The sequence below is a fragment of the Pseudomonas sp. MIL9 genome (genome assembly GCF_016887925.1).
In the GTDB taxonomy this organism is placed as follows: domain Bacteria; phylum Pseudomonadota; class Gammaproteobacteria; order Pseudomonadales; family Pseudomonadaceae; genus Aquipseudomonas; species Aquipseudomonas mohnii.
In genome coordinates this window covers 114,616-228,643 of the sequence record NZ_JAFEHE010000010.1, presented here as the reverse complement: position 1 = coordinate 228,643, position 114,028 = coordinate 114,616, and the positions used below count along the sequence as shown (strand labels likewise).

The window sequence follows — 114,028 nt, the reverse complement described above, 5'->3', positions numbered from 1 at the left end:
TTATACATAGATGCAACCGGGTAGCAGTGTTCAAAAGCGGGTTGAAAGTGGGGGCGAGTCCATACATAGGAGCGAGCTTGCTCGCGATGGATTTGTAGACTCCGCGTTGAGTCAGTAAACACGCGTTATCGTTAACGACCATCGCGAGCAGGCTCGCTCCTACGGGGGCGTGAGTGCCAAGGGCTGTGGGATCAGGACAGGAAACCACCGTCCACGTTCAGCGAAACGCCGGTGGTGTAGCTCGATGCATCGCTTGCCAGATAAAGCACGGCGCCGGCCATCTCGCTCGGGTCGGCCACGCGCTTGAGCGGAATCTGTGCCAGGGCGGTATTGAGGATGGCCTCGTTCTTCACCAGCGCCGAAGCGAACTTGGTGTCGGTCAGGCCCGGCAGCAGGGCGTTGCAGCGGATACCGAACTGCGCACATTCCTTGGCGAACACCTTGGTCATGTTGATCACGGCAGCCTTGGTCACCGAGTAGATGCCCTGGAACACGCCCGGCGAGACGCCGTTGATCGAAGCGACGTTGATGATGCTGCCGCCGCCGTTTTCACGCATCAGCTTGCCGGCTTCCACCGACATGAAGAAGTAGCCGCGGATGTTCACGTCGACGGTTTTCTGGAAGGCGCTGAGGTCGGTGTCCAGCACGTTGCAGAACTGCGGGTTGGTCGCCGCGTTGTTGACCAGGATGTCCAGACGCCCGAATTGTTCCTTGATGGCGGCGAAGACCTGGCTGATCTGCTCCATTTCGCCGATGTGGCAGGCGATGGCGGTGGCCTTGCCGCCCTCGGCGATGATCGCGTCGGCCACGTGCTGGCAGCCCTCGAGTTTGCGGCTCGAAACGATCACGTGGGCGCCTTGCTGCGCCAGCAGCTTGGCGATGGCTTCACCGATGCCACGGCTGGCGCCGGAGACGAATGCGATCTTGCCGTCGAGGTCGAACAACTGGGTCTTGGACATGGGATTCCCTTATGAAAAGTCTTGTTATCGAGTCAAATGCCGGGTTGCGGCCAATGCTGTTCAGTTGAGGCCCGTCAGTGCGCGTTATCGTTCACGACTTTCGCGAGCAGGCTCGCTCCTGCGGGGATCGCGTACGGTCACAGGCTGGATTTCTGGATGACCTGCAGGCTCATCTGTTCCAGCAGTTTGTTCATGTGAATGAACTGCGCGAAGCGTTTGTCCTGGGTCTGGCCATGGTAGAAGCGGTAGTAGATCTGCTGCACGATGCCGGCCAGGCGGAACAGGCCATAGGTGTAGTAGAAGTCAAAGTTGTCGATCCGGATGCCGGAGCGCTCGGCGTAGTAATCGACGAACTCGCGGCGGGTCAGCATGCCCGGGGCGTGGCTTGGCTGGCGACGCATCAGTTGCACCGGCGCCGGGTCACCGGCTTCGATCCAGTAGGCGAGGGTGTTGCCCAGGTCCATCAGCGGGTCGCCGAGGGTGGTCAGTTCCCAGTCGAGCACGCCGATGATCTGCATCGGGTTGTTCGGGTCGAGGATGACGTTGTCGAAACGGTAGTCGTTGTGGACGATGCTGGAGGTCGGGTGATCGGCCGGCATCTTGTCGTTGAGCCAGGCTTTGACCGCTTCCCACTGTGGCGCGTCGGGCGTCAGGGCTTTCTCGTAGCGGTCGCTCCAGCCTTTGATCTGGCGTGCCACGTAACCTTCGGGCTTGCCGAGATCACCCAGGCCATAAGCGTTGTAGTCGACCCGGTGCAGTTCGACGAACTTGTCGATGAAGCTCTTGCACAAGGCTTCGGTTTTCGCGGCATCCAGGCCGAGCTCCGGCGGCAGTTCGGAGCGCAGGATGATCCCCTTGACCCGTTCCATCACGTAGAACTCGGCGCCGATCACCGATTCATCGGTGCAGTGCACGTAAGCCTTGGGGCAGTAGGGAAAACCCTCGCGCAGCTGATTGAGGATGCGAAACTCGCGGCCCATGTCGTGGGCGGACTTGGCTTTGTGGCCAAAGGGCGGCCGACGCAGGACGAACTCCTGTCCGGGGTATTCCAGCAGGTAGGTGAGGTTGGACGCGCCACCGGGGAACTGGCTGATCTGTGGCAAGCCGCTGAGGCCTGGAATGTGCGCCTTGAGGTATGGGTCGATCAGGCTGGCATCGAGTTCTTCGCCGGTACGGATACGAGTGGACTGGTCAGTAAGCGCCATGCTTATCCCTTCTGCTTATTCTGGAGGCCTGAAACTATTGACTAATCTAATGCGCCCACCCGGCACCCACAACCATGAACGGCCCTTATAGGTGAGCGTGTTGCCGGGCAATCATTATTTTTGATACGCCTGTTTGAATTGTCCTACAGGACCGCGTTACTGATGCGGGTCGGCAATTCAACCGGGGTGAGCACCGGTTGCCCGGAAAAGAATGCCACGAGGTTGCGGCCCACCAGTTCAACCGTGCCTTCGATCGCTTCCGGGGACAATCCGGCGACGTGCGGGGTGAGCACCACATTGGTCAGCGACTTGAGCGCATCCGGCACATGAGGTTCGGCATCGAAGACATCCAGCGCGGCCCCGGCGATGCGGCGTTGTTCCAGGGCGCTGATCAGGTCGGCGGTGACCACCACGCTGGCCCGGGCAATGTTGACCAGAAAGCCCTTGGGCCCGAGGGCGTCGAGCACCTGGCGGTTGATCAGGTGTTTGGTGGTCAGGCCTCCCGGAGTGGCGATAACCAGAAAGTCCGAGGCGCGCGCCAGTTCAGTGGGCGTGGAACAGAAGCTGTAGGAGACGTCGCTGCGATGTTGCCGGTTGTGGTAGCTCACGCTCATGTCGAAGCCGTTGGCGGCGCGTTTGGCGATGGCCATGCCAACGGCGCCGAGGCCGAGGATGCCCAGGCGTTTGCCGGCCAGGGAAGGGCGCATGATCTTCGGCCACTCGCCCCGGCGCACGGCAGCGTCGCAGCGCGGAATATCGCGTACCAGTGACAGCAGCAAGGCCATGGCGTGGTCCGCCACTGAAGAGGCGTTGACCCCGGCGCCATTGGTGACGGTGATGCCGCGGTCGGCCGCCGCTTGCAGGTCGACATGCTCATAACCGGCGCCGATCACGCAAATGATCTTCAGATTGGGCAGGGCAGCGATTTCATCGGCATACAGGCCCAATGGGCCGCGGGTCAGGACCGCGTTGATCTGGCCGCTGTGCCGGGTGATGGCCTCGGCGCGTTCGGCAGGCGTAGGCGCCAGTATCAGGTGAAAGCCCTGATGTTCGAGGATGGGCAGATAATCATTGATGGTTTCGACCAGTACCAGAACGGTTGCAGGCATGCTTGGCTCCCTGTGGGCATCGGAATATCGGACTCGAACATCGGTGGAGATGGCTGGCTGCCGGACGTCCTGGCAATCAGCAACATCGTTGCCGCGTCACTCAGTGTAGGAGCTGATGCGGCAGGCGAGGGTTTTCTGTGGTGGCCAGGCATTCAGCGTGGGGCAGGGGATGCAGGCACCGCGCCGAGAAAGCCCTTGGCCGCCTCCAGTATTTCATCCGACAGGGCGTCGCCACGCGTGGCGCGTGCCAGCATCAACGCACCGACCATCAGCGAATACTGCACCAGCGCTTGCTGGCGGTTACTGGCGGCGTCGTCCGAGTCCATCAGCTGACTCAGGGTGTCGAGCAGCCTGTTCAGGCCGGTCATGAACGTCTCGCGCAAGGCGCTGTCGGCGGACTCGTGGCACATGTCACCGGCAAACGCCACCACCGGGCAGCTGTCACCCGGGTTGTCGCGGCTGGCGGTCGACAGGTAGGGCTCGATCAAGGCGCGGCGTGCGGCGGCGTGGTCCTCGGCCGCCACAGTCCACTCCCGCCAGCGCCCTGCCGCCTGTTCGAACGCCCGGCCACTGGCCTCAACGGCCAGCGCCTCCTTCGATTCAAAATGACCATAGAACCCGCCGTGGGTCAGGCCCGCCGCGCCCATCACATCAACGACACTGATCCCGTGCAGGCCGCGCTCGCGAAACAGCCGCGTGGCCGCCTCGACGATGATTTCGCGGTTGAGGTCGGCTTGCTTGCGGGAGACTCGGGGCATGGGGCACTCACAGAAATTGAATTGCAAAAATCAGAGGGCGTACTGGGCAATGCCATTGCCGAACGACCAGTTCTCTTTCTTCACTTCCACCAGATTAATGAAAACGTCTTCCAGACGCACCGCCAGTTCCAAGTCAAGGCTCTCGGCGATGGTTTTATAAAGCAGTTTTTTCTGCTCGACGGTGCGGCCTTCACTCAGGGTGATCTGAATGATGACCAGGTTGTCGCTGCGCTGGATGCCCAGGTATCCGGGATCAAAGATGAAGTGCTGTCCGTCGTGTTCAGAGAGGATCTGGAAGTTATCGTCCTCCGGAACGCCAATGCTGCTGCGCATGGCGGCGTAGACCCGTTGGCCGATACGTTTGGCGTAGGTCGGGTCCTGTTGCTTTTTGATCTCGATGCGAACCAGTGGCATGGGAAGACTCCGAAAGAGAGACAGGTTCAATCATAAATACATGATGCAGGACCTTTATCAAGCGGGGATTGCGCTTGGGCGATGAACGACAATGCACAAACCCTGTGGGAGCGAGTCTGCTCGCGATAGCGATGGATCATTCAAAAGCGGTGGCGTCTGATTCGCCGCCATCGCGAGCAAGCTCGCTCTACAGGGCCAGCAGGTTGTTCGATTTCAGCCACCTGGCACCACCGTTCCTCACCTAAGTCTTTGCTTCTGTTCACTAATCCCGGACAATCGCGCCCCTGTTTCGGCCAGGGCGCTACCTGTCGGGTACTCCGACGCGTTCTGACCGGGTGGCAAGTGACCGGAATGTGGAGATCCCACCGGATGAATGATCAGGCCAATAGCGTTAACGAACGCTATTTAGACGCGACACCAGCGACCCTTTCGAGCTGGAATCGCCAAGACACCACCTGGATGCTTGGCCTGTTTGGCACGGCGATTGGCGCCGGCACCCTGTTTTTACCGATCAACGCGGGCGTGGGCGGCTTCTGGCCCTTGCTGGTGCTGGCGCTGCTGGCTTTCCCGATGACCTACTATGCGCACCGCGGCCTGACCCGCTTCGTATTGTCGGGCCGTGAAGGCGCGGACATCACCGAAGTGGTCGAAGAGCATTTCGGCATCCGGGCCGGCGCGCTGATCACCCTGCTGTATTTTTTCGCGATCTTCCCGATCCTGTTGATCTACAGCGTGGCCCTGACCAACACCGTGGGCAGCTTCCTGGAGCATCAACTGCACATCATGCCGCCGCCTCGCGCGCTGCTGTCGCTGGTGCTGATCCTCGGCCTGCTGGCCGTGGTGCGCTGTGGCGAGCAGGTGATCGTCAAGGCCATGAGCCTGATGGTGTATCCGTTCATTGTCGCCTTGCTGTTCCTGGCGGTGTTCCTGATTCCTCACTGGAACGGCGGCATCCTGACCACGGCCAGCACCTTGCCTGAGCCATCGGCGCTGCTGCACACCCTGTGGCTGGCGATTCCGGTGATGGTGTTTTCGTTCAACCACTCGCCGATCATCTCGGCGTTCGCGGTCGATCAGAAGCGTCGTTACGGCGACCACGCCGAAGAGCGCAGCTCGCAAATCCTGTCCCGTGCCCACGCCTTGATGGTGGTGATGGTGCTGTTCTTCGTCTTCAGCTGCGTGCTGACCCTGTCCCCGGCACAACTGGCCGAGGCGAAGGCGCAGAACCTGTCGATCCTGTCGTACCTGGCCAACCACTTCAGCAACCCGACCATCGCCTTCGCGGCGCCGTTGATTGCCTTCGTGGCCATTTCCAAGTCGTTCCTGGGCCACTACATCGGCGCCAGCGAAGGCTTGAAAGGCCTGATCGTCAAGAGCGGCAAACGCCCGGGCGCCAAAGCACTGGACCGCATCGTCGCGGCGTTCATGCTGGTGGTGTGCTGGATCGTCGCCACCCTCAACCCAAGCATCCTCGGCATGATCGAAACCCTCGGTGGCCCGGTCATCGCGGCAATCCTGTTCCTGATGCCGATGTACGCAATCCGCAAGGTACCGGCCATGGCGCGCTATCGCGGCCAGGCGTCCAACGTATTCGTGGTGGCGGTGGGGCTGGTGGCGATTACGGCTCTCGTCTACTCGCTGACGGCTTGATTTAAAGATCAAGAGATCGCAGCCTTCGGCAGCTTCCGTAGAAAACGGTGTTTTCTCCCAGGTGCTGCCAGAGGCTGCGATTTTTTTGCTTCTGATTAAAGGACGGCAGCGAAAACCTGCTGCCACCTGACCCACCGAAACCCCTCGCCATAACGGCTTCCTCCCTCTATTCAAAGTCCGCGCTGTACCTCGGCAAAAATCTCGGTGATGGGGCGTCGCGGCTGGCGCTTTTGCAGCTGCCGCACCTGTTCGCTCAGCCGCAGTAACTCTTCACTTGGCTTGGCCCATTGATTTTCCGGCAGCGGCTCCGACCATTGGCGCATGGCGTCGGGCAGGGCTTGTTTGCCGATTTCTTCGAGGCGGCGCACTTCCCATTCGACGAGGCGGTTGGGGATCGTCCACAAGGTCATGACGTGGTACAGGTACCAGAAAAACCCTGATGTTCGACTGCGCGAACCGTCGCGGATCTGCTGGTGCATGCGTGCGCGGGCGTTGCGGAAGGTGTGCAGGCCTTCGTGGGGCGGGTCGTCGGGGCCTTGCAGGTCTTGCAGGTCCTGAATCGATTTGAGGTCGTTGACTTCGTATTCCATGTAACCGCGAATGGCTTCCCAGTGGCTGATGGCCAGAGGCAGGCCCGCGCACTGGAATTCGAGGCTGGTGAGGGTTTCGCCGTGGTGGTAACCGATGCCCATGCCGTACTGGCGATGGATGCCGTACTGGGTAGCGCCCTGGGCTTCAATGACCCAGGCGGAGAGTGATTCCCAGGGGACGAAGATGGGGGCGGTGGCGCCTTCGGGCATGAAGCAGACTTCGCGGCGCTGGCGGTTGAAGCGGGTGGGGATGAGGGTGGCGCGTTTTTTGTGGTTGTGGTGCCAGACTCCCAGGCCGATGGATAAGCTAACTAGAGCTCCGAAAATGGCGTATTGATAGATGACATAGAAAAAATCAACGACGAACTCCCATGAGTATGCAAAGTCGTAACCGAACATTAGCCCCATGCAACCTATAAAAGGTGGAAATACGAACGCGATCATAAAAGCGATACTGAAGGGCCCACCCAAAGTCATTTGCCACATAAAGGCCTGCGGCGATCCCACCCCAAAATCCATGTAAACGTCATTCAACTCGCCAATATGCGGGCCGTAGGGAGGCATTGGTGTTGGTAGTGGAAGCGGCGCGAGATAGGTCATTTTCCCGCTTGGAAACGGTTCAATGTCTCCAGCTTTTCTTGGCTGCTGAAGCTGCGGCGCGCTGACTGGCTTGTCGTGATTATTCGGCATGATCGGCTTGCTCCAGAAACTCGGTTTCGACGTGCAAAACCGGACTTCCTTTTTCTTTCTGGTGGACAGCGACGCCACTGAGTACCTCTGGGAAACCACTCATGCGCGACGTTTTCCGTTGGAGGGCGAGCGCTGTACCTCGGCAAAAATCTCGGTGACAGGCCGTCGCGGCTGGCGTTTTTGCAGCTGTCGCACCTGTTCGCTCAGCCGCAGTAACTCTTCACTTGGTTTGGCCCATTGCTCTTGCGGCAGCGGTTCCGACCATTCGCGCATGGCGTCGGGGAGGGCTTGTTTGCCGATTTCTTCGAGGCGGCGCACTTCCCATTCGACGAGGCGGTTGGGGATCGTCCACAAGGTCATGACGTGGTACAGGTACCAGAAAAACCCTGATGTTCGACTGCGCGAACCGTCGCGGATCTGCTGGTGCATGCGTGCGCGGGCGTTGCGGAAGGTGTGCAGGCCTTCGTGGGGCGGGTCGTCGGGGCCTTGCAGGTCTTGCAGGTCCTGAATCGATTTGAGGTCGTTGACTTCGTATTCCATGTAACCGCGAATGGCTTCCCAGTGGCTGATGGCCAGAGGCAGGCCCGCGCACTGGAATTCGAGGCTGGTGAGGGTTTCGCCGTGTCGGTAACCAATGCCCATGCCGTACTGGCGATGGATGCCGTACTGGGTAGCGCCCTGGGCTTCGATGACCCAGGCGGAGAGTGATTCCCAGGGGACGAAGATGGGGGCGGTGGCGCCTTCGGGCATGAAGCAGACTTCGCGGCGTTGGCGGTTGAAGCGGGTGGGGATGAGGGTTGAGCGTTTTTTGTGGTTGTGGTGCCAGACTCCCAGGCCGATAAAGAGACCGACAAAGAACGTGATGAGGGCTTCTCCATATGAAGCTAAGAAGATCCCTACCATGGCGCTACTGATATCGTTCCATCCATCTCCATATAAGAGTCCCAAGAAGCCTCCTAGGAACGGGAAAAGAACAACAATGATGAGGAGAACATTTAAAGGCCCACCAAAAATAATTTGCCATGAAAACACTTGCGGCGAACCCAACCCCAAATCCATGTAAACGTCATTCAACTCACCAATATGCAGGCCGTAGGGAGGCATTGGCGTGGGTAACGGTAGCGGTGCCAGATAGGTCATTTTTCCGCTGGGAAACGGTTCGATGTCTCCAGCTTTTTTGGGCTGTTGAAGCTCAGTCGCGCCGATTGGCTTGTCGTGATTATTCGGCATGATCGGTTTGCTCCAGAAACTCGGTTTCGACGTGCAAAACCGGACTTCCTTTTTCTTTCTGGTGGACAGCGACGCCACTGAGTACCTCTGGAAAACCACTCATGCGCGACGTTTTCCGGTGGAGGGCGAGCGCTGTACCTCGGCAAAAATCTCGGTGATGGGTCGTCGCGGCTGGCGCTTTTGCAGCTGCCGCACCTGTTCGCTCAGCCGCAGTAACTCTTCACTTGGCTTCGCCCATTGATTTTCCGGCAGCGGCTCCGACCATTCGCGCATGGCGTCGGGCAGGGCTTGTTTGCCGATTTCTTCGAGGCGGCGCACTTCCCATTCGACGAGGCGGTTGGGGATCGTCCACAAGGTCATGACGTGGTACAGGTACCAGAAGAACCCTGATGTTCGGCTGCGCGAACCGTCGCGGATCTGTTGGTGCATGCGTGCGCGGGCATTGCGGAAGGTGTGCAGGCCTTCGTGGGGCGGGTCGTCGGGGCCTTGCAGGTCTTGCAGGTCCTGGATGGATTTGAGGTCGTTGACTTCGAACTCCATGTAGCCGCGAATGGCTTCCCAGTGGCTGATGGCGAGCGGCAGGCCCGCGCACTGGAATTCGAGGCTGGTGAGGGTTTCGCCGTGCTGATAACCAATGCCCATGCCGTACTGGCGATGGATACCGTATTGGGTAGCGCCCTGGGCTTCAATGACCCAGGCGGAGAGTGATTCCCAGGGGACGAAGACGGGCTCGGTCGCGCCTGAGGGCATGAAGCAGACTTCACGGCGCTGGCGGTTGAAGCGAGTGGGGATGAGGGTGGCGCGTTTTTTGTGGTTGTGGTGCCAGACTCCCAGGCCGATGGATAAGCTAACTAGAGCTCCGAAAATGGCGTATTGATAGATGACATAGAAAAAATCAACGACGAACTCCCATGAGTATGCAAAGTCGTAACCGAACATTAGCCCCATGCAACCTATAAAAGGTGGAAATACGAACGCGATCATAAAAGCGATACTGAAGGGCCCACCCAAAGTCATTTGCCACATAAAGGCCTGCGGCGATCCCACCCCAAAATCCATGTAAACGTCATTCAACTCGCCAATATGCGGGCCATAGGGAGACATTGGTGTTGGTAGTGGAAGCGGCGCGAGATACGTAATTTTCCCGCTTGGAAACGGCTCAATGTCTCCGGCTTTTTTGGGCTGTTGAAGCCGCGCCGCGTCGATTGGATTCTCGTGATTATTCGGCATGGTCGGCCTTCTCCAAAAACTCGGTTTCGACGTGCAAAACCGGAGGCTTCTCTTTGACTAGCTGGGAAGCAACCACCGAGAAATGCCCTTCACCACGGGGATCTATGTGTATGACGGGAGTTCGCGAAATCCACTCGCCTTTGGCATTCAACGTCTGAATACAGACCGCCAGCTCCAGTGTTTCTTTCGCTGGTGTGTACTCGGCGCCGGGATTGACCGGATATCGAAGACAGAGCACCAAGCCTTCGGGGGTTGATCTGACGATGCGCAGGCTGCTCACGACCTCGTCGCTGATCACGTCCTTGCGTTCCCGTGGTGCTCCCTGGCTATGCAAGGGCAGGGAAATACGGTGGGCGCCGATACCCAGTCGATGGGTTGGCTTGCCGCCAAAGGGAGGCAGAAGGTTTTCCAGCGTCACTCTTGGCAGCACCAGATGGATATCGCTGGGTCTGGATTTGAACAGCAGGTTTTTCAGGAAGGAGTCGTACGGCGTTGGGCCCAGTTGCGCATAAGGCGCGTGTATCACATAGGCTAGATAACGTTGAAACTCATCCAGCGAGTGATCGCCGCGCATCTCGGCATCCCGGCTCCAGGGTGTGGTTTTCAGCCACTTGTCATGGGCGCTGAGGTTGTAACGGCTGAACAGCCAGGTGCCGCTCAGTTCCAGCACAGTGAACAGTGCGCCTGCCAGACTGACGCGGAAGAACACGGTGGAAAGACGAGTGGCGGCGGCTGTCCAAGCCGTAACGCGTGCTGCACTGTTTTCAGCAGCGAAGACGATATAACCAGCGTGTAAGGTCGATCCAAGACCATATGCATCGAAGGTAGTCATTCCGCCGGCGCCCAATGTTGCCAGTGCAGCAGCAGCCTGTGCCGGATGATTTCCGCTACGAATCGCCTGCTGCCAATTTTTGATGTGTTTTTTAAGACTGATCGCTGACGACAAAAATCCGAAACCATAGCTTAAGATGCCAAGCCCAATATGCAATTTGCCCATCTGCACGTATACGTTCTGCAAGGCATAGTGCTGAAGACCCGTAGCGAGAGTTGCACTGCGAGTCCTCAACGCTGTGTCGGAGAGACTTTGGGCAGCAGTGAATCCCGCTGCACTTGTGGCAAGCACCGGATTAATCAACGACGTTAACTTACGTTTATCCCGTGTTTGGCTAAAAGCTTCTCGCACGGCCCCCACCAAATTCACCACCTGCACCAACACCACCACCAACCCCATCCCTTCAGTCTTCACCAGGCTACCCGTCGACACTCCGCCCAGCCCTGACCGAATATTCCCCAACAAACTCCGCAACTCCTGCTGCTGCGCCGGCGGGAACATCACCGTCACGCCGGCCCGCGCCGGGGTTGCGCCGTACAGCCGTGCCGACTCGTCCGGCAGTTCCGCAATTGGGCTCAATGCCTTGGCCAGACGTCCTTCGATCAGCGCCAGCTGCGCCCGCACCCGCACGATTTCGTGCTGCAACTCCACGGCCCGTGGGGCTTTGTGGCCCTGGCGGTTTTTGTTGTGGGTCAGTTGGTTGCGTTCGCGGTTCAGGGTTTTCAGGTAGTCGCGTTCACTGAGCAGGTCCTTGATTTCCCGTTGCAAGGCGGCCTGTTCGGCGGGGCTGGCGACGGTGAAGGTCACGCCGCTGGTTCTGGCGGCATCGAAGAGCCGCAGCTTCAGGCCCTTGGGCAGGCGCTGGAACAGTTCGTCCAGGTCGGGGATTTTCTCCGCCGCGAGGTCGAAGCCTTCCAGTACGCGGGCCAGGCCCAGGTTCAGCGCCGGGCTGTAGGTGTGCTGCACGGCCTCGGCGACGGCGCGGGTAGGGTCGGGCAGGTCGTCGAGGGCCGGCAGCTGCGGTTGCTCGATTTTCCGCAGTTTGGCCAGCCACTCCGCCAGGTTGTTGAACATCGCCATGCCGGCGTTGAACAGCGTTGAATACTGCCCGACCTGCTCGGATTGCAAACGCAGCGGCAAGGTGTAGAACAGCGGTCGGGTCAGCTCCGGGTGTTCTTCCAGATAGCCGAGCCATTGCTCGGCGGCCGCGTCGCTGCGGCAGAGGTCCTTGAGGCAGGCGTATTCGGCGGTGAACGCCTGGCCGAGTTGCGCCGGCACTTGTGCGTCGTAGTACCAGGCCGAGCGATGGTAATGGCCGGCGCACAGCAGTTGCGTGCGGTCGGCGGTGATGCGGTCGAGCAGGCGGTTCCAGCGGCCGAGGTCGTCGCGATGACGGTTCAATGCCTCGTCCATCGCCGGGCGGTCGATCAGGTCGTTGACCCCGCGCTTGCCGCTGAGCACCGGGCCGTCGAGCACGTTGCGCATGCGCAGGTCCTGATCCTTGCCCAGATCGACCAGCGTCGAAAGGTGCCGCTCGACGAAGTCTTCGGGAGCGACCGCTTCGAAGTACTGGCGGGTGTAGTAGCGTCGATCCGCGTCGGCCATGGCCCGACCGTGGGCGGTGAAGTCCGGCGCGACACCGTCAAAGCGGTTCAGCTCCAGCGCGTTGTCGAGGGTCTTGTCCCGTAATTGCTCCAGCTCAGGGGAAGCGGCGGTGTCGCTCGGCTCGATCTTGCCGCCCTTGTTCAGGTAGTCGAGCAAGGCCTTGCGGGTGTTCTCGCGATCCGGTTCGGGCAACTGCTCCAGTTCGGCAAACAGGGCTTTGGCCTGTGGCTGGCCGCTGGCCTTGGCCAGACTGTCGATGTCCTTGTCGCTGAGCTGACTCAGGGACTCGATGTAACAGGCCAGCAGGTAATCGCGCTGGTTGTTGTCAGCGTTGCTCCAGTCATCGACCCAGCCGACCACGGTGTCCTGATAGTCGGCCAGATCGCGCATCACGCCGAGGTCATCGTTGACCAGCAGAAACAGTGTGTCGTCCTGATAAGGCGCGCGCACCCGTCCCAGGAATTCGCCGATGTGTGCCGCGCGGAAACGCTGGGGCTGTTCCCACAGATAAGGCTCGCGTTCGTGCTCGGGGGCGTCGCTGACCTGCACGGCGGGCAGCTCGACCTCGCCCGTTTGCGGGTCGGTGGCCGGTTCGGCGCCGGTCGCCACTTCCGCCAGCCACTGCCGGGCCTGGGCAACGGTGAGCAAGTGTTCGCCGCCCAGCTGGCAATGCACCGGCCCGAGGTCGACCGCCTGCATGAAATGCTTGCGCTCCTCGGCGCTGTCCAGCACCTGACGGCATTTGGCGGCACTCCACTGCACCTCGGCGAAGGTCACGTACAGGGTGCTCTTGCGGGAAAAGATCAGCGCCGGGCGTTCTTCAATGGCCGCTCGCTGATCCTCGTGAACCGTTTTGCCTCTGTGCAGCAGCGCGCTGACGACACCGTCGAGCACCCGGTACTCGTACAGCTCACCGCTGAGGCTGTCGATGAGGTACAGCCAGCCATCGCGCAGCAGGCGGACGCCCAGGGGGCGGGCGGTGAGGGCGTAGGGCATCTCCAGTTCGGCGCCGGGGTCGAGGGTTTTTTCCACCAGGCCGTAACGCAACGGCAGCAGTTGCACATGGGTTTGCCGTAACGGGCAGGCAGCGGGTGCGCCGATGGGCGATTTAGAAGCGGCGGCGGCCGCGAGGTTGGCGGGGTGCTGGTTCATGATAGGCCTCGTTCAGACGCCCACTGATGGGCCAGTGCCGCAGCCAGCGCGACGCGCTCGCCGGGTGATTGCAGGGAAGGCGTGTGGAGCAAGTGGCGGATGTGCGGGTGCCGGTCGAGGTCGTCGTCCTCCAGCCAGGCCACGACATTGGCGTAATAAAACAATTCGGATTGACCCTGCAGCCCAAGGGCAGAGGCCTGGGCCTCCAGCTGTTCAAGCCTGGCCCAGCGCTGGGCCAGACTGTCTCCGGGGTGGCGTTGGGGAAAATGGCTGAGCAGATGTGCGTCGAGTTCAAGCAGCGTGCGCCGGTGATCAACCTGATCCAGCGCCGCAATCTGTTCCGGGCTGAGTCGATAAGGGGCGGGCAGTGCGGGGCATTCGGGTTGTCGAGGGCGATGACTGTGCCAGACCGTGTTGACGCAGTCGGCCGTCACCACCCAGGACATCGGGCCGAACAGACTTTGATCGGCGCTGGCCAACAAGGCCCGCATCACGGCGGCATCGGCCAGTCGCAACAGTACCGACAGGCCTTCGGACAGCTCCACGGTCAGCAGCTTTCTTAAATGTTCGGCGACGACATGGGGTTGAGCCGGGCTGAACAGCAGCACACCGCACTCCATGGGGGCGTGTTGCATGAAAAACTGCATCACGGCGTCGTCCGGCTGCTCAACGGCCACCAGCAATGGCGAGACATCGCGCAAGGCGCTAAAAGGTGGCTGGTCGTACAGGGGCAGGGTGAGTGCAGCGCGGTTGAGCCGTTTTATCCGCGATGGCAAGTCGCTCAGCGTCGCGCCATCGAGCAGCACAAAGACCTGCTGCTCACCCCATGGCAGATTTTCAGGCAAGGAAGTTGAAAGGCTCATGCCTGGGCGGCCTCGCAGATCAGGCAGCGCGAGGCGCGGGTCGACACCAACGCGTGGCGCTGCTGAACCGCATCGAACGCCACCTTCAGCAATGGCAACGCGCCCGGTACCAAGGGTTCCGCCAACAGGCCCACCGCCGGAGCGCCACCTTCGACAATGGCCACGCTGCTGAAAATGCCTTCAGGCCCCAGCGTCAACCAATGCCCGCCGGCCTTGATCGTCACATGGGCGCCACCATCGATGACCACTTGCTGACCGGCACCGAGGTGCACATGCTGGCTGGCGCTCAGTCGCTGACTGGCGACACGAATGTGACGGTCGCCTTGCACCCACAGATGATCATCCTGTTTGAGTTCGGTCAGGCGATTGCCGTGGGTCAGGTGATGTTCATCGTTGCGCAGGTCATGGCTGGCAATGCCGCCGACCACCACCGTCAGCTGGTTGTCGACCTGGATGCGTTGGTCGTTGAGCACATGCTGGACATAGTCGCGCTGGGCGCGAATGGCGATTTCTTCGGCGCCTTTCCTGTCCTCGATCCGCAGCTCGTTGTAACCGCCACCGCCGGGGCTGCTTTGGCTGCGCAGGATGCTGCGCGTCTGTTCCGCCGGAAGGTCCAGCGGCACCGGGGTGACGGCATTGGGCAGGCAGCCGAGGACAAACGGTTTGTCGGGATCACCTTCGGCGAATCCCACCAGCACTTCCATGCCGACCCGTGGAATCTGCACGCTGCCGTAGCGATCATGGGCCCAGCCCGTGGCCACCCGCAGCCAGCAACTGGTCCGCTCATTGAGCTGACCGTCCCGGTCCCACATCATCTGAACCTTCACCCGGCCGTAGACATCGCAGTAAATTTCTTCGCCGTGCGGGCCGGTCACCACTGCGTGCTGGTTGCCGGGGATCCGCGGTTTGGCGTGTTTCAGTGCGGGGCGGAATATCACATCCCAGGGGGTCGCGACAAAGTGGTTGCGGTAGCCCTGAATGAAGCCATCACCGTTGTCGGAGGCCGCCGCTGCCTCCTCCAGCACTTGTGGCTGTCGACCAACGTGCACGACGCGGGTCAGTAGCCATAAACCGTTGCAGTCGGGTCGCGGGTGCTTGCTCATCTCGACGAAGCTGCCACTGCGCATCAGGCTCTGGTCGCTGCGGCCGTTGCCCTGACGGTAATCGGCGCGATGCCGCTCCAGGGTGCGCTGGCTCAGGTGCTCACCGCGATCGCGAAGGGTGAATTGCCCGGGAAAGCCATAATCCTCCAGCACGGGAACACGCGCCTCGGCGGCCTCGGCCTCCAGTTGCACATTGGGTTTTTCGAAGTGGTAATCGCGGCGGCTGACCTGGGTGGTGCGGGTTTCCAGGCGTACATTGAAGCGGTCGATCACCGATGCGTCGGCGACCATGCCGCTATCTTGTGCGTAGGCTGTCGGTGCGTCAGGCAGGGGGAAGACGGTCTGGTCGTCACCGAAGACCAGGACGTGTCCATCGGGGTTGTGCTGGAAATGAAAGTGCAGACCTTCTTCCTCGCATAACCGATGGATGAAATCCAGGTCTGACTCGTTGTATTGCACGCAGTACAGGCGGGGTGGGTAGTCGGCACTCACCTGGAAGCGCCAGACGTCGGGCTGCATTCCGTGATCGCTCAGCACGCTTTGGATGATTTGCGGCACGTTCTGCTGCTGAAAAATTCGCTGGTTGTGACGATGCGCCAGATAGGCGAGATGCGGCACCAGCGTCATCTGATAGCGGGTCAGCCGGGCGCCGGAATCGCCTTGGGCGACGCGATAAACCTGCCCATGAACACCGCTGCCGTCGGGACCGAAAGAGAGATGGGCCGGCAAGTGCAAAAGCGATTCGAGATCGAGGTCTCGGCGTTCGCTGACCAGTTCCAGTTTGACCTCATACGTCTCGTTGAGCGCCTCGGTGAACTTGAACTCAAATACTTGAAAGTCATAGGGGAAGCCCTGGATATCGAGCTTGTAAACGACGGGTTTGCCGGCAATGAGCATTCACATTTCCCTGTGTTTTTTTAGGCACGGGACTTTGCGCGGGTCCACGGCTTGGCGCAGTCAGGCGAATCGCTTTTATGTGTAGGACGATTCCGAGATTGAGTGGCGCCGCAGGGGCAGTCCATCGGGAGTCTGCGACGGGGCCTGCGGGAACAAATCCTTTCGCCACAGGCGGCGATCGTTTGCTTTTGCGCTACAGTGGCGGCTGCGCGTATCACACGCGCAGCGGTTTTCTTGTCTGGAGACAGTGGCTTGTCGAGTGCCCCCAACCCTGTTGAATCCACCCATCGCTGGCAGGATGTTCTGGCCGGGCTGTCGATTGCCGGTCTGTTGCTGCCCGAGGCGGTCGCCTATTCGAGCATTGCTGCGTTGGCGCCGCAGGCCGGGGTGATCGCGCTGTTTGCCGGGTTGCTCTGTTATGGGCTGTTCGGCACCAGCCGGTTTGCCATTGTCTCGGCCACTTCGTCGGCGGCGGCGGTGCTGGCGGCGGCGACGGCGACCCTGGCCAACGGCGATCTGCAGTTGCGTTCGACCCTGGCGGCCGGGCTGGTGCTGGTCACCGGAGGGCTGTTTTTGCTGGCCGGGATCTTTCGCTTTGGCAGCGTCACGTCCTTTATTGCCAAACCGGTGTTGCGCGGGTTTGCCTTTGGCCTGGCGCTGACCATCATTCTCAAGCAGGTCGCCAGTGTGGTCGGTGTGCATTTGATCGACGCCAACCTGGTGCGTTTCGCCCCGCAATTACTCGCACAATTGCCGCAATGGAACTGGCCGGCAGCCGGTGTAGCGGCGGTGGCGCTGGCGTTATTGCTGCTGTTTTCGCGGTTTCCACGGGTGCCCGGTGGCTTGCTGGTGGTGGTGATCGGCATTGCGGCCGGCCAGTGGCTGAACCTGCCGGCGTATGGGGTGAAGATGATCGGGCTCATCGACCTGAGCCTGGAAGTGCCGAACCTGCCGGTATTGCCATTTGCCGATTGGCTGCGTTTGGGCGAAGTGGCGTTTGCCATGGTGATGATCCTGTACGCGGAATCCTACGGCTCGATCAGTGCCTACGCGCTCAAGCACGGTGACCGGGTCAAATCGAACCGCGACCTGCTGGCGCTCGGCGCCACCAACCTGCTGTCCGGCCTGTTCCATGGCCTGCCGGCGGGGGCAGGGTATTCAGCGACATCGGCCAACGAGGCGGCGGGTGCCACGTCACGGCTGGCCGGTGGCGTGGCGGCGCTGGTGGTGTTGCTCATCGTCATGACGGTATTGCCGTATATCGCCTTGACCCCGGAGCCGATCCTCGCTGCCATCGTCATCCATGCGTTGGCGCGCGGGTTGAGCCTGCAGCCGTTGGGGCGATATTTCATCTGGCGACGTGACCGTGTGCTGGTGATGTGCGCCGTGGGCGCGGTGTTGGTGCTGGGGGTGCTGGACGGCTTGCTGGTGTCCGTGGCGATCAGCGTGCTGCTGATGCTCAAGCAAATGTCGGCGGCCAATATCCAGATTCTCGGCCGGATCGACGGCGGGCACGACTTTGTCGACGTGCAACGTCATCCAGCGGCGAAAACAGTGCCGGGCGTCCTGGTCGTGCGACCGGATGAAGCGTTGTTTTTTGCCAATGTCGAGCGGATTCTAGGTGCTGCGTTGCACTTGATCCGGCATCCATCGGCGCCGATCCACACCGTGATCCTCAGTCTGGAAGAGTCCCCCGATCTGGATGGCACCAGCATCGAGGCGATGCAGGAGTTTTTCGTCCGGGTGCATAACGAAGGCAAACGACTGATTCTGGCGCGTCTCAAGGACAGTGCGGAAACGGTATTGTCGGCGTTGCCCGAAGTTCGGGCCAACGGGGTGATGCTCAGCGGGCTGAGCGTGGATGGCGCGGTGCAACGAGCCTACAAGGATTAAGGCATGACCTGTGGGAGCAAGCTCGCTCCCACAAGGGGCATGCCACTAAAGCCTGGGCATAAAAAAACGCCGCTCATCTCACGATGGGCGGCGTTTTTCATTGCCTTGCAGCGTTAGGCTTGAACGACCGGGATGTTGGCGTTCGCAGCCGCTTCGCGGAACTCGGCGATCTGGTCGAAGGACAGGTAGCGGTAGACATCAGCCGCCATGCTGTCGATCTTGCCAGCGTATTCCATGTACTCCTCGACGGTCGGCAGGCGACCCAGGATGGAAGCCACCGACGCCAGCTCGGCCGAAGCCAGGTAGACGTTCGCGCCGTCACCCAGACGGTTCGGGAAGTTACGGGTCGAAGTCGACACGACAGTCGAGTTCGGCTCTACACGTGCCTGGTTACCCATGCACAGCGAGCAGCCCGGCATTTCCATGCGCGCGCCAGCCTTGCCGTAGATGCCGTAGTAGCCTTCTTCGGTCAGTTGGTGAGCGTCCATCTTGGTCGGCGGCGACAGCCACAGACGGGTAGGCAGCTGACCCTTGACCTGTTCCAGCAACTTGCCGGCAGCGCGGAAGTGACCGATGTTGGTCATGCACGAACCGATGAACACTTCGTCGATCTTCTGACCAGCAACGCTGGAGAGCAGGCGAGCGTCGTCCGGGTCGTTCGGCGCGCAGAGCACAGGCTCCTTGACGTCGGCCAGGTCGATCTCGATGACTTCGGCGTATTCAGCGTCTTTGTCCGCTTCCAGCAGCTCAGGGTTGGCCAGCCAGGCTTCCATCGCTTGAGCACGACGCTCCAGGGTACGGGCATCGCCGTAGCCTTCGCCGATCATCCAGCGCAGCAGGGTGATGTTCGACTGCAGGTACTCGGCGATCGACTCTTTGGACAGCTTGATGGTGCAACCGGCAGCCGAACGTTCGGCCGAGGCGTCGGACAGTTCGAACGCTTGCTCGACGGTCAGTTTTTCCAGACCTTCGATCTCCAGGATGCGACCGGAGAAGGCGTTTTTCTTGCCTTTCTTCTCTACGGTCAGCAGGCCAGCCTGGATCGCGTAGTAAGGAATGGCGTGAACCAGGTCACGCAGGGTGACGCCTGGTTGCAGTTCGCCCTTGAAGCGAACCAGGATCGACTCAGGCATGTCCAGCGGCATGACGCCGGTGGCTGCGGCGAACGCAACCAGACCGGAACCGGCCGGGAACGAGATACCGATCGGGAAACGGGTGTGCGAGTCACCACCGGTACCGACGGTGTCTGGCAGCAGCATGCGGTTCAGCCACGAGTGGATGATGCCGTCGCCCGGACGCAGGGAAACGCCGCCACGGGTCATGATGAAGTCAGGCAGGGTGTGGTGGGTGGTCACGTCGATCGGCTTGGGGTAAGCCGCGGTGTGGCAGAAGGACTGCATCACCAGATCGGTCGAGAAGCCCAGGCACGCCAGGTCTTTCAGTTCGTCACGGGTCATTGGACCGGTGGTGTCCTGGGAACCCACGGTGGTCATTTTCGGTTCGCAGTAGGTGCCTGGACGAATGCCAGTCACGCCGCAAGCCTTGCCGACCATTTTCTGCGCCAGGGTGAAACCCTTGGTGCTTTCAGCCGGTGCTTCAGGCTTCTTGAACAGCGTCGAAGGTGGCAGACCCAGCTCGGCGCGAGCCTTCTCGGTCAGGCCACGGCCGATGATCAGCGGAATACGGCCGCCGGCGCGAACTTCGTCCAACAGGACCGGAGTCTTCATTTCGAAGGTGGTCAGGACTTCGTCGGTACCGTGCTTGCAGACTTTGCCAGCATGCGGGTACAGGTCGATCACGTCGCCCATGTTCATGTTGGAAACGTCGAACTCGATTGGCAGTGCGCCGGCATCTTCCATGGTGTTGTAGAAGATCGGAGCGATCTTGCTGCCGAAGCAGAAACCGCCTGCACGCTTGTTCGGCACGTAAGGAACGTCGTCGCCGAAGAACCACAGTACCGAGTTGGTAGCGGATTTACGCGAAGAACCGGTACCGACCACGTCGCCGACGTAGGCGATCGGGAAGCCGGCGTTGCGCATTTCTTCGATCTGCTTCATCGGACCGGTGACGCCTTGTGCGTCAGGCACGATGCCGTCGCGAGCCATTTTCAGCATGGCCAGGGCGTGCAGCGGGATGTCTGGGCGAGACCAGGCGTCCGGAGCAGGGGACAGGTCGTCGGTGTTGGTCTCGCCGGTAACCTTGAACACGCGCAGGCTGATCTTGTCGGCCAGCACCGGGCGCTTCACGAACCACTCGCCGTCAGCCCAGGATTGCAGTACGCCCTTGGCGTGAACATTACCTTTCTTGGCTTTTTCAGCGACGTCGTGGAAGGCGTCGAACATCAGCAGGGTGTGCTTGAGTTCTTCGGCCGCTACTGGTGCCAGTTCGGCGTCGTCCAGCAGGTTCACCAGGGTCACGATGTTGTAGCCGCCCTGCATGGTGCCGAGCAGTTCAACAGCGCGTTTTTTGTCGATCAGAGGGGATTTGGCTTCGCCTTTGGCGATGGCGGACAGGAAGCCGGCCTTGACATAGGCTGCTTCGTCCACTCCCGGTGGAACGCGATTGGTGATCAGGTCAACGAGGAAAGCTTCTTCGCCAGCCGGGGGATTTTTCAGCAGCTCGACCAGGCCTGCAGTTTGTTCGGCGTTTAGCGGCTGGGGAACGATTCCCAGTGCTGCACGCTCTTCGATATGTTTGCGGTAGGCTTCAAGCACAGTATTACCCTCATCAGTGGTCCCAAATGGGTGTCCGGGACGCTCATCCAGAAATTGCCGTACTCATGCGCTTCATGGCGTTGTGAGCCGCTTAGCCAGAATTACCGGCAATTTCTTACAGAAGCTGCTTTCAAAGTTTTACGCCTGCAGAACGGGAACTGATGAGGGTTGGCGTCGGGTTTTTCCCCGCTGGAAAAAACCTTCGCCAACACCGTTCTGAAGGAGCGACTGTGCTCGTGACGCTTTGAAAACAGCTTCCAACGGACATTGGCGCCTAAAAAGGCTGGCTGATTCTACGGTAAAAAATTTTTAAAGGTAAGTCGGGCTCTATTGGACTTTGGTGGTGAGCCGACCCCGGAATGTTGACGCGCCGGATGCGCTGAGCGTTGAGGGGTGATCAATGGCGGACAAAGGGCTAACATGCCGGCCTGTTTTGCTTTTTCGCGTTCTCCCCTATGCCCAATCAGACCATCAAGACCCCTTGCGTCGGCCTCTGCTCCACCGTTTACGGTGATCTGGTGTGTCGTGGCTGCAAGCGTTTCCATCATGAAGTGATTCACTGGAACGGCTACAACGAAGAAGAAAAGCGCGCGGTGTGGCTGCGTCTTGAGCAGTTGTTGTCCCAGGTGATGGCGGCCAAGGTGGAGATTTTTGATCCGGCACTGCTCCGCATGCAGCTGGAGCAGCGCAAGATCCGCTTCGTGCCCCATCAGTCGGAATACTGCTGGGCTTATCAGTTGATCGCGCGGGGCGCGCGGGTCATCAACAACCTGGAAGCCTACGGCATGGTGCTGCTGCCGGAGTTTCGCGATTGGAACCTGCCGGAGCTGCGGGACGCCATTGATCGGGAATTCTTTTTGCTGTCAGAAGCGCATTACCAGCGCTACATCGCGCCGGGGTTTCTGAATGATGCGTTTGGCGGCTAAGAGCATCGCGGGCAAGCCCGCTCCCACAGGTTTTTCATCGACCTTGTGGGAGCGGGCTTGCCCGCGATGGCAATCTATCAGGCACGGCAGGGCTTAATGCTTGCTCGCGATTTCATCCAGATGATCCTCGATTTCCTGCGGCTTGAGCACCAGCACATCGCTCTCCACCACATCGAGCACCACCTCTGCCGTATTGCCGATCAGCGTCCCTGAAATCCCCCTGCGCGCCACGGTGCCGATCACCGTCACGGCCGCCTGCAGCTTGCGCACCATGAACGGAATCAGCACGTCCGCCGGGCCTTCGGCGATGTGCAGGTGTTCATCGTCGACGTCGAATTCCGCCTGGAACGCCTTGCACTGTTCGCGATAGCGCGCTTCGATGGTTTCGCTGAGCTGGAAGGTCGGGTCGGCCGACGACAGCATGGGCGACGGATGGGCGCTGATGACATGCAAGTGCGCTTTGGCCATGCTGGCAATGTCATAGCCGTAATCGATGATGGTGTTGTGCAGATGGCGGTGCTCACTGTCGATGTTGCCGACATCGACGGCCGCCAGAATCACTTTGTCCTTCCAGGAACCGGCGGTTTTCACCAGCAGGACCGGAGTCGGGCAGGTGCGCAACACTTTCCAGTCTTCCGGGGTCAGCAGGGCCTTTTTCAGCGGGCTGTCGGGGTAATGCTGCTTGATGACCAGACCGCAGCCTTCGGCTTGCTGCACCGTGATGATGGTTTCATGCAGGCTGCTTTCCCAGGCCTGTTCGGTGGTGACGCTATAGCCATCCGCCACCAGCGCCGCCTTGAGCACGCCGAGCATGGCGCTGTGGTCGTGCTTGCGGTCGCAGACCAGCAGGTGCAAATGAGCCTGGGTCACACCGGCAATCAATTTGGCGCGCTTGAGCGCGAGGCTTTCCGAGTGCTCGGGTTCAAGAACCACCAGAATGCTGCGAATGGCTTGCATGATCGGGATCTCCGGAAAGTAAGGATTGCGTGAAACTACTATAGATGCTGGTCGCCTGCACGGGACTTGATGCATATCAACGGTAGCGTCTGGTGGTCTTCGGGCAGGCCGGTATAATCGACGCCCTTCGTTTTGAACCTTTTGTCCGTGGGCCCCATGATCCTTCCCGAAATACACGAATTCCTTGGCTGCCGCACCCCCGATGGTTGGGTTCAAGCCGCACTGGCCGATCAGGAAACCCTGTTGATCGACCATAAGAACTGCGAATTCAAGGCTGCCAGCACGGCACTCAGCCTGATTGCCAAGTATCACTCCCATGTCGATCTGATCAACATGATGTCGCGCCTGGCCCGGGAAGAGCTGGTGCACCACGAACAGGTCATGCGTCTGATGAAAAAACGCAAGATCGGACTGCGTCAGCTGTCCGCCGGGCGTTACGCCTCGGGGTTACGCAAAGTGGTGCGCAGTCACGAACCGGTAAAACTGGTGGATACGCTGGTGGTCGGTGCGTTCATCGAGGCCCGCAGCTGCGAGCGTTTTGAAGCCTTGGTGCCACATCTGGACGAAGAGCTGGGCAAGTTCTACTTTGGCCTGCTAAAAAGCGAGGCCCGGCATTTCCAGGGCTACCTGAAGCTGGCTTATCAGTACGGAGACGCCAAGGATATCGCCCAGGTCATCGACAAGGTCCGCGCCGCCGAGCAGGAACTGATCGAGTCGCCGGATGTGGAGTTCCGCTTCCACAGTGGTGTGCCGGCCGCACAGGGGGATTGCGGAGGCGCATGATGGTCAGCCTAGCGGCTCAGGCCCAGGCGCTCATGCCACTCGGCAATGGACTCTTCGGGATAGACATCGAACTGCCGGTCCTTCCCATGCGCCTCGACCTCCACCCACGATGCTTTCGAGCCGAGCATCAGGTGCGTGTGCTCCGGCGGGACCGGTAGCGGGGTGTCGATGGCCGAGGCGAACGGGTGAATCAGCTCGGGCCATTCAGGACTGAACAACCACAAGCCCGAACCGCACAGCGAACAGAAATGCCGCTCGGCGGTGCTGCTGTGGGCGCGTTTGTCACCTTCGTTCTTGAGCCGCGCATGGTAGATCGCGATGTGTTTGCGCCCGCGTACTTTCAGGCTGGCGGCATCGCCGCCCAGATTGATCGCATAGCCGCCACCGCCCTGGGTCTTGCGGCAGATCGAGCAATAGCAGCGTTGATAAGGGTAGGGGTGGGCGCTGGTCAGGCTGAATGACACCGCGCCGCAATGGCAGGAACCTTCGAGTTGCATGGTGCTCTCCAGGATTTGAATCGTCCGTTCAGCCTAGAAGATGTGTGGCGCGCGTGCCGACGCCTTCGCTGGCAAGCCAGCGCCTACAGGATTGTGGGCGCGTGGCTCCTGTGGGAGCTGGCTTGCCAGCGATGAACGATAACGCGGTGCCACTGGACGGCTACCGACAGCCCAGTCAGCATGGGCACCACCCATTCCGGACCAGGCCCGATGCGACGACTACCCTCCCTGGCAGCACTGCGAACCTTCGAATGCGCCGCGCGCCATGCCCATTTCGGCCGGGCGGCGGCAGAGTTGTGCGTGACCGACAGCGCCGTCAGCCATCAGATTCGTCAGTTGGAAGTACAGCTGGGCGTGTCGTTGTTCGTCCGTGAAGGTCGGCAGATTCGCCCGACCATGGCCGCGGGGCGGCTGATGCAAAGCTTGCAGCAGGCCTTCGAACTGATCGGTGACGCCTGCGATGAATTACGCGATCCCTCGTCCCTCGCGGTGTTGCGCCTGGCAGTGACCGCCGAACTGGCGCAAAAGTGGCTGATGAGCCGCCTCACCGATTTTTATGCGCGCTATCCGCACATCACCTTGCACCTCTACGAACAACCGATTGACGCCACGGCGCCGGGGGAAGACATCGACCTGGCGATCACCTACGGCACCGGCCCGGTGGACAGCAGCGCGTATTTCGTCCGGCCGTTGCCGGCATTGCAGTTTTTTCCGGTGTGCAGCCCCGGTCTGTTCAACCAGGGCACGCTGAAAGCCCCCAGGGATCTGGAACGTCACTGCCTGCTCCACGACGATCAGGACGGCAAGACCTGGACGGCCTGGCTCACCAGCCATGCCGGCGATCAGCGCCCCGAACGGCAGCTGTATTTCGCCCACGCCGGGCTGGCGCTGGAGGCCGCGGCTCAAGGCCAGGGCGTGGCCATGGGCGACAACCTGACCGCCCAGGAAGACTTGCTCAGCGGTCGTCTGGTCCGGCCTTTTACTTCCAGCATGACGGCGTTGGGCCAATACGCCCTGGTGTGCGAACGGGTGCGCCTGGATCGGCCGGCTGTGGCGCAGATGCTGGAATGGTTCAACGATCAGTTGGTCGATTGATGAGTTGAATTCAAGTGTTCCGAAATAATCATCGTTGGCGAGGAGGCCGCCACCGACCTTAGCCTGTGGTCATTCCAATCCCCGCTGATGAGGTTTGCCCATGGCACGTTTGCTCGATTCCACTCCCAAGCTCGACGGTTTCCGTTTGCCCGGCGAATTCGAAACCAAGTCCGGCTGCTGGCTCGGCTGGCCGGAGCGCACCGACGTCTGGCGCAATGGCGCCAAGCCTGCGCAGAAAGTCTGGGTGCAGATCGTCACCGCGATCGCCCAGAGCGAACCGGTCACCGTGTGTGCCTCCGCTGCGCAATTCGCCACCGCACGCCGCCAGCTGCCGCCGCAAGTGCGGGTGGTCGAAATGACCTGCAACGACACCTGGTTTCGCGACAGCGGCCCGTGCTTCGTGGTCAACGACCAGAGCGGCGAAGTGCGCGGCGTCGACTTCGAATTCAACGCCTACGGCGGCCTCGACGGCGGTTTGTACTATCCATGGGACAAGGATGACCAGATCGCGAGCAAAATCCTCGAAATCGAGCGCTTCGACCGCTATCGCGCGCCATTGATCGCCGAACTGGGCGGTATCCAGAGTGACGGCCAGGGCAGCATCCTCACCACCGAGCAATGCCTGCTCAACCGCAATCGCAATCAGCACCTGGGCAAGGACGAAGTCACCCGGCGCCTGACCGATTACCTCGGCGCCGAGCAGGTCATCTGGCTGCCGCGCGGCTGCAAGTTCGACGAAACCGATGGCCATGTCGATGACCTTGCATGCTTCGTGCGCCCCGGAGAAGTGGTGCTGCAATGGACCGACAACCGCGATGACCCGCAGTGGGAAATCTACCAGGAGGCCTACGACATCCTGCGCAGCACCCGCGACAGCCGTGGCCGCGAGCTGATCGTGCACAAACTGCCGCAACCGGATGTGCTGGAGTGGACCGCTGAAGAGGCCGAAGGCCTGGATCAGCAGGACAGCACCCACACCCGTCAGGCCGGCACCAAAATTTGCGCGTCGTACATCAACTACTACGCGGGTAACACGTCGATCGTGGTGCCGCTGTTTGGCGATCGCAATGACCAGGTGGCGCAGGCGACCCTGGCGGAGCTGTTCCCACGGCACACAATCGTCGGCATCGAAAACTCCCGGGAAATCCTCCTGGGTGGCGGCAACGTCGCGTGCATCACCATGCCTCAGTACGCCGGCGCTGCCAGCCAGAAGAAGGGAGCGTGACCATGGGCCTGCACAAACTGACTCAAGCAATACTGCTGGTGCTTGCACCCCTGTGTGTGCAGGCCGCCGACACCGCCAAACCGGTGGTGAATCTCTATATCTGGGGCGAGTACCTGGCCCCGGACACCCTGACCAATTTCGAGAAGCAGACCGGTATCCATGTGGTTGCCGATCACTTTGACTCCCTGGAAACCGTCGAGACCAAACTGCTCACCGGCCGCAGCGGCTACGACCTGGTGCTGACCGCCGGGCAGCATCTGTCCCGGGCCATCCAGAGCGGCGCGATCCAGCCCGTGGACAAGCAGCGACTGCCGCACTTTGCCGGCGTCGGCGAGGAGTTTCGCCAGCACATGGCAGTGTTCGATCCGGGCAATCGCTATGCCGGGATCTACGCCTGGGGCACCACGGGCGTGGGCTTTCAGGATGAGGCGGTCAAACAGCGCCTGCCCGACGCGCCGACGGACAGTTGGGCCATGCTGTTCGACCCGGCGGTGGTGGCGAAATTCGCCGATTGCGGGGTCAGCCTGCTCAATGATCCCAACGAGGTGTTCGCGGCGGTCATGAAGTACATGGGCCTGGACATCAACCGCCAGAACCTCGATGACCTGAAACGCGCCGAGGCGCAACTGGCGAAGATCCGCCCCTACATTCGCTATTTCGACAACGACCTGAACATCAGCGACCTGGCCAACGGCAACACCTGTGTGGCGATGTCGTGGAACGGTAACGTGGCCATCGCTGCCGGCCAGGCCGAAGCGGCGGGCAAACCTTACAAGCTCGGTTACCGGATACCGAAGGAGGGCACGTTGATCTGGTTCGATGCCATGGTCATTCCCAAGGATGCGCCGCATCCGCAGGCCGGCCTGGCCTTGATGGACTATTTGATGACGCCTGAAGTGATGGCGCCGATCACCGACACCATTCACTACGCCAACGCGATCACTGCGGCGGACAGCCTGATCGACCCGGCGATTCGCAATGATCCGGGGACCTACCCGCCGGCCGAGGTTCGCGCTTCGTTGTACAGCAAGAATGACAACGGCAAGGCCTTCAACCGGGCGTTGATCCGGGCGTTCAGCCGGTTGAAATCGGGGTTGTGACTGGCGTTGGAGAGCAAGCTCGCTTCCGAAGGATCGGCGCCGACCCTGTGGGAGCGAGCCTGCTCGCGAAGAACGATAACGCGGTCTACCGGCCAGACACCCGCCACAAATACCAGGAAGCCACCGTCCGATAAGGACTCCACCCCAAGCCGATTTCAACCATCTGTTTGCGCGTCGGCTGTGCTTCCAGGCCCTTGAGCCGCCGATAACCCTCGCGCACTCCGAAATCGTCGGCCGGCAGGATGTCCGGCCGTTCCAGGCTGTAGATCAGCAGCATTTCCACGGTCCAGCGGCCCACCCCGCGCAAGGCGATCAAGCGCTCGATCAGCGCTTCATCGTCCATGGCCAGGGCCGTGGCGTAATCCGGCACGAGGCCCTCGAGGGTCGCCTGGGCGATGCCTTGAATGGTCGCGATCTTGCTGGCGGAGAACCCGCAACTGCGCAGTTGATCGAAGTCGCTGGCCACGATCTGCTCGGGCCTGGGGAACGCGCCCGACGGGAACAGGGCCAGCAAGCGGCCGATGATCGCATCGCCGGCCCGGGCATGCAGTTGCTGATAGGCAATCGCCCGCACCAGCGACTCATAGGGATCGCGGGCGGCATGGGGTTGGTGCAGGCAAGGGCCGACCGCCGCGATGTGCCGGCGCCAGTCATCATCGATTGACGACAAAAACGCCGTGGCGGGTTGATAGCGCTCGGGCATGGGCTCAGGCATTTGCGCAGGGCTTCAATGGCGCGTTGATTTCGTCATGGGGCTGTACGTGCATCTGCGTTTCGAGCCTGTCCATTGAGTGTCCTTATGAACAACAGTGGGCGATCAGAAGGCAAGTTGTTGGGTGATTTGCACGGCGGCTTTTTCCAGCCTGAGCAGAAACGCCTTGCGCGGCTGTCCGCCACCATAGCCCGTCAGCGAGCCATCGGCACCGATCACCCGGTGGCACGGCAGGACGATCGAAAGGCGATTGTGCCCATTGGCCAGGCCGACCGCGCGGCTGGCGCCGGGTTTGCCCAGCCTGGCGGCAATGGCCCCGTAGGTGGTGGTCTGGCCGTAAGGGATGGTCGCCAGGATGGCCCAGACCTGGCGGGAAAATTCGCTGCCGGGCAGGTGCAGCGCCACGTTGAACTCGGTCAGGTCGCCGGCGAAATACCGCGCCAGTTCCTGCTCGATTTGCTGCAGGTGGTGGTTGTGCCCTGGCGCCACGGCATAGCCAAAACGGTTCTGCAGGGCTTCAATCTCCCGGGTCAACGCCGGCCGGTCGAGGAACTCCAGCAACACCAGTCCCCGTCGTTCGGCCATGGCGATCATCGGTCCCAGCGGGGTGGTCAGGCGCGTGAACAGCAGCGGCTCGCTGTCGGCCGCGCGACCGGGGGTGATGCGGAAGGATTTCTGGAAGGCATCGCGAAAACCGCTCAGGGACTCGTAGCCGGAGTCGAACGCTGCACTGTCGATGGAATCGCCCTGTTTAATACCGCCCAACGCCATGCCCAGGCGGCGCGTGCGCAGCCAGGCATGAAAGGTCATGCCGAAATGCTGCTTGAACCAGCGCTGCAGTTTCAGCGGCTCGATGCCGGCGGCCAGCAACTGGGCATCGGTCCAGCGCTGCTCGGGATCGGTTTCCACCGACTTGAGCAGCGTCTGTACCCAGTCCGGGGCGATGGCTGCGGCGTCCAGGGGCTTACAGCGCAGGCAGGCGCGATAGCCCGCCGACAGGCACTCGTCGGCATGGGCGAAGAACTCGACGTTCTCCGGCTTTGGCTTGCGTGCGGTGCAACTGGGACGGCAGAAAATCCCGGTGGTTTTGACCGCGGTAAAAAACACCCCCTCGTAGGCGGTGTCGCGTTCGAGCATGGCGCGAACCATCTCGGCGTGGGGCGGAAGTAGTGTGCTGTGCAAGTTCATGGGGCCAGCATAGAGCGCGACTCCGGCAGTCTCCACCGGAAAATCGACAGGGAATTCCGGAGCGTTCCAGACTCCGCTCCATCAGGAATTGCCGGTGGACGACTAGTGCTTGTGACGATGATGGATGTCTGGAAAGTGCGCATGGCTGTGCCGCATGGGCGTGTGTGGGTGTTCATGGCTGTGGGGTTCGGTGCCGTCCCACTCAAACTCATGTTCGTGTTGGTGGTGTTCATCGTGGACGTGTCGATGACGGTGAAGCAGTGCCTGGTGTTCATGTTCATGGGCATGGCTTTCCTTGAGGTGAATCCAGACCCCCAGGCCCATCAACAATGAGGCCGCCCAAAAACTCGCCGTCACCGATTCGCCCAGCAGCAGGATGGCAATGGCGGCGCCGAGGAACGGCGCGGTGGAAAAATAGGCGCCCGTGCGTGCGGAGCCCAGCCCGCGCAAGGCCAGTACAAACAACACCAGGCTGATACCGTAACCGAGGAAACCGACGATCAGGGTCGGTCCCAGCACCGTCATCGGTGGCAACGATGCACCGAGCGACAGCGCCAGGGAACAGTTCACCAACCCGGCGCACAAACCCTTTACACCCGCAATGAAGAGCGCGTCCGAGGCTGACACTTTGCGCGTCAGATTGTTATCGATAGCCCAACAGGCGCAGGCCAGGGCGACCAACAACGGGCCGGTCCAGCCCAGGGAGTGAACCGCTCCCTGTGGCCAGGCCAGCAGCACGCCCCCTGCGACGATCGCCAGCATGCCGATGACGATGCGTCGGTCGGCGTTCTCCTTAAACACCACCCACGCCAGCACGGCGGTCAGTACTGATTCGAGGTTCAGCATCAAGGAGGCTGTGGCGCCAGAGGTTAAGGTCAGGCCGAACATCAATGCCACGGGGCCGAGAATCCCGCCAAATGCAATCGCGCCGATCAGCCAGGGCCATTCCGGTGAGGTCAGTCCGCTGGGGCGCCAGCCCCGGTCGCGGATCAATCGGGCAAGGGTCAATCCCAGGCCGCTGCCCATGTACAGCAGTCCGGCCAGCAGGATGGGCGAAAGGTTCAGCCCCAGCAGCTTGGCCAATGGCGTACTTGCACCAAACAGCGCAGCGGCGGCAAGGGCGTAAAGAATGCTTGTGTTCATTGGGGCCTGGCTTTCACATCAATGGCGGGATGACCTATTTAGTCACAGGCGCGGTTTCCGATCCATGCTGGCGGAGAAGGCCATGAAGAAAAAACGGCTCAGGCCCGACGCGCCATCAACAACACCGAAGCCGCCGCCGACAGCAGCCCGGCGCAGCAGCGGTTGAAGAGGCGCTTGCCCGACGGTTTGGCGAACCAGCGGCGCATGTGCAGGCCCATGTAGGCGTAGGCGGCGATGGCGATCCATTCCAGTACCAGGAACAGCGCGCCCAGCACCGCGAATTGCGGGGTGATGGCGCGGGTTGCGTCGACGAATTGCGGCAGGAACGCGGTGAAGACCAGGATCGCTTTCGGGTTGCCCGCCGCCACCAGGAACTCTTGCCGGGCCAGCGCCAGCATCCCCGCCGGAGCGCTGGCCACCACGTTCTCCACGCCGGGGTCGGCGCGCCACAACTGCCAGGCCAGGTAAAACAGGTAGGCCGCACCGAGAATCTTGATCCCGTAGAACAACAATTCCGAGGTTTGCAGCACCACCGCCAGGCCGGCCGAGGCCAGGGCGATCATCCCGGCGAACGCCAGCAGGCGCCCGAGGCCAGCCAGGCACGCGGTGCGATAGCCGTAGCGGGTCGAGTTGCTCACCGACAGCAGGTTGTTCGGGCCGGGCGCCATGTTCAGCGCGAAGCAGGCTGGGAGAAAGAGGGAGAGGGTGGCGAGGTCCATGATGGGCTCCAGTAACGAGAGCGTATTTTTATCACAGCGCTCTGAGGGGCCGCCCCGTACAGTCATGGACCTAAAGTGCCGTATCAGTGGCTAGCGGGAGAACTTTTTCGCTCCGGCCACGCAGAGGATCACCGCCACGGTCACTCCAAGCATCCCGAGGCTGACCTGTTCGTGCAGCAAGGTCGCCGCCAGCGCCAGGCCAAAAAACGGCTGCAGCAATTGCAGTTGGCCGACGGCGGCGATTCCGCCCTGGGCGAGGCCGCGATACCAGAACACAAAGCCGATCAGCATGCTGAACAGTGACACGTACCCCAGGCTGAGCCAGGCGGGCGCGCTGATGTTGGCGAAAGTCGCGGGCACTCGCCACCAGGTCACGGCGGCCATGATCGGCAGCGCCAACACCAGCGCCCAGCAAATCACCTGCCAGCCACCGAGCGTCCTGGACAGCTTCGCGCCTTCGGCATAGCCCAGGCCGCAGGCCAGGATCGCCAGCAGCATCAGGAGATCGCCTTGCGGTGCCGCGGTCAGCCCTTGGGACGCGGCGAAGCCGACGACCAGCAGGCTGCCCAGCACCGAGAACACCCAGAACACCGGCCGGGGCCGCTCGCCACCGCGCAAGACCCCGAACACCGCAGTCGCCAGCGGCAACAGGCCGACGAACACGATGGAGTGTGCGGACGTCACGTATTGCAGCGCCAGTGCCGTCAACAGCGGAAAGCCGACCACCACACCCAAGGCCACGATGGCCAAGGGCAGCAATTGCTGGCGCGCGGGGCGCTTTTCCTTGAACAGCAGCAACAGGCACAGTGCCAGGATCGCCGCGAGGGTGGCGCGGGCGACCGTGAGGAATACCGGATCGAACTCCAGCACCGCCACCCGCGTCGCAGGCAGCGAGCCGCTGAAGATCACCACGCCGATCAGGCCATTGATCCAGCCGCTGGCATTGCTTTGCAGTGACGGGTGTTGCAGGTTCGAAGTCCGTTCCATTTCGCTCTCGCTCAGAGTCTGGTTGCATGAAAGCCATCCTATGATCGACTATCGGTACAATCAAAAAATTGTCATGGATACATCTCGACATGCCTCGCTCCCGCTACAAATCCCTGGTAGACGCCTTTGCCGCCGACATCCGCGCCGGTCGCCTGTCGCCCGGTACACGCTTGCCGACTCACCGACAACTCGCCTCCGAGCAAGGCTTGGCGCTGGTCACGGCAAGCCGGGTGTACGCCGAGCTTGAAAGCATGGGCCTGGTCAGTGGCGAAACCGGGCGCGGCACCTTTGTCCGCGAGACGTCGCTGCCGCCCGGGCAAGGCATCGCCCAATCGGTGGTGGCGGCAGGGATGATCGACCTCAACTTCAACTATCCGTCGTTGCCCGGTCAGGCCGATCTGTTGCGCAACGCCCTACGGCAGTTGGCGTTGTCCAGGGACCTGGAAGCGCTGCTGCGTTATCAGCCCCACGCGGGGCGTCTGCATGAGCGGGCCTCGGTGGCGCGGCACCTGATTGAGCGCGGGCTCAACGTGCCCGCCGAACAGGTCTTGATCGTCAGTGGCGCCCAGCATGGCCTGGCGGTGACTCTCATGACCTTGCTCAAGCCCGGCGATGTGATCGCTGCGGATGCGTTGACGTACCCCGGTTTCAAGACGCTGGCCGAAACCCTGCATCTGGAGGTGCTGCCCATTCCCGTCACCGACAATGGGCCTGATCTGGCAACCCTCGAAACCTTGTGCCGGACCCGTTCGGTACGGGCCGTGTACGCGATGCCGACGCTGCACAACCCCTTGGGCTGGGTGATGGCGGCCGAACAGCGGGAGCAGTTGGTGTCGATAGCACGCCGGCATGACCTGAAACTCATCGAAGACGCGGCCTACGCCTTTCTTGCCGAAGACGTTCCGCCGCCCCTGGCGACCTTGGCACCGGAAAGGACGGTGTACGTTTCAGGCCTGTCGAAGAATATCGCCACCGGTTTGCGCGTCGGATTCATGGTTGCGCCCGTACCCTGGGTCGCGGCCTTCGAGCGCACGATCATGGCGACCACCTGGAACACACCCGGCGTGATGACCGCCATCGCCTGCGGCTGGCTCGATGACGGCACCGTCCTCAAGCTGGAAGCACAGAAACGTGCGGACGCCCAGGCCAGGCAGGCCCTGGCGCGCAAGGAGCTGGCGGGGCTCCGGATCATCAGCCATCCGTCTTCGTATTTCATCTGGCTGCCACTGACCGACGATGCCCGCGCCGACCAGATCGCCATGGCGCTGATGCGCGAGCAGGTCTCGGTCTCGCCCGCCGACCCCTTTGCGATCTCGACCCATGTGCCCCATGCGATCCGCCTGGCGCTGGGCTCGGTGGACATGGACTCGCTGCGCCAGGCACTGGTGAAGGTGAAGCGGGTGGTCGACTTTTACGCCTAGGGCAGTTTTCTTCAATACGCACGCCAGCAGGCTCTTTACCTTGGGGCCTGGTTCAACTGACAGGAACAGGTGTGCGATGAGTTTGATGATGTCCATGGCGGCGTTTGCGTTGGCCGCTTCGATTTCGCCGGGGCCGGTGAATATCGTGGCGTTGAGTTCCGGGGCGCGCTTCGGCTTTCGTGCCAGTCAACGGCATGTGGCCGGGGCGACTCTGGGCTTCGTGTTGCTGCTGGTGTTGATGGGGCTGGGGTTGCATGAGGTGTTGCGGCTGTGGCCGGCGATGACCCGGGTGGTGCAGTGGGCGGGCGTGGCGTTCCTGTTGTACATGGCGTACAAGCTCGCGGCCGACAATGGACAGCTTGAGGCGAAGGACGCAAACCGTGCCCCGTCGATGCTGTATGGCGCCGTGATGCAATGGCTCAACCCGAAAGCCTGGCTGGCCTGCGTGGCTGGCATGGGCGCGTTTGTCGCCGATGGCGAGGCGCGACTGGTCTGGCAGTTTGCGGCGGTGTACCTGGTGATTTGCTACCTGTCCGTCGGTTGCTGGGCCTACGCCGGGACGTTTTTGCGCGGCTACCTCAACAACCCGGCGGGCATGCGCTGGTTTAACCGGGTGATGGCGTTGATGCTGGCGGTGAGTGCGGTTTATCTGATTGTGGAATGAGTGACAGGTCTGTGGCGAGCTCCCTCGCCACAGGAAATCACTGCCACAGGAACTCTGCTGTCACGAGGGTTTCAGCCCCGGTACTGCCCCGGCGTCGCCGCCAGATGCTGTTTAAACGCCCGTTGAAAGTGCGCTTGGTCGGCAAATCCCGCTTCCAGTGCAACGTCGGCGATCAGCTTGCCATGGCGCAGTTGGTCCCGGGCGAACTGGATGCGCCGGTTGACCAGGAAGGCGTGGGGCGTCATGCCGTAATGCTGTTTGAACGCGCGGATCAGGTAGGACGGTGACAGCTGCGCCGCTTCGCAAATGTCTTCGAGCTTGAGCATCTGCGTGCAGTGATCGCGGATGAAGTCGGCGGCGCGTTCCAGTTTGAAGTTCGGTTCGCGCAGCGGTTGATCGGTCGGGTTGAGGCGCAGTTGCACTTCGCTGAAAAACTCCACGGCCGTGCTCTGCTTGCGCAGCACGTCCTGCTGCGGATCGACCAACACTTCATACAAGGCCTTCAGCCCATCGAACAGGCTGGCGTCGGACGTGTGGGTGACTGCAAACCGTCTGAACGCCAGGTCGTCGCTGAACCCGAGCTGGTGCTGCAGGTCGGTGAGCCACGCGGTATCGACGTACAGCATCAGGTACGACCAGGGCTGGTCGTCGATCGGATTGCAGGCGTGGACATCGCCGGGGTTCATCAATACCACGGTGCCGGTGCTGACCTCGAACTGCGATTGCTCGTGGACGTAAGTACTGCGCCCGGCGGTGATTGCGCCGATGGAGAAGTGTTCGTGGGCATGCCGGGTGTAACAGACCTCGCGCCCGTCGGCGATGGAGCGCGCTTCGATGAAGGGCAGGGCATCATCGCGCCAGAAGCGCGGGGCCTTGTCGGTGGCCTTGGGCGTGGAGAGCTTCATGGTCAGTCCTTGGCAGTTCAGCGTCGGAGTGTATTAGCTCTCGCCGTCAAAGGCTCGTTGCAGCTCGGCAATATCGAGTTTTTTCATGTGCATCATCGCCAGCATGGCACGCTGGGATTTTGCTGTGTCGGGGTCTTTGATCATCTCCATCATCGCCACTGGCACGATTTGCCAGGACACGCCGAACCTGTCCTTGAGCCAGCCGCATTGCTGCGCCTCGACCGGCCCGCCCGCAGACAGGCGGCCCCAGAAGTGGTCGACTTCTTCCTGGGTCTGGCAATTGACCTGGAACGAGATCGCTTCGTTGAACGTGAAGTTCGGGCCACCGTTAAGACCGGTAAACGTCTGCCCGTCGAGTTCGAAGCTGACGGTCATCACCGACCCGACTTCCCGGCCGTGGAATTCCTGGCCGGCCTTGCCGTAATGGGTGATGGCGGTGATTTTGGCGTGATCGAAGATCGCACAGTAGAACCTGGCGGCCTCTTCGGCCTGGCCGTCGAACCACAGGCACGGGGTGATTTTTGGCACGTGTAGCATGGCGGGTCTCCCTGGCAGGTTTTTGCAGGCTGGACTATCAGCGTAGCCAGCCTGCGGTCGGCCGGGCGTGCCGTAGATCGACAAGTGCTCGCTGCTGTTTTGCTGGGTGTAGTCTGTATGACTCCATATCGAGTCATACAGACTATTCCTTGTGGTAGTCGAAAAGACTCAAGGCCTCGCAGGTGGCTGATTTATAGGGGTTAAATATCTGGCACGGGACTTGATACGACACACGTACCACTGAACGCCTTCAGGAGTACGGAAAATGTTCGACTTCTTCAGCCATCCTCAGAATGTTCTGCATCTTTCCAGCCGCGTGCTCGGCACCGGCTTGGCCATGCTGCTTGCCGGGATCTATGGCGCTTATCTTTATGCCGGTCATTTGCCGATCGTCGCGCTGGTAGCGATGCATGCCATGACCATCGTCGGCCCCACCCTGTTGAAAGTCGGCTACGTCATGCGCTTGCTGGCTCAGCATCGGTTGAGTAAACCCATGGCCGGGGTGCTGGCCTGATGCGCACATTCGGCGCTGCACCCGTTTTCAGCCTCGGTTTTCGCCCGTTCTTTCTCGCAGGCGCTGCATTTGCCGCGCTGGCGGTGGCCATCTGGGCTTTGTGGCTGTACGGCCGATGGCCCGGCGTTGAACCGGTGGGCGGCATGCTCGCCTGGCATCGGCACGAGATGCCGTTCGGGTTTGCCGTGGCGATCATTGCCGGTTTTCTGCTGACTGCGGTGCCGAACTGGACAGGTCGGCGGGGACTCAATGGCTGGCCGCTGATCGGGCTGGTGCTGGTTTGGCTGCTGGCGCGACTGGCGTGGCTGATGCCGATTCCTCCTGCGTTGTTGCTGGTGCTTCAACTGCCTTTTCTACCGCTGCTGGCGTGGGTGCTGGGGCGGGATCTGCTGGCGGCAGGCAAACGCGACAATTACCCGATTTTGCTGATGGTCACCTTGCTGGCCGGGTGTCAGGTGATGACGCTGTGGGGGCTCCAGACCCATGACGATGGCTTGCAACGGCGCGGTGTGTTGGCGGCCTTGTGGCTGGTGGCGGCGTTGATGAGTGTGATCGGTGGGCGAGTGATCCCGTTTTTCATTCAGCGCGGGTTGAATCGTCCGCCAGCGCCTGCGGCCAGTCCGTTGCCGACCAGGGTGCTGCTGGTCAGTGGGTTGCTGGTCGCCGTGAGCTTTGCCTTCGGCTTGAACGACGCGCCGAGGCCCTGGTTGTCGTTGTTGTTTGTGCTGATCGGGGCGTTGCATCTGCTGCGGCTGTGGCGCTGGCATGACCGTCGAATGTGGCGGGTGCCTCTGCTGTGGTCGCTGTACCTGTCCTATGGGTGGCTGCTTGTGGCGGTCGTGGCGATGGCGTTGTGGCACGCCGGCCTGATGCCGCAACAGAGCCTGGCCACCCATGCGCTGGCGGTTGGCGCAATCGGCGGGCTGATTCTGGCGATGATTGCCCGGGTCAGCCTCGGCCATACCGGGCGGCCGTTGTTGCCTTCCAAAGCGATAGTGGCGGGTTTTTCCCTGATGCTGCTGGCCGGTTTGTCGCGGGTGCTGCTGGTGCCGTTTTCCGGGGTGGGGCTGGGGTTGGCGGCGCTGCTGTGGTGTTCGGCATTCGGACTGTTCCTGCTGCGTTATACCGGGGTGTTGCTCAAGCCTCGGGTCTAGCGCCGATGTCGCCAGAACTGTGGGGGCGAGCCGGCTCGCTCCCGCAACAGTCCTTGAACTCGCTGGGATCAGTCGATTGAGACGGTTTAATTGACCGACTGTCGATAGGGTTCGGCCTGCCGGCCAATTTGCGCTTAGCTGTAAGGGATAACCCAAGGCGCGCGAAAATTCGCTGTACTCCTGCAACACATCACCTTTCCCAAGACGCGCGCTCTTCAGAACACCTTGAGTCTGAGGACCTTCGCAATGCTGACCCTGAACATCAATGGCAAGGACCAGGAACTGGATGTCCCCGCGGACATGCCGCTGCTCTGGGTCCTGCGCGACGTTGCGCACCTGACCGGGACCAAATTCGGTTGTGGCATGGCCCAGTGCGGCGCCTGCACCGTGCACATCGACGGCGCGCCGCTGCGCTCGTGCATCACGCCCGCCACGGCCGTGGCCCACGGGCAGAAAATCCTCACCATTGAGGGCCTGTCCACCGACGGCTCGCACCCGGTGCAACAAGCCTGGGCCGAACTCGATGTGGTGCAGTGCGGTTACTGTCAGTCCGGGCAGATCATGTCGGCGGCGGCGCTGCTGGCGAAGATTCCGAAACCGACCGATAGCGACATCGATCAGGCGCTGTCCGGCAACATCTGTCGCTGCGGCACCTATCCACGAATTCGCGCTGCGGTGAAACGCGCCGCCGAGCTGGGTTGAGGTGGCCATGGACAGCCTGATTGCGTTATCGCGTCGTGGTTTTCTCAAGGGTGCTGCAGCGGTAGGTGGTGGACTGGTGGTGGCGTTTGTCATCCCCGGCGCCCATCGGTTTGCCCAGGGCGCGGACAACCAGGGCAATGTGTTCGCGCCGAATGCGTTCCTGCGCATCGGCAATGACAACAGCGTCACTGTGTTGCTCGGTCATTCGGAGATGGGCCAGGGCATCTGGACCGGCCTGACCATGCTGATCGCCGAAGAGCTGGATGCCGACTGGTCGAAAATCCGCGTCGAACATTCCCCGGCCTCAGCCAAGGATTATGGGCTGGCCGGGTTTGGCGGGATGCAAATCACCGGCGGCTCGACTTCGACCTGGATGGAGTTCGACCGCTACCGCCAGGCCGGTGCGGCAGCGCGATTGATGTTGATCGAGGCTGCGGCCAAGCGTTTCAACGTGGCGCCGTCGCAGATCAGCACGGAATCGGGCGTGGTCATTGCCGGTGACCAGCGTGTCAGCTACGGCGAACTGGCCGACGATGCGGGCAAGCTGCCGATGCCGGATCCGGCGTCGATCAAGCTCAAGGACGCCAAGGACTGGAAGTTCATCGGCAAACCCACCAAACGCCTGGACACCCCGGAGAAAATCACCGGGCGCGCGAAGTTCGGCATGGACGTGCAATTCGACGGCTTGATGACCGCGATGGTCGCCCGGTCGCCGGTGTTCGGCGGCAGCGTCAAATCCTTCGAAGGCGCCGGCGCGCTGGCGATCCCGGGGGTGCACAAAGTGGTGCAGGTGCCGAGTGGCGTGGCGGTGATTGCCGAGCATTATTGGGCGGCCAAGCTGGGGCGTGACGCGCTGACGGTCGAGTGGGACCTGGGGCCGAATACAGGCCTCGACAGTCAAAAACTGCTGGAGAGTTTCCGCAAACTCGCCGCCACGCCGGGCCTTCCGGCCAGTCAGGCCGGCGATACCCAGGCGGCGCTGGCCAAGGCGAGCAAGACCCTCGATGTCGAGTACAGCGTGCCGTATCTGGCCCATGCACCCATGGAGCCGCTGAACTGCACGGTGAAGATCACCCAGGACAAGTGCGAAATCTGGACCGGTACCCAGTTCCAGACCCTCGATCAGATGATCGCCGGGAAAATCACCGGGCTCAAACCGGAGCAAGTGGAAATCCATACCGAGTTCCTGGGCGGCGGTTTTGGCCGACGCGCCAACCCGACGTCGGACTTTGTCGCTGAAGCGGTGCAGGTGGCCAAGGCAGCGGGCGGGCCGGTGAAAACCGTGTGGGCGCGGGAAGATGACATCCGTGGCGGCTATTACCGCTCGGCGTTCCTGCATCAGGCGCGGATTGGCCTGGGTGCCGACGGGCTACCGCTGGCGTGGAAGCATGTGATGGTCGGGCAGTCGATCATGGCGGGCACCTCCCTCGAAGCGGCGATGGTCAAGAACGGCATCGACAAGACCTCGGTCGAAGGCGTGGCGGACAGTCCCTACCTCGAAGGGCTGGCCAACCATCAAGTCGAGCTGCATTCACCGCAAACCGGCATCAAGGTGCTGTGGTTGCGTTCGGTGGGGCACAGTCACACGGCGTTTGTCATGGAGTCGTTGATCGACGAGCTGGCGACGGCGGCGGGCAAGGACCCGGTGGAGTATCGCCGAACCTTGCTCAAGGACCATCCGCGGCACCTCGGCGTGTTGAACCTGGCGGTGGAGAAAGCCAACTGGAAGGCGCCGTTGCCCCAGGGGCATGCCTTGGGCGTGGCGGTGCACGAGTCTTTCGGCAGTTACGTGGCGCAGGTTGCCGAGGTGTCCCAGGACAACCTGGCGATCCGCGTGCATCGGGTGGTGTGCGCGGTGGACTGCGGGATTGCGGTCAACCCGCAGAGCATCGCGGCGCAGATGGAATCGTGCATCACCTTTGGTCTGGGCTTTACCTTGCACAGCAAGCTGACCTTCAAGGACGGGCAAGTGGTGCAGTCCAATTACCACGACTATCAGGTGCTGCGGCTCAACGAGATGCCGGTGGTGGAGGTGCATATCGTGCCCAGCAGCGATAAACCCGGCGGTATCGGCGAGGCGGGCGTGCCGCCCACGGCGCCGGCCGTGGCCAACGCGGTGTTCGCCTTGACCGGCCAGCGCCTGCGCGAATTGCCGCTGCAATTGTCGGGGGTGTGAGATGAAACGCCATCACTGGTTGCTGGGTTCGCTATTGCTGATTTGCCTGTTTATCTATGCAACCGAGCTGTTCGCCGATGACCGCGAAGCCTTGAAAGCCTTCGAAACCGTGCAGAAGGTTTTCCAGAGCCCGCGTTGCCAGAACTGCCACATTCCCGGCGATTCGCCGCTGCAGTTCGACGCCGGAAAACCCCATGCGATGAACGTGGTGCGTGGCCTGGATGGCAAGGGGGCCGCCGGGTTGCCCTGCGCAACCTGCCACGCCGAGGCCAATCCACCGCCCGGTTACGGCCCCAAGGCACCGCCGGGGGCGCCCCACTGGAGCCTGCCACCTGCGGCGCACAAAATGGCCTGGATTGGCCTGCCGCCCGACAAGTTGTGCGCCATGATCAAGGACCGTTCAAGCAACGGCGATCGTGATTTCGCGGCGCTGATCAAGCATGTCAGCGAGGACAAACTGGTGCTGTGGGGGTGGAATCCCGGGGGCAATCGTGAGCCGGTGCCGGTGCCCCACGCTATTTTCGTCGATCAATTCAAGGTTTGGGCGGACGCGGGAGGGCCCTGTCCGCTGGGGAGCTGACCAACGGTGCGTCAACCGGGAGTCAAACCGGTTCTGGGCGACTCTAACGTACAGAGTCGCCACAGGAGCAACTTATGCTGATCCCAGGCAAGACTTACCCATCAAGCGTCTGCGCAGACCCTATGCGCACGCCATTGCAGGAACGCGAATTGCTGCGCGACCTGGCCCGCCAGGCTGAGCAGGAACTGATCGGCGTGCAGATGGCGAGCATGGATGAGTTGACGCTGCTGTCCAATCGGCACGGTTTCATCGCATTGGCCCAACTGGGGCTGAACGTCTGCCAGCAACTGGGCCGGCCGGCGACGTTGCTGTTTTTCAACCTCGACGACTTCAAGCGCATCAACTACCTGTTCGGTCGCGCCGAGGGCGACGATGCGCTGAAAACCTTTGCCGACGTGCTACGCATAGGCTTCAGGGAAAGCGACGTGATCGGTCGACTGGACGGTGCCACCTTCGTCGCCTTGCTGGCGGGGTCCAGCGCGGTGGACATCAAGGCGATCAAGGCGCGACTCGAAGAAATGCTCGACGAGCGCAATGCCACGGTGCATCGCGGTTATGACATTCGCTTCAGCATCGGGCAGATCGAGTACGACACGGTGCTGCATGGCTCGATTGAAGAGCTTTTGGTTGAGGCGCAAACGATGTTGGGCCGCTAAAAGTGCATTGGCTGGACTGGCCCTTCGCGGGCAAGCCCGCTCCCACAGTGATTTCTGTCGTTCACAGGAATTGTGTACACCAAGACCCTGTGGGAGCGGGCTTGCCCGCGAAGGCGTCCTCGCTGTCACCGCTTATTTGGCAAACAACTGCCCGATATCCTTGAACGCCTTGAACTCCAGCGCATTGCCGCAGGGATCAAACAGAAACATGGTCGCCTGCTCACCCACCAACCCCTGGAAACGAATCCCCGGTTCGATCACGAAGCGCGTTCCCAGCGATTTCAGCCGTTCGGCCAGCGCCTCCCACTCCGTCATTCCCAGCACCACGCCAAAATGCGGCACCGGCACGTCATGGCCGTCCACGGCGTTGGTGTGGGCGGCTTCCTGGGTTGCGTTTTTCGGTGCCAGGTGAATCACCAACTGGTGGCCGAAAAAGTTGAAATCGACCCAATGTTCGCTGGAGCGACCTTCTTCAAGACCGAACACGCTGCCATAGAAGTGTCGCGCGGCCGGCAGGTCATAGACGGGAATGGCGAGGTGAAAAGGGGAGAGCTGCATCGGGTGGGCCTCAATCTGCTGAATTCAGGCTGAGTGTAGCCCTGTGCTTTTCGATTGAAAGACGATAGTTTTTGCGCCGAGCTCAAATTATTTCGATCAATCGGGGGCCCTATGCTGCGGGAACTGAAAACCTTTATCGCGGTGACCCGCTACGGCACGTTTGCGGCAGCGGGCATGCACATCGGCCTGACACAGTCGGCGGTCAGTGCGCAGATGCGTAACCTGGAACAGGCCCTCGGCATTCGCCTGTTCGATCGCACCGGACGTCAGGCGTTGCTCAATGCGGCGGGGCAGCGCGCGTTGCCCATGGCCCGCGAGATTCTGGACACCTTCAGCCGCATGGCAGTCAGCGACGATGTGAGCGAATACCGTGGCGAGCTGAAAATCGGCGCGGTGGCCACGGCCCAGACCGGATTGCTGCCCCAGGCGTTGCTGCGTTTGCGTCAGCAGGCACCGCTGCTGGAGCCAAAACTGGTGCCGGGGGTGTCGCTCAATCTGTTGAGCCAGGTGGACACCGGCGAAGTCGATCTGGCGATCCTGATCAAGCCGCCGTTCGACCTGCCCAAGGAACTGTCGGCGCAAGTGATTCGCCGCGAGCCGTTTGTATTGATCGTCCCGGCGGAGCTCGAAGGCGACGAGCCGTTGCAACTGCTCGCCGAGCATCCCCATGTACGCTACGACCGCAACTCGTTCGGCGGACGCCTGGTGACCCGGTTTCTGCGTGAACAGCAAATTGATGTGCAAGTGGCGCTGGAGCTGGATGAACTGGAAGCCATCGTCAAGATGGTCGAATGCGGTTTGGGGGTTTCGTTGCTGCCCGAAGCCGGGTTGTGGCTCGAGCATGGGGCGAGGGTGAGGGTGATCCGCCTGGGCGAGTTGACGTTTTATCGCGAGATTGTGCTGTTGCAGCGCTATAGCCAGCGGACTCAGCCGATTCAGCAGTTGTTTGCAGACTGCCTCATGCACACACCCCTGTAGGAGCGAGCCTGCTCGCGATGGACTTCAGACCACCCCGTTTCATCCTGACAAAACGCATCATCGTTAACGACCATCGCGAGCAGGCTCGCTCCTACAAAGGGCGTGCCGTCCTGACATCGCAGGCACAAAAAAACCCGCCTGAAGCGGCGGGTTTTTTATCGGCTAACCGAAGATCACTCTTCGATGTTGCCCATGGCCGTGGTGTTGAAGCCACCGTCCACGTACATGATTTCACCGCTGATGCCGGACGCCAGGTCCGAGCACAGGAAGGCGCCGGCGTTGCCGACTTCTTCGATGGTGACGTTGCGACGCAGCGGGGTTTGCGCTTCGTTGGCGGCCAGCATCTTGCGGAAGTTCTTGATGCCGGAAGCGGCGAGGGTACGGATCGGGCCAGCCGATACGCAGTTGACGCGGGTGCCGTCCGGGCCCAGGGAGCCGGCTAGGTAACGTACGCCGGCTTCCAGGGAAGCCTTGGCCATGCCCATCACGTTGTAGTTAGGCATGGTGCGCTCGGCACCCAGGTACGACAGGGTCAGCAGGCTGCCGTTGCGGCCTTTCATCATTTCGCGACCGGCCTTGGCCAGGGCCACGAAGCTGTAGGCGCTGATGTCGTGAGCGATGCGGAAACCTTCACGGGTGGTGGCTTCGGTGAAGTCGCCGTCCAGTTGGTCGCCCGGGGCGAAGCCGACGGAGTGCACGATGCAGTCCAGGCCGTCCCACTTCTTGCTCAGTTCTTCGAAGACCTTGGCGATCTCCGCATCGCTGGCCACGTCGCACGGGAAGCACAGCTCAGGGCTCGAACCCCAGCCTTGTGCGAACTCTTCGACACGACCTTTCAGTTTGTCGTTCTGATAAGTGAAGGCAAGCTCAGCGCCCTCGCGATGCATGGCGGCAGCGATGCCGGATGCGATGGACAGCTTGCTGGCGACACCGACGATCAGTACGCGCTTACCGGCGAGAAAACCCATGTGTTGCTCCTCTCTTTCAGGTTATTGCGCAGTGGCTGGAGCCAGGAAAGCGGCTTCGAGCAACTGCTGTGTATACGGATGTTGGGGGGCGGCAAAAATGCTTTGCGCGTCTCCCTGTTCGACCACTTGGCCATGCTTGACCACCATCAGCTGGTGGCTCAGCGCTTTGACGACAGCCAGGTCATGGCTGATAAACAGATACGTCAGGTTGTACTTGCTTTGCAGTGAACGCAAAAGCTCCACCACTTGGCGTTGCACGGTGCGGTCGAGGGCCGAAGTCGGCTCGTCCAGCAGAATCAACGCCGGTTTTAGCACTAATGCCCGGGCTATGGCGATTCTCTGCCGTTGCCCACCGGAAAATTCGTGGGGGTAGCGGTGCCGGGTTTCCGGGTCCAGTCCTACCTCCTTGAGTGCCGCAATGATCGCTTGTTCCTGTTCCGCCTCGGTGCCCATCTTGTGGATCCGCAGGCCTTCGCCGACGATCTGGCTTACGCACATCCGCGGGCTCAGGCTGCCGAAGGGGTCCTGGAACACCACCTGCATTTCCCGGCGCAACGGTCGAACCTGTTGTTGCGTCAGGCAGTCTAGCTGCTTGCCTTCAAAACGGATGGTGCCTTTGCTGCCGATCAACCGCAGGATCGCCAGACCCAACGTCGACTTGCCGGAACCGCTTTCTCCCACGATCCCCAGGGTCTGACCCTGAGGCAGGCTGAAATTGATGCCGTCCACTGCCTTGACGTAATCCACCGTCTTTTTCAGCAAGCCTTTCTTGATCGGAAACCAGACTTTCAGGTCCTCGACCGTCAGCAACGGCGGGCCAACCACATTGGTTGCCGGCGTGCCGCTGGGCTCTGCGGCCAGCAGGATGCGAGTGTACGGATGCTGCGGTGCGCGGAACAACTCTTCGCACGATGCCTGTTCGACGATGCAACCGCGCTGCATGACACATACGCGATGTGCAATTCTTTTCACCAGGTTCAAATCGTGGCTGATCAGCAGTAACGCCATGCCCAGCCGGGCCTGCAGTTCCTTGAGCAATTCGAGGATTTTCAGCTGAACGGTCACGTCCAGCGCGGTGGTCGGCTCGTCGGCAATCAGCAGTTCCGGCTCGTTGGCCAGGGCCATGGCGATCATCACTCGCTGGCGCTGACCGCCGGACAACTCATGGGGCAGGGCCTTGAGGCGCTTGTGCGGCTCGGGGATGCCGACCATCTCCAGCAACTCCAGGGTGCGCCTGGTCGCGACTTTTCCGACCAGCCCCTTGTGGATGCCCAATACCTCGTTGATCTGCTTCTCGATCGAGTGCAGCGGGTTGAGCGAGGTCATCGGCTCCTGAAAGATCATTGCGATCCGGTTGCCGCGGATGTGGCGGATGGTTTTCTCTTTCAGGCTCAGCAGGTCTTGCCCGGAATAGGCGATGGTGCCCGACGGATGCCGGGCGAGCGGGTAGGGCAGAAGGCGCAGGATCGAGTGGGCGGTCACCGATTTGCCGGAGCCGCTTTCGCCCACCAGCGCCAGGGTTTCACCGCGCTTGATGTCGAAACTGACCCCTTCGACCACACGCTGGCAGTGGTCGCCGACGACAAACTCGACGGCGAGGTCGCGCACTTCGATCAGATTGTCCTGATTCATTTCACTTCCTCGGGTCGAAGGCGTCGCGAGCGGACTCGCCGATAAACACCAGCAAACTCAACATCAACGCCAACACCGCAAACGCGCTCATGCCGAGCCACGGTGCTTGCAGGTTGGATTTGCCCTGGGCCACCAGTTCCCCCAGGGAAGGACTGCCCGCCGGCAGGCCGAAGCCGAGGAAATCCAGGGCGGTGAGGGTGCCGATGGCGCCGGTCAGAATGAACGGCATGAAGGTCATGGTCGAGACCATGGCGTTGGGCAGGATGTGGCGGAACATGATCGCCCCATTCTGCATGCCCAGCGCCCGGGCCGCGCGTACGTATTCCAGGTTGCGCCCACGCAGGAATTCGGCGCGCACCACATCGACCAGGCTCATCCAGGAAAACAACAGCATGATGCCCAGCAACCACCAGAAGTTCGGCTGGACGAAACTGGCCAGGATGATCAGCAGATAGAGCACCGGCAACCCGGACCAGATTTCGAGGAACCGCTGGCCGGCCAGATCGACCCAGCCACCGTAGAACCCCTGCAAGGCACCGGCGATGACGCCGATCAGCGAACTGAACAAGGTCAGCGTCAGGGCAAACAACACCGAAATGCGGAAGCCGTAGATCACCCGGGCCAACACATCGCGGCCCTGGTCGTCGGTGCCCAGGAGGTTATCGGTCGACGGGGGCGCCGGTGCCGGGACTTTCAGGTCGTAATTGATGCTCTGGTAGCTGTAGGGAATCGGCGCCCACAGCACCCAGGCGTCCTTGGCCTTGAGCAGTTCGCGGATGTACGGGCTCTTGTAGTTGGCTTCCAGCGGGAATTCGCCGCCGAAGGTGGTTTCCGGGTAGCGCTTGAGCGCCGGGAAGTACCAGTTGTTGTCGTAATGCACCACCAGCGGTTTGTCGTTGGCAATCAGTTCGGCACCGAGGCTGGCGCCGAACAGGATCAGAAACAGCCACAGCGACCACCAGCCACGCTTGTTGGCCTTGAACAGTTCGAAGCGTCGGCGATTGAGAGGGGACAGGTTCATCTCAATGCTCCCGGCTTTCGAAGTCGATGCGCGGATCGACAAAGGTGTAGGTGAGGTCGCCGATCAGTTTCACCACCAGCCCCAGCAGGGTGAAGATGAACAGGGTGCCGAAAACCACCGGGTAATCGCGGTTGATCGCCGCTTCAAAACTCATCAGGCCGAGGCCGTCGAGGGAGAAGATCACTTCGACCAGCAGCGATCCGGTGAAGAAGATGCCGATGAACGCCGACGGGAACCCGGCGATCACCAGCAGCATGGCGTTGCGGAACACATGGCCGTACAGCACGCGATGGTTGGTCAGGCCCTTGGCCTTGGCGGTGACCACGTATTGCTTGTTGATTTCGTCGAGGAAGCTGTTTTTGGTCAGCAGGGTCATGGTCGCGAAGTTGCCGATCACCAGCGCGGTCACCGGCAGCGCCAGGTGCCAGAAATAATCGAGCACCTTGCCGCCCATGCTCAGTTCATCGAAGTTGTTCGACGTCAGCCCGCGTAACGGGAACCAGTCGAGATAGCTGCCACCGGCAAACACCACGATCAGCAGGATGGCGAACAGGAACGCCGGGATCGCGTAGCCGACGATGATCGCCGAACTGGTCCAGACGTCGAAGTGACTGCCGTGCCGCGTGGCTTTGGCGATCCCCAGCGGGATCGACACCAGGTACATGATCAGGGTGCTCCACAGCCCGAGGGAGATCGACACGGGCATCTTTTCCTTGATCAGGTCGATGACCTTGGCGTCGCGGAAGAAACTGTCGCCGAAATCCAGGGACGCATAGTTCTTCACCATGATCCACAGGCGTTCCGGCGCCGACTTGTCGAAGCCGTACATGTGTTCGATTTCCTTGATCAGCGCCGGGTCCAGGCCTTGGGCGCCGCGATAGGCCGAACCGGCCACCGAGACTTCGGCACCGCCACCGGCGATGCGGCTGGTGGCGCCTTCGAAGCCTTCGAGCTTGGCGATCATCTGCTCCACCGGCCCGCCGGGGGCGGCCTGGATGATCACGAAGTTGATCAGCAAAATGCCGAACAAGGTCGGAATGATCAGCAGCAGTCGCCGAAAAATATACGCCAGCATCTGATTACTCCGTGCCCGCAGGGTCGGCTTGCAATTTGGTTTCGATCTCTATGGCCGGTTTGGCATCGGGCTTGACCCACCAGGTGGCGGTGCCGATGTCATATTTAGGCGAGACCTTGGGATGGCCGATGTGGTTCCAGTAGGCCACGCGCCAGGTTTTGATGTGCCAGTTGGGAACCACGTAATAGCCCCATTGCAGCACCCGGTCCAGTGCGCGGGCATGGGCCACCAGGCTTTTGCGCGAGTCGGCGTTGATCAATTGTTCCACCAGTTGGTCCACCACCGGGTCCTTGAGACCCATGGAATTGCGGCTGCCCGGTTTGTCGGCGGCAGCGGTCATCCAGAACTCGCGCTGTTCGTTGCCCGGCGAGTTGGACTGCGGGAAGCTGCCGACGATCATGTCGAAGTCTCGCGAGCGCACGCGGTTGATGTACTGCGAGACGTCGACCCGGCGGATCACCAGGTCGATGCCCAGGTCGCTCAGGTTGCGCTTGAACGGCAACAGCACCCGCTCGAATTCGGTCTGGGCCAGCAGGAACTCGATCGTCACCGGTTTACCGCTGGCGTCGACCATTTTGTCGTCGACGATGCGCCAGCCGGCCTCTTGCAGCAGTTGATAGGCCTTGCGCTGCTGGGCGCGGATCATGCCGCTGCCATCGGTGACCGGGTTCTGGAAGGCTTCGCTGAACACCTGTTCGGGAATCTTGCCGCGGAACGGCTCGAGGATCGCCAGTTGATCGGCGTCCGGCAGGCCGGTGGCGGCCATTTCCGAATTTTCGAAGTAGCTGCGGGTTCGCGCGTAGGCGCCGTTGAACAATTGCTTGTTGGTCCATTCGAAATCCAGCAGCAGTGTCAGGGCCTGACGCACGCGTACATCCTGGAACATCGGGCGACGCAGGTTGAACACGAAGCCTTGCATGCCGGTGGGGTTGCCGTTGGGGATCTGCTCCTTGATCAAGCGGCCCTCGGTGACCGCCGGGATGTTGTAGGCGTTGGCCCAGTTCTTGGCGGTCATCTCCAGCCAGTAATCGAACTGCCCGGCCTTGAGCGCCTCCAGCGCGACGGTGTTGTCGCGATAGTAATCGGTGGTCATCACGTCGAAATTGTAGAAACCACGGTTGGCCGGAAGATCCTTGCCCCAGTAGTCCTTGACCCGCTCATAGCGCACCGAACGCCCGGCCTTCACTTCGCTGACCCGATAGGGGCCGCTGCCCAGGGGGATTTCCAGGTTGCCCTTGTTGAAATCGCGGGTGGCCCACCAATGCTTGGGCAGTACCGGCAACTGGCCGAGGATCAGCGGCAGTTCGCGGTTGTTGCCGTGCTTGAACTTGAACAGCACCGTGAGCGGATCCTCGGCGACGACGTCGTCAACATCGCTGTAGTAGCCCCGGTACATCGGGGCGCCATCCTTGATCAGGGTATGAAAGCTGAACACTACGTCTTCGGCGCGTATCGGATGACCATCGTGGAATCGCGCTTGCGGGCGCAGGTAGAAACGCACCCAGGTATTGTCCGGGGCTTTCTCGATCTTGCCGGCGACCAGGCCGTATTCGGTGAAAGGTTCATCCAGGCCCTGTTTGGCCAGGGTGTCGTAGATCAGATTGATGTCGTCGGCGGCCACGCCCTTGCTGATGAACGGGTTGAGGCTGTCGAAGCCGCCAAATCCGGCCTGGCGGAATTTTCCGCCCTTGGGGGCATCCGGGTTGACGTAATCGAAGTGTTTGAAATCGGCCGGGTATTTCGGCGGCTCGTTGTACAGGGTCAGGGCATGCTGCGGGGCGGCACAGGCCAGCCCGGCGAACAACAGGGCGCTGGCCTGCAGGAGCAGGGCGCTTACAGGTTTCATTGATCTTTCTCCGAAGATTTCAGCCACCACGCGCTCAGGCCCAGGGTGTAGGGCGGCGTGGTGACGAAAGCCAACCGGTTGCGGTAGGCCAGACGGTGATAATTGAGGTACCAGTTGGGAATGATGTAGTGCTGCCAGAGCAGTACCCGATCCAGGGCCCTGCCGGCGGCCACCTGCTCATCGCGACTCTTCGCTGCGAGCAGTTGTTCGAGCAGGTGGTCGACCACCGGGTTGGCGATGCCGGCGTAATTCTTGCTGCCCTTGACCCCGACCTGGCTGGAATGAAAGTACTGCCATTGCTCCAGGCCCGGGCTTAGGGTCTGGTTGAGCGTCATCAGGATCATGTCGAAATCGAACTGGTCGAGGCGCTGCTTGTACTGCGCACGATCGACCGTGCGCAGCCGGGCGTCGACGCCGATGCTGGCGAGGTTCTCGACGTAAGGCTGGAGGATGCGCTCCAGGTTCGGATTGACCAGCAGGATCTCCAGGCGCAAGGGTTGCCCGGCGGCGTTTTGCAGGCGCTGGCCGTTGAGCTTCCAGCCGGCTTCGGCGAGCAGCCCCAAGGCTTTGCGCAGGGTTTCCCGGGGGATGCCGGCGCCCTGGGTCTGCGGCAGGCTGAAGGGCTCGGTGAAGAGCTTCGCCGGCAACTGCTCGCGCCAGGGTTTGAGCATCAGCCATTCATGCCCAACCGGCAGGCCGGTGGCGGAGAACTCGCTGTTGGGGTAGTAACTCATGGCGCGCATGTAGGCGCCGCTGAACAGCGTGCGGTTGGTCCACTCGAAGTCGAACATCAGCCCCAGCGCTTCACGGACCTTCACGTCGGAGAACGTCGGCCGGCGGCTGTTCATGAACAGGCCCTGGCTCTGGGTCGGGATCTGGTGCGGGATCTGCGCCTTGATCACGTCACCGCGGCGTATCGCCGGGAAGTTGTAGCCGGTGTCCCAGTTTTTCGCCTGGTGCTCGATGTAAATGTCGAACTCGCCGGCCTTGAACGCTTCGAACGCGACATCGCTGTCCCGGTAGAACTCGACCTCCATGCGGTCGAAATTGTATTTGCCGCGATTGACCGCCAGATCCTTGCCCCAGTAGTCCTTGACCCGCTCGAAAACGATCTGTCGTCCCGGTGTCACCGAGGTGATGCGGTACGGTCCGCTGCCCAGTGGTGGTTCGAAGGTGGTGGCCTTGAAGTCGCGACCCTTCCAGTAGTGTTGCGGCAGTACCGGCAACTCGCCCAGGCGCAGGATCAGCAGCGGATTGCCGGCGCGTTTGAAGACGAACCGTATGCGCCGTGGATTGAGAATGTCGACCCTCAACACTTCCTGGAGGCTGGTGCGGTACAGCGGATGGCCTTCCTTGAGCAGCAAGCGGTAGGAAAACGCGACATCATGGGCGGTGATGGGTGTGCCATCGTGGAAACGCGCTTCGGGGCGCAGGTTGAACACCACCCAGCTGCGGCCCTCGTTGTACTCCACCGACTGGGCAATCAGGCCATAACTGGAGGCGGGTTCGTCGCCGGACGGTGCGTACTGACCTGTGCCGACCATCAGCGGCTCATTGAGTTCGTTGATGCCGTATTGCAGGAAATTCGGCGTGGTCACCGGGCTGGTGCCCTTGAAGGTGTAAGGGTTGAGCGTATCGAAGGTGCCAAACGCCATCACCCGCAACGTACCGCCCTTGGGCGCTTGCGGGTTGACCCAGTCGAAGTGGGTAAATCTGGCCGGGTACTTGAGCGTGCCGAACTGCGCATAACCATGGCTTTCGCTGATCGTCGCGCTTGCGGTGGAGCTCAAGGCCAGGCAAATCAGGAGCGAGAGGAGGGGATGCTTCAAATAGGGAATCCGATCCGGGCGGCTTGGGCTTTGTGGCCCGTACAGTAACAGCTTGTATGAACAGGAAAAAGACAGGGGTTTAAAGCCGACCTGATCCGTTGCAGGGGCCGGGCTTGCTGGCGATGGTTTGGGAGATTACGCGTAAAACTGGAAGCGCGACGGCGCCCTCTGGTTTTTCGCGAGCAGGGTCGCTCCTGCAGGGTGAAAAAATCGCGGGCCAAAAAAAGCCCCTGAATTCAGGGGCTCGTTTTTTAATGCGGGTTGGCGACGGTCAGCATCTGACCCGGTTTCAACGCCTGGCCGACGCGCGGGTTCCAGCGCTTGAGGTGTTGCATTTCAACGTTGAAGCGCTTGGCCACGATGTACAGCGAGTCGCCTTGCTGAACCTTGTATTGGGATTGTGGCTTTTTGGTCTCGCCCTTGGTCCTGGCATTGGCCGCGACCACGGTGTTGATGCGTCCGGAACCGCGTTTGCTGGTGTCCTGAAGAACCAGGGTCTGGCCCGGTTTGAGGTTCTTGCCACTCAGCTTGTTCCAGCGCTGCAGGTCCTTGATGTCGACGTTGTTGGCCTTGGCGATGGTGCCCAGGTTATCGCCACGCTTGACCCGGTAGTTGCGTTTGGCACTCGCCACCTGGATGTCGTCGGCGCCTTCGAAGACCGGTTTGCGTGATTTCTTGCTGATCAACTCTTCAGGACGCATGGTCTGCAGGCTGGTGGTCAGCAGCTGCGCCTTGGAGGTCGGCACCAACAGATGCTGGGGGCCGTCGAGGGTGGTGCGCTGCTTGAACGCCGGATTGAGCTGGAACAGTTCGTCTTCGTCGATGTTGGCGACTTCGGCGACCTTGGACAGGTCCATGCGCTGGTTGATTGCGACGACTTTGAAATAGGGTTCGTTGGCGATCGGGTTGAGGTTCACGCCATAGGCCTCTGGCGCCAGAACCACTTGCGAGAGGGCCAGCAGTTTCGGTACATACGCCTGGGTCTCGGCAGGCAGCGGCAGGTTCCAGTAGTCGGTAGGCAGGCCGAGCCTTTCATTGCGCTCGATGGCCCGGCTGACCGTGCCTTCACCCGCGTTGTACGCGGCAAGGGCCAGCAGCCAGTCACCGTTGAACATGTCGTGCAGGCGAGTCAGGTAATCCATCGCCGCGGTGGTCGAGGCAGTGATGTCGCGACGGCCATCATAGAAGCGGGTTTGACGCAGGTTGTAGTAACGCCCGGTGGACGGGATGAATTGCCAAAGGCCCACCGCGTCGGCCCGGGAGTAGGCCATCGGGTTGTAGGCGCTTTCGATCACCGGCAACAGCGCCAGCTCCAGCGGCATGTTGCGCTCTTCAAGACGTTCGATGATGTAGTGAATGTAGAGGCTGCCGCGTTCGCCGGCATTTTCGAGAAAAGACGGGTTGCTGGCGAACCACAGGCGTTGCTGCTCGATGCGGGGGTTGACGCCCAGGCCATCCTGCAACTGGAAGCCCAGGCGCATGCGCTCCCAGACGTCCTGCGGAACCTGCGGGCTCGGCTTTTCGCTGAGCCAGACGGGCTTCTGCTTGGCGCGCGCGGCAATATTCGGAGTGTGTGCCGCATCGGTTTGCGGCGCATGGCTGGAACAGCCCGCCAAGGTCGCGGACACAGCCACCGCTATGGCTTGAGCCAGGCGGGTCAATGCGTCCGAATTGATGGCTTTGCGAATAGATGACGACATTGGCTGGAAGTAAGTTCCGGGCAAAAATGTCGGGGGATTCTAGAAAGCGCACCTCCAACGGTCAACCACTCATGGTTTTTGCACCATCGTACAGGCGGTTCAGAACGTGTCTTTCCAGCTTCTTAGCGCAGCAAAAACCATATCGGGCGCAGAGTTATCGGTGCCGGTCCGTTCGTCCACTTTTTCTTTAACGGATGTTACGGCGGTACGCAAAAACGGGTTTGTACGTTTTTCCAGGGCCACCGTGGAAGGCAGTGTGATGACGCCGGTTTCCCGTTGGCGGGTGACGGTGGCGAGGCGTTCCAGCGTATCGGGATTGCCGGGCTCGACCGCCGCGGCAAAACGCAGGTTGCTCAGCGTATATTCGTGAGTGCAGTACACCAGCGTATTTTCGGGAAGGGCCGCCAGGCGCGACAGCGAGGTGTACATTTGCAGGGGCGTCCCCTCGAACAGGCGTCCGCAACCGGCCGCGAACAGGGTATCTCCGCAAAACAGCAGGCCGCGATGATAATAGGCAATGTGCCCCAGGGTATGGCCGGGCACGGCGATGACGTCGAAGTCATGGCCCAGTACATGGATGCGGTCGTTATCCTTGAGGGCCACGTCCCGCGCCGGAATGTTTTCACTGGCCGGGCCGTAGACGGTGGCATCCGTCGCTTTTTTCAGCTGTTCGACGCCGCCGACATGGTCATGATGGTGATGAGTGATCAGAATATCGCTCAACACCCATTGCGGATTGGCTGCAAGCCAGGCCTGCACGGGGGCGGCATCGCCGGGGTCGACCACCGCGCAACGCCGGGTGTCGGGATCTTGTAACAACCAGATGTAGTTGTCGGTAAAGGCGGGCAGGGCAGTGATCTGTATCATCGTCGGATTCGCCAATTGGAAAGCATTGGCGCATCTTAGAGCTTCCTGGCGCGTTGGAGAATGCAATGACGGATAAAGCGTTCGCTCAGGCTGATCCTGACTGGCTGGCGTTGATCAGCGCGGCCCGTGACTGGCTGTCCGGCCCCCTCGGGCAGTTTTTGCTGGATGAAGAACGGCGCATGCTCGAAGAAGAGCTGGGTCGCTTTTTCGGCGGTTATCTGGTGCATTACGGCCCATCCGCCCAGACACCACCGTCGGCACCGCAGGTGCAGCGCAATGTCCGCCTGGGCGCACCGTTGCCAGGGGTCGAGATTGTCTGCGAAGAGCAGGCGTGGCCGTTGAGCGAGCATGCCGCCGACGTGGTGGTCATGCAGCATGGCCTGGACTTCTGCCTGTCGCCCCACGGACTGCTGCGCGAAGCGGCGAGCAGCGTGCGGCCCGGCGGACACCTGTTGATCATCGGGATCAATCCCTGGAGCAGTTGGGGCCTGCGTCATGTGTTCGCTCATGATGCGTTGCGCAAGGCCCGCTGCATTTCCCCGTCGCGGGTCGCCGACTGGCTGAATCTGCTGGGCTTCGCGCTGGAGAAACGCCGCTTCGGGTGCTATCGTCCGCCGCTCGCGTCACCCGCCTGGCAGACCCGTCTGGCCGGCTGGGAGCGCATGGCCGGTCGCTGGCAGTTGTCTGGCGGCGGCTTCTATTTATTGGTGGCGCGCAAGATAGTGGTCGGCCTGCGACCCTTGCGTCAGGAGCGCCGCGAACCGATGGGCAAGTTGATTCCATTGCCCATGGCCAAGGTCAACCGTCGTCATATCGAACCGTAATTCACCTTGTATTTCCTGGCCGGGGTTGCCCCCGGTCTCGGGCGTTGTCGATCAGCGATCGGCGAGCCACCGCATTTTCTGGATAGATTGGCATGAGCGATAGCGTAGAACTCTTCACTGACGGCGCCTGTAAAGGCAACCCTGGCCCTGGCGGCTGGGGCGCATTACTGGTGTGCAAGGGTGTTGAAAAGGAACTCTGGGGCGGCGAAACCAACACCACCAACAACCGCATGGAGCTGATGGGCGCGATCCGTGGCCTCGAAGAACTCAAGCGTCCCTGCGACGTGCTGCTGGTGACCGACTCGCAGTACGTGATGAAGGGCATCAACGAGTGGATGGCCAACTGGAAAAAGCGCGGCTGGAAAACCGCTGCGAAAGAACCGGTCAAGAACGCTGACCTATGGAAGATGCTCGACGAGCAGGTCAACCGTCACAACGTCACCTGGAAATGGGTGCGCGGGCACATCGGCCACCATGGCAACGAGCGGGCCGACCAACTGGCCAACCGTGGCGTGGATGAAGTGCGCGGGTTCAAGCAGGCCTGATTTCCGGGGCGTCGCCATCGCGAGCCGGCTCGCGATGGGGGGCGACACGGTGTACCTGAAAGACCTTGGCGAGCGTGTTAACATCGCCGCTTTTGCACGATTGACCGATTGAGAGCTGAGCATCAGATGGCCACCAGATCCGTTGTACTCGATACCGAAACCACCGGCATGCCGGTGACCGACGGCCACCGGATTATCGAAATCGGTTGTGTCGAGTTGATCGGTCGTCGCCTGACCGGTCGGCATTTCCACGTCTACCTGCAACCGGATCGTGAAAGTGATGAAGGCGCCATCGGCGTCCACGGCATCACCAACGAGTTTCTGGTGGGCAAGCCGCGTTTCGCCGAAGTGGCCGAAGAATTCTTCGAGTTCATCAAGGGCGCGCAGCTGATCATCCATAACGCGGCGTTCGACGTTGGCTTCATCAACAACGAATTCGCCCTGATGGGCCAGCACGACCGTGCGGACATCACGCAGCACTGCTCGATCCTCGACACCCTGCTCATGGCCCGGGAGCGTCACCCGGGGCAGCGCAACAGCCTCGATGCCTTGTGCAAACGCTACGGCGTCGACAACTCCGGCCGTGAACTGCACGGCGCCTTGCTCGACTCCGAGATTCTCGCCGACGTTTACCTGACCATGACCGGCGGCCAGACCAGCCTGTCGCTGGCCGGCAATGCGTCCGATGGCAACGGCTCAGGCGAAGGCGCGGACAACTCCGCCACGGAAATCCGCCGTCTGCCCGCCGACCGCCAGCCGACCCGTATCATTCGCGCCAGCGAAGATGATCTGGCCCGGCATGTGGCACGCATGGAAGCCATCGCCAAGTCGGCAGGTGCGCCGGCGCTGTGGGTGCAGTTGGCCGAGGCGGAAGCTCAGGCCTAGGTCGTTTCTTTATGCCGGTGACCCGTTTTGGGGCGTCGTGCTCGCTACATCCGCTGCAACCCTCTACCCTGAGGTTATTGGCAGGCTCTGGCCTGCCGCCTCAGGACACTGAGTCCCATGTATAAAGATTTGAAATTCCCGGTATTGATTGTCCACCGCGACATCAAGGCCGACACCGTTGCCGGTGACCGTGTGCGGGGCATTGCCCGGGAGCTGGAGCAGGAAGGCTTCAGCATTGTCTCGGCCGTGGACTACACCGAAGGGCGTTTGGTGGCTTCGACTCATCACGGTCTCTCGTGCATGTTGATCGCCGCCGAAGACGCCAGCGCTCGCTCGCATTTGTTACAGAATATGGCCGAGTTGATCGGGCTGGCGCGGGTGCGCGCGCCGGACCTGCCGATCTTCGCCCTGGGCGAGCAAGTCACCCTGGAGAACGCCCCCGCCGACGCCATGGCCGAGCTCAATCAATTGCGCGGGATTCTTTATCTGTTCGAAGACACCGTGCCCTTTCTCGCTCGCCAGGTGGCGCGGGCGGCGCGCAAATACCTCGATGGCTTGCTGCCGCCATTTTTCAAGGCGCTGGTGCAGCACACGGCAGACTCCAACTATTCCTGGCACACGCCTGGGCATGGTGGTGGCGTGGCCTACCACAAGAGTCCCGTGGGGCAGGCGTTTCACCAGTTTTTCGGGGAAAACACCCTGCGTTCGGATTTGTCGGTGTCGGTGCCGGAGCTGGGGTCGCTGCTGGATCACACGGGGCCGCTGGCAGAAGCAGAAGCCCGGGCGGCGCGCAACTTCGGCGCCGATCACACTTTTTTCGTCATCAACGGGACGTCGACCGCGAACAAGATCGTCTGGCACTCGATGGTCGCGCGCGATGACCTGGTGCTGGTCGATCGCAACTGTCACAAGTCGGTACTGCATTCGATCATCATGACGGGCGCGATCCCGCTGTACCTGTGCCCGGAGCGCAATGAGCTGGGGATCATCGGGCCGATTCCGTTGAGTGAATTCAGTCGCGAATCGATCCAGGCGAAGATCGATGCCAGCCCATTGACCAAGGGGCGGGCGCCCAAGGTCAAACTCGCGGTGGTCACCAATTCGACCTATGACGGCCTGTGCTACAACGCCGAGCTGATCAAGCAGCAATTGGGCACCAGCGTCGAGGTGCTGCATTTCGATGAGGCCTGGTACGCCTATGCGGCGTTCCACGAGTTTTTCGCCGGACGTTACGGCATGGGCACTTCACGCAGTGAAAACGGCCCGCTGGTGTTCACCACCCATTCCACCCACAAGCTGCTGGCAGCGTTCAGCCAGGCATCGATGATTCATGTGCAGGACGGTGGCGCGCGGCAGCTCGATCGCGATCGCTTCAACGAAGCGTTCATGATGCACATCTCGACGTCGCCGCAATACGGCATCATCGCTTCGCTGGACGTCGCTTCGGCCATGATGGAAGGGCCTGCCGGGCGTTCGCTGTTGCAGGAAATGTTCGACGAGGCCCTGAGTTTTCGCCGGGCGCTGGCCAATCTGCGCCAGCACATCGCCGCCGATGACTGGTGGTTTTCCATCTGGCAACCGCCTTCGGTGGAAGGCATCGAGCGCGTTGTCACGCAAGACTGGCTGCTGCAACCGGAGGACGACTGGCACGGCTTTGGCGGCGTGACCGACGATTACGTGCTGCTCGATCCGATCAAGGTCACCCTGGTGATGCCGGGTTTGACCGCAGGCGGCGCCCTCAGCGAGCGCGGGATTCCGGCGGCGGTGGTCAGCAAGTTCCTTTGGGAGCGCGGGCTGGTGGTGGAAAAGACCGGGCTCTATTCGTTCCTGGTGCTGTTTTCCATGGGCATCACCAAGGGCAAGTGGAGCACGCTGCTCACCGAGTTGCTGGAATTCAAGCGCAGCTACGACGCCAACGTCAGTCTGGCCCATTGCCTGCCGTGCGTGGCACAGGAGAATGTTGCGCGTTATCAGGGCATGGGCCTGCGCGATCTGTGCGACCAATTGCACGCCTGTTATCGCAGCAATGCCACGGCCCGGCATCTCAAGCGCATGTACACCGTACTGCCGGAAATCGCCATGAAGCCGGCTGACGCCTATGATCAATTGGTGCGTGGCGAAGTTGAAGCGGTGTCGATCGATGCTCTGGAGGGGCGTATCGCTGCCGTGATGTTGGTGCCATACCCGCCGGGGATTCCGTTGATCATGCCCGGCGAGCGTTTTACCGAGTCGACCCGCTCGATCATCGACTACCTGAAGTTTGCTCGCACGTTCGACAGCAGCTTTCCCGGGTTTGTCGCCGATGTGCACGGCTTGCAACACGAAGATGAGGGCAATGGACGGCACTACACCGTCGATTGCATCAAGGAATGAGGACCTTTCCCAGTATGCAACCGGTCATAAATCCGATTTACCCGGGGCTGTCGGTGCGCGTTGCCGACGAAGCTTTTGCCGCCTATATCTGGGGCAGTGATTTCAGTTTTGAAGTCGCCGCCTATGGCACCCCCGAAATAGGCCAGCCAGTGGAGCAATGGGCGATCACGCCGATCACGCCCTATCGCAAGTGCTATGGCATTGACCCCGAGGAGTTCAGCAGTTATCGCGACGCCGTCGACAGTGCGATTTTCATGGCGTATCTGGATGACGAGCCGGTCGGCCATATAGTGGTCAGCACTAACTGGAATGGCTTTGCCCATATCGACGAACTGGCGGTGCATGCGCCCGCCCGACGCCATGGTGTGGCCAAGGCACTGCTGGATGTGGCGCAGTTCTGGAGTCGCAAGAAGAAGCTGCCAGGCATCATGCTGGAAACCCAGAACAACAATCTGGGGGCCTGTCGTCTCTATGAGCGCTGCGGTTATGTGATCGGCGGCATCGATCACCTGCGCTATCGGGGCATCGATCCCAACACCGCCGAGGTGGCGCTGTTCTGGTATCGATTGTTCGATAATCCGTTGGAAAATCCGGTCAGTTCGCGAGCATCGCCGCGGCTTGTTCCGTGATGATCGCCAACAGGGTCTGAATGGCGGGCGAGGGCGCGCCGTTTTTAAGGCTCAGGGCGTAGAGACTGACCGGGACCGCGGGCGCCAGGGGGCAGACATCGAGTCCGGCCGATTTGGCGCCGAGGGCAGTGAAGGGGTCGACGATGGCCAGGCCTTCACCGGCCTCGACCATGCTGCGCATCATCTGGTGAGTCTGTACCCGTGTGTGGATCACCGGAGCCGGACGCAGTGCATGCAGTTTGTTTTCCAGCGCCGGGCTGAGCGGGTCATGCCCTTCCAGCCCGACCATTGCCTGGCCCGCCAGATCCTGCAGGGAAATGTACTTCTGCCTGGGTTGCAGCCAGCCGTGGGGGGCGAGCAGTTGCAGCTTGCCCTGGGCAATCACCTGGCATTCAATCTCGGCGCGATCGGGATCATGCAGGCTCAAGCCCAGATCGCTTTCGCGCAGCAGCAGGCTTCGGACGATGTCGCGGGTCGGTTGGCTGAGCAGAGTGCAGGGCGCGTCAGGCAGGCGTCGGCGCAAAGCCGCAATGCTTTGGGGCAGCAATTGCTGGGCCAAGGGAGGCGTACAAATGATACGTAAGGGCGGAGCCTGGTATTGCCTGAGGCTGTTGGCCAGGCGTTGGACCGGTTCAAGCGCATCGTAGACGCGGGCCATTTCGACTTGAAGCTCGCGCGCCTCCCGCGTGGCCTGCAAGCGCCCGCGTACGCTGGAGAACAGCATGAAGCCCAGCTGATCCTCGGCGTCGCGCAATATGCGCTCGACTTCGGTCACCGGCAACTGCAGCCATTCGGCGGCGGTGCCCAGGTGACCGGTCTGCAAGAGCGCCTGGATCACTTCGATATGGCGTAAGCGCATGCGTGAAGTCCATGTTCAGCAGGGTGAGGAAGTCAGTGACTGAATCCTAACCCAAGTCTGCGCCTATGACTTCTGCTCATAACGTCGAGTTATGAAGCGGTGCTGGTTACCGGTTCGCGGGTAATGGTGACGCCCGACTGCACCAATAGAAATTCATTTTCATCCAGCTTGTTCACGCGATCGCCAATAGCCAGTTTGTACGTGGTGACAGGCGCCGCGCTTGCCAGGCCGTCTGCCGGCGGGGTGGATTCCTGGAACTCATGTACGGAATAAATGCGGCCTTCCGCGTCTCTTGCATGGAACTGACCGACGAGTACTGCTGCCATCTGCTTAGAACCTCTGGAGATAAATCACTCAATGTGCGGTGGAGTAGACCGTCACTGAGCACGGTAAGTTTTCCTGCGTGTAAAAAATAATCAGAGCGCAGATATACCTGTGTTCACTGGTTGAATCGTCATCTGATCAACTATAACTTCAGGTTCCTCCCACGGATAAGCGAGAGTCTTCCATGAGCAATGTCCATACCGTCGCCGTAGTCGTCGGCAGCCTGCGAAAAGAATCGATCAACCGCAAGGTCGCCCTCGCACTGGTGGACCTGGCGCCGGCCAATCTCAAGCTGAACATTGTCGAAATCGGTGACTTGCCGCTCTACAACGAAGACATCGATGGTGCTACACCGCCGGCAGCCTACAGTAGTTTCCGACAACAAGTGAGTTCATCCGACGCAGTGCTGTTCGTCACGCCGGAATACAACCGTTCGGTGCCGGCACCGATGAAGAATGCAATCGATGTCGGTTCGCGTCCCTATGGCAAGAGTGCCTGGAGCGGCAAACCGGGGGCGGTGATCAGTGTTTCGCCGGGCGCGATCGGCGGATTCGGCGCCAACCATCACTTGCGTCAGTCCATGGTGTTTCTCAACGTGCCGTTGATGCAGCAGCCGGAAGCCTACCTGGGCGGTGCCGGTTCGGCGTTCGACGAGGCGGGCAAATTGTCGGAGTCGGTCAAGCCTTTCCTGCAGAGCTTCATCAATGCCTATGGTCAGTGGGTGGAGCAGCACAAGAAAGTCTGAGGTCGTTCGCGTTCCGAGGGAGTTTGCCTGTGACAGAGGGGGCAGGCTTCCCTCAACAGGCATGTTCCCTGTCACCCAGGCACAACAACATTGAGTCTATCGTCGCCGTTGCCACGCACGGCGGCTCTACTTCAGAATCCCTGCCGGTCCGCCCCCTCGCTCAAGGCTGTTTCGCATGCTCGCCGCTTCATTGATTTTTCTCCTGACCATAACCCTCGTGATCTGGCAGCCCAAAGGCCTTGGTGTCGGCTGGAGCGCGGTGCTGGGTGCCGTGCTGGCGCTGATTTTCGGCGTGGTGCATCTGAGTGACATTCCGCTGGTGTGGCAGATCATCTGGAACGCCACTGGTACCTTTGTCGCGCTGATCATCATCAGCCTGTTGCTGGACGAAGCCGGGCTGTTTGCCTGGGCGGCGTTGCATGTGGCCCGCTGGGGACGGGGCAATGGACGAAAGTTGTTTGCCTATATGGTGCTGCTCGGCGCACTGGTTTCGGCGCTGTTCGCCAATGACGGCGCGGCGCTGATACTGACGCCTATCGTGATTTCCATGTTGCTGGCGTTGCGCTTCTCGCCGACGGCGACCCTGGCGTTTGTCATGGGCGCTGGTTTCATTGCCGACACCGCCAGCCTGCCATTGGTGGTGTCGAACCTGGTGAACATCGTTTCCGCGGACTTCTTCAAGATTGGTTTCAACCGCTATGCGGCGGTGATGATTCCGGTCAACCTGGTCAGCGTCGCCGCGACCCTGGCGGTGCTGATGTGGTTTTTCCGGCGCGACATTCCCCGGGCTTACGACCCCGAACAACTGGAGCACCCGGCGTCCGCCATCCACGACAAGGCAACGTTCTACGCCGGTTGGGCGGTGCTGGTGATTCTGTTGCTCGGTTGTTTTGCGCTGGAACCGCTGGGCATTCCGATCAGTGCGATCTCGGCGGTGTGCGCGGCCTTGCTGCTGGCCATCGCTGCCCGTGGGCACAAGATCTCCACGCGCAAGGTCATGAAGGAAGCCCCGTGGCACATCGTGATTTTTTCGCTGGGCATGTATTTGGTGGTCTATGGCCTGCGTAACGCCGGGCTGACAGGGTATCTGGCGGGCTGGCTGGACATTTTCGCCGGATACGGCGTCTGGGGCGCGGCGCTGGGCACGGGTGTGCTGACGGCGTTGTTGTCATCGATCATGAATAACCTGCCGACGGTGTTGATTGGCCTGCTGTCCATTGATGCGAGCCAGGCGACGGGGGTGGTGAAGGAGGCAATGATCTACGCCAACGTCATTGGCAGCGACCTGGGCCCGAAAATCACCCCGATTGGCAGTCTGGCGACACTTTTGTGGTTGCATGTGCTGGAGCGCAAGAACATCCGGATTGGCTGGGGGTATTACTTCAAGGTCGGGATCGTGTTGACAGTGCCGGTGTTGCTGGTGACCTTGGCAGCGCTGGCGGTGCGGTTGTCCGTTTAAATCGCGTCGCCGCCATCGCCAGCAGGCTCGCTCCCACGGCGGAATGCGTTTCAAGGTGGGAGCAAGCTTGCTCGCGAAAGGGTCACTGCATTCGCCATAAAATCCGGATCAACCCTGTCCCGGCACATTCGGCCAAAGATCCGCCACCAGAAACAATCGTTCGGCTTCCTCCCAGTCGCCCTGGGCGTTTTCCACCAGTCGTACCAGCAACTGCGCCGGGGCCAGCGGCTCCAGATCGCTCAGCCACGCGTCCAGCTGCTCGACGCTCCATGTCTGCTCGGCCGGGTAGTGCGCCGGTGCCAGCCACGCATGGCGGGGCAGGGGTTGCCAGCGGCCAGGCGGACTCTGGGCCGCGAACTCGGCCCAATCCTTTTGGTGCAGCCAGCGACCACGCAAGTGCTGCGGATGCGCCCCTCGGGGTGGCGCCGCTTGCCCCGGCCAGGGATAGAGCAAGTAACCACCGAGCCATAAATGCGCGCTGAACTCGCGGATATCCAGCGCCGCCAGCACTTCGCGGCTTTCCGGGCGCGCGGAAATCGGCAGCTGATGCTGGCACAGGTGCGCCAGTTTGCGGTCCAGCCGATCATGGCAGCCAGGTCCGAGCCATTGCGCGGCATCGTGGCCGTCGCCGTTTTGCGGCCCCAGGTACAGCTTGATTGCCAGCTCCAGGTGATGCACGCCGTCGCGATCACGCAGCAGCATGTCCAGCTCGCCGAGGGTGTGGCCTTCGCGACGGATCGGCATGTTGGCGGCAATCAACTCGATGCCGGGCGCGTGCTGCACGGCAAATTGCCAGAGCCGCTCGTAGTACAGGCCCAGGCGCCGGGTGCGGGCCTGGGCCAGCCAATGCAGCAAGCCATAACTGTCCCGATCCAGTTGTTGCAGCCAGTGTTGCAGGCGTTCCGGCGCCTGTACCCAGTCACTGCCGGCCAGCGGATGGCGCTGCGGCCACGGGGTGTCGCTGAGCATCGGCGGCGCCAGGATGACCCAAGCCAGGTCGCGCACTTCGGGATGGCGCAACTGATGGGGCAACTGCAATAAATCTGGAAATAGGATCATCTTGCGAGCATAGCCCGAAACCGGAAGCCACCTTGAGGCTGAAAGGATTTTGTCTATCCGCGGCTTTCGCCCATAATCGTGCTTTTCGCCGTCGCTGCCCTTCCTTAGGAGCCCCATGGAGCAATTTCGCAATATCGGCATCATCGGTCGCCTGGGCAGTTCTCAGGTGCTGGATACCGTCCGCCGACTGAAACGGTTTCTGCTCGATCGTCACCTGCACGTGATTCTCGAAGACACCATCGCCGAAGTCCTGCCGGGCCATGGCCTGCAGACCTCGTCGCGCAAGATGCTCGGCGAAGTCTGTGACATGGTGATTGTGGTGGGTGGGGATGGCAGCCTGCTGGGCGCGGCCCGTGCGCTGGCCAGGCACAATATTCCGGTACTGGGCATCAACCGGGGCAGCCTGGGTTTCCTGACGGACATTCGCCCCGACGAGCTGGAAATCAAGGTTGCCGAAGTGCTCGACGGCCACTATCTGGTGGAAAACCGCTTTTTGTTACAAGCCGAAGTCCGGCGCCACGCCGAGGCCATCGGTCAGGGCGACGCGCTCAATGACGTGGTGCTGCACCCCGGCAAATCCACACGGATGATCGAATTCGAGCTGTACATCGATGGCCAGTTCGTCTGCAGCCAGAAGGCCGACGGCCTGATCGTCGCCACGCCGACGGGGTCGACGGCCTATGCGCTTTCCGCGGGTGGCCCGATCATGCATCCCAAGCTCGACGCTATTGTGATTGTGCCGATGTACCCCCATACCCTGTCAGGCAGGCCAATCGTGGTCGATGGCAACAGTGAGCTGAAAATCGTCGTGTCCAAGGATATGCAGATTTACCCGCAAGTCTCGTGCGACGGGCAGAACCACTTTACCTGTGCGCCCGGCGACACCATCACCGTCAGCAAGAAAGCCCAGAAGCTGCGGCTGATTCACCCGCTCGACCACAACTATTATGAAGTCTGCCGAACCAAACTCGGCTGGGGCAGCAAGTTGGGGGGTGGAGGCGACTGATGCTCGATCCCGCGCGTAGCTACGACCTGATCGGTGACGTGCATGGTTGCACTCTGACCCTGGAGCACTTGCTCGACCGACTGGGTTACCACAAACAAGCCGGCGTCTGGCGCCACGCTTCGCGCATGGCGGTGTTCGTCGGTGACATCATCGACCGCGGTCCGCGGATTCGCGAGGCGCTGCACATCGTTCACGACATGGTCGAGGCCGGCCAGGCGCTGTGCATCATGGGCAACCACGAGTTCAACGCGTTGGGCTGGTGCACGCCGGCACTCCCTGGCAGCGGCAAGCAGTTCGTGCGCGAACACACCCCGCGCCATGCCCGGTTGCTCCAGGAAACCCTGACCCAGTTCGAGCATCATCCGGCGGACTGGCATGACTTTCAGCAATGGTTCTATGAACTGCCGTTGTTCGTCGATGCCGGGCGTTTCCGGGTGGTGCATGCCTGTTGGGACGCGAGCTTGATCGAACCGTTGCGGGCGCTGTTCCCCAATGGTTGCGTCGATGAACACTTCCTTCAGGCGTCGGCCATGCCGGGTAGCTTCGCCTGCACCGTGTTCGACCGCTTGCTGCGCGGCACCGACATGCGCTTGCCCCATGGTCTGACCATGACCAGCGGCGATGGCCTGACACGCTCGTTCTTCCGTACCAAGTTCTGGGAAGACGATCCGCAAACCTACGGAGACATCGTGTTCCAGCCTGACGCCTTGCCCGACCCGGTGGCTCGCACGCCACTGACGTCAACCGAGAAAAACAACTTGCTGCGCTATGGCATCGACGAACCGTTGCTGTTCGTCGGTCATTACTGGCGCAGCGGCAAACCGGCACCGATTCGTCCGAACCTCGCGTGCCTGGATTACAGCGCCGTGCTCTACGGCAAACTCGTCGCCTATCGTCTGGACCAGGAAACTCGCCTCGATCCGCATAAATTCGTCTGGGTCGACGTCGAGCGCCCGGAGGTACTGCAATGACGAATGTCGCTGTATTGCGACTGCCGCTGGCGGTGGATTTGAGCGGGTTCGTCAAGTTGCTGCAACGCATGCAGGTACCGCATCGGGTCAGTGAGGAAGCGGGCGAGCAAGTGCTGTGGGTGCCGGCGAACATCAGTGAAGACGTCCGGGTGTTGTACGAACGCTATCCGGCGGGTGACCCCGATGAGCAACTGGCCATCCCGGTGGCCCGAACGGTTCGCCGGCCGAGCTTCGCCTCGCAGCTTCGGCATGCAAAAGGCACGGCGCTGATACTGCTGCTCAGCCTGCTCGTCGGTGTCGTGACCTTGCTGGGCGATAACCTCGCCACCATGCGCTGGCTGACCTTCCTCGATTATCACGTCATCGGTGAGTACATCCACTTCGTGCCATTGGCCGACAGCCTGGCGGCGGGGCAGTGGTGGCGCCTGGTGACGCCGATGCTGATCCATTTCGGCATCCTGCACCTGGCCATGAATGGCATGTGGTACTGGGAGCTGGGGCGGCGCATCGAATCGCGCCAGGGCACTGTCAACTTGATCGGTCTGACCTTGCTGTTCAGCCTCGTGTCCAATTTTTCCCAGTTCGTATTCGGCGGCCCGACCCTGTTTGGCGGGTTGTCCGGGGTGCTGTACGGCCTGCTCGGGCATTGCTGGATTTTCCAGATATTGTCGCCGAACGCCGCCTATCGCCTGCCCCGCGGGGTACTGGTGATGATGCTGGTGTGGCTGCTGCTGTGCCTGTCCGGGCTGGTCTCGATGATCGGCTTCGGTGAAATCGCCAACGCGGCCCACGTCGGCGGGTTGCTCGTCGGATGCCTGACCGGTTTGTTGGGTGGTTTGTACAACCGCCGTAAACTGGCCGCCTGAAACAGTTATGTATATAGAGAGCGCGGAGACCCAATGTCCTCTTTTAACGAAATGATCAAAAACATCACCCCGGACATCTACCAGAGCCTGAAACTGGCGGTGGAAATCGGTAAATGGTCTGACGGTGGCAAGCTCACCGCCGAGCAGCGCGAGCTGTCGCTGCAAGCGATGATCGCCTGGGAAATCAAGAACCTGCCTGAAGAAGAACGTACCGGCTACATGGGGCCGCAGGAGTGCAGCTCCAAATCGATTCAAGTGCCCAATATCCTGTTCAAGTCGGATGCCATCCATTGATCGAGATTGGCCGCGGTGCAATCAGTAAAATGTCGGCGCGCCTGGACGGGCCGAACGTGCAGTACGCATTTCGTCTGGGCGACGTCGAGGTACCGGTCAACCCCTTGATCGGCACCACGGTTCGCCTGGAATACCTGGGGGCGATCCACTGCACCCATTGCGGACGCAAGACCAAAACCAGTTTCAGCCAGGGCTACTGCTACCCCTGCATGACCAAACTGGCCCAGTGCGACGTGTGCATCATGAGCCCGGAGCGCTGCCATTACGACGCCGGCACTTGCCGCGAGCCGCAGTGGGGCGAACAGTTCTGCATGACCGATCACATCGTGTACCTGTCGAACTCCTCCGGAGTGAAAGTCGGGATCACCCGCGCCACCCAGTTGCCGACCCGCTGGATCGACCAGGGCGCCAGCCAGGCCTTGCCGATCATGCGCGTGTCGACCCGCCAGCAATCGGGCTTCGTCGAGGACCTGTTCCGCAGTCAGGTGGCGGACAAGACCAACTGGCGCGCGCTGCTCAAGGGTGATGCGGCGCCAGTGAACCTGGCAGAAGTTCGCGACCAGTTGTTCGACAGCTGCGCCGAAGGCCTGCAAGGCTTGCAGCAACGGTTCGGCCTGCAGGCGATTCAGACTGTCGCCGATGTCGAACCGCTCGAAATCCGCTACCCGGTCGAGCAGTATCCGGCCAAGATCGTCAGCTTCAACCTGGACAAGCAGCCCATTGCCGAAGGCACGCTGATGGGGATCAAGGGCCAGTACCTGATCTTCGACACCGGCGTGATCAACATTCGTAAATACACGGCTTATCAGCTCGCCGTGCATCAGTAAGGACTCCAGCATGCGCACCGAACAACCGAAGATGATCTACCTCAAGGACTATCAGGCTCCCGAGTACCTGATCGACGAAACGCACCTGACCTTCGAGTTGTTCGAGGACCACAGCCTGGTCCATGCGCAACTGGTGATGCGCCGTAACCCCGAGCGTGGTCCGGGCCTGCCGCCGCTGGTGCTGGACGGTCAACAACTGGAACTGCTGTCGGTGACGCTGGCCGATCGCGAGCTGGGCATCGCCGATTACCAGTTGACCGAGAATCACCTGACCCTGCACCCGACCAGCACCACCTTCACGGTCGATACCAGCGTCAGGATCCACCCGGAAACCAACACCGCGCTGGAAGGCCTGTACAAGTCCGGCACGATGTTCTGCACCCAGTGCGAGGCCGAAGGCTTCCGCAAGATCACCTATTACCTCGACCGTCCGGACGTGATGAGTACGTTCACCACCACCGTGGTCGCCGAGCAGCACAGCTATCCGGTGTTGCTGTCCAACGGCAACCCGATTGCCTCGGGGCCCGGCGAAGATGGCCGGCACTGGGCGACCTGGGAGGACCCGTTCAAGAAACCGGCATACCTGTTCGCGCTGGTGGCCGGTGATCTGTGGTGTGTCGAAGACACCTTCACCACCATGACCGAGCGCAACGTCGCGCTGCGCATTTACGTCGAGCCGGAAAACATCGACAAATGCCAGCACGCCATGAACAGCCTGAAGAAATCCATGCGCTGGGATGAAGAGGTCTACGGTCGCGAATACGATCTGGACATCTTCATGATCGTCGCCGTGAACGACTTCAACATGGGCGCCATGGAGAACAAGGGCCTCAACATCTTCAACTCCAGCGCCGTGCTGGCCCGGGCCGAAACCGCGACCGACGCCGCGCACCAGCGGGTCGAGGCGATCGTGGCCCACGAATACTTCCACAACTGGTCGGGCAACCGCGTGACCTGCCGCGACTGGTTCCAGTTGTCGCTCAAGGAAGGGTTCACGGTTTTCCGCGATTCGCACTTCTCCGCCGACATGAACTCGGCCACGGTCAAGCGCATTCAGGACGTGGCGTACCTGCGCACGCACCAGTTCGCCGAAGACGCCGGCCCCATGGCCCACGCGGTGCGCCCGGACAGCTTCATCGAAATTTCCAACTTCTACACCCTGACCGTGTACGAAAAGGGTTCGGAAGTGGTCGGGATGATCCACACCTTGCTCGGCGCCGAAGGTTTCCGTAAAGGCAGCGACCTGTACTTCGAACGCCACGACGGTCAGGCCGTGACTTGCGACGACTTCATCAAGGCCATGGAAGATGCCAACGGCGTCGACCTGACCCAGTTCAAACGCTGGTACAGCCAAGCGGGCACCCCACGTCTGGCGGTGAGCGAGTCCTTCGACGCAACGGCCAGGACCTACAGCCTGACCTTCCGCCAGAGCTGCCCGGAAACCCCGGACAAGGTCGAGAAACTGCCGTTTGTGATCCCGGTCGAGCTGGGCCTGCTGGACAGCCAGGGCAACGAAATAGCCTTGCGCCTTCAGGGCGAAGCCAGCGCCCAGGGTACTACCCGGGTTCTTTCCGTGACCGAAGCCGAGCAGACCTTCACCTTCGTCGACATCGCGGAACAACCGCTGCCGTCGCTGCTGCGTGGCTTCTCGGCGCCGGTGAAACTGAGCTTCCCGTACAACCGCGACCAGTTGATGTTCCTGATGCAGCACGACAGCGACGGGTTCAATCGTTGGGATGCCGGCCAGCAACTGTCGGTGCAAGTGCTGCAGGAACTGATTGCCCAGCAGCAGAAGGGTGAAGCGCTGGTACTGGATCAGCGTCTGGTTTCGGCCTTGCGCACCGTGCTGTCCGACGAGTCGCTGGATCAAGCGATGGTCGCGGAAATGCTCTCGCTGCCAAGCGAAGCCTATCTGACCGAAATCAGCGAAGTGGCTGATGTCGAGGCCATTCACATCGCCCGCGAGTTTGCCCGCAAGCAACTGGCCGAAGCGTTGTTCGAAGGCCTGTGGACGCGCTATCAGGCTAACCGCGAGCTGTCGAAGCAAACCCCGTATGTGGCCGAGGCCGAGCATTTCGCCCGCCGTGCGCTGCAGAACATTGCGCTGTCGTACCTGATGCTCAGCGGCAAGCCTGAAGTCCTGGCGGCGACACTGGAGCAGTTCGACACCTGCGATAACATGACCGAGCGTCTGACCGCACTCGCGGTGCTGGTCAACTCGCCGTTCGAAGAGCAGAAGGCCAAGGCACTGGCCAGTTTCGCCGAGCACTTCAAGGACAACCCGCTGGTCATGGATCAGTGGTTCAGTGTCCAGGCCGGCAGTGTGTTGCCGGGCGGCCTGGCGCGGGTCAAGGCGTTGATGCAGCATCCGGCGTTCAACATCAAGAACCCGAACAAGGTGCGGGCACTGGTGGGCGCATTCGCCGGGCAAAACCTGATCAACTTCCATGCGGCCGACGGTTCCGGGTATCGCTTCCTGGCAGACCTGGTGATCGAGTTGAACGGCTTCAACCCGCAGATCGCGTCTCGCCAACTGGCACCGTTGACCCGCTGGCGCAAATACGACAGCGCCCGCCAGGCCTTGATGAAAGGCGAACTGGAGCGCATTCGTGCTTCGGGTCAACTGTCCAGCGACGTGTTCGAAGTGGTCAGCAAAAGCCTGGCGTGATGCCTTGATTGCCGGCGAGCTCGCTTCCACAGGGTTCAGTCTGATCCTTGTGGGAGCCAGCCTGCTGGCGATGGTCGTCAACGATAACGCGTGAAACCTGGAAAAACGCGGCGCACTTGAGTCCATCGTCGGAGCGCCGCCCGGAGCCGGCTCGCGATGATGTCGGCCCAGACATCATCATCCTTCCTGATACCCCCTCATTCACCCGCACCCGTTAGCCCGCCAGTTAACAAAACATAACGTGCCGTCGATTGTCAGCCCTTCAAAAACACCGATAGGATAAGCCAGCTTCCGAAGGGGCTCTGGATTGCGGGTTTCGGGACTATGCTCCGAAATAGCCAATCACAACGAGCACCCTGTCGGCGCCCTGAAAGGTTGAATGACCTAACAATAATAATGGGGGATGGTCTATGAGTGAGCCTGTCATGGGTGTGGGTATCTGCCGCCCGCCGGCATTACGCAAATTCGCGTTGCTGGCCACAGCGCTCTCGCTGTTTGGCTGTGCCGTGGCGTCGGCACCCGTGCTGGCCGCAGACGCGCCGGCATCCGACGTTGTTTATTCCGTTGAATCGGCCAAGGCCAGCAAAAGCCTGATACTCGATGTCGTGCACGCCGGCCCGCGCCTGGTGGCGGTCGGGGATCGCGGGCACATCCTGTATTCCGACGACAAAGGCACGACCTGGGTTCAGGCCAAGGTGCCCACCCGGCAACTGTTGACGTCGGTGTTTTTTGTCGATGACAAGCACGGTTGGGCCGTCGGTCATGACGCGCAGATCCTCGCCAGCGAGGACGGTGGCGTCACCTGGACCAAGCAATTCGAAGATCTCAAACGCGAATCGCCGCTGCTCGATGTCTGGTTCAAGGACGTCAACAGTGGCTTTGCCGTGGGCGCCTACGGGGCGTTGATGGAAACCACCGACGGCGGCAAGCACTGGGAAGACGCCAGCGATCGCCTGGACAACGAAGACCAGTACCACCTCAACGCCATCACGGCGGTCAAGGATGCCGGGCTGTTCATCGTCGGCGAGCAGGGCAGCATGTTCCGCTCCGCCGATTGGGGCCAGACCTGGGAAAAACTCGAAGGCCCGTACCAAGGCTCGCTGTTCGGAGTGCTCGGCACCGCACAGGCCGATACGCTGCTGGCTTACGGGCTGCGCGGCAATCTCTATCGCTCCACCGATTTCGGCAGCACCTGGCAGCAAATCGAACTCAAGGCTGAACGCGGTGACCTGGAGTTCGGTCTGTCCGGCGGCACGCTGCTGGAGGACGGATCGATCGTGATCGTCGGCAACGGTGGCTCGGTGATCAGCAGCAGCGACAACGGCGAGACTTTCAGCGTATTCAATCGTCGGGATCGCATTTCCCTCTCGTCGGTCACTGCCGCCGGGAATGGCAATCTGATTCTGACCGGACAGGGCGGCGTTCACGCCACTTCGCCAAACGGCGCCGAGCTGGGCAAATGAGCCGGGTTAATAATAAGAAGGCGGGGCTATGACTTCCTTGAGCACTCATCATCAGGACAAGGCGACGTTTCTTGAGCGCCTGATTTTCAACAACCGCCCGGCAGTGATCACGATCTGCCTGCTGGTCAGCATCTTCCTGTTCTGGCAGGCGACGCTGATCCGCCCATCCACCAGCTTCGAGAAAATGATCCCGCTCGAGCATCCGTTCATTCAAAAGATGATGGAGCACCGCAACGATCTGGCGAACCTGGGCAACACCGTGCGGATTTCCGTGGAAGCCACCGACGGTGACATCTTCTCCAAGGAATACATGGAGACCCTGCGTCAGATCAACGACGAGGTGTTCTACATCTCCGGCGTCGACCGTTCCGGCCTCAAGTCGCTGTGGAGCCCGAGCGTACGCTGGACCGAAGTGACCGAGGAGGGCTTCGCCGGTGGTGAAGTGATTCCGCAGAGTTACAACGGCTCCCAAGCCAGTCTCGACTTGCTGCGCAACAACGTGCTCAAGTCCGGACAGGTCGGGCGCCTGGTGTCCAACGACTTCAAGTCGAGCATCGTCGACATCCCGCTGCTGGAGGCCTACCCGGACCCGCAGGACCAGGGCAAGTTGCTGGCGCTGGACTACCGCAAGTTTTCCCACGAACTCGAAGACAAGATCCGTAACAAGTTCGAGGCGCAGAACCCCCACATCAAGATCCACATCGTCGGCTTCGCCAAGAAAGTGGGTGACCTGATCGATGGCCTAGTGATGGTGGTGATGTTCTTCGGCATCGCCTTCGTCATCACGCTGATCCTGCTGTACTGGTTCACCAACTGCATGCGCAGTACGGTGGCCGTGTTGAGTACGACGCTGGTGGCGGTGGTCTGGCAGCTCGGGTTGATGCACTTCTTCGGCTTCGGGCTTGATCCCTACTCGATGCTGGTGCCGTTCCTGATCTTCGCCATTGGTATTTCCCATGGCGTACAGAAGATCAACGGCATTGCCCTGCAATCCAGCGATGCGGACAACGCCCTGACTGCTGCGCGCCGCACCTTCCGCCAACTGTTCCTGCCGGGGATGATCGCGATCCTCGCGGATGCGGTGGGGTTCATCACGTTGCTGATCATCGACATTGGCGTGATCCGCGAGCTGGCCATTGGCGCGTCGATCGGCGTGGCGGTGATCGTGTTCACCAACCTGATCCTGCTGCCGGTGGCGATCTCCTACGTCGGCATCAGCAAGCGCGCTGTGGAACGCAGCAAGAAGGATGCTCACCGCGAACACCCGTTCTGGCGTCTGCTGGCCAATTTTGCCAGCGCCAAAGTCGCGCCGGTGTCCGTCCTGCTGGCACTGGTCGCCTTCGGTGGCGGCCTCTGGTACAGCCAGAACCTGAAAATCGGTGACCTCGACCAGGGTGCGCCGGAGCTGCGTCCGGACTCGCGTTACAACAAGGATAACAACTTCATCATCAGCAACTACTCCACCAGCTCCGATGTGTTGGTGGTGATGGTCAAGACCAAGGCGGAAGGCTGCTCGCGCTACGAAGCCATGGCACCGATCGACGAACTGATGTGGAAGATGCAGAACACCGAGGGCGTGCAGTCGGCGATTTCCCTGGTGACTGTGTCCAAGCAGATGATCAAGGGCATGAACGAGGGCAACCTGAAGTGGGAAACCCTGTCGCGCAACCCTGACGTGCTGAACAACTCCATTGCCCGGGCCGATGGTCTGTACAACAACAGTTGCTCCCTGGCGCCGGTGCTGGTGTTCCTCAACGATCACAAGGCCGAGACCCTGAATCGCGCCGTGCATGCAGTGCAGGAATTTGCCAAGGCAAACAACAAGGATGGCCTGGAATTCATTCTCGCCGCCGGTAACGCCGGTATCGAGGCGGCCACCAACGAGGTGATCAAGGAATCCGAGCTGACCATCCTGATCCTGGTCTACGTCTGCGTGGCGACCATGTGCATGATCACCTTCCGTTCCTGGGCGGCGACCTTGTGCATCGTGCTGCCGCTGGTGCTGACATCGGTGCTCGGTAACGCCCTGATGGCCTTCATGGGCATCGGCGTGAAAGTCGCGACCCTGCCGGTCGTGGCGCTCGGGGTGGGGATTGGCGTGGACTACGGCATCTACATCTACAGCCGCCTGGAAAGCTTCCTGCGTGCCGGCCTGCCGCTGCAAGAGGCGTACTACCAGACACTGAAGTCCACCGGTAAGGCCGTACTGTTCACCGGCCTGTGCCTGGCCATCGGCGTGTGCACCTGGATCTTCTCGGCCATCAAGTTCCAGGCCGACATGGGTCTGATGCTGACCTTCATGCTGCTCTGGAACATGTTCGGCGCACTCTGGCTGCTGCCAGCGCTGGCACGCTTCCTGATCAAGCCGGAGAAACTGGCGGGGCAGAAGGGCAATTCGTTGTTCGCTCACTGACCCACGTTGAAATGAAAAAGCCGCAACCCTGGTTGCGGCTTTTTTGTTTCTCAAATTCCACCTCAGATCCTGTGGGAGCCGGCTTGCCAACGCCTACAGAGCCCGATGGTCGTCAGTGCCAAGCACCACATTCAACGCGTTACGCGCATCGTCGAGTTGTACCAGGGTCGCATGTCGGGCACCCAGCGCATCGCGATTTTCGATAGCGGTCAAAATCGCCTTGTGCCGTGGCAGCGCCAGTTCATGCAGGTTGGGCCGCTGGTTCGAGTGCTTCAGCGCTTCGGCAATGGCCACGGAGAGCATGTTGCACAGGTTGGCCAGCAAGTCGTTGTGGGTTGCGTCGGCGATGCGGCTGTGGAAGTCCAGGTCCGGTTGCAACAGCGCTTCCGGCGTCGGCGCGGCTTCCATGCGTTGGTAGGCCTCACCGATGGACGCGATATCGGCCTCCGTGGCGAATTGCGCGGCCAGTGCGGCGGCGGCCGGTTCGATGATGCTGCGCACGCTGGTCAGCAGGTCGAAGAACTGGTTCTGCGGACTGCTTTGCATCAGCCAGTGCAGCACATCCGGATCAAGCATGTGCCAGTCTTTGCGCGGTTTGACCACGGTGCCGACCCGTGGACGGGAATACACCAGGCCTTTGGCGACCAGCACCCGAGTGGCTTCGCGCAACACCGGCCGGCTGACGGCATATTCCTCGCACAACAGGGCTTCGGCGGGCAGTTTGTCATCGGGCTTGAAGCGTCCGGAGACGATCTGCATGCCCAGTTCCTGGACGATGCGCGAATGCATGCTTTTGCGGTCGGAGGGTTTGCGGTAGTCCATGGGGAACGGCGCGGTCCTGTGCGATGGAGGTGCCGGGCATGATAACAGGCGCGGCGGGTGACGGTCGCTAGAGTGGCGTATAGCGACTGTAGGAGCGAGCCTGCTCGCGATGGACTTGAAAGCGACGCGTGCTTTCAGACAGCACGCGTGATCGTTCACGTCCATCGCGAGCAGGCTCGCTCCTACAGGGATGGCGGGGTTAGTGGGAGTGACGTGGCACTTCAGCCCCACGGCAGCCGACGAGGAAATCGAAGTCGCAACCCTGATCCGCCTGCAAGACATGGTCGATGTACAGCTGGCGATAACCACCCACCAACAATTGCTGAGGCGGTTGCAGGTCCGCCATGCGTGCGGCCAGTTCAGCGTCCGGGATGTCCAGGTGCAGGCGGCCGCTGGCGCAATCGAGTTCGATCCAGTCGCCTTCCTTCACTGCTGCCAAGGGGCCGCCCGCAGCCGCTTCCGGCGCTACGTGCAGGACAACGGTGCCATACGCGGTGCCGCTCATGCGTGCATCGGAAATACGCACCATATCGGTCACGCCCTGGGCCAGCAGCTTGGCCGGCAGGCCCATGTTGCCGACCTCGGCCATGCCCGGATAACCCTTGGGTCCGCAGTTTTTCATGACCAGGATCGAATTGGCGTCGACGTCCAGCTCCGGGTCGTTGATCCGCGCCTTGTACATGTCGAAGTTCTCGAACACCACCGCACGTCCGCGATGTTGCATCAATTGCGGTGTGGCCGCAGAAGGCTTGAGGACCGCGCCGAGGGGCGCCAGGTTGCCGCGCAACACGCAGATGCCGCCATCGGCGCGAATCGGGTTGTCGAGGGTGCGGATCACTTCATCTTCACCGTAGATCGGCGCGTCCTTGGTGTTCTCGCCGATGGACTTGCCGTTGACGGTCAAGGCGTTTGGGTTCGGGATCAGATTGGCCTCGCCGAGACGGCGCAGCACCGCCGGCAAACCACCGGCGTAGTAGAACTCTTCCATCAGGAAGCGCCCGGAGGGCTGCAGGTCGACGATGGTCGGCATGCCGCGCCCGATGCGGGTCCAGTCGTCGAGATCCAGTTCCACGCCGATGCGGCCGGCAATGGCTTTGAGGTGAATCACGGCGTTGGTCGAACCGCCAATGGCGGCGTTGACGCGAATGGCGTTTTCGAAGGCTTCCCTGGTCAGGATCTTCGACAGTTTCAGGTCCTCGCGGACCATTTCCACAGCGCGCATGCCGGACATGTGCGCCAGGACATAACGCCGCGCATCGACCGCTGGAATCGCCGCGTTGTGGGGCAGGGAAGTGCCGAGGGCTTCCGCCATGCAGGCCATGGTCGAGGCGGTGCCCATGGTGTTGCAGGTGCCGGCCGAGCGGGACATGCCGCCCTCGGCCGCCAGGAAGTCGTCGATGGTGATGGTACCGGCCTTGACCTGTTCGCTGAGCTGCCAGACCACGGTGCCCGAGCCAATGTCCTTGCCCTTGTGCTTGCCGTTGAGCATCGGCCCGCCGGTGACGACGATGGCCGGCACGTCGCAACTGGCCGCGCCCATCAACAGCGCCGGGGTGGTTTTGTCGCAGCCGGTCAGCAGCACCACGCCGTCAATCGGGTTGCCGCGTATGGCTTCTTCCACGTCCATGCTCGCCAGGTTGCGGGTGAGCATGGCGGTGGGGCGCAGGTTCGATTCGCCGTTGGAGAACACCGGGAATTCCACGGGAAAGCCACCGGCCTCGATCACTCCGCGTTTGACGTGCTCGGCAATCTGGCGGAAATGCGCGTTACACGGAGTCAGTTCCGACCAGGTGTTGCAGATGCCGATGATCGGCTTGCCATGGAACTGGTGGTCGGCGATGCCCTGATTCTTCATCCAGCTGCGGTACATGAAGCCGTTCTTGTCGGCCGTGCCAAACCATTGGGCGGAGCGCAGGGTGGGTTTCTTATCAGACATGATCGATTCTCTTATTGTATGACTATATTGTTCAAGCTTGCGGCTAACATAAGCTCAAATTGGCCTGTTTGGAAGTGTTGTTGAGTAAATAGTATTACTATATAGTCGATTTCAACGGAGGGATGACCCTGACGGTTTTCCGTGAGAGGCGTCTCCCGAGGTTCTATAAAAACAACAATCGGAGACCGATCTCATGAGCCAGGAACTGCGGCTTATTCGCCGCATCACGCTGAAACTGATTCCCTTCCTGATCCTGCTGTACCTGATCGCCTATGTGGATCGCTCCGCCGTGGGCTTCGCCAAATTGCACATGGGCGCCGACATCGGCCTGGGCGATGCGGCTTACGGAATGGGCGCCGGGCTGTTCTTCATTGGTTACTTCCTGCTGGAAATCCCCAGCAACCTGATGCTCGACCGCTTCGGTGCGCGGCGCTGGTTCGCGCGGATCATGATCACCTGGGGCGCCATCACCATTGGCATGGCCTTCGTCCAGGGGCCGAACAGCTTCTATGTGATGCGTTTCCTGCTCGGTGCGGCCGAAGCCGGGTTCTTCCCGGGCGTTCTCTACTACATCACCCAGTGGTTCCCGGTTCGCCATCGCGGCAAGATCCTCGGGCTGTTCATCCTGTCCCAACCCATCGCGATGATGATCACCGGCCCGGTGTCCGGCGGTTTGCTCGGCATGGACGGCGTGCTCGGACTGCATGGCTGGCAATGGCTGTTCATCGTCATTGGCACCCCGGCGATCCTGCTGACCTGGCCGGTGTTGCGTTACCTGCCCGATGGCCCGCAACAGGTGAAATGGATGGACCCGTCTGAAAAGGACTGGCTGACCGGCGAGCTGAAAAAAGACGTGGAACAGTATGGCCAGACCCGCCATGGCAACCCGTTGCACGCCCTCAAGGACAAGCGCGTGTTGCTGCTGGCGCTGTTCTACCTGCCGGTGACGCTGAGCATTTATGGCCTGGGCCTGTGGCTGCCGACGCTGATCAAACAGTTTGGCGGCAGTGACCTGGTGACCGGTTTCGTGTCCTCGGTGCCCTACATTTTCGGGATCATCGGCTTGCTGATCATCCCGCGCAGTTCCGACCGTCTGAACGATCGCTACGGCCACCTCGCGGTGCTTTACGTATTGGGTGCCATCGGCTTGTTCTTCAGCGCCTGGCTGTCGGTGCCGGTGCTGCAACTGGCGGCGCTTTGCCTGGTGGCATTTGCGCTGTTTTCCTGCACGGCGATTTTCTGGACCTTGCCCGGCCGCTTCTTCGCTGGCGCCAGTGCAGCAGCGGGAATTGCCCTGATCAACTCGGTGGGCAACCTCGGCGGCTACATCGGCCCGTTCGTGATCGGGGCGCTCAAGGAATACACCGGCAACCTGGCCTCGGGTTTGTACTTCCTGTCCGGCGTCATGCTGTTCGGCCTGGTGCTGACCGGCGTGGTCTACCGCCTGCTGGAACGCAAGCATGTACTGCCGGCCGACGAATTTGCCGCCAGTGCGCGTGGGGCAACCCGCACCTGACCCGTAACTGCAAATCACCACTATCCCTGTGGGAGTCAGGTGTGCCCACGTTCTGTGTTTACAGGAGAGATTTCATGCGTTTGGTTCAATTCGAATTGGGAAACGGCGAGCGCCGGGTAGGCGTCGTCGAGCAAGGGATGGTGCGCGAGGTACAGGATGCGCGCACGGTTCGTGACCTGGCACTGGCGGCGATCGAAGCCGGGGTCAACCTTGAGCAGCAAGTTCAAAGCCTCGGGCTGGGGATCAGCCATGACTACGCTGAACTGCTGGCACAATTGCGTATCCTGCCGCCGCTGGATCATCCGGACCCCGCGCACATGCTGGTCAGCGGCACCGGTCTGACGCATCTGGGCAGCGCTTCGGCCCGGGACAAAATGCACCAGCAGGCCGGTGACGAAGCGGCGATGACCGACACCATGCGCATCTTCAAGTGGGGCGTGGAGGGCGGCAAGCCCGCGGCGGGTCAGGCCGGCGTGCAACCCGAGTGGTTCTACAAGGGCGACGGCAGCATTGTCGTGCGTCCGGGCCAGCCATTCCCGTTGCCGCCGTTCGCCGAAGACGCCGGGGAAGAACCTGAAATCAGCGGCCTGTACGTCATCGGTCACGATGGCAAACCCTATCGCCTCGGTTTTGCCGTGGGCAACGAGTTCTCCGACCACGTGATGGAACGCAAGAACTACCTGTACCTGGCCCACTCGAAATTGCGCAGTTGCAGCTACGGGCCGGAACTGCGAGTCGGCGAACTGCCGCAGCATCTGGCCGGTACCAGCCGCATCCTGCGGGACGGTGAAGTGCTGTGGCAGAACGAGTTCCTCAGTGGCGAGGCGAACATGTGCCACAGCCTGGCCAACCTGGAATTTCACCATTTCAAGTACAGCCAGTTTCTGCGGCCGGGGGATGTGCACATTCATTTCTTCGGCACCGCGACCCTGTCATTCGCCGATGGCGTGCGCACCCGTCCCGGTGATGTGTTCGAAATCAGTCAGGCCGAGTTCGGCGCGCCATTGATCAATGGCATCTCGCCGGTCGAAGCGGCATTCGAACCCGGCTCCGTCGGCACCTTGTGAGGAGTTACCCATGACCCGGATTCTTGGCCACAACTTCATCGGCGGCCAGCGCAGCGCGTTGGGCACCGTCAAACTGCAGAGTGTCGACGCCGAAACGGGCGAGGCACTGCCCCACGATTTCTTCCAGGCCACACCGGCAGAAGTCGAGGCTGCCGCCAAGGTGGCGGCAGCGGCATACCCGGCTTATCGCCGCTTGAGCGCCGAGCGCCGCGCGCAGTTTCTTGAGGCCATCGCTGATGAACTCGATGCCCTGGGTGACGCGTTCGTGACGCTGGTTTGCCGTGAAACCGCGCTGCCAGCGGCACGGATTATCGGCGAGCGTGGCCGCACCAGTGGCCAGATGCGTTTGTTCGCCCAGGTGCTGCGGCGCGGCGACTTCTACGGTGCGCGCATCGACCAGGCGCTGCCTGAACGCCAGCCGTTGCCGCGCCCCGATCTGCGCCAGTACCGTATCGGCCTGGGGCCGGTGGCGGTGTTCGGTGCCAGCAATTTTCCCCTGGCGTTTTCCACGGCGGGCGGCGATACCGCCTCGGCACTGGCCGCCGGTTGCCCGGTGGTGTTCAAGGCGCACAGTGGACACATGGCCACGGCCGAGCAGGTGGCCGATGCAATCATCCGCGCGGCGGAAAAAACCGCGATGCCGGCCGGTGTGTTCAACATGATCTATGGCGGTGGCGTCGGCGAGGCACTGGTCAAGCATCCGGCGATTCAAGCGGTGGGCTTCACCGGTTCGCTCAAGGGGGGCAGGGCGCTGTGCGACATGGCGGCGGCGCGTGCGCAACCGATACCAGTGTTCGCCGAGATGTCGAGCATCAACCCGGTGATCGTGCTGCCACAGGCGTTGCAAGTTCGCACGGAAGCCATCGCCCGTGGCCTGACGTCTTCGGTGGTGCAGGGTTGCGGCCAGTTCTGCACCAACCCGGGCCTGGTGATTGGCATTCGTTCGCCGCAGTTCACGGCGTTCCTGCAATTGCTGACGGACTTGATGGCCGATCAACCGGCGCAAACCATGCTCAACGCCGGAACCCTGGGCAGTTATGGCAAGGGCCTGCAAAAGCTTTTCGATCATCCGGGCATCGAGCACCTGGCGGGCAATCCGCAACAAGGTCATCAGGCGCAGCCGCAACTGTTCAAGGCTGATGTCAGCTTGCTGATCAATGGCGACGAGGTGCTGCAAGAGGAAGTGTTTGGCCCGACCACTGTGGTGGTGGAAGTGGCTGATCAGGCACAACTGCACGCGGCCTTGAATGGGCTGCACGGTCAGTTGACCGCGACCATCATGGGCGATCAGGCGGACTTTGAGCAGTTCGGCGAGCTCACGGACTTGCTGGAGCAGAATGTCGGACGAATCCTGCTCAACGGCTATCCGACCGGTGTCGAGGTGTGCGAATCGATGGTGCATGGCGGGCCGTATCCGGCGACTTCGGACGCTCGTGGCACGTCGGTCGGGACCCTGGCCATCGACCGCTTTTTGCGTCCGGTGTGCTTCCAGAACTACCCGGACAGCCTGCTGCCGGACGCGCTGAAAAACGCCAATCCGCTGGGCATTCAGCGCCTGGTGAATGGCAAGCCGTCACGCGACGCGATCTAACCGCTGGTTGCAGTCCCCATGGGAGCGGCAAATCCGCTCCCATGGTTTGTGTGGAACAGTCAGCAAACGCATGAGCTATCATTGCGTCTTTCCCTTCCAAAGATTGATTGCCATGACTGCCGTAACCGACACCCTGCTCAACGTCCTCGAACACTGCGGTATGGTGGAAATCGACGGGCTGCATGCCTTCGAATTCTCCCTCGATGAAGAGGACAACCTGCATATCGAATGCATGGACGGTCGAGCGGCCAGGCACTGGGCGTTCACCCCGGCGCAAATCCAGGCCGCGACCTTCGACAGCACATTGCAAAGCTGGTTGATCACCGGTGATTCTGGCGAGCATCGCTTGGTATGCCTCGGCGACGTCATCGGCGGTGACAACGATGACGATGATGAAGACGATGAAAATGAGGATGCGTAACTTCTGGCCCTTGTTAATGGCTGGCAGCATCGGCGCGATGAGCGTTCAGGCGGCCATTGCCGACGACTATCAACTGCTCGTGGGTTCGTACACCGCTGGCCAGAGCCAGGGCATCTATCGGCTGAATTTCAACAGCGCCACCGGACAGATCGACGCCAAACCCCTGCAAGTGATCAAGAGCGAAAATCCCTCCTGGCTGACCCTGTCAAAGGATCAGCGCTATCTGTTCGTGGTCAACGAAAACGGTCCCGGCCAGCGCGATCCGGTGGGGCGTGTCAGCAGCTATGCGATCGCCCCCAAGACCCATGAGCTGAGCCTGATCAATCAGGTGCAGAGCCTGGGCAACGAGCCGACTCATTCGAGTCTCAGCGCTGACGCCAGTCATCTGTTTGTCAGCAATTACTCGGTGGCCGAAGATCCGGGTGGCACCCTGGCGGTATTGCCAGTCAGTGCTGACGGTGCGCTCAAACCGGTTGTGCAGATGAGCGGTCATCCGGCCAGTCGGGTCAATCCCGAGCGGCAGATGTCGTCGCATGTGCATTCGACGGTCTCGTCGCCGGACGGCCGTTACGTGTTCTCCAATGACCTGGGCGCGGACAGGGTCTTTGCCTATCGCTTCGATCCCAAGGCCAACCCCGACCTGCCGTTGACCCCGGCCAACCCTGCGTTCGTCCAGTTGCCTGCCGGCAGCGGGCCACGGCATTTGCTGTTCAGCGCCGATGGCAAACACGCCTGGCTGACCATGGAGATGAGTGCACAGGTGGCGGTGTTCGATTACCGGGACGGCTCGCTGGTGCAGACGCAGATGGTCGATCTGGCGGCTGGCCAACCGGTGTCGGACAAGGCTGTCGCCGCGTTACATGCCTCGGCGGACGGCAAATTCCTTTACGTCAGCAACCGTGGCACGGCCAATCAGTTGCTGGTGTTCGCCATCGACCCTGCTACCGGCCACCTCAAGGAATTGCAGCGTCGCTCCGTAGAGGGTGACCACCCGCGTGAGTTCAGCCTCGATCCCAGTGGCAAATTTGTGTTGATCGCCAACCAGAAAAGCAACGGGATTGTCGTCGTCGAGCGCGATGCCAAGACCGGTTTGCTGGGCAAAACCGTGCAGAAATTGCCGATGGACGCCCCGAGCGATCTCAAGTTTTTGCTGCGACAATAGGCCGCAGGCCCTGGTCCATGGGGCCTGCGTTGTTCTATCAATGAGGCTGATATCTGGTACTGCTGCAAAGCATTTCAAGGCATCGACCCTTGAAGGTTAAGTTTGCTTCACGGCCCCACCGGGCAAGCAAGCCAACTGACTTCGAGGAATACCGCCATGAACTTCAATCTCTTCTCCGTAATCGCCGCTTCCGCCATCTCTGCTTCCGTTGCCCTGCCAGCCAGTGCCAACGTTGAAATCAGCGAGAAAAAAACCCACACCCAGAGCTACACCCAGAAATACCTGCAGCAGAGCGCTAACTTCTACGCCGCGCTGGACCACAAAGCCCAACACTGAAAGCAACATCCTGCCCTCTTTATGCAGGAGCGAAGTCACTGGCCAATCGACCGTTCACCGATCGAAAGGCGCTGAAGTGATGTCGCTCCTGCATAACGCATTTACGACAGCATCAAATAGCCATTAATCTTCTGCTTGATATCATTCGGCCATGCGTTTAAATTTGACGCTGATTTTTTGACTCCTTCCCAGGAAAAGGATCGACAAGATGGCGATGCGTCTGGCTGTGGTGCTGCTATTCCTCTATTCCACTCCGATTTTATCCGCCGTAGAGCCTGTTTCTGGCGAGCCTGACGCTGCCCGCGAACGCTTGATGAGTTTTATTGAAGACTGAAATAGTCTGCTTCAATGATCAACGAAGCTGATAGTTGCTATAGACCGGACTCGTTGGTTATCCGCGCTTTTTTGATCGATCCTGTGGACATTGAAACATGCCCACGGAGAACATCATGGCCCGCGCAATTATCACTTCTGCCAAACATGGCGCCTATGTGGCTATCGGTCTTTACCTGGTCATGGTGCTGGTTGTCAGCCTTTCGCCGCAGTCGCAACGATCCTACGAAGCGCCGATTCAAGTCGCACATCCTGGCATCCAGTTTGAGCACCGCGCGCACAACGCGATGGTCGACCGGGCTGATCTCGCGGGAGTCGGCGGCGCATGAAAGGTCACAGACTCTGGGTCATTGCCTTCCTGGCGTTCATGACCAACGGCGCGTCGCTGTTGGGGATCGGCCAGGGCTCGGCGGGCTCGGTGGCCCGGTCCATAGAGGCCAACCACAACATTGCCCGTAACATCGAAACCGCCAAGGCGTTGGGCTTGCTGGCCGGCAACCCGCCGATCAAGCCTGAAGGCGGTTTTTTCGGGCCGTTCCAGGTTGATTGCTCGGCCATAGGGATGTGTGAGGTTTTGGCCTGAATCACCACGATCCCTGTGTGCGAGCCTGCTCGCGATGGTCGTGAACGATGACGCTGAGAACCTGACACCGCGCAGCGCTCTCAGGTTTTTCGCGAGCAGGCTCGCTCCTACAGGGAATCGCGTTTACTTCGCCATGATCGACGTAAACAATTGCGACTCGATAAACCCCTGCAACCAGGCCTGCAACCGCCGATAAGGCGTCTGCGCGAACCACTCGCGATCGACATGGGCGAATTGCCGAACGAACGGCATCAGCGCCACATCGGCGAGGGTGGGATGATCGGCCAGCAAGCAGGCCTGACCGTCGAGCATCTCGTCGAGCTTGCGCAAGAACACCTCGCCCTCGGCGCGGTAAAACTCCATCGCGTGCTCGGGGTAGCGTTCGGCGTATTTGTAGCGATTGAGATGCACCTTGAACGCCTGGTCGTTTTCCTCGATCAGCGCGTCAATCGTCAACTGTCCCTGCGGATCATCCTTGAGCAACCAATCCTGCGGGTCGTTCTGCGCCAACGCCCAGCGCATGATTTCCAGGCTTTCATCGATGACCCGGCCGTCCACGTCCAGCACCGGCACCGTGCCTTTGCTCGACAGCGCGAGCATTTCGGCGGGTTTGGCCTTCAGGCTGACTTCGACGATGCTGACCTCAACCCCTGAGTAGCGCAGGGCCATGCGCGCTCGCATGGCGTACGGGCAGCGGCGGAAGGAATAGAGCGTGGTCATTTCACCTCCAGGGTGCTGAGGCCATTACCCTGGCGGCGGACCTGAATCTGCACCGGAATCCGTTCATGCATTTCCTGCACGTGGGAAATGACCGCGACCTTGCGGCCCTGGGCCTGCAGGCCGTCGAGGGCGTCCATGGCCAGTTGCAGGGATTCCGGGTCGAGGCTGCCGAAGCCTTCGTCGATGAACAATGATTCGATTTTCAGGGTGCTGGAGGCCATCGAAGCCAGTCCCAACGCCAGTGCCAGTGACACCAGGAAGGTCTCGCCACCCGACAACGAATGCACCGAACGCAGTTCGTCGCCCATCTCGGTGTCCATCACCAGCAGCCCCAGCATGCTGCCGCCGCGCTTGAGGCGATAGCGGCGCACCAGTTGGCGCAATTGCACGTTGGCGTGATGGACCAGCAAGTCGAGGTTGTAGGCCTGGGCGATCTTGCGGAAGGTGTCGCCGGTGGCCGAACCGATCAACGCATTCAAACGCGCCCAGCGCTGGAATTCGGCGTAGGCGTCGGCAATCTGTTGCGCCAGGGCCTGATTGGCGTTTTGCCGGCGCTGGTCCTCTGCCTGTTCGGCACGCAATTCGGCGCAGCGTTGTTCGCTGACGCTGAACTGGTTCTGCAGTTCTGCCAGCGCCGTGGCGAGTTGCTCGGCGTCGAGGTTGCCGTTGTGCTGCGCCTGATGAGCGAGCAGGCGCTGGTCGCGCTCTTGCAGCAGCACCTTGGCCTGTTCGATGGCTTTTTCGCTGTTCTGCAAGCGCTGGCGCAGTTCGCTGACCTGCGTGTCATCGACCCGCAGCAGGTCTTCGAGACCGCCGTCATCCAGCTCGGGATGACGGCCGCGCCAGTCGGCAATCTTCTGCGTCAGCTCGTTGTCTTCGCTTTGCAGCGCTTGCAAGCGCTCTTGTTGTGCCTTGAGTTCGGCGCCAATCTGCACGTATTGCGTGCGCAGGTTCTGCAGTTCCGAAGCCATGGTGGTTTCGGCGTTGCGCGCCTGCTCCACGGCCTGTTCCAGTTGCTGCTGCCAGTGCTCGGCGCTGCTGTGTTCGCCCAGCAGTTGCGCGAGTTTCGCCTGACAGGCCTGTTGCTGTTCGGCCAGAGCACTGAACTGTTGCTTGGCGCTTTGCAGCTGCTGTATGCGGCTGAGCTGGCGATCCTGTTCCTTCTCCAGCGTCTGCTGACGTTGCTGCTGTTCGGCCAGTTCTTCCTTTTGCTGATCGACTTGCACCAGGCGCTCGGCGATCTGCCGATCCAGCTGCATGAAAGTTGCCGCCGGCTCGACGCGCAAGGCCTCGAGGGTATCGGCCGGCAGCAGGCTGGCGAACGCGGTGAGTTCCTCGTCGAGGCGCTGACGGTCGCTGCTCAGTTCGCGTTGTTGATTGCTCAAGTGCTGCGCTGCTTGCTGATGCGCGGTCTCGGTATTGCGCAGTTGCTGGGTCAGGCGCGCGGCATCCTGTTGCAGGGTGAGCAGGGCGCTTTGGCGTTGTTCGTCTTGGGTGATGCTCTGGTTCAACTGATCGTTTTGCCGGATCAGCCAGGCGTCGCGCTTGTCGGCGTCCTGATTGAACAACGAAGTGGCCAGCGGATGCGCCTCCAGGCTCGGCGCCAGTGCCTGGAGTTGGGCGGTCAATTGTTCTTGCTGTTGCAGCAGCTCTTTCTGCCGGGCGATCACACCACCGACTTCGGCGCGCAGCTCGGTGAGTTTTTCCTTGAGCTGATCCACCGCCTGCTGGGCCGAGGCCTGCTCATTTTCATCGTGGCGACCCAGGCTTTGCAGCAGCGCTTCAGGCTGATGATACGGGTGCTCGTTGCTGCCGCAGACCGGGCAGGGCTGGTCGTCCTGCAACTGCGCGCGCAACTCTTCGACACTGGCGCTGCGGGCCAGACGCTGGCGTTCGAGCAGTTCACGGGTGACGTTGAGGGTTTGTTCGGCGACGCTGAGTTCGGCTTTGGTTTTGACCCCGTCCTGGGTCAGGCGCTCGCGCTCCTGTTGCGCATCGAGCAGTCGCCGTTGCAGCTCGGCGCCGCGTTTTTCCAGCTCCTGCTGACTGGCCCAGAGCCGCGTCATATCTTCAATGGCGCGCAGTTGTTTGCGGTTGTCCTGCAACAGGTTGCCGAGGATGCCAATCTGCTCGGCAACCGCATCCGGCTCGGCGCCGGCCTCTTTGAACAGCACTTCCAGTTGCAGTTTTTGCGTGTTCAGTGCTTCGGCGCTTTGCGCCGCGTTCTGTTCGAGGCTGGCCAGTTCGGCCTGGCCCTTGTTCAGGCGATTACCAATCAGCATCAGCTGTTGCAGGCGATCGCGGTAGGCATTCCACGCATCGCTCAACGGCGCCAGATGGGTGCTCTGTTCCAGCTCGGCGGCCATTTTTTGCAGGCGTTCAGCGACCTGGGCCTGTTTGTCCTGCAAGGTTTCAATGCCGCTCTGGCCTTGCGTGCAGGCCTGCTCGGCGGACTGTCGGGCGTCGGCGCTGAGGGCGGTGTCCTTGGCGAGGCGGGCGAGGGTGCTTTGCTCCTCGAAAGCCTGACGCAGCAGCGGGGCGCTTTCGCTGTGCCGCTGCTGCGCTTCGCCCAAGGCGTTTTTCGCCGACTCGAGGGTTTGCTCCAGTTGCGTCTGGCGTTCGCTGAGTTCGCCGTGTTGGCGGGTGTGTATAGCAATCTGTGCAGCCAGTGGCGTCAGTTGCGCATCGAGTTCCGTCTTGCGCGCGAACTGGTGACGTTGCGGGGCGAGTTGTTCAAGGCGCGTAAGCTTGAGGCGTTCACCGGCCAGACCTTGCCACTGTTGTTGCGAACTTTGCAGTTGCTCGGCGGCCGCTTGGTGCGCGTCCTGCAACTGGCGCAAATCCTTGAGCCAGCTGTGTTGTTGCTCAAGCTGCTTGAGCTGCGCCTGCTGCAACTTCAACTGTTGCTGGGCGGCGTTGAAACGCTCGTCCAGTTCGGCCCGAGCCTCGGGCGCCAGCGGGGTGACACCGCTGGCCTGGTCCTGCAGCAGCTTGTGCGCTTCGCGGGCTTCTTTGGTCTTGTCGAAGGCGCGACGGCCGAGGCGGGTGTAGAGCGCGGTGTCGGTGAGTTTTTCCAGCAGTTCGCTGCGGTCGTTGTCATCGGCCTTGAGGAAGGCGCTGAACTCGCTTTGGGCCAGCAGCACGGCGCGGGTGAACTGTTCGAAATTCAGGCCCAGGGCGGCTTCGAGTTGGGTCTTGTATTCGCCTTTCTGGCTGGCCAGCAGTTGATCCTGATCGATGTCGCGCAGGCTCTGGCGACTGGCTTGCAACTTGCCACCGGCCTTTTCCCGGGCGCGGTTGGCTTCCCAGCGTGCGCGATAGCGGCGGCCGTCGACACCGACGAAATCCACTTCGGCATAGCCCTCACCGGTGCCGCGACGCAGCAGCGTACGCGGGTCACCGGTGCCGATTTCGCCATCGGCGTCCGGCACTTTAGCGTCGCGGCCGGTGTTGTTCAGGCGTGGAACCGCACCGAACAGCGCCAGGCACAACGCATCGAGCAGGGTGCTTTTACCGGCGCCGGTCGGGCCGGTGATGGCGAACAGGCCGGCACTGGCCAAGGGTTCGGCGGTGAAGTCGATTTCAAACGGCCCGGCCAGGGAGGCGAGGTTTTTCAGGCGGATCGCGAGGATCTTCATGGCTGTTCGCCCTCCATCTGCACGTCTTGCAGCAGCTCGGCAAAGTCCTTGAGGGTTTGCTCGTCGACTTCGCTGCCATAGTTGTCCTGCCAGGCACGGCTGAACAGTTCTTGAGGAGTGAGCTGGTCCAGTTCGATCAACGCCGCCCCGTCCCCGGCGCCGTCACGACTGCCGTTGCCGGCGTACTCGGCGGCGATGCGCACCAGTCGCACAGCCTTGCCTTGCAGGGCGCTTTCCACTTGATGGCGCAAGTCAGGTTGCGGTTCGTCGAGGCGCACCCGGACTTCCAGCCAGGGTTGACGCTGCAGGTCGGCGAGCAGGTCGATGTTCGGCAGGTCCGCCAATTGCAACAGGATCTCCGCCAGTGGCGCCGGGCCAAGGCGTTGCAGGTTCACCGCACGGGGAATGAGTCTGGGTTCGACGCTGACCAGGGTTTCGCCGTCGAGGGTGATGTCGAGAATCTGGTGCTGGTAGCCGATCTCGGAGAACGACAACGGAATCGGCGAGCCGCTGTAGCGAATGCGCTCTTCACCGTTGACCTTTTGCGGCTTGTGCAGGTGACCGAGGGCCACGTAGCTGATGCTCGGTCCGAACAGACTGGCGGGCAGGGCTTCGGCGTTGCCGATGATCAGGCTGCGTTCGGAGTCTTCCGACACCGAACCACCGGCCATGTGCGCATGGCTGATGGCGATCAGCGCCTGGCCCGGCTGGCGTTTGGCATTGGCCGCTTCGATCAGCCATTCATGGACCTGGCCAATGCCGCGCAGGTAGTTGTCGCCCAAATGCGCGCCAGTCACTTCCGCCGGGCGCAGGAACGGCAGCGCCAGGCACCAGCCGGCGATTTCACCGCTGGCGTCCGGCAATGGCAACAGCAGGCGTTCGGCGTCCAGCTGCCCGTCATCCAGCCACAGCACGCGCCCCAGGGCATGGGTGCGCAAGCGACGCATCAACGGCGCCGGCAGTTCGATCCGCGATCCGGAATCGTGGTTGCCGGCAATCATCACGATGGTCAGCAACGGCTGCTGCTCGTGGGCGCTGACGATGAAGTCGTAGAGACGCTCCTGGGCTTTGACCGGCGGATTGACCGTGTCGAAGATGTCGCCGGCGATCAGCAACACATCAGGCTGATCCAGTTTGAGCTGACGCAGCAGCCAGTCGAGAAAACAACCGTGCTCGAAATCGCGATCCTGGCCGTGCAGGTTCTGCCCGAGGTGCCAGTCGGAGGTGTGGAACAGACGCAAGGGCAACTCCGCTAGATAAAAGGTGATGGCCGCGGGGACACATGGCTGCGGCGAAAGGGGGAGAGTTTACTGGTAAAAAAGCACGAGCTCCCTAGCCACAAAAGCTTCCTGTCATAAAGACAGGTGTTTACTTGGGATAAAGCGGCGGCAACCCGCTGTCGCCCACCGGGTCCTGGACCCGCTCGGCAATCGGAATGGTGCGGATCACCCGCCACAGCTCTTCGCCTTGCCAGTGTTGGCCGGTTTCACTGTAGAGCGCGCCATTGAGGCCGTCGAGGGCGTCGGACAGTGGCACGAAGCGGGCGGCCATGTCGGCCAGGGTTTCCGGTTGCTGCCGGGCCCAGGCGTCGAGGGCCTGGCGTGTGGCGTGGGGGTCGTTGGCCTGGCAGGCACGCTTGAGGTCGTCGAGCACGGTGCGCGGGCTCGGGCCGGTTTGTGCGGCTCGCGCGATCGCCGGTTGCCAGCGCGCGCGCCACCACAGGCCGAAGCCCAGCAGAGTGGTGCAAGCGAGGATCAGTGTGCTGAGTTTCCAGCGCCACAGGGTCTCGCTGTCGACCGTGGCGCTGGCCGGAGAATTGCCGGCCGGCGTGTCGACCATCAGGCTCGGATTGACCGCGACCTGCAGGGTTCTGGCAGGCAGGCTGCTGTGTTCCAGATGGTCTTCAAAGGTGTTCCACCAGACCACTTCGACCGATGGCAACTCGATCGGGCCGCTACGGGATGGCACCAGCGCCTCGCGGTCTTCGCGACTGCCGACCAGGCCGCGGTCGCTGTTCTGGTTGCCCAGTACCGGTTGATCCGGATAGCGACGCAGACCACTGGCTTCGGTGCCGGGCAATGGCGGTAGCTGTGCGCTGCCAAGGCCTTCGGCCTTGACGATCAGGCTGCGGGTCAACGAGTCACCGACCTGGACATGATCGGGCTCCGGGTTCCAGTTCTCGCTCAGGGTCAGGCTGCGTGCCGGCAGCCAAGGCAAGTCGGCAGGGTAGGTAATGGGCTTGGCCTTGACCGTGAGCAGCAGTTCACTGGAGCTGACGCGCATCAGCTTGCCGGATTTCGGCGACTGCGGCGTGGCGTCCGGGGCGGGTTGTGCATCCACCAGGGCGGCATTGAAGATCTGCGCCGGGATGATCAATTCGCCACTGTGCTGCGGGTAGATCGCATAGCGCATTTCGATCACGCCGTGGCGCACGCCGTTGATGTCTTTCTCGTAGGTGCGCGACTCGCCGAGTTGTTCGATGCGTGCATCGGGAATCTGCAGCGGCGGCAGGCTGCTGTCGTCGTACAGCGACACCGAGTGGTAAATGCGCAAGGTCAGGATCGCCTGAGCCTGCACGTACACGCTGTTCTGATCGAGGCTGGCGTCGATGAAGACCGGGGCCTGTTTGTTCGGGTTGTCCTGGGTTTCGCTTTCCACCACTTGTACGGTGATCGGCTGGCTCTCGACCTCACCCAGTTTCAGCGGCGGAATCACCACGCTGCCCGTTTGTTTCGGCAGCAGCGTGACGATCCAGCGGGTCGTGGCGCGGTTGTCGCCACTGAGGGTGTTCAACTGGTTGACCTGGCGTGTGCCGCGCACGTCGAACAGCGGCTCCAGCGGCGCCAGGTCCGGCTTGCCGAACTGCGTGACGTCAGAGGACTCCAGGGTCAGTTCGACCGTCTCTCCGGAGCTCAGGCGCGTGCGATCGACGCTGGCGACCAGCTCGGCTGCCTGGGCCTGAACGGTGCAGATCAGCAGGGCCGGCATCGAGGCGAGCATGTAGGCGGTGAAGCGGGTCATCGAGTTTTTCCCTGATCCTGATGTTGTTGCTGTTCGTACCAGAATTTGCGTCTGAGCAATTCGCCGGGGTCATCCGGGATCTGCCGCAGCCATTGCTCCAGCGCCTGCTGTTGTTCGCCTTCGATGCTGTCGTTGACCGGACGCATGGGCGGCGTGGTGTGCTGTTCATCCCCCAGTTCGCTGCCCGGTACTTCATTGCTGCCGGGGCGCGGGGGGGTAGAGGGCGGTTGCTCGGCGGTGGTTTTTTCGTCTTCGCCCTCGGTTTTCGCTTCGCCAGTGCTCGACGGTTGCGTCGTGGCGCCGGACGGGGATTCTTGTGGAGGCGTCTGCGGCTCTTCACTGGAGGCCTTGTCCGGCTCGGCGGCAGGCGGGGTCTGCTTCTGCTTGAGCAAGGCTTCCACCAGTGCCTTGTTGGTCAGGGCCGGGCGCAAGTCCGGCTGGCGTTCCAGTGCCTGATCGTAGGCATCCAGCGCTGCTTCCAGTTCGCCACTCTTGGCCAGGGCATTGCCACGATTGTAGTGGGCGTGGGCGTCATTGCCTTCGGCGAACCGCTGGGCGGCGCCGGTGAAGTCGCCGGCCTCGTAAAGGGCCACGCCTTGCCATTGGTGATCTTCGAAATGCTGTGCCGCTTCTGCCGGGCGTTTCTGCTTGAGCAAGTGTTGACCCTGTTGGTCGGGGCGCAGCCACAGGTCCTGGAAGTCGAAGGCATAGCTCGGTTGTGGCAGCGCCAGCAACAGCGGCAGGCAGAACAGCCAGCCGCGACGGCCGGCGCAGGCCGCCAGCAACAACAAGGGCAGCAGCAACCAGTAACCCTGATCGGCCCAGGTGTCCAGGCGCAGGGTCTGGCCGTCGTTGCGCAGGTTGCGCGGGCCGTCGAGCAAGCCGAGGGCGCGCAGATCGGCATCGTCGAGGAGCGCGTGGCGATAGTGTCCATCCATCTCGCTGGCAAAGGCTTTGAGGCCGGGTTCGTCCAGACGCGGCACCAGAATCGCGCCCTGTTCGTCCTTGAGAAAACTGCCGTCGTCCTGGGTGATCGGCGCCCCTTCGGCGGTGCCGATGCCGAGCATCAGAAATTGCGTTGACTTGCCGCTCAGCGCACGGCGAATCTCCAGGCGTTCCTGTTCCGTAAGGGATGAACCAATCAACAGGATCCGGCCATCGCCGAGGGCGGCCTGTTGCAGCAGCGTTAGGGCCTTGACCACCGCGAGGTCGGCGCGATGGCCGGCTTCGGGCATCAGCGACGGCTTGAGGGCGTCGAGCAGATTACGGCTGGTGGCCAAGTCATCCGACAGCGGCACGAGGGTGTGCGCACTGCCGGCGTATACGACGATGGCCGTCTGCGCGTCACTGCGGTTTTGCAATAGATCGAAGAGCTTGCGCCGGGCCTGTTCCAGCCGGTTGGGCTGAACGTCGGTGGCGAGCATCTCCGGGGTCAACTCCAGGAGCACCACCAACGGGTCGGCGGGTTTCTGGCTCAGTTGCTCGACACGTTCCCAGCTCGGGCCCAGCAGTGCGAACACGGTCAGTAGCCAGGCCACGCCAAGGGCGATCCACGGCAGTTTGCTGTCGCGTCCGTTGCCGCCACTGAGCAATGCCGCATGGAACGCGGGCGGCAGAATCATTTGCCAGCGCCCGGCACGCTTCTGCCGATGCCAGAGTTGCCAGAGCAGCCAGCCAAGCAGTGGCAGCAATAACAGCCACCAGGGGCGGAACCAGTAGGGCCAGAGTGCGCTCATCGACGCCTCCGCAGGCGCAGGCGCTTGAGCCGCTCGCGCCAGTCGGGCAGTTGCGTTTGCAAAAACAGATCCTTGGTAAACAGACGGTGCAGCGGGTTATCCGGCCAGAGCTCGCGGGCCACCAACAGCATGCTCAACAACAGTGCCAGCGCCAGGGGCCACTGATACAGGGTCTCGGCGGGGCGGGCCTGGGTCGGCTGCTGTGCCACCGGCTCCAGTCGGTCGAGGGTGTCCTTGATCGCTTGCAGTTCCTTGCCGTCACGGGCCCGGAAGTACTGGCCGCCCGTGGCTTCGGCGATGGCTTTGAGGGACGGTTCGTCCAGGTCCAGGCTCGGGTTGATCCCGAGGAATCCCAGGGTGCCACTTTGCTCCGGGTCGGCGCCGATGCCGATCGGGTAGATTTTCACCCCTTCCTTGGCCGCCAGACGCGCAGCGGTCAGCGGGTCGATCTGGCCGCCGTTGTTGGCGCCGTCGGTCACCAGAATCAATACGCGGCTTTGTGCCGGACGCTGGCGCAAGCGCTTGATGGCCAGGCCAATGGCGTCGCCGATGGCCGTGTTTTTGCCGGCAATGCCGATGCGCGCTTCGTCGAGCCAGACGCGCACGGTATGGCGGTCGAACGTCAGTGGTGCTTGCACGTACGCCTGGCTGCCGAACAGGATCAAACCGACCCGATCGCCTTCGCGGCTTTCGAGGAAGTCGCCGAGCAGATGCTGGACCAGCGCAAGGCGGCTGACGTCGTCGTCCTGCCATTGCATGTCGGGGAAGTCCATGGAGCCGGACACGTCCACCGCCACCAGCAGATCGCGGCCGCTGGCGGCAATCGGCAGCGGCTCGCCCAGCCATTGCGGACGCGCGGCAGCGATCAGCAGCATCAACCACAGCAGCATGAACGGTGCCTGTTGGCGCCAGGCCGGCAGGTTGGCGCGTGCACGGCGGCGGGCCAGCCCTTCGAGGTCACTGAGGAAGCTGACCTTGAGCGCCGGCTCGCCGCTGTCGGCCACCGGCAACAGGATGCGCATCAGCCACGGCAGCGGCAGCAGGACGAAGATCCATGGCCAGGCGAACTCAAACATGTTTGCGAATCCAGATTTCGACGGCTTGGGTCAGGCCGGCGATGGCCTTGTCGTCGAGTTTGCATTCGGGCTTGTAGGCCCCTTCGACCAGCACCATCCAGCGGGTCAGGCCGGCCGCCGGGCAGCGGTTGTCCAGAAAAGCCAGCCATTTGCGTCCGTTGAGGGTGTGGCTCTGGCTGTAGGGATAGTGGTTGCGGCACAGGCGCTTGAGCAGGCCGTTGAGTTGTTGCAGCCAGGCGCCTGCCGGCGCGCCATCGTAGGGCTTGGGCATCAGCGCCAGTTCCGCCAGTGCGGCGAGGCGCACCGGGTCCAGCGGTTGTTCGGCGCGCACGATCGGGCGTTTGTCGGGAATCAAGCGTCGCAGCTTCCACAGGCCGAAACCGATCAAAGGCAGCAGCAACAGCAGTGACCACCAGCCCGGTGCCGGTGGCCAGAACCCGATGGCCGGTGGGGTAATCAGCGGTTGAAGTTGATCGAGACCGTTCATCGACCTTTCCCCGGTTTCTGTGGGTTCAGGTATTCGCGCAATTGTTCGACCATCTCGCTTTGGGTGCTCAACGGCATCAACAACACGCGCAGCTTTTGCGCGAGCAACTCCCAGCGGGCAATGCGCGCTTCGGCCTGGGCACGGTAGGTCTGGCGCAGATCGAAGTTCAGCGTGTCGAGTTCGAGTTGTGCGCCACGTTCGGCAAAGCGCAAGAGCCCGGCGGCGGGCAGGGCGTGATCCAGCGGGTCGGACAGGGGCAGCAGCAACAGGTCGCAATGGCGCGACAACAAACTCAACTGCTGTTCGGCACTGTCGGACAGCGCACGTTCGTCGCAGATCACGATCACCAGGCTGCCTGGGCGCAACACCTCCCGGGCGCGACGCAAGGCAATGCCGAAGGCATCACGGGCCGGCTCGCTTTCGGAGTTCAGGGACTGGTTGACGCGCACCAGTCGGTTGAGCAATTGCAGCAGGCTCTGCTTGCTGCGTCGGGGTTTGATTTCGTAATGCTCGTTGTCGCCGAACACCAGCCCGCCGACCCGATCGTTATGACCCAGCGCCGCCCAGCCGATCAGGCTCGCGGCCTGGGCGGCGAGCACCGACTTGAACATCAACCCGGAGCCGAAAAACAGCCGGCGGCTTTGCTCGACCATGATGAAAATCGGCCGCTCGCGCTCTTCATGGAACAGCTTGGTGTGCGGTTCCTGCGTCCGCGCGGTGACGCGCCAGTCGATGGTGCGCACGTCGTCACCGGCCTGATAGACCCGCACCTGATCGAAGTCCACGCCCCGTCCGCGCAGCTTGGAGTGGTGCAGGCCGATCAGCGGGCTGCGCTGGCTCGGCGTCGAGAACAACTGCACTTCACGTACGCGATGGCGCATCTCGATCAGCTCGGCGAGCGTGATGCGGATACCCGGTTGGGACGGCAGGGGGACGTTCATCGGGGTCAAGCGACGGCTACGACGTCGAGAATCCGCTGGACCACCCGATCCTGGTCGATCCCTGCGGCTTCGGCTTCAAAGGAGAGAATGATGCGGTGGCGCAGCACATCGAACAGCACGGCCTGGATGTCCTCCGGGCTGACGAAGTCGCGTCCGGCGAGCCAGGCATGGGCGCGGGCGCAACGGTCGAGGGCAATCGAACCGCGAGGACTGGCGCCGTACGCAATCCATTCGGCCATTTCCGGGTCGAACTTGGCCGGTGTCCGAGTGGCCATGACCAGCTGCACCAGGTATTCCTCCACGGCGTCGGCCATGTACAAGCCGAGGATTTCCTTGCGCGCGGCAAAGATGGCCTGCTGGCTGACCCGTCGTTCAGGCTTGGTCTCGCCGTTCAGCGCTTCGCCGCGAGCCTGCTGCAGGATCCGCCGCTCGACGGCGGCATCGGGGAAGCCGATTTTCACGTGCATCAGGAAACGGTCGAGCTGGGCTTCGGGCAGCGGGTAGGTGCCTTCCTGCTCGATGGGGTTTTGCGTGGCCATCACCAAAAACAGCGGCGACAGCTCATAAGTGCTGCGCCCGACACTGACCTGGCGCTCGGCCATGGCTTCGAGCAAGGCCGACTGAACCTTGGCCGGCGCCCGGTTGATTTCGTCCGCCAGCACCAGGTTGTGGAAGATCGGGCCTTGCTGGAACACGAAGCTGCCGGTTTCCGGGCGATAGATCTCCGTGCCGGTAATGTCGGCAGGCAACAGGTCGGGTGTGAACTGAATGCGATGGAACTGCGCTTCGATACCCTCGGCCAGTTCTTTGATGGCCTTGGTCTTGGCCAAGCCAGGGGCGCCCTCGACCAGCATGTGGCCGTCGGCAAGCAGGGCGATGAGCAAGCGCTCGATGAGTTTTTCCTGGCCGAGAATCTGCGTTGAAAGAAAGGTTCGCAGCGCTAGCAGCGCTTCACGATGTTCCATCGATGACTGTTCCTGGAAAGGGTGACCGAAGGCGTTCGAATAACGCCAGGGCTGGGGGCGTTACTTTAATCCATCGCAGGGGGCGGCGACTAACGGCATTTTGCGTAAAGTGGGGGAAATGATTGGGGAGGTGCCGCAACCTTGACAGGCAGAAAGGCAGGTTGGGGCTTCAGGACGCCATCGCGGGCAAGCCCGCTCCCACAGTTATCTGCGGTGTGCTCACTATCTGTGCTGCACATCCAGACCTTGTGGGAGCGGGCTTGCCCGCGATGAAGCCTGCTCAGGCACCGTCAAATGTTGCTGATGTAAGTCCCGGTCCCCTTGAGAATGTTCTGCAAGGTTTCCTCAAGTTCAGCCAGATCCACCATGTCCGGGTTGAAGGTGATTTCCAGCAAATCATCACCATTCAGGGCATCGGCATCCGCCGCAGCAATTTCGATTTTCAGCAGGGTAGGGCTCAGGGTGACTTTCACCCCGTCCAGGGTCGAAGGCTCGCCATCGAGCGTGATCTCCAGCTCGTCCTCGTCCGGGTAGCGACTCATCAGGAACATTTCGCCCTTGTCGCTGTGGCAGCAGAGCATGGCCATGTTGTCTTCTTCTTCATCGCACGGGTTGACGATCAAGAGGGGGGTGGTCATTTGCATGGGGGATTCCTGGCTCGGCGAGCGTTGTGAAGGCGAACAAAGGGCGATTCTGCCAGTCCTCGCCTGTTTATGCTCGTTCAAGTGTCAGCGAGCGAGTCGTGAACGACCGAAGTGTTGCTGGTCATTTCTGGTACGGATGTGCCGTGAATCCGGGCATAAAACGCCCAAAATTCCATATGGCTGCTAGTGTTGTTCGATGGCGTCGCCACCAAGCAGCGTACCGTTGACCGAATATGTCGCAGCACCGCAAGCACGGGCCTTGCCGCTCTCGTTAAGCTGCGCAACGGATGAGCACCTGTAAAGGCATTGAGCTGCACGCAGTCCAGTCGTTTTTGCAGATGCCCATTCATGGAAGGTGAATGTGACCTGAGTGTCTCGTCCAGCTTCACCCACCTGTCGTCCTGTTTCCTCTGCCCGAGAATCAGGAACAGGGTGACGGGTTGCCCCGAACAGGGGTTTTGCACGCGACGCTTCCATCAATAACAAGCCCAAGCGGAGTACCACAGATGGCGTTCTTCACCGCAGCCAGCAAAGCCGACTTCCAGCACCAACTGCAAGCGGCACTGGCGCAGCACATCAGTGAACAGGCACTGCCACAAGTGGCGCTGTTTGCTGAACAATTCTTCGGCATCATTTCCCTGGATGAACTGACCCAGCGTCGGTTGTCCGACCTCGCTGGCTGTACCCTTTCTGCGTGGCGCCTGCTTGAGCGCTTCGATCACGCGCAACCGCAAGTGCGCGTCTACAACCCCGATTACGAGCGTCATGGCTGGCAGTCGACCCACACCGCGGTCGAAGTGCTGCACCATGACCTGCCGTTCCTGGTGGACTCGGTGCGTACCGAGCTGAACCGTCGCGGCTACAGCATCCATACCCTGCAAACCACCGTGCTGAGCGTGCGTCGCGGCAGCAAGGGCGAGTTGCTGGAAATCCTGCCGAAAGGCACCCAGGGCGACGGCATCCTGCAAGAGTCGTTGATGTACCTGGAAATCGATCGTTGCGCCAACACCGCCGAATTGAACGTACTGGCCAAAGAGCTGGAGCAAGTGCTCGATGAAGTGCGCGTCGCGGTGGCCGACTTCGAACCGATGAAAGCCAAGGTCCAGGAAATCCTCACTGGCCTGGACAACAGCCAGTTCGCGGTCGACGCCGGTGAAAAGGCCGAGATCAAGAGCTTTCTGGAATGGCTGGTGGGCAACCACTTCACGTTCCTGGGCTATGAAGAGTTCGTGGTGCGCGATGAGGCCGATGGCGGTCACATCGTCTATGACCAGAATTCCTTCCTCGGCCTGACCAAATTGCTGCGTACCGGCCTGACCTACGATGACCTGCGCATCGAGGACTACGCGGTGAACTACCTGCGCGAACCGACCCTGTTGTCGTTCGCCAAGGCCGCGCACCCGAGCCGTGTACACCGTCCGGCTTACCCGGATTACGTGTCGATCCGTGAAATCGACGCCAACGGCAACGTCATCAAGGAATGCCGCTTCATGGGCCTGTACACCTCGTCGGTGTATGGCGAGAGCGTGCGGGTCATCCCGTACATCCGTCGCAAGGTCGAGGAAATCGAACGCCGCTCCGGCTTCCAGGCCAAGGCTCACCTGGGCAAGGAACTGGCGCAGGTGGTTGAAGTGCTTCCGCGCGACGATCTGTTCCAGACCCCGGTGGACGAGCTGTTCAGCACCGTGATGTCGATCGTGCAGATCCAGGAACGCAACAAGATTCGCGTGTTCCTGCGCAAAGACCCGTACGGCCGCTTCTGCTACTGCCTGGCCTACGTGCCGCGTGATATCTACTCCACCGAAGTGCGCCAGAAGATCCAGCAAGTGCTGATGGATCGCCTGAAAGCCTCCGATTGCGAGTTCTGGACCTTCTTCTCCGAGTCCGTGCTGGCCCGCGTGCAACTGATCCTGCGTGTCGACCCGAAAAACCGCATCGACATCGACCCGCTGTTGCTGGAAAAAGAAGTGGTGCAGGCCTGCCGCAGCTGGCAGGACGACTACGCCAGCCTGGTGGTCGAAAGCTTCGGCGAAGCTCACGGCACCAACGTGCTGGCCGACTTCCCGAAAGGTTTCCCGGCCGGTTACCGCGAGCGTTTCGCAGCCCATTCGGCTGTGGTCGACATGCAACACCTGCTGAGCCTGAGCGAAAAAAATCCGCTGGTGATGAGCTTCTATCAGCCGCTGGGCCAGGTCTCCGGCCAGCGTGAGCTGCATTGCAAGCTGTACCACGCCGATACTCCGCTGGCGCTGTCCGACGTGCTGCCGATCCTGGAAAACCTCGGTCTGCGCGTGCTGGGTGAGTTCCCGTATCGCCTGCGTCACACCAATGGCCGCGAGTTCTGGATTCACGACTTCGCGTTCACCGCCGCTGAAGGCCTGGAACTGGACATCCAGCAACTCAATGACACCTTGCAGGACGCGTTCGTCCACATCGTGCGCGGCGATGCTGAGAACGATGCATTCAACCGCCTGGTGCTGACCGCCGGCCTGCCATGGCGTGACGTAGCGCTGCTGCGTGCCTACGCCCGTTACCTGAAGCAGATCCGCCTGGGCTTCGATCTGGGCTACATCGCCAGCACCCTGAACAACCACACTGACATCGCTCGCGAGCTGACCCGGTTGTTCAAGACCCGTTTCTACCTGGCGCGCAAGCTCACCAGCGATGACCTGGAAGACAAGCAGCAACGTCTGGAACAAGCGATCCTGAGCGCACTGGACGACGTCCAGGTGTTGAACGAAGACCGCATCCTGCGTCGCTACCTGGACCTGATCAAGGCGACCCTGCGCACCAACTTCTACCAGACCGACGCCAACGGTCATAACAAGTCCTACTTCAGCTTCAAGTTCAACCCGCACCTGATTCCAGAGCTGCCAAAGCCGGTACCGAAGTTCGAAATCTTCGTTTACTCGCCGCGCGTCGAAGGCGTGCACCTGCGCTTCGGCAACGTCGCTCGCGGTGGCCTGCGCTGGTCCGACCGTGAAGAAGACTTCCGCACCGAAGTCCTGGGCCTGGTAAAAGCCCAGCAAGTGAAGAACTCGGTGATCGTGCCGGTGGGTGCGAAGGGTGGCTTCCTGCCGCGTCGCCTGCCACTGGGCGGCAGCCGTGACGAGATCGCGGCCGAGGGTATTGCCTGCTACCGCATCTTCATTTCGGGCCTGTTGGACATCACCGACAACCTGAAAGACGGCGCTCTGGTGCCGCCGGCCAACGTCGTGCGTCATGACGACGATGACCCGTACCTGGTCGTGGCAGCAGACAAGGGCACTGCAACCTTCTCCGATATCGCCAACGGCATCGCCATCGACTACGGCTTCTGGCTGGGCGACGCGTTTGCGTCCGGTGGTTCGGCCGGTTACGACCACAAGAAAATGGGCATCACCGCCAAGGGCGCGTGGGTTGGCGTACAACGCCACTTCCGCGAGCGCGGCATCAACGTCCAGAAAGACAGCATCACCGTGGTCGGTGTCGGCGACATGGCCGGTGACGTGTTCGGTAACGGATTGTTGATGTCCGACAAGCTGCAACTGGTCGCTGCGTTCAACCACCTGCACATCTTCATCGACCCGAATCCGAATCCGGCCACCAGCTTCGTCGAGCGTCAGCGCCTGTTCGACCTGCCGCGTTCGGCCTGGTCGGATTACGACACCAGCATCATGTCCGAAGGCGGCGGGATCTTCTCGCGCAGCGCGAAAAGCATCGCGATTTCCCCGCAGATGCAGGAACGCTTCGACATCCAGGCTGACAAGCTGACCCCGACCGAACTGCTCAATGCCTTGCTCAAGGCGCCGGTGGACCTGTTGTGGAACGGCGGTATCGGTACGTACGTCAAAGCCAGCAGCGAAAGCCACGCCGATGTCGGCGACAAGGCCAACGATGCGCTGCGCGTGAACGGCAACGAACTGCGCTGCAAAGTGGTGGGCGAGGGCGGTAACCTCGGCATGACCCAACTGGGTCGTGTGGAATTCGGCCTCAATGGCGGCGGCTCCAACACCGACTTCATCGACAACGCCGGTGGCGTGGACTGCTCCGACCACGAAGTGAACATCAAGATCCTGCTGAACGAAGTGGTTCAGGCCGGCGACATGACCGACAAGCAACGTAATCAGTTGCTGGCGAGCATGACCGACGAAGTCGGTGGTCTGGTGCTGGGCAACAACTACAAGCAGACCCAGGCCCTGTCCCTGGCGGCCCGTCGCGCCTTGCCGCGGATTGCCGAGTACAAGCGTCTGATGAACGATCTGGAAGGTCGCGGCAAACTCGATCGCGCCATCGAGTTCCTGCCGTCGGAAGACCAGCTCAATGAACGCATCGCGGCAGGCCATGGCCTGACCCGTGCCGAGCTGTCGGTACTGATTTCCTACAGCAAGATCGACCTCAAGGAGCAGTTGCTGGGCTCCCTGGTGCCGGACGACGACTACCTGACCCGCGACATGGAAACCGCTTTCCCGCCAACCCTGGTGAGCAAGTTCTCCGAAGCCATGCGCCGTCACCGCCTCAAGCGCGAAATCGTCAGCACCCAGATCGCCAACGACCTGGTCAACCACATGGGCATCACCTTCGTTCAGCGACTCAAAGAGTCGACCGGCATGAGCCCGGCGAACGTGGCGGGCGCTTATGTGATCGTGCGCGATATTTTCCACCTCCCGCACTGGTTCCGTCAGATCGAAGCCCTGGACTACCAGGTCTCCGCCGACGTGCAACTGGAGCTGATGGACGAGCTGATGCGCCTGGGCCGTCGCGCCACACGCTGGTTCCTGCGCGCCCGACGCAACGAGCAGAACGCTGCCCGTGACGTCGCACACTTCGGTCCGCACCTGAAGGAGTTGGGTCTCAAGCTGGACGAGTTGCTCAGTGGCGAGATCCGCGAAACCTGGCAAACCCGTTATCAGGCGTATGTCGAAGCCGGTGTGCCGGAGTTGCTGGCGCGTATGGTGGCTGGTACTTCGCACCTGTATACCCTGCTGCCGATCATCGAGGCTTCCGACGTGACTGGCCAGGATCCGGCCTCGGTGGCCAAGGCCTACTTCGCCGTGGGCAGTGCGCTGGACATCACCTGGTACCTGCAACAGATCAGCGCTCTGCCGGTTGAAAACAACTGGCAGGCCCTGGCCCGTGAAGCGTTCCGCGATGACGTCGACTGGCAGCAACGTGCGATCACCATCTCGGTCCTGCAGCTGGGTGACGGCACCCTGGACGTGGAAACACGTCTGGAGCTGTGGATGCAGCAGAACGAGGGCATGATCGAGCGCTGGCGCGCCATGCTGGTGGAAATCCGTGCCGCCAGCGGCACTGACTACGCCATGTACGCGGTGGCTAACCGCGAACTGCTGGACCTGGCATTGAGCGGTCAATCGGCAGTTCCTGCCGCTGCGGTCGCCGAGCTGGAACCGGCGGCCTGATCAGGCGTTGAATGAAAAAGCCCCGCATCGAGAGATGCGGGGCTTTTTTATTTGAGGGCGGACAATACGTCGGCCCAGGGATCGATCACTCAGGTGTAGGGGCTAGAGCGTTCGGGTGTAGAGACGTGCCTTTCCAGAATATCCAGCTTGAACGTGGCGATGTCTCCGGATTTATCGGTGAAACAAGTGCTGTACGCCGGGTCGCGCCAGATTTCTTTTTTGATGATTCCGGCGTTACGCGCTTTCAGGTGAAGGGCCGCTTGGGAGCTGCTCAAATCATCCAGAGTGATGATTTGATGATTGCTGTTCAGTAAATTGAAGGAGGTGGTATCACTGCCGGCGGCCGGATAGGCACCCAGCACGCCTTGTCCGCCCTTGCTGAAATATTTCTGATAGTAGTCCTCGCTGAGAATCTGCAGGTTGTAGTAGTCGTCATAACACTTGAAGTGGACGACCATGGCTGTAGATTTCCTGCCGCCTACACGGCGCATTGTTCGACTGGCAGGGTCATAGGCTTCGACGGTAGTCACTACATTTGGAGGTATTGGAGATCTGCCTCTGCTGGATTCGAAATGACCCGCGCTCAATATCTTGTCAAAAAATGTCATGTTGATTCCATCGCAAGTGATGCGGGCGATGAAGGATCTTTCCTGGTCTTTAGTCATGAAGACGTCCTTGTCTGTAAAAGATGGTTGTTGGCGCTGTTGCGCGGAACTGAAGGTATCGCTATTTAAAAGTCATGACATTGATTAATTGTGAGCAAACCCTTCCTGTCCAGGTCGGGGTTTGCTCGCATTGATTGTCGCAGTCTCAATACAGTTGTTGCTCTTTGGCTTTGTCGATCATCGAAACGTTACTTGTCGGCTTGGTCAATAAATTGCTGAGCGACTGGTCAAACTTCTGCAGCGCTCTTACTTGCACGTTCTGCTGTTCGTTAATATCCGCGACGATTTCTTCACTGCGCTTGAAGTCCGCCCACACTGGACTCATCGCCTTGGCGTCATGCCCTTGCGCCGTACCGATGTAGCCCAGGTTCTTGTCGTAGAAGTCCACACTGACCTTCGCCTCGATGTCCGAGCTGCGCGATGTCATCAACTGGCTGCGGCTGTCGACAATGCCGACCACGTCCGGTTTGGCCGCCTTCAGGCTTTGCATGTCCGGGTACACCGTGACCGAGCCGAACTGGCGTTGCAACGAGGCCTTGACCCAGTCCACGGCCAGGTCGGGTTGGGAGGTGGCGACGTAGGCATCGTGAATCGGCTGCACCAGCAGGCTCTGGCCGAAACCGGTACCGGCGTTGGCCTGGTAATCCTGCAGGTAGGCGCGGTTGGCCTGGGTGTTGCGGCTGTAGACGATGCCCAGCGAAACATTGTGGGCGTTGGGAATACTCGTGGCATTGCTGCGACCGACCGGCTGCGTGAAGATGCCGTCCAGAGAAGAAACCGCCGAAGGAGCGGTGGGTATGGAGCAGCCGGCTATTAGCACGGTCATTGTCAAGGTACTGACAAGTGCGAGTTTCATGGTGTTTCTCCAGTGAAACAACATCAGTCGGAAAGTTGAATAGCCGGTTTTAAGCGGCAGTCGTTCCAGACTAAACCGCTTGGCTGCCCTGAAGTAGCCAATATCCGTCGTTATCCGCCGGGCAATAGTTTTGTTTGATTTAAAGCTTTTCGGTTAATTGCCGGCAGATATAAAAAAGCCCAAATCAATGATTCGGGCCTTTTAGTTTATGGCTGTACGTTCAGCCATCAGTTTTCCAACGGGATCAGCACTTTCTCGTCCGGTGAGAGCACCATGAACACCAACAGCTTTGCAGGCTTCGTTTTGCTGGCGTTTTTCGACACCAAGTGCTCGGAACCGGCCGGTTCGTACCAATACTCACCGGCCTTATAGGTCCGCTCTTTTTCGCCCTTCACCTGAGAAGTGACGGCCCCGGATAACACGTAGGCCATGGCAGTGCCCTCATGTCTGTGTGCAATGGAGGATTGCCCTGGCTTGTAGTCGACTTCGATCATCATGGCTTTTTTGCCAGGCGCGTTTTGCAGCATTTGATCTTGCAACACCGTGACCTTTTCCGAAGGACCACCGGCTTCATGGGCGAACGCCGAGGCGGAAACGACCAGGGCCAGGGCAACAAAAGGGGCAGGACAGAAGCGCAAAACGTTCATGGTTCATTACCTGTAATGGGTGAGTTGTCCGGGACCAATCTAGTTCGCCACCCATAACAAACAAACAGCCAATATTCGGGAAGTCCAGGGGACCAATGTCAGGTTTGCAGGCAAAAAAAGATCGCAGCCTCCGGCCTCTTCTACAGAGGTACCCATGCCCTGTAGAAACTGCCGAAAGCTGCGATCTTTAATCGCGTTCTTAACGAATCGGAAAGCTGTTGAAGTCGACGGCGTTGGCCAGTTGGCAATCGATCAGGTCGATGAATCCCTGCACTTGAGGGCTGTTGAAATGCGATTGCATGGCCGCTTCGGATTGCCAATGGGAGCTGACGGTCCAGCGATTACTGTCGTCGGGGCAACGGTCGACCATATAGGACTCGCAGCCCGGTAGATCGCGCAGCGTCTCGACAATCTTTTGCAGTTGCTTACCCAGCTCGTCCGAGCGGCCGGAGACGGCTTTCACCTTGACGGTATTGATCATTTGGTTGGGCATTGCTCACACTCCTGAATCAGGCCGGACGAATCCTGCTCATTGAGAGATAACGCCTATGCAGGATAGGCCTGCACCCCCGGACCACCAATAGCCAATCGCCGGATAAAGTCGCAGACCAATCCTTCAGGCGACTTGCTGCAAGATGTCGCGCAGGCGATCCAGAGCGGTGTCGATGTCCAGGGTATCAATGGCGCCGAAGCCGAGGAAAAGCCCGGCCAGCGGCGCTTGCTGGTAGAAAAAACTGTTGATGGGGTAGAGCCCGACTTCGACTTTTTTCGCCAGTTCGATCACCAGGGGCACATCGATAGGCACTTTGCACAACACCACCATGTGGAAACCGGCCGTGGTCGGCACCGCTTCGAGCCATGGCGAGAGGTCTGCGGCGATACGCGCCAGTATCCGTTCCCGTCGACCGGCGTAGATGCTGTGACAACGGCGAATGTGCTTGAGCAGGCAGCCTTCGGCGATGAACTTGGCCAGCGCCCATTGCGGCAGGGTAGAGGTGTGAAGGTCAGTGAGTTGCTTGGCGCGTACCACCGCATCGAGAATCGCCGGTGGCAGAATCGCATAACCCAGCCGCAACTCCGGCAGCAGCGTTTTCGAGAAGGTCCCGACGTAGGCGACGATTCCGCGTTCATCCATGCTTTGCAGCGAGTCCGTGGGCCGGCCCTCGTAGCGGAATTCGCTGTCGTAGTCGTCCTCGATGATGATTGCGCCCAGCTCGTGGGCCTTGGCCAGCAACGCCACGCGCCGCTCCTGGCTCATGGGCATGCCCAGCGGGAACTGGTGCGACGGGGTCACATATATCAGCCGGGTGCCAAGGGGGATCTTGTCCACCTGAATGCCTTCGCCATCCACCGGCACGCCGATCACCGTGGCGCCATGGGTGCCGAACAACAGACGCGCCGGCGGGTATCCGGGGTCCTCCATGGCGACGATGCTGCCCGGGCGGGTCAGCACCCGGGAAATCAGGTCCAGGGCCTGTTGGGCGCCGTTGCACACCACCACGTCTTCATCCTGGCAATTGACCCCCCGAGAAAACGCGATGTGCCGGGCGATGGCATTGCGCAGCGCTGGCAGGCCTTCCGGCAGGCTGTAGAACCCTTTGGACGCGGAGATCTGCCGCAAGGCGTGGGATGTGCAGCGCCGCCAGTCGTCCTGGGGAAACTGGCCCTTGCTGGTGGCGCCACCAATGAAGTCGTAGCGCAGCGAGCCTTCGAGTGTCGGGTGGCGCAGAAACACCGGCAGGTTGCGCCAGGATTCGATGACCTCGCATCCGGCCAGTTCCGAGTGGCTCTGTTTACGCTCGACTTTCGAAGCCCGGGCGTTGACGTAGGTGCCTTTGCCGATCACCCCGGTGAGGAAGTTTTCGTAGGTCAGTTGAGCGTAGGTGTCGGAAATGGTCTTGCGCGAAATGCCCAGTTGCTCGGCCAGCAGGCGACTGGGTGGCAGCTGCGTCCCCGCCGCCAGGCGCCCGGACTCGATGGCGCTGCGCAGTTGGTTGTACAGCTGACCTGCCAGGTCCTTGCGGCCATTGATGACAACATGCAGTTCCATACCGGCGAAGCTCCGGGGCAATTGAGGCGCGTGTGCGTCGCGCAAGATTACCCCCATCCGCCGGTGATGCAGAAGTTGCGTGGCGTAAAAACCGTCAATTGGTCTGGAGGCGGGTGGTCCACGGTTTTTTCGCCAAATTGGACCTGTAACGCACGGGTAACAACGGATACCGTGAATTACACATTCTCGCTGCACGAGGCCTGTCATGAACCACCGCCTGGATTACTACAGCGCGTCACCCAAGGCGATGAAAGCCATGATCGCGATGGAGGCCTTGACCAGCAGCTTGAGCATCGAACCGGCGCTGCTGCACCTGGTCAAGATCCGCGCTTCGCAGCTCAATGGCTGTGCGTTCTGCACCGACATGCATTCGGTGGATGCCCGGCGCCTGGGCGAGACCGACCGGCGTCTTTACTCGATTGTGGTCTGGCGCGACAGCAACTTCTTCAACCCGCGCGAGCGTGCAGCCCTGGCCTGGACCGAGGCTGTGACCCTGCTTGCCGAAAGCCACGTGCCGGACGACGTCTACGAGCAGGCGCGGACGCAATTCAGTGAAGCTGAACTGGTCGACCTGACCATCGCCGTCACGACCATCAATAGCTGGAATCGCCTGGCAGTGAGTTTCCGGCAAAGCCCCAGTGCCTGATCGGGTTGTCATACGGCTTTCATGAAAGGTGCGCAGGATGGATCGTACGGATAGAAGGACAGGGAGTCATCAATGCCAATCATGGAAACCGGCAGCCGTCGGCGCATTGCCGAGTATGGCGCGCCCCTCGATAAAAGCGTTTCCTGGCGGACACTGGCGGCAGATGTCGATCCGGTGCTGGCCCAGTGTTTCAGCGTCACCGCGCGTTCTGGCTGTTTCATGCAGGCGGCGCGCAGCCTCAATATCAAGGCGACCCGGTTACGCAAGCAATTGGCGGAACTGGAAACACAGCTGCAGTGCTCATTGTTCAGCCTCTCGGACAATGGCGTCGCCCTCAGTCGTGACGGGCTGCAACTGCATTCACAATTGATCGCACTGGCCCACGAGCGCGACTGGCCGGTGATCGAACAGCCGCTGGTGCGCCTGGCCGTCGCCGAATCGATCCTGCATGACATTCTCGGGCGCGACCTGGTGGCCTTGCTGCGGCGCAATGCCAGCGTGCGCCTGGACATCATCAGCCTCGACAGCGAGCTGTCCCTGCGGGCCGTCAGTGCCGATGTGGTGCTGTGGTTGTCCGACACCGATTCAGCGCTACCCGGGCCGAGTTTTGCCATCAGCGAACCCCGGTGCCTGGCGCGTCTCGACTACCTGCCGCACATCGCCAAACGTTACTCCAGGGTCGCTTCGCGCCCGGACAGCCTCGATGACCTGGCCGATTTCCTGCTCGTGCAATGGCAGCATGATCGGCAGGTCGACAGTTTTCGCCCGTGGAACAATCTGGTGGACCAGCGCCTGGCCGGGGTGGTGCAGTTGCATTCCTATGAACTGATGCTGGAAATGATCCGTTGCAGCGCCTGCATCGGCCTGTTGCCCGGCTACATGAGCCATTTCGACCGTGGCTTGATCGGTTTGCCGGAGCTGTTCGACCTGCCGATGCAGCGTCAGGTCTGGTTGGCGGTGAATCGCCACTCCGAGGCGGATGCACAGGTGCGAATGATCGTCGAGTTGATCAACGGCACGTTCAACGAGCGCCGGGAGTGGTTCGAAGGTTGAGCCCAATCAAGTGTGGGAGCGAGCCAGTTCGCTCCCACAGGGGGCTCGCCAGCCGGGAAGTTTGCGATATAGAGTGAGCAGCCATGTCTGTATCAAGGATGAGTCACCCATGCCCGACATCGACCCTGCCATCACCCTCGAACGCCTCAACGAATCCCACATCGAGGGCATCACCGCGCTTTACCACGACCCCATGGTCGCCCGGCAGACGCTGCAAATGCCGTTTCCGTCCAGCGAGACCTGGCGCAAGCGCCTGGCGTCGGACAACGAACGAATCGTTCAATTAGTGGCGCTGCACCAGGGAGCCGTTGTCGGCAGTATCACCCTCGAGCAGTTTTCACGTGTCCGTCGCGGCCATGCGGGGACTTTCGGCATGGGGGTCGCGCAGGCGTGGCAGGGCAAGGGCGTCGGTACCAAGCTGTTGGCGGCGGCGCTGGATATTGCCGATGACTGGATGAATCTGCGGCGGGTCGAGCTGTCCGTCTATGCCGATAACGAGGCTGCCATCGGCCTGTATCGCAAATTCGGCTTTGAAACCGAAGGGATCTTTCGCGATTACGCGGTGCGTGACGGGGTATTCGTCGATACCTTGAGCATGGCGCGCCTGCGTCGCCCATCTAAGGCCGGTTGAATCAACGGTTCAGGGCAAACGCCAGCGCCGCTCGTGCTTTTAGTCGCACGCCAGCGGCGCGCTTCTGCCATGCTCAGGGTCCGCAGCACCGCTTCAACCAAAGGAACATCGCGATGGACGACGTACAGCAACTGGGCGAGATGCTTCGTCATTACGCAGACAGCGAAGCGCACAAGAAGCAACTGTTCGAGACGCAATCGGCCGAGTGGGCCAAACGCATTGGCGAGCTGTTCGATCAGATCCAGCAGTGGCTGGAGCCGGTCAAGGCACCGAATCTGCTGGAGGTGAGTCGCGAAGCCTATGTCGCCTCGGGGCCGAGTGTTCCGGTGGAAGCCTCCACCTTCAATACCGAAAAGCTGAGCATCCTGATTGCCGGTAAGCCCGTGGAGTTCGTTCCGGATGTGATGGGTGTCGGTGGGCAGATTTCAGTGGCGGTGATGGGCTTTACCGCCGCACGCTACGGCAGTGTTTCCCTGGTTTGCCTGCCGCCGTCGGACGGCTGGCAGTGGCGCAAGACCAATGGCCTGAAGGACCCCGATACCTTCGCCTTCGATGCGAACTTTCTGGCGCAACAGTTGCAGAGCCTGATCCCCCGCGAGCGCAACTGAATTCACTCATCGATGCACAGCCCCCTGTGGGAGCAAGCTCGCTCCCACAGGGGTTGGCTGTTGTCTCAGAGTTCGAGGTTGCCCCATCCTGGCTTCGGTTCTTGCGGGGCGACAGCCTTCACCGTCTTCCCTGTCGCCTGTTCCACCCGCCGCGCCACTTCCGGGTCATCGGCGAAGGGCATCAGGCTGGCGTCATCGAGGCTTTGCGCCGAGTGACTTCTCAGGCAGTACTCGACGCCCAGCCACAGGCTCGCCACCCCCAGAATATTCAGTGCGATTTCGATCATCAGGCGATCTGCGCCTCCCGTTCGGCCATGGCCACGTCGCCCACCCGTACCGTGCGCCACACGTTGTACGCCATCAGCAACATGCCGCTGAGGAAGAACACGCCACCGGCAAAGCGCACCACAAAACCGGGATGACTGGCCTGCAAGGCTTCGACGAAGGAGTAGGTGAGGGTGCCGTCGTCGTTGATTGCCCGCCACATCAGGCCCTGGGTGATGCCGTTGACCCACATCGAGGCGATGTACAGCACCGTGCCAATGGTCGCCAGCCAGAAATGCAGGTTGATCAGCGGCGTGCTGTGCATCTGCTCGCGACCGAAGACTTTCGGCACCATGTGATAAGTCGCGCCAAAGGTGATCATCGCCACCCAGCCGAGGGCGCCGGCGTGCACGTGGCCGATGGTCCAGTCGGTGTAGTGGGACAGGGCATTGACGGTCTTGATCGCCATCATCGGCCCCTCGAAGGTCGACATGCCGTAAAACGCCAGGGACAGCACCAGAAAGCGCAGGATCGGATCGGTGCGCAACTTATGCCAGGCGCCCGACAGCGTCATCATGCCGTTGATCATGCCGCCCCAGCTCGGCGCCAACAGGATCAGCGACATCGCCATGCCCAGTGACTGCGCCCAGTCCGGCAGTGCGGTGTAGTGCAAGTGGTGCGGGCCGGCCCAGATGTACAGGGTGATCAGCGCCCAGAAATGCACGATGGACAGGCGATAGGAATACACCGGACGCCCCACCTGTTTGGGCACGAAGTAATACATCATCCCGAGGAAACCGGTGGTCAGGAAGAAACCCACGGCGTTGTGCCCGTACCACCACTGAACCATGGCATCGGTGGCCCCGGAATACACCGGATAGGACTTGAACCAGCCCACCGGGATCGACAGGTGATTGACCACGTGCAGCATTGCGATCACTACGATGAACGCACCGAAGAACCAGTTGCCGACGTAGATGTGTCTGGTCTTGCGCTGCACCACCGTGGTGAAGAACACGATGGCGTAAGCGACCCAGACCACGGTCATCCACACCGCGCCGGAGAACTCGATTTCGGCGTATTCCTTGGTGGTGGTGTAACCCAGCGGCAGGCTGATCAACATGATCACAATCACCGATTGCCAGCCCCAGAAGGTGAACGCGGCGAGTGTGTCCGAGAACAGCCGTACCTGGCAGGTCCGTTGTACGGCGTAGTAACTGGCCGCGAATTGCGCGCTGCCGGCAAAGCCGAATATCACCAGGCTGGTGTGCAGCGGGCGTAAACGGCCGAAGGTGGTCCACGGCAGATCCAGGTTCATCTGCGGCCACACCAGTTGCGAGGCGATCCATACGCCCATCGCCATCCCCACGACGCCCCAGATCACCGTCGCCACGACGAATTGGCGCACGACCTTGTAGTTATAGGCTTGCCCGACAGTTGTTGTGCTCATGCTCAATGCTTCCACGGTTGCAATGCCGTGCACTCTAGGAACCGTGGCGCAAACAAAACAGGCTCAGGAAAAGTTCATTAATGCGGATCAGATTGGAAATGACCTTGTCCCGATTGATCCACCTCTGATACGGCTTTTTAACAAAGAACTGAATCTGTGATGTAAATCAGCGCCGGCCCATAGTGCTACCTCCTGTAGGAGCGAGCCTGTTCGCGATGGGCGTCAACGATGACGCGGGCTGTCTGGATGCCCCGTTGCCTGTGTGTTTTTTGCGAGCAGGCTCGCTCCTGCAGGGTTTTGTGCCAAATCCTGATGAGGTAGCCACATGTATCAGTACGACGACTATGACCGGGCGCTGGTGTTCGAACGGGTTGCGCAGTTTCGCGATCAGGTCGAACGCTTCATCGCGGGGGAACTGAGTGAGGAAGAGTTCCTGCCGCTGCGCCTGCAGAACGGCCTGTACATGCAGAAACACGCTTACATGCTGCGCGTGGCCATCCCTTACGGCACGCTGAGCGCCCGGCAGATGCGCACGCTGGCGAGCATCGCCCGCGACTACGATCGTGGTTACGGCCACTTCACCACCCGGCAGAACATGCAGTTCAACTGGATCGAACTGGCCGAAGTGCCGGACATCCTCGAACGCCTGGCACAGGTGGAAATGCACGCGATCCAGACGTCCGGCAACTGCGTGCGCAACATCACCACCGAAGCCTTTGCCGGGGTCGCGGCCGACGAAATGATCGACCCGCGCCCGCTGGCGGAAATCCTGCGGCAGTGGTCGACCATCAACCCGGAATTCCTGTTCCTGCCGCGCAAGTTCAAGATCGCCATCTGCTCGGCCGAGCAGGATCGGGCGGCGATCATGATGCACGACATCGGCCTCTATCTTTACCCCGGCAGCGATGGGCAAATGCTCCTGCGGGTCATCGTCGGCGGGGGCTTGGGACGTACGCCGATCCTCGGCTTGCAGATCCGCGAAGGCTTGCCATGGCAGCATTTGCTGTCCTACGTCGAGGCGGTGTTGCGGGTGTATAACCGCCATGGCCGGCGGGACAACAAGTACAAGGCGCGGATCAAGATTCTGGTCAAGGCCCTGGGCATCGAGGCGTTCGCCCGGGAAGTCGAGGAAGAATGGCAGTACCTCAGGGACGGTCCGGCACAGCTGACCGAAGATGAATATGAACGCGTGGCCAGTGCCTTCGTCGCACCGCCGTACCGCGAACTGGCGGACACCCGCCTGGATTTCGGCACTCAGTTGAGCGAGCACCCGGCGTTCGCCCGTTGGGTGCAGCGCAATGTGCAGGCGCACAAGGTGCCGGGGTATGCCAGCGTGGTGCTGTCGACCAAACCCGGCAATGCCGCGCCGCCGGGCGATGTCACCAGCGAACAGATGGAGGCAGTGGCCGAATGGGCCGAGCGCTTCGGCTTTGCCGAGATCCGCATTGCCCACGAACAGAACATCGTCCTGCCGGACGTGCCCAAGGCCGATCTGTTCGCGCTCTGGCGGCTGGCCTGCGAGCACAATCTGGGCAGCGCCAACGTCGGCTTGCTGACTGACATCATCGCCTGTCCCGGTGGCGATTTCTGTGCACTGGCCAACGCCAAGTCGATCCCCATCGCCCAGGCCATCCAGGCGCGTTTCGACGACCTCGACTACCTGCACGATCTCGGTGACATCAGCCTCAATATCTCGGGCTGCATGAACGCCTGTGGCCACCATCACATCGGCAATATCGGCATCCTGGGGGTCGATAAGAACGGCAGCGAGTGGTACCAGATCACCCTCGGTGGCGCCCAGGGCAAGAGCAGTGCGCTGGGCAAGGTCATCGGCCCGTCCTTCAGCGCTGCCGAAGTGCCCGGGGTGATCGAGCAGATCATCGACACCTTCGTGCGTTATCGCGAGAGCGAGGAAGTGTTCGTCGATACCTTTCAGCGCATCGGCCTGGAACCGTTCAAAGAGGCGGTTTATCCGAAAGTGCTGGAGGTCTCGGCATGAACAATCTGTTGCGTCTGCAAGAAGGCGTGGCGCGGCTGATCGAGGACGATCCATGGACGCTGGTCCGGGACCTGGAGGCGCCATTGCCGGCGGGCAAGCTGATCCTGCCATTGGCCCGTTGGCTGGAAAACCCGCGACAACACGCGCTGTGGCTGGGGCCGGACGATGACGTGGAGGGCCTCAAGCCGTGGTTGCCCGAGTTGCCGCTGATCGCCGTGGGCTTTCCGAGTTTTCGCGATGGTCGCGGCTACAGCCAGGCGTACTTGCTGCGCACTCGATTGGGCTGGACGGGCGAGTTGCGAGCCATCGGTGACGTGCTGCGCGACCAGCTCAGCCACATGCGCCAATGCGGCTTCGACAGCTTTGCGGTGCGGGCGGATAAATCCGCCGAGGATGCATTGAAAGGACTGGCCGGCATGAGCGTGCTGTACGGACGTTCGGTGATAGAGCCGCGGCCGTTGTTTCGGCGGCGTTGATGCCCAACCTGTGGGAGCGGTCTGACATTCAACATCAGTGTTGTCTGAACTGGCCTCATCGCGAGCA

99 protein-coding genes and 1 pseudogene are annotated in these 114,028 nt (G+C 61.2%); 48 read left to right on the top strand and 52 right to left on the bottom strand.

The features are described 5' to 3' along the window. Nucleotides 1-191: 191 nt before the first annotated feature. From JQF37_RS13555 to JQF37_RS13535, 5 genes are all read right to left on the bottom strand, one after another. Nucleotides 192-959, bottom strand: coding sequence for an SDR family oxidoreductase (locus JQF37_RS13555; protein ID WP_130210765.1), 768 nt, complete (start codon nt 957-959; stop codon nt 192-194). Between the two features lie 137 nt (nt 960-1,096). Further along, nucleotides 1,097-2,164, bottom strand: coding sequence for a phosphotransferase family protein (locus JQF37_RS13550; RefSeq protein ID WP_090468872.1), 1,068 nt, complete (start codon nt 2,162-2,164; stop codon nt 1,097-1,099). Between the two features lie 143 nt (nt 2,165-2,307). Continuing rightward, nucleotides 2,308-3,273, bottom strand: a complete 966-nt coding sequence (locus JQF37_RS13545) for a 2-hydroxyacid dehydrogenase (RefSeq protein WP_130210763.1) — start codon at nt 3,271-3,273, stop codon at nt 2,308-2,310. Between the two features lie 152 nt (nt 3,274-3,425). Further along, nucleotides 3,426-4,031, bottom strand: coding sequence for a TetR/AcrR family transcriptional regulator (locus JQF37_RS13540; protein ID WP_130210761.1), 606 nt, complete (start codon nt 4,029-4,031; stop codon nt 3,426-3,428). 30 nt (nt 4,032-4,061) lie between these two features. Beyond that, the gene (locus JQF37_RS13535; RefSeq protein WP_130210759.1) at nt 4,062-4,445 is read right to left on the bottom strand and encodes a tautomerase family protein; all 384 of its coding nucleotides are present in this window, start codon (nt 4,443-4,445) and stop codon (nt 4,062-4,064) included. 369 nt (nt 4,446-4,814) lie between these two features. Between JQF37_RS13535 and JQF37_RS13530 the strand changes: the two genes are divergently transcribed. Then, on the top strand, nt 4,815-6,095 hold the full coding sequence (locus JQF37_RS13530; RefSeq protein WP_130210757.1) for a serine/threonine transporter: 1,281 nt from the start codon (nt 4,815-4,817) through the stop codon (nt 6,093-6,095). A gap of 170 nt (nt 6,096-6,265) precedes the next feature. Here JQF37_RS13530 and JQF37_RS13525 read toward each other — a convergent pair whose 3' ends face one another. The 6 genes from JQF37_RS13525 to JQF37_RS13500 all read right to left on the bottom strand — a co-directional run bounded on the left by JQF37_RS13525 (nt 6,266) and on the right by JQF37_RS13500 (nt 16,287). Continuing rightward, nucleotides 6,266-7,375, bottom strand: a complete 1,110-nt coding sequence (locus tag JQF37_RS13525; RefSeq protein WP_204149678.1) for a hypothetical protein — start codon at nt 7,373-7,375, stop codon at nt 6,266-6,268. 99 nt (nt 7,376-7,474) lie between these two features. Then, the gene (locus tag JQF37_RS13520) at nt 7,475-8,683 is read right to left on the bottom strand and encodes a hypothetical protein (RefSeq protein ID WP_239142519.1); all 1,209 of its coding nucleotides are present in this window, start codon (nt 8,681-8,683) and stop codon (nt 7,475-7,477) included. A gap of 21 nt (nt 8,684-8,704) precedes the next feature. After that, nucleotides 8,705-9,835 (bottom strand): hypothetical protein, encoded by a 1,131-nt coding sequence (locus JQF37_RS13515; protein WP_204149677.1) that lies wholly within the window; start codon nt 9,833-9,835, stop codon nt 8,705-8,707. Continuing rightward, nucleotides 9,825-13,424, bottom strand: coding sequence for a toxin VasX (locus JQF37_RS13510; RefSeq protein ID WP_130210751.1), 3,600 nt, complete (start codon nt 13,422-13,424; stop codon nt 9,825-9,827). Before JQF37_RS13510 ends, JQF37_RS13515 begins: the two co-directional genes overlap by 11 nt. Further along, nucleotides 13,421-14,287 carry a DUF4123 domain-containing protein gene (locus tag JQF37_RS13505; RefSeq protein WP_130210749.1) on the bottom strand — a complete coding sequence of 289 codons (867 nt, stop codon included), beginning with the start codon at nt 14,285-14,287 and terminating at the stop codon, nt 13,421-13,423. Before JQF37_RS13505 ends, JQF37_RS13510 begins: the two co-directional genes overlap by 4 nt. Then, entirely contained in the window at nt 14,284-16,287 is a 2,004-nt protein-coding gene (locus JQF37_RS13500; protein ID WP_130210747.1) for a type VI secretion system tip protein VgrG, read from the bottom strand. Before JQF37_RS13500 ends, JQF37_RS13505 begins: the two co-directional genes overlap by 4 nt. A 252-nt stretch (nt 16,288-16,539) precedes the next feature. Between JQF37_RS13500 and JQF37_RS13495 the strand changes: the two genes are divergently transcribed. Beyond that, nucleotides 16,540-18,180 (top strand): SulP family inorganic anion transporter, encoded by a 1,641-nt coding sequence (locus JQF37_RS13495; RefSeq protein ID WP_130210745.1) that lies wholly within the window; start codon nt 16,540-16,542, stop codon nt 18,178-18,180. A 113-nt stretch (nt 18,181-18,293) separates the two neighbouring features. Here JQF37_RS13495 and acnB read toward each other — a convergent pair whose 3' ends face one another. Continuing rightward, nucleotides 18,294-20,894, bottom strand: a complete 2,601-nt coding sequence (gene acnB / locus JQF37_RS13490) for a bifunctional aconitate hydratase 2/2-methylisocitrate dehydratase (RefSeq protein ID WP_130210743.1) — start codon at nt 20,892-20,894, stop codon at nt 18,294-18,296. 455 nt (nt 20,895-21,349) lie between these two features. On the opposite strand from acnB, the gene JQF37_RS13485 reads away from it, so the two are divergent. After that, on the top strand, nt 21,350-21,820 hold the full coding sequence (locus tag JQF37_RS13485) for a DUF1289 domain-containing protein (RefSeq protein ID WP_047528256.1): 471 nt from the start codon (nt 21,350-21,352) through the stop codon (nt 21,818-21,820). Between the two features lie 93 nt (nt 21,821-21,913). Here the strand turns inward: JQF37_RS13485 and JQF37_RS13480 are convergent, their stop codons facing one another. Further along, a complete protein-coding gene (locus JQF37_RS13480) occupies nt 21,914-22,777 on the bottom strand; it encodes a universal stress protein (RefSeq protein WP_130210741.1) in 864 nt (287 codons plus the stop codon). Between the two features lie 156 nt (nt 22,778-22,933). Here JQF37_RS13480 and miaE point away from each other — a divergent pair, with 156 nt between their 5' ends. Further along, entirely contained in the window at nt 22,934-23,560 is a 627-nt protein-coding gene (gene miaE, locus JQF37_RS13475) for a tRNA isopentenyl-2-thiomethyl-A-37 hydroxylase MiaE (protein WP_130210739.1), read from the top strand. Between the two features lie 8 nt (nt 23,561-23,568). Here miaE and JQF37_RS13470 read toward each other — a convergent pair whose 3' ends face one another. Continuing rightward, nucleotides 23,569-24,057: a GFA family protein gene (locus JQF37_RS13470; protein ID WP_130210737.1), complete on the bottom strand. Its 489-nt coding sequence runs from the start codon at nt 24,055-24,057 to the stop codon at nt 23,569-23,571. 210 nt (nt 24,058-24,267) lie between these two features. Here JQF37_RS13470 and JQF37_RS13465 point away from each other — a divergent pair, with 210 nt between their 5' ends. The 3 genes from JQF37_RS13465 to JQF37_RS13455 all read left to right on the top strand — a co-directional run bounded on the left by JQF37_RS13465 (nt 24,268) and on the right by JQF37_RS13455 (nt 27,477). After that, nucleotides 24,268-25,152: a LysR substrate-binding domain-containing protein gene (locus tag JQF37_RS13465; RefSeq protein ID WP_130210735.1), complete on the top strand. Its 885-nt coding sequence runs from the start codon at nt 24,268-24,270 to the stop codon at nt 25,150-25,152. Nucleotides 25,153-25,252: 100 nt separating this feature from the next. Then, a complete protein-coding gene (gene aguA, locus JQF37_RS13460) occupies nt 25,253-26,377 on the top strand; it encodes an agmatine deiminase (RefSeq protein ID WP_130210733.1) in 1,125 nt (374 codons plus the stop codon). A 2-nt stretch (nt 26,378-26,379) separates the two neighbouring features. Beyond that, complete coding sequence (locus JQF37_RS13455; protein WP_130210731.1) at nt 26,380-27,477, top strand: extracellular solute-binding protein; 1,098 nt, start codon at nt 26,380-26,382, stop codon at nt 27,475-27,477. Between the two features lie 85 nt (nt 27,478-27,562). Here the strand turns inward: JQF37_RS13455 and JQF37_RS13450 are convergent, their stop codons facing one another. The 5 genes from JQF37_RS13450 to JQF37_RS13430 form a co-directional block, all read right to left on the bottom strand. Beyond that, nucleotides 27,563-28,180: a DNA-3-methyladenine glycosylase gene (locus JQF37_RS13450; RefSeq protein WP_130210767.1), complete on the bottom strand. Its 618-nt coding sequence runs from the start codon at nt 28,178-28,180 to the stop codon at nt 27,563-27,565. A 114-nt stretch (nt 28,181-28,294) separates the two neighbouring features. Then, nucleotides 28,295-29,377, bottom strand: a complete 1,083-nt coding sequence (locus JQF37_RS13445; RefSeq protein ID WP_130210729.1) for a bifunctional transcriptional activator/DNA repair protein Ada — start codon at nt 29,375-29,377, stop codon at nt 28,295-28,297. Nucleotides 29,378-29,479: 102 nt separating this feature from the next. Beyond that, nucleotides 29,480-30,520: a DMT family transporter gene (locus tag JQF37_RS13440; protein WP_130210727.1), complete on the bottom strand. Its 1,041-nt coding sequence runs from the start codon at nt 30,518-30,520 to the stop codon at nt 29,480-29,482. 98 nt (nt 30,521-30,618) lie between these two features. Then, entirely contained in the window at nt 30,619-31,239 is a 621-nt protein-coding gene (locus JQF37_RS13435) for a LysE family translocator (protein WP_130210725.1), read from the bottom strand. Nucleotides 31,240-31,329: 90 nt separating this feature from the next. Beyond that, a complete protein-coding gene (locus JQF37_RS13430; RefSeq protein WP_130210723.1) occupies nt 31,330-32,226 on the bottom strand; it encodes a DMT family transporter in 897 nt (298 codons plus the stop codon). Between the two features lie 89 nt (nt 32,227-32,315). On the opposite strand from JQF37_RS13430, the gene JQF37_RS13425 reads away from it, so the two are divergent. Together JQF37_RS13425 and JQF37_RS13420 are read left to right on the top strand one after the other, a co-directional pair. Further along, entirely contained in the window at nt 32,316-33,647 is a 1,332-nt protein-coding gene (locus JQF37_RS13425) for a PLP-dependent aminotransferase family protein (RefSeq protein ID WP_130210721.1), read from the top strand. Nucleotides 33,648-33,723: 76 nt separating this feature from the next. Then, the gene (locus JQF37_RS13420) at nt 33,724-34,311 is read left to right on the top strand and encodes a LysE family translocator (RefSeq protein WP_130210719.1); all 588 of its coding nucleotides are present in this window, start codon (nt 33,724-33,726) and stop codon (nt 34,309-34,311) included. A 71-nt stretch (nt 34,312-34,382) separates the two neighbouring features. Here JQF37_RS13420 and JQF37_RS13415 read toward each other — a convergent pair whose 3' ends face one another. Together JQF37_RS13415 and JQF37_RS13410 are read right to left on the bottom strand one after the other, a co-directional pair. Continuing rightward, the gene (locus JQF37_RS13415; protein WP_130210717.1) at nt 34,383-35,216 is read right to left on the bottom strand and encodes an AraC family transcriptional regulator; all 834 of its coding nucleotides are present in this window, start codon (nt 35,214-35,216) and stop codon (nt 34,383-34,385) included. A 33-nt stretch (nt 35,217-35,249) separates the two neighbouring features. Next, nucleotides 35,250-35,753, bottom strand: coding sequence for a VOC family protein (locus JQF37_RS13410; RefSeq protein ID WP_130210715.1), 504 nt, complete (start codon nt 35,751-35,753; stop codon nt 35,250-35,252). A 265-nt stretch (nt 35,754-36,018) separates the two neighbouring features. On the opposite strand from JQF37_RS13410, the gene JQF37_RS13405 reads away from it, so the two are divergent. The 6 genes from JQF37_RS13405 (at nt 36,019) to JQF37_RS13380 (ending at nt 41,535) form a co-directional block, all read left to right on the top strand. Continuing rightward, a complete protein-coding gene (locus JQF37_RS13405) occupies nt 36,019-36,267 on the top strand; it encodes a transmembrane sensor/regulator PpyR (RefSeq protein WP_130210713.1) in 249 nt (82 codons plus the stop codon). Then, on the top strand, nt 36,267-37,421 hold the full coding sequence (locus JQF37_RS13400) for an NnrS family protein (protein WP_130210711.1): 1,155 nt from the start codon (nt 36,267-36,269) through the stop codon (nt 37,419-37,421). The genes JQF37_RS13405 and JQF37_RS13400 overlap by 1 nt, the downstream gene beginning before the upstream one ends. Nucleotides 37,422-37,667: 246 nt before the next feature. After that, nucleotides 37,668-38,123, top strand: coding sequence for a (2Fe-2S)-binding protein (locus JQF37_RS13395; RefSeq protein ID WP_130210709.1), 456 nt, complete (start codon nt 37,668-37,670; stop codon nt 38,121-38,123). Nucleotides 38,124-38,130: 7 nt separating this feature from the next. Beyond that, nucleotides 38,131-40,299 (top strand): xanthine dehydrogenase family protein molybdopterin-binding subunit, encoded by a 2,169-nt coding sequence (locus tag JQF37_RS13390; RefSeq protein WP_130210707.1) that lies wholly within the window; start codon nt 38,131-38,133, stop codon nt 40,297-40,299. A gap of 1 nt (nt 40,300) precedes the next feature. Beyond that, nucleotides 40,301-40,879: a hypothetical protein gene (locus tag JQF37_RS13385; protein WP_130210705.1), complete on the top strand. Its 579-nt coding sequence runs from the start codon at nt 40,301-40,303 to the stop codon at nt 40,877-40,879. A gap of 74 nt (nt 40,880-40,953) precedes the next feature. Continuing rightward, a complete protein-coding gene (locus JQF37_RS13380) occupies nt 40,954-41,535 on the top strand; it encodes a GGDEF domain-containing protein (RefSeq protein ID WP_130210703.1) in 582 nt (193 codons plus the stop codon). A 132-nt stretch (nt 41,536-41,667) separates the two neighbouring features. Here JQF37_RS13380 and JQF37_RS13375 read toward each other — a convergent pair whose 3' ends face one another. Further along, entirely contained in the window at nt 41,668-42,093 is a 426-nt protein-coding gene (locus tag JQF37_RS13375; protein WP_130210701.1) for a VOC family protein, read from the bottom strand. A gap of 111 nt (nt 42,094-42,204) precedes the next feature. Between JQF37_RS13375 and JQF37_RS13370 the strand changes: the two genes are divergently transcribed. Then, nucleotides 42,205-43,071, top strand: a complete 867-nt coding sequence (locus JQF37_RS13370; RefSeq protein WP_130210699.1) for a LysR family transcriptional regulator — start codon at nt 42,205-42,207, stop codon at nt 43,069-43,071. Nucleotides 43,072-43,244: 173 nt separating this feature from the next. On the opposite strand, the gene fabI is transcribed toward JQF37_RS13370, so the two are convergent. From fabI to gloB, 8 genes are all read right to left on the bottom strand, one after another. Next, nucleotides 43,245-44,039: an enoyl-ACP reductase FabI gene (fabI, locus tag JQF37_RS13365; RefSeq protein WP_007937760.1), complete on the bottom strand. Its 795-nt coding sequence runs from the start codon at nt 44,037-44,039 to the stop codon at nt 43,245-43,247. A gap of 21 nt (nt 44,040-44,060) precedes the next feature. Beyond that, nucleotides 44,061-45,671 (bottom strand): ABC transporter ATP-binding protein, encoded by a 1,611-nt coding sequence (locus tag JQF37_RS13360; protein WP_130210697.1) that lies wholly within the window; start codon nt 45,669-45,671, stop codon nt 44,061-44,063. Nucleotide 45,672: 1 nt separating this feature from the next. Further along, entirely contained in the window at nt 45,673-46,692 is a 1,020-nt protein-coding gene (locus JQF37_RS13355; protein ID WP_130210695.1) for an ABC transporter permease, read from the bottom strand. Between the two features lies 1 nt (nt 46,693). Continuing rightward, complete coding sequence (locus JQF37_RS13350) at nt 46,694-47,767, bottom strand: microcin C ABC transporter permease YejB (protein ID WP_130210693.1); 1,074 nt, start codon at nt 47,765-47,767, stop codon at nt 46,694-46,696. A 4-nt stretch (nt 47,768-47,771) separates the two neighbouring features. Beyond that, on the bottom strand, nt 47,772-49,613 hold the full coding sequence (locus JQF37_RS13345; protein ID WP_130210691.1) for an extracellular solute-binding protein: 1,842 nt from the start codon (nt 49,611-49,613) through the stop codon (nt 47,772-47,774). Further along, the gene (locus JQF37_RS13340; protein ID WP_130210689.1) at nt 49,610-51,442 is read right to left on the bottom strand and encodes an extracellular solute-binding protein; all 1,833 of its coding nucleotides are present in this window, start codon (nt 51,440-51,442) and stop codon (nt 49,610-49,612) included. Before JQF37_RS13340 ends, JQF37_RS13345 begins: the two co-directional genes overlap by 4 nt. Nucleotides 51,443-51,693: 251 nt before the next feature. Then, nucleotides 51,694-53,142, bottom strand: coding sequence for a transglycosylase SLT domain-containing protein (locus JQF37_RS13335; protein ID WP_130211362.1), 1,449 nt, complete (start codon nt 53,140-53,142; stop codon nt 51,694-51,696). Between the two features lie 99 nt (nt 53,143-53,241). Beyond that, nucleotides 53,242-54,009 (bottom strand): hydroxyacylglutathione hydrolase, encoded by a 768-nt coding sequence (gloB, locus tag JQF37_RS13330; RefSeq protein WP_130211363.1) that lies wholly within the window; start codon nt 54,007-54,009, stop codon nt 53,242-53,244. Between the two features lie 65 nt (nt 54,010-54,074). Here gloB and JQF37_RS13325 point away from each other — a divergent pair, with 65 nt between their 5' ends. The 5 genes from JQF37_RS13325 (at nt 54,075) to JQF37_RS13305 (ending at nt 59,265) form a co-directional block, all read left to right on the top strand. Further along, the gene (locus JQF37_RS13325) at nt 54,075-54,833 is read left to right on the top strand and encodes a methyltransferase domain-containing protein (RefSeq protein WP_130211364.1); all 759 of its coding nucleotides are present in this window, start codon (nt 54,075-54,077) and stop codon (nt 54,831-54,833) included. 92 nt (nt 54,834-54,925) lie between these two features. Beyond that, nucleotides 54,926-55,378, top strand: coding sequence for a ribonuclease HI (gene rnhA, locus JQF37_RS13320; protein ID WP_047528325.1), 453 nt, complete (start codon nt 54,926-54,928; stop codon nt 55,376-55,378). 126 nt (nt 55,379-55,504) lie between these two features. Beyond that, the gene (gene dnaQ / locus JQF37_RS13315) at nt 55,505-56,263 is read left to right on the top strand and encodes a DNA polymerase III subunit epsilon (protein WP_090320833.1); all 759 of its coding nucleotides are present in this window, start codon (nt 55,505-55,507) and stop codon (nt 56,261-56,263) included. 117 nt (nt 56,264-56,380) lie between these two features. Continuing rightward, the gene (locus tag JQF37_RS13310) at nt 56,381-58,636 is read left to right on the top strand and encodes an Orn/Lys/Arg decarboxylase N-terminal domain-containing protein (RefSeq protein WP_130211365.1); all 2,256 of its coding nucleotides are present in this window, start codon (nt 56,381-56,383) and stop codon (nt 58,634-58,636) included. A gap of 14 nt (nt 58,637-58,650) precedes the next feature. Then, the gene (locus JQF37_RS13305; RefSeq protein ID WP_130211366.1) at nt 58,651-59,265 is read left to right on the top strand and encodes a GNAT family N-acetyltransferase; all 615 of its coding nucleotides are present in this window, start codon (nt 58,651-58,653) and stop codon (nt 59,263-59,265) included. On the opposite strand, the gene JQF37_RS13300 is transcribed toward JQF37_RS13305, so the two are convergent. Both JQF37_RS13300 and JQF37_RS13295 read right to left on the bottom strand, forming a co-directional pair. After that, the gene (locus JQF37_RS13300; protein WP_130211367.1) at nt 59,231-60,124 is read right to left on the bottom strand and encodes a LysR substrate-binding domain-containing protein; all 894 of its coding nucleotides are present in this window, start codon (nt 60,122-60,124) and stop codon (nt 59,231-59,233) included. The genes JQF37_RS13305 and JQF37_RS13300 overlap by 35 nt on opposite strands. Nucleotides 60,125-60,213: 89 nt before the next feature. Further along, complete coding sequence (locus JQF37_RS13295) at nt 60,214-60,450, bottom strand: hypothetical protein (protein ID WP_103405638.1); 237 nt, start codon at nt 60,448-60,450, stop codon at nt 60,214-60,216. A gap of 182 nt (nt 60,451-60,632) precedes the next feature. On the opposite strand from JQF37_RS13295, the gene JQF37_RS13290 reads away from it, so the two are divergent. Beyond that, nucleotides 60,633-61,193 carry an NAD(P)H-dependent oxidoreductase gene (locus tag JQF37_RS13290; RefSeq protein ID WP_130211368.1) on the top strand — a complete coding sequence of 187 codons (561 nt, stop codon included), beginning with the start codon at nt 60,633-60,635 and terminating at the stop codon, nt 61,191-61,193. A gap of 175 nt (nt 61,194-61,368) precedes the next feature. Beyond that, the gene (locus tag JQF37_RS13285) at nt 61,369-62,652 is read left to right on the top strand and encodes an arsenic transporter (RefSeq protein WP_130211369.1); all 1,284 of its coding nucleotides are present in this window, start codon (nt 61,369-61,371) and stop codon (nt 62,650-62,652) included. A 108-nt stretch (nt 62,653-62,760) separates the two neighbouring features. Here JQF37_RS13285 and JQF37_RS13280 read toward each other — a convergent pair whose 3' ends face one another. Then, on the bottom strand, nt 62,761-63,711 hold the full coding sequence (locus tag JQF37_RS13280; protein WP_130211370.1) for a DUF1853 family protein: 951 nt from the start codon (nt 63,709-63,711) through the stop codon (nt 62,761-62,763). Between the two features lie 115 nt (nt 63,712-63,826). On the opposite strand from JQF37_RS13280, the gene JQF37_RS13275 reads away from it, so the two are divergent. From JQF37_RS13275 to JQF37_RS13240, 8 genes are all read left to right on the top strand, one after another. After that, complete coding sequence (locus JQF37_RS13275; RefSeq protein WP_047528343.1) at nt 63,827-64,717, top strand: NAD(+) kinase; 891 nt, start codon at nt 63,827-63,829, stop codon at nt 64,715-64,717. Continuing rightward, nucleotides 64,717-65,688 (top strand): metallophosphoesterase, encoded by a 972-nt coding sequence (locus JQF37_RS13270; protein WP_047528345.1) that lies wholly within the window; start codon nt 64,717-64,719, stop codon nt 65,686-65,688. The genes JQF37_RS13275 and JQF37_RS13270 overlap by 1 nt, the downstream gene beginning before the upstream one ends. Further along, nucleotides 65,685-66,554, top strand: a complete 870-nt coding sequence (locus JQF37_RS13265; RefSeq protein WP_130211371.1) for a rhomboid family intramembrane serine protease — start codon at nt 65,685-65,687, stop codon at nt 66,552-66,554. Before JQF37_RS13270 ends, JQF37_RS13265 begins: the two co-directional genes overlap by 4 nt. A 33-nt stretch (nt 66,555-66,587) precedes the next feature. Continuing rightward, on the top strand, nt 66,588-66,848 hold the full coding sequence (locus JQF37_RS13260; RefSeq protein WP_020799300.1) for a DUF1315 family protein: 261 nt from the start codon (nt 66,588-66,590) through the stop codon (nt 66,846-66,848). After that, nucleotides 66,845-67,675 carry a DUF2797 domain-containing protein gene (locus JQF37_RS13255; RefSeq protein ID WP_130211372.1) on the top strand — a complete coding sequence of 277 codons (831 nt, stop codon included), beginning with the start codon at nt 66,845-66,847 and terminating at the stop codon, nt 67,673-67,675. The genes JQF37_RS13260 and JQF37_RS13255 overlap by 4 nt, the downstream gene beginning before the upstream one ends. Before the next feature lie 10 nt (nt 67,676-67,685). After that, nucleotides 67,686-70,343: an aminopeptidase N gene (pepN, locus tag JQF37_RS13250; RefSeq protein WP_130211373.1), complete on the top strand. Its 2,658-nt coding sequence runs from the start codon at nt 67,686-67,688 to the stop codon at nt 70,341-70,343. A 410-nt stretch (nt 70,344-70,753) separates the two neighbouring features. Further along, a complete protein-coding gene (locus tag JQF37_RS13245; RefSeq protein ID WP_130211374.1) occupies nt 70,754-71,806 on the top strand; it encodes a YCF48-related protein in 1,053 nt (350 codons plus the stop codon). A gap of 28 nt (nt 71,807-71,834) precedes the next feature. After that, complete coding sequence (locus JQF37_RS13240; protein WP_130211375.1) at nt 71,835-74,219, top strand: RND family transporter; 2,385 nt, start codon at nt 71,835-71,837, stop codon at nt 74,217-74,219. Nucleotides 74,220-74,312: 93 nt separating this feature from the next. On the opposite strand, the gene JQF37_RS13235 is transcribed toward JQF37_RS13240, so the two are convergent. Beyond that, entirely contained in the window at nt 74,313-75,041 is a 729-nt protein-coding gene (locus JQF37_RS13235) for a FadR/GntR family transcriptional regulator (RefSeq protein WP_130211376.1), read from the bottom strand. A 199-nt stretch (nt 75,042-75,240) separates the two neighbouring features. After that, nucleotides 75,241-76,977 (bottom strand): IlvD/Edd family dehydratase, encoded by a 1,737-nt coding sequence (locus tag JQF37_RS13230; RefSeq protein WP_130206294.1) that lies wholly within the window; start codon nt 76,975-76,977, stop codon nt 75,241-75,243. Between the two features lie 193 nt (nt 76,978-77,170). Between JQF37_RS13230 and JQF37_RS13225 the strand changes: the two genes are divergently transcribed. The 10 genes and pseudogenes from JQF37_RS13225 to JQF37_RS31370 form a co-directional block, all read left to right on the top strand. Further along, complete coding sequence (locus JQF37_RS13225; protein WP_130206292.1) at nt 77,171-78,493, top strand: MFS transporter; 1,323 nt, start codon at nt 77,171-77,173, stop codon at nt 78,491-78,493. A gap of 74 nt (nt 78,494-78,567) precedes the next feature. After that, nucleotides 78,568-79,560, top strand: a complete 993-nt coding sequence (gene araD1 / locus JQF37_RS13220) for an AraD1 family protein (RefSeq protein ID WP_130206290.1) — start codon at nt 78,568-78,570, stop codon at nt 79,558-79,560. Between the two features lie 10 nt (nt 79,561-79,570). Then, a complete protein-coding gene (locus JQF37_RS13215) occupies nt 79,571-81,151 on the top strand; it encodes an aldehyde dehydrogenase (NADP(+)) (RefSeq protein ID WP_130206288.1) in 1,581 nt (526 codons plus the stop codon). Between the two features lie 70 nt (nt 81,152-81,221). After that, nucleotides 81,222-81,572, top strand: a complete 351-nt coding sequence (locus tag JQF37_RS13210) for a DUF5629 family protein (RefSeq protein WP_130206285.1) — start codon at nt 81,222-81,224, stop codon at nt 81,570-81,572. Beyond that, entirely contained in the window at nt 81,565-82,734 is a 1,170-nt protein-coding gene (locus JQF37_RS13205; protein ID WP_130206283.1) for a lactonase family protein, read from the top strand. The genes JQF37_RS13210 and JQF37_RS13205 overlap by 8 nt, the downstream gene beginning before the upstream one ends. A gap of 156 nt (nt 82,735-82,890) precedes the next feature. Then, a complete protein-coding gene (locus JQF37_RS13200; protein ID WP_130206281.1) occupies nt 82,891-83,070 on the top strand; it encodes a hypothetical protein in 180 nt (59 codons plus the stop codon). Nucleotides 83,071-83,278: 208 nt separating this feature from the next. Continuing rightward, entirely contained in the window at nt 83,279-83,404 is a 126-nt protein-coding gene (locus JQF37_RS31710; RefSeq protein ID WP_262984240.1) for a hypothetical protein, read from the top strand. Nucleotides 83,405-83,519: 115 nt separating this feature from the next. Further along, nucleotides 83,520-83,732, top strand: coding sequence for a hypothetical protein (locus JQF37_RS13195; protein ID WP_130206279.1), 213 nt, complete (start codon nt 83,520-83,522; stop codon nt 83,730-83,732). Further along, nucleotides 83,729-83,986, top strand: coding sequence for a hypothetical protein (locus tag JQF37_RS13190; RefSeq protein ID WP_130206277.1), 258 nt, complete (start codon nt 83,729-83,731; stop codon nt 83,984-83,986). Before JQF37_RS13195 ends, JQF37_RS13190 begins: the two co-directional genes overlap by 4 nt. Nucleotides 83,987-84,020: 34 nt before the next feature. Further along, nucleotides 84,021-84,098 (top strand): annotated as a pseudogene (locus JQF37_RS31370) (outer membrane lipoprotein carrier protein LolA); the annotation flags it as partial. 11 nt (nt 84,099-84,109) lie between these two features. On the opposite strand, the gene JQF37_RS13185 reads toward JQF37_RS31370, so the two are convergent. The 10 genes from JQF37_RS13185 to JQF37_RS13140 form a co-directional block, all read right to left on the bottom strand. Then, nucleotides 84,110-84,706 (bottom strand): glutathione S-transferase, encoded by a 597-nt coding sequence (locus tag JQF37_RS13185; RefSeq protein WP_130206273.1) that lies wholly within the window; start codon nt 84,704-84,706, stop codon nt 84,110-84,112. Beyond that, nucleotides 84,703-88,344 (bottom strand): AAA family ATPase, encoded by a 3,642-nt coding sequence (locus JQF37_RS13180; RefSeq protein ID WP_130206271.1) that lies wholly within the window; start codon nt 88,342-88,344, stop codon nt 84,703-84,705. The genes JQF37_RS13185 and JQF37_RS13180 overlap by 4 nt, the downstream gene beginning before the upstream one ends. Continuing rightward, nucleotides 88,341-89,585, bottom strand: coding sequence for an exonuclease SbcCD subunit D C-terminal domain-containing protein (locus JQF37_RS13175; RefSeq protein WP_130206269.1), 1,245 nt, complete (start codon nt 89,583-89,585; stop codon nt 88,341-88,343). Before JQF37_RS13175 ends, JQF37_RS13180 begins: the two co-directional genes overlap by 4 nt. A 127-nt stretch (nt 89,586-89,712) precedes the next feature. Further along, a complete protein-coding gene (locus JQF37_RS13170; protein WP_130206267.1) occupies nt 89,713-91,365 on the bottom strand; it encodes a BatD family protein in 1,653 nt (550 codons plus the stop codon). Next, nucleotides 91,362-93,101 (bottom strand): tetratricopeptide repeat protein, encoded by a 1,740-nt coding sequence (locus JQF37_RS13165; RefSeq protein WP_130206265.1) that lies wholly within the window; start codon nt 93,099-93,101, stop codon nt 91,362-91,364. Before JQF37_RS13165 ends, JQF37_RS13170 begins: the two co-directional genes overlap by 4 nt. Then, the gene (locus JQF37_RS13160; protein WP_130206263.1) at nt 93,098-94,177 is read right to left on the bottom strand and encodes a VWA domain-containing protein; all 1,080 of its coding nucleotides are present in this window, start codon (nt 94,175-94,177) and stop codon (nt 93,098-93,100) included. The genes JQF37_RS13165 and JQF37_RS13160 overlap by 4 nt, the downstream gene beginning before the upstream one ends. Continuing rightward, on the bottom strand, nt 94,170-94,664 hold the full coding sequence (locus JQF37_RS13155; RefSeq protein WP_047528405.1) for a DUF4381 domain-containing protein: 495 nt from the start codon (nt 94,662-94,664) through the stop codon (nt 94,170-94,172). Before JQF37_RS13155 ends, JQF37_RS13160 begins: the two co-directional genes overlap by 8 nt. Continuing rightward, entirely contained in the window at nt 94,661-95,605 is a 945-nt protein-coding gene (locus JQF37_RS13150; RefSeq protein ID WP_130206261.1) for a DUF58 domain-containing protein, read from the bottom strand. The genes JQF37_RS13155 and JQF37_RS13150 overlap by 4 nt, the downstream gene beginning before the upstream one ends. 5 nt (nt 95,606-95,610) lie before the next feature. After that, nucleotides 95,611-96,570 (bottom strand): MoxR family ATPase, encoded by a 960-nt coding sequence (locus JQF37_RS13145; protein ID WP_003218556.1) that lies wholly within the window; start codon nt 96,568-96,570, stop codon nt 95,611-95,613. Between the two features lie 290 nt (nt 96,571-96,860). Further along, nucleotides 96,861-97,214 (bottom strand): hypothetical protein, encoded by a 354-nt coding sequence (locus JQF37_RS13140; protein WP_130206259.1) that lies wholly within the window; start codon nt 97,212-97,214, stop codon nt 96,861-96,863. A gap of 506 nt (nt 97,215-97,720) precedes the next feature. Here JQF37_RS13140 and JQF37_RS13135 point away from each other — a divergent pair. Further along, nucleotides 97,721-102,616: an NAD-glutamate dehydrogenase gene (locus tag JQF37_RS13135; protein ID WP_130206257.1), complete on the top strand. Its 4,896-nt coding sequence runs from the start codon at nt 97,721-97,723 to the stop codon at nt 102,614-102,616. An 89-nt stretch (nt 102,617-102,705) separates the two neighbouring features. Here the strand turns inward: JQF37_RS13135 and JQF37_RS13130 are convergent, their stop codons facing one another. From JQF37_RS13130 to JQF37_RS13110, 5 genes are all read right to left on the bottom strand, one after another. Then, on the bottom strand, nt 102,706-103,281 hold the full coding sequence (locus JQF37_RS13130) for a hypothetical protein (protein WP_130206255.1): 576 nt from the start codon (nt 103,279-103,281) through the stop codon (nt 102,706-102,708). A 145-nt stretch (nt 103,282-103,426) separates the two neighbouring features. Then, nucleotides 103,427-104,137 (bottom strand): ATPase, encoded by a 711-nt coding sequence (locus JQF37_RS13125; protein ID WP_130206253.1) that lies wholly within the window; start codon nt 104,135-104,137, stop codon nt 103,427-103,429. Nucleotides 104,138-104,364: 227 nt separating this feature from the next. Next, nucleotides 104,365-104,784, bottom strand: coding sequence for a cupin domain-containing protein (locus tag JQF37_RS13120; RefSeq protein ID WP_130206251.1), 420 nt, complete (start codon nt 104,782-104,784; stop codon nt 104,365-104,367). A 199-nt stretch (nt 104,785-104,983) separates the two neighbouring features. Further along, entirely contained in the window at nt 104,984-105,277 is a 294-nt protein-coding gene (locus JQF37_RS13115; RefSeq protein ID WP_103406660.1) for an antibiotic biosynthesis monooxygenase family protein, read from the bottom strand. A gap of 123 nt (nt 105,278-105,400) precedes the next feature. Further along, nucleotides 105,401-106,834: a PLP-dependent aminotransferase family protein gene (locus tag JQF37_RS13110; RefSeq protein ID WP_130206249.1), complete on the bottom strand. Its 1,434-nt coding sequence runs from the start codon at nt 106,832-106,834 to the stop codon at nt 105,401-105,403. A gap of 205 nt (nt 106,835-107,039) precedes the next feature. Here JQF37_RS13110 and JQF37_RS13105 point away from each other — a divergent pair, with 205 nt between their 5' ends. From JQF37_RS13105 to JQF37_RS13090, 4 genes are all read left to right on the top strand, one after another. Beyond that, nucleotides 107,040-107,480, top strand: coding sequence for a carboxymuconolactone decarboxylase family protein (locus JQF37_RS13105; RefSeq protein ID WP_130206247.1), 441 nt, complete (start codon nt 107,040-107,042; stop codon nt 107,478-107,480). Between the two features lie 72 nt (nt 107,481-107,552). Next, nucleotides 107,553-108,533 (top strand): LysR family transcriptional regulator, encoded by a 981-nt coding sequence (locus JQF37_RS13100; protein WP_130206245.1) that lies wholly within the window; start codon nt 107,553-107,555, stop codon nt 108,531-108,533. A 109-nt stretch (nt 108,534-108,642) separates the two neighbouring features. Then, entirely contained in the window at nt 108,643-109,164 is a 522-nt protein-coding gene (locus JQF37_RS13095; protein ID WP_130206243.1) for a GNAT family N-acetyltransferase, read from the top strand. Nucleotides 109,165-109,277: 113 nt separating this feature from the next. Then, a complete protein-coding gene (locus tag JQF37_RS13090; RefSeq protein WP_130206241.1) occupies nt 109,278-109,772 on the top strand; it encodes a hypothetical protein in 495 nt (164 codons plus the stop codon). Between the two features lie 65 nt (nt 109,773-109,837). On the opposite strand, the gene JQF37_RS13085 is transcribed toward JQF37_RS13090, so the two are convergent. Beyond that, nucleotides 109,838-110,059 carry a cbb3-type cytochrome c oxidase subunit 3 gene (locus tag JQF37_RS13085; RefSeq protein ID WP_130206239.1) on the bottom strand — a complete coding sequence of 74 codons (222 nt, stop codon included), beginning with the start codon at nt 110,057-110,059 and terminating at the stop codon, nt 109,838-109,840. Beyond that, nucleotides 110,059-111,486, bottom strand: coding sequence for a cytochrome-c oxidase, cbb3-type subunit I (gene ccoN / locus JQF37_RS13080; RefSeq protein WP_130206237.1), 1,428 nt, complete (start codon nt 111,484-111,486; stop codon nt 110,059-110,061). The genes JQF37_RS13085 and ccoN overlap by 1 nt, the downstream gene beginning before the upstream one ends. Before the next feature lie 325 nt (nt 111,487-111,811). Between ccoN and JQF37_RS13075 the strand changes: the two genes are divergently transcribed. Both JQF37_RS13075 and JQF37_RS13070 read left to right on the top strand, forming a co-directional pair. Further along, nucleotides 111,812-113,485, top strand: coding sequence for a nitrite/sulfite reductase (locus tag JQF37_RS13075; RefSeq protein ID WP_130206235.1), 1,674 nt, complete (start codon nt 111,812-111,814; stop codon nt 113,483-113,485). Continuing rightward, nucleotides 113,482-113,961 (top strand): DUF934 domain-containing protein, encoded by a 480-nt coding sequence (locus JQF37_RS13070; protein WP_130206233.1) that lies wholly within the window; start codon nt 113,482-113,484, stop codon nt 113,959-113,961. Before JQF37_RS13075 ends, JQF37_RS13070 begins: the two co-directional genes overlap by 4 nt. Nucleotides 113,962-114,028: the final 67 nt, after the last annotated feature.

Bases quoted from the DNA above. Each gene is read 5' to 3' on its own strand.
- JQF37_RS13555 (WP_130210765.1), bottom strand. From the start codon at position 959: ATGTCCAAGACCCAGTTGTTCGACCTCGACGGCAAGATCGCATTCGTC.
- JQF37_RS13550 (WP_090468872.1), bottom strand. From the start codon at position 2,164: ATGGCGCTTACTGACCAGTCCACTCGTATCCGTACCGGCGAAGAACTC.
- JQF37_RS13545 (WP_130210763.1), bottom strand. From the start codon at position 3,273: ATGCCTGCAACCGTTCTGGTACTGGTCGAAACCATCAATGATTATCTG.
- JQF37_RS13540 (WP_130210761.1), bottom strand. From the start codon at position 4,031: ATGCCCCGAGTCTCCCGCAAGCAAGCCGACCTCAACCGCGAAATCATC.
- JQF37_RS13535 (WP_130210759.1), bottom strand. From the start codon at position 4,445: ATGCCACTGGTTCGCATCGAGATCAAAAAGCAACAGGACCCGACCTAC.
- JQF37_RS13530 (WP_130210757.1), top strand. From the start codon at position 4,815: ATGAATGATCAGGCCAATAGCGTTAACGAACGCTATTTAGACGCGACA.
- JQF37_RS13525 (WP_204149678.1), bottom strand. From the start codon at position 7,375: ATGCCGAATAATCACGACAAGCCAGTCAGCGCGCCGCAGCTTCAGCAG.
- JQF37_RS13515 (WP_204149677.1), bottom strand. From the start codon at position 9,835: ATGCCGAATAATCACGAGAATCCAATCGACGCGGCGCGGCTTCAACAG.
- JQF37_RS13510 (WP_130210751.1), bottom strand. From the start codon at position 13,424: ATGAACCAGCACCCCGCCAACCTCGCGGCCGCCGCCGCTTCTAAATCG.
- JQF37_RS13505 (WP_130210749.1), bottom strand. From the start codon at position 14,287: ATGAGCCTTTCAACTTCCTTGCCTGAAAATCTGCCATGGGGTGAGCAG.
- JQF37_RS13500 (WP_130210747.1), bottom strand. From the start codon at position 16,287: ATGCTCATTGCCGGCAAACCCGTCGTTTACAAGCTCGATATCCAGGGC.
- JQF37_RS13485 (WP_047528256.1), top strand. From the start codon at position 21,350: ATGCCCAATCAGACCATCAAGACCCCTTGCGTCGGCCTCTGCTCCACC.
- JQF37_RS13480 (WP_130210741.1), bottom strand. From the start codon at position 22,777: ATGCAAGCCATTCGCAGCATTCTGGTGGTTCTTGAACCCGAGCACTCG.
- miaE (WP_130210739.1), top strand. From the start codon at position 22,934: ATGATCCTTCCCGAAATACACGAATTCCTTGGCTGCCGCACCCCCGAT.
- JQF37_RS13470 (WP_130210737.1), bottom strand. From the start codon at position 24,057: ATGCAACTCGAAGGTTCCTGCCATTGCGGCGCGGTGTCATTCAGCCTG.
- JQF37_RS13465 (WP_130210735.1), top strand. From the start codon at position 24,268: ATGCGACGACTACCCTCCCTGGCAGCACTGCGAACCTTCGAATGCGCC.
- aguA (WP_130210733.1), top strand. From the start codon at position 25,253: ATGGCACGTTTGCTCGATTCCACTCCCAAGCTCGACGGTTTCCGTTTG.
- JQF37_RS13455 (WP_130210731.1), top strand. From the start codon at position 26,380: ATGGGCCTGCACAAACTGACTCAAGCAATACTGCTGGTGCTTGCACCC.
- JQF37_RS13450 (WP_130210767.1), bottom strand. From the start codon at position 28,180: ATGCCCGAGCGCTATCAACCCGCCACGGCGTTTTTGTCGTCAATCGAT.
- JQF37_RS13445 (WP_130210729.1), bottom strand. From the start codon at position 29,377: ATGAACTTGCACAGCACACTACTTCCGCCCCACGCCGAGATGGTTCGC.
- JQF37_RS13440 (WP_130210727.1), bottom strand. From the start codon at position 30,520: ATGAACACAAGCATTCTTTACGCCCTTGCCGCCGCTGCGCTGTTTGGT.
- JQF37_RS13435 (WP_130210725.1), bottom strand. From the start codon at position 31,239: ATGGACCTCGCCACCCTCTCCCTCTTTCTCCCAGCCTGCTTCGCGCTG.
- JQF37_RS13430 (WP_130210723.1), bottom strand. From the start codon at position 32,226: ATGGAACGGACTTCGAACCTGCAACACCCGTCACTGCAAAGCAATGCC.
- JQF37_RS13425 (WP_130210721.1), top strand. From the start codon at position 32,316: ATGCCTCGCTCCCGCTACAAATCCCTGGTAGACGCCTTTGCCGCCGAC.
- JQF37_RS13420 (WP_130210719.1), top strand. From the start codon at position 33,724: ATGAGTTTGATGATGTCCATGGCGGCGTTTGCGTTGGCCGCTTCGATT.
- JQF37_RS13415 (WP_130210717.1), bottom strand. From the start codon at position 35,216: ATGAAGCTCTCCACGCCCAAGGCCACCGACAAGGCCCCGCGCTTCTGG.
- JQF37_RS13410 (WP_130210715.1), bottom strand. From the start codon at position 35,753: ATGCTACACGTGCCAAAAATCACCCCGTGCCTGTGGTTCGACGGCCAG.
- JQF37_RS13405 (WP_130210713.1), top strand. From the start codon at position 36,019: ATGTTCGACTTCTTCAGCCATCCTCAGAATGTTCTGCATCTTTCCAGC.
- JQF37_RS13400 (WP_130210711.1), top strand. From the start codon at position 36,267: ATGCGCACATTCGGCGCTGCACCCGTTTTCAGCCTCGGTTTTCGCCCG.
- JQF37_RS13395 (WP_130210709.1), top strand. From the start codon at position 37,668: ATGCTGACCCTGAACATCAATGGCAAGGACCAGGAACTGGATGTCCCC.
- JQF37_RS13390 (WP_130210707.1), top strand. From the start codon at position 38,131: ATGGACAGCCTGATTGCGTTATCGCGTCGTGGTTTTCTCAAGGGTGCT.
- JQF37_RS13385 (WP_130210705.1), top strand. From the start codon at position 40,301: ATGAAACGCCATCACTGGTTGCTGGGTTCGCTATTGCTGATTTGCCTG.
- JQF37_RS13380 (WP_130210703.1), top strand. From the start codon at position 40,954: ATGCTGATCCCAGGCAAGACTTACCCATCAAGCGTCTGCGCAGACCCT.
- JQF37_RS13375 (WP_130210701.1), bottom strand. From the start codon at position 42,093: ATGCAGCTCTCCCCTTTTCACCTCGCCATTCCCGTCTATGACCTGCCG.
- JQF37_RS13370 (WP_130210699.1), top strand. From the start codon at position 42,205: ATGCTGCGGGAACTGAAAACCTTTATCGCGGTGACCCGCTACGGCACG.
- fabI (WP_007937760.1), bottom strand. From the start codon at position 44,039: ATGGGTTTTCTCGCCGGTAAGCGCGTACTGATCGTCGGTGTCGCCAGC.
- JQF37_RS13360 (WP_130210697.1), bottom strand. From the start codon at position 45,671: ATGAATCAGGACAATCTGATCGAAGTGCGCGACCTCGCCGTCGAGTTT.
- JQF37_RS13355 (WP_130210695.1), bottom strand. From the start codon at position 46,692: ATGAACCTGTCCCCTCTCAATCGCCGACGCTTCGAACTGTTCAAGGCC.
- JQF37_RS13350 (WP_130210693.1), bottom strand. From the start codon at position 47,767: ATGCTGGCGTATATTTTTCGGCGACTGCTGCTGATCATTCCGACCTTG.
- JQF37_RS13345 (WP_130210691.1), bottom strand. From the start codon at position 49,613: ATGAAACCTGTAAGCGCCCTGCTCCTGCAGGCCAGCGCCCTGTTGTTC.
- JQF37_RS13335 (WP_130211362.1), bottom strand. From the start codon at position 53,142: ATGTCGTCATCTATTCGCAAAGCCATCAATTCGGACGCATTGACCCGC.
- gloB (WP_130211363.1), bottom strand. From the start codon at position 54,009: ATGATACAGATCACTGCCCTGCCCGCCTTTACCGACAACTACATCTGG.
- JQF37_RS13325 (WP_130211364.1), top strand. From the start codon at position 54,075: ATGACGGATAAAGCGTTCGCTCAGGCTGATCCTGACTGGCTGGCGTTG.
- rnhA (WP_047528325.1), top strand. From the start codon at position 54,926: ATGAGCGATAGCGTAGAACTCTTCACTGACGGCGCCTGTAAAGGCAAC.
- dnaQ (WP_090320833.1), top strand. From the start codon at position 55,505: ATGGCCACCAGATCCGTTGTACTCGATACCGAAACCACCGGCATGCCG.
- JQF37_RS13310 (WP_130211365.1), top strand. From the start codon at position 56,381: ATGTATAAAGATTTGAAATTCCCGGTATTGATTGTCCACCGCGACATC.
- JQF37_RS13305 (WP_130211366.1), top strand. From the start codon at position 58,651: ATGCAACCGGTCATAAATCCGATTTACCCGGGGCTGTCGGTGCGCGTT.
- JQF37_RS13300 (WP_130211367.1), bottom strand. From the start codon at position 60,124: ATGCGCTTACGCCATATCGAAGTGATCCAGGCGCTCTTGCAGACCGGT.
- JQF37_RS13295 (WP_103405638.1), bottom strand. From the start codon at position 60,450: ATGGCAGCAGTACTCGTCGGTCAGTTCCATGCAAGAGACGCGGAAGGC.
- JQF37_RS13290 (WP_130211368.1), top strand. From the start codon at position 60,633: ATGAGCAATGTCCATACCGTCGCCGTAGTCGTCGGCAGCCTGCGAAAA.
- JQF37_RS13285 (WP_130211369.1), top strand. From the start codon at position 61,369: ATGCTCGCCGCTTCATTGATTTTTCTCCTGACCATAACCCTCGTGATC.
- JQF37_RS13280 (WP_130211370.1), bottom strand. From the start codon at position 63,711: ATGATCCTATTTCCAGATTTATTGCAGTTGCCCCATCAGTTGCGCCAT.
- JQF37_RS13275 (WP_047528343.1), top strand. From the start codon at position 63,827: ATGGAGCAATTTCGCAATATCGGCATCATCGGTCGCCTGGGCAGTTCT.
- JQF37_RS13270 (WP_047528345.1), top strand. From the start codon at position 64,717: ATGCTCGATCCCGCGCGTAGCTACGACCTGATCGGTGACGTGCATGGT.
- JQF37_RS13265 (WP_130211371.1), top strand. From the start codon at position 65,685: ATGACGAATGTCGCTGTATTGCGACTGCCGCTGGCGGTGGATTTGAGC.
- JQF37_RS13260 (WP_020799300.1), top strand. From the start codon at position 66,588: ATGTCCTCTTTTAACGAAATGATCAAAAACATCACCCCGGACATCTAC.
- pepN (WP_130211373.1), top strand. From the start codon at position 67,686: ATGCGCACCGAACAACCGAAGATGATCTACCTCAAGGACTATCAGGCT.
- JQF37_RS13245 (WP_130211374.1), top strand. From the start codon at position 70,754: ATGAGTGAGCCTGTCATGGGTGTGGGTATCTGCCGCCCGCCGGCATTA.
- JQF37_RS13240 (WP_130211375.1), top strand. From the start codon at position 71,835: ATGACTTCCTTGAGCACTCATCATCAGGACAAGGCGACGTTTCTTGAG.
- JQF37_RS13235 (WP_130211376.1), bottom strand. From the start codon at position 75,041: ATGGACTACCGCAAACCCTCCGACCGCAAAAGCATGCATTCGCGCATC.
- JQF37_RS13230 (WP_130206294.1), bottom strand. From the start codon at position 76,977: ATGTCTGATAAGAAACCCACCCTGCGCTCCGCCCAATGGTTTGGCACG.
- JQF37_RS13225 (WP_130206292.1), top strand. From the start codon at position 77,171: ATGAGCCAGGAACTGCGGCTTATTCGCCGCATCACGCTGAAACTGATT.
- araD1 (WP_130206290.1), top strand. From the start codon at position 78,568: ATGCGTTTGGTTCAATTCGAATTGGGAAACGGCGAGCGCCGGGTAGGC.
- JQF37_RS13215 (WP_130206288.1), top strand. From the start codon at position 79,571: ATGACCCGGATTCTTGGCCACAACTTCATCGGCGGCCAGCGCAGCGCG.
- JQF37_RS13210 (WP_130206285.1), top strand. From the start codon at position 81,222: ATGAGCTATCATTGCGTCTTTCCCTTCCAAAGATTGATTGCCATGACT.
- JQF37_RS13205 (WP_130206283.1), top strand. From the start codon at position 81,565: ATGCGTAACTTCTGGCCCTTGTTAATGGCTGGCAGCATCGGCGCGATG.
- JQF37_RS13200 (WP_130206281.1), top strand. From the start codon at position 82,891: ATGAACTTCAATCTCTTCTCCGTAATCGCCGCTTCCGCCATCTCTGCT.
- JQF37_RS31710 (WP_262984240.1), top strand. From the start codon at position 83,279: ATGGCGATGCGTCTGGCTGTGGTGCTGCTATTCCTCTATTCCACTCCG.
- JQF37_RS13195 (WP_130206279.1), top strand. From the start codon at position 83,520: ATGGCCCGCGCAATTATCACTTCTGCCAAACATGGCGCCTATGTGGCT.
- JQF37_RS13190 (WP_130206277.1), top strand. From the start codon at position 83,729: ATGAAAGGTCACAGACTCTGGGTCATTGCCTTCCTGGCGTTCATGACC.
- JQF37_RS13185 (WP_130206273.1), bottom strand. From the start codon at position 84,706: ATGACCACGCTCTATTCCTTCCGCCGCTGCCCGTACGCCATGCGAGCG.
- JQF37_RS13180 (WP_130206271.1), bottom strand. From the start codon at position 88,344: ATGAAGATCCTCGCGATCCGCCTGAAAAACCTCGCCTCCCTGGCCGGG.
- JQF37_RS13170 (WP_130206267.1), bottom strand. From the start codon at position 91,365: ATGACCCGCTTCACCGCCTACATGCTCGCCTCGATGCCGGCCCTGCTG.
- JQF37_RS13165 (WP_130206265.1), bottom strand. From the start codon at position 93,101: ATGAGCGCACTCTGGCCCTACTGGTTCCGCCCCTGGTGGCTGTTATTG.
- JQF37_RS13160 (WP_130206263.1), bottom strand. From the start codon at position 94,177: ATGTTTGAGTTCGCCTGGCCATGGATCTTCGTCCTGCTGCCGCTGCCG.
- JQF37_RS13155 (WP_047528405.1), bottom strand. From the start codon at position 94,664: ATGAACGGTCTCGATCAACTTCAACCGCTGATTACCCCACCGGCCATC.
- JQF37_RS13150 (WP_130206261.1), bottom strand. From the start codon at position 95,605: ATGAACGTCCCCCTGCCGTCCCAACCGGGTATCCGCATCACGCTCGCC.
- JQF37_RS13145 (WP_003218556.1), bottom strand. From the start codon at position 96,570: ATGGAACATCGTGAAGCGCTGCTAGCGCTGCGAACCTTTCTTTCAACG.
- JQF37_RS13140 (WP_130206259.1), bottom strand. From the start codon at position 97,214: ATGCAAATGACCACCCCCCTCTTGATCGTCAACCCGTGCGATGAAGAA.
- JQF37_RS13135 (WP_130206257.1), top strand. From the start codon at position 97,721: ATGGCGTTCTTCACCGCAGCCAGCAAAGCCGACTTCCAGCACCAACTG.
- JQF37_RS13130 (WP_130206255.1), bottom strand. From the start codon at position 103,281: ATGACTAAAGACCAGGAAAGATCCTTCATCGCCCGCATCACTTGCGAT.
- JQF37_RS13125 (WP_130206253.1), bottom strand. From the start codon at position 104,137: ATGAAACTCGCACTTGTCAGTACCTTGACAATGACCGTGCTAATAGCC.
- JQF37_RS13120 (WP_130206251.1), bottom strand. From the start codon at position 104,784: ATGAACGTTTTGCGCTTCTGTCCTGCCCCTTTTGTTGCCCTGGCCCTG.
- JQF37_RS13115 (WP_103406660.1), bottom strand. From the start codon at position 105,277: ATGCCCAACCAAATGATCAATACCGTCAAGGTGAAAGCCGTCTCCGGC.
- JQF37_RS13110 (WP_130206249.1), bottom strand. From the start codon at position 106,834: ATGGAACTGCATGTTGTCATCAATGGCCGCAAGGACCTGGCAGGTCAG.
- JQF37_RS13105 (WP_130206247.1), top strand. From the start codon at position 107,040: ATGAACCACCGCCTGGATTACTACAGCGCGTCACCCAAGGCGATGAAA.
- JQF37_RS13100 (WP_130206245.1), top strand. From the start codon at position 107,553: ATGCCAATCATGGAAACCGGCAGCCGTCGGCGCATTGCCGAGTATGGC.
- JQF37_RS13095 (WP_130206243.1), top strand. From the start codon at position 108,643: ATGCCCGACATCGACCCTGCCATCACCCTCGAACGCCTCAACGAATCC.
- JQF37_RS13090 (WP_130206241.1), top strand. From the start codon at position 109,278: ATGGACGACGTACAGCAACTGGGCGAGATGCTTCGTCATTACGCAGAC.
- JQF37_RS13085 (WP_130206239.1), bottom strand. From the start codon at position 110,059: ATGATCGAAATCGCACTGAATATTCTGGGGGTGGCGAGCCTGTGGCTG.
- ccoN (WP_130206237.1), bottom strand. From the start codon at position 111,486: ATGAGCACAACAACTGTCGGGCAAGCCTATAACTACAAGGTCGTGCGC.
- JQF37_RS13075 (WP_130206235.1), top strand. From the start codon at position 111,812: ATGTATCAGTACGACGACTATGACCGGGCGCTGGTGTTCGAACGGGTT.
- JQF37_RS13070 (WP_130206233.1), top strand. From the start codon at position 113,482: ATGAACAATCTGTTGCGTCTGCAAGAAGGCGTGGCGCGGCTGATCGAG.